Raw genomic sequence first — 115343 nt, forward strand, 5'->3', positions numbered from 1 at the left:
AATCATGTGTACCTTGCCAAGGCAGACGGATCGGATGTGCAGCAGTTGACCCCGGAAGGATATACGTTCAGCCGACTAACTTTCGCACCGGATGGACAATCCCTGGCACTGCTCGCCAGCGACCGTTCCTATGGAAATGCCACGCTTGTTAAGCTGTACACCCTTCCGATATCAGGTGGTGAACTCGTATGTCTAAGCACCGATTGGGACGTACAGTTGAATCACAGCATTGTTGGCGACATGAGATCACATCTGACAACCACGGGGCCTGTATTCAGTCGGGATGGATCATCCATCCTTTGTCTAGCGACCATCCATGGTAGTGTACGCATCGCCAAATTCGCACGAGACGGTAGCAGTGCCGACTATATATTGCCTGACGAACGGGAAATTTATCAGTTTGCCGAGTTGGAAAATGGGCAGATCGTTGCCGCTGTTGCCGATACACGAAGTCCTGGTGACATCTATCTGTATGAACAGCCGGAAGATTCCGGCGTAGAGCCCATTCAACTCACTCGTAGCAATCCACAGCTTGAGGGTGAGATCCACCTTAGTACACCGGAAACCTTCTGGTTCAATTCCTCAGATGGCCTGCGGCTGCAAGGATGGATCATGAAACCTCATGGCATGGTCGACGGGGTCAAAATCCCGACCATTCTGGAGATTCATGGCGGCCCGCACATGATGTATGGTTTTACATTTATGCACGAGTTCCAGATTCTCGCCGCACAAGGCTACGCTGTTGTGTACATCAATCCACGCGGGGGCCTTGGATATGGGCAGCAGTTTGTAGACGCCTGTCGCGGAGATTACGGCGGTGGCGATTATCGTGATCTCATGGAGAGCGTGGATTATGCCCTATCCCACTATGAGTTTATCGATGAATCCAGATTGGGCGTAACTGGAGGCAGTTATGGTGGCTTCATGACCAACTGGATTGTTGGACACACGGATCGCTTTAAGGCCGCAGTTACCCAGCGTTCCATCTCCAATTGGCTATCGTTCTACGGTGTAAGTGACATTGGATATTTCTTCACAGAAGACCAGATTGGCGGTAACGCGTGGGATGACATCGAAAAGCTGTGGAAACATTCTCCGCTCGCTTACGTTGGCAACGTGAGTACGCCGCTACTCATTTTACATGGCGAACAGGATCTGCGGTGTCCGATTGAACAGGCCGAGCAGTTATACGTTGCGTTGAAACGACGCAAGCAGACCACAAGGCTTGTTCGGTTCCCAGGCGCCAACCATGAGTTGTCTCGTGGCGGTCATCCTCACTTGAGGGTACGCCGTCTGGAGCATATTGCCGGATGGTTTAACGAGTACCTGTAACGGACTATTAGTTCAGAGTGTAGAACCCGATAGGGATTAAACCTTAAAAGCCGTCCAATGAAATCTGTTATGATTTCAACGGGCGGCTTTTAAGGTTTACCTTTTATAGAAGGGAAGACTACTCTTCTCCCCACACCACAGTGATTTCATTCAGATCCTTGTTGGTTGCAGACACCGAACCTGTGATGGTTACGGCATATTCACTGTCTTCACGACCCACGATGCTGAAGCCGTCAGCCTGTATATCCTGACTGTTTTGGCTCAAGTTTTTGGTTTGGTAGTAGTCTTTGTAGGATGTTCCAACGGTTAGCAATGTTTCTTTTGTTGTGTACGTAAGCACTACTTTTTTATCGCTGCCGCCTACATTACTCTCAATTAAGCTCGTTGCCTTGGCATCTTTCGGTAATGGGAAATCTGCTGGCAGATACTTGGACTTCACGCCTGCCGCCTGTGTGTTCGTGCCTGTAGATGGTGATGTCGATCCGCTGTTGCCTGTGGAGGTTGACCCGCCGGAAGAACTGGAGGAACCAATGCTAACTTTATTGTTCTGGGAATCATACTTCACTTCGGTCTTCAACGCATCTGCAATGGAACGAACGGGAAGATATGTACTGCCTTGATACGTAATTGGCGCAAGCTTTTTGCCCTGGTCACCTGTCGGTGTAAATTTCTGCCCGTTTACTTCGATAGCGAGTCCATGGTTCAGATAAGCTTTGATCGTCTCCAGTTGTGTACCTGCATATACGCCTGCCGATCCCGTCAACACCATGCCGAACACACCCGCAGCAATCAACCACTTCTTGTTTTTCATCCCAATACGCCTCCTGAATTCAATGTCAGCCTTTTGCAGCATACGATTCATGACGCTCGCTCGATTTATGCAAAAGGCTCATTAATTATGCTCATCATATATGGGTACGAGCTTATTCGGATAACAGCCCGTTGTTCCATCAAATGTTAGCAATATAATAGCATCTGGTAAGAGGATGTAAACGATTAATGGCTAAAACAGGACCAGGGGCGTACAAAAATAATCTTTGTTGTCTCTCCACTGTTCTCTGGCTCGTTAAGTTGTTCTTATATGAATAAAGTCACAAATTCCGGACCATACACATGATTCACTCATGCACATCTATGCAACGTTCCATTCCTAAAGCAGGGCTTAACCTGTACAGTTCGTTGAAAATAAAGAAGGTGTCCCCGTAGTCATGTCCATGATTTTTGTTCATGTTTGACTACCGTGACACCCTTTTTATATGAGCACATTGCATTTTGCATAAATCACTAGAACGGTTTCCTATCAGCAAAAATTTGGATCAAACTGTTCCTATTTCTCTATGCGTTGTATGGATGTAAGTAAACTATATTGTTGGCATCGGAGTGATTCTGTCGCATAGCCTATCCAGCAAATCCCGATCATGGCTTATGATCAGTAATCCCAGATCACGCTCGCGAGCCACCCCCATCACAGTATGCCAGATCTGTGCCTGAGTGATTGCATCCAGCATCGTCGTCATCTCATCTGCGATCACGTAACGTGTCGCTGTACCAAGTGCTCGCGCCACACAGAAACGTTGCAGTTCTCCACCGGATAATTCACCCGGTCTGCGGTCCAGCCAAGTCTGTTGAATCCCCAACGCTTCGAGCAACTGCTCATCCTGCACAGCCGCCTCCTGAAGTACACGACGCATCCGCCAGCGTGGATTCACAGCCTTCTCCGGGTGCTGGAACACCAGCTGAACCGGACACGCTCCTGTACGAGGAAGTGGTTTTCCATCCAGAAGTACTTGTCCTGCCATGGGTTCGGCATATCCTGCAAGGATGCGTCCAAGGCTTGTTTTGCCAGAGCCACTCGGCCCCCACAAGCCAACTACTTCTCCCCGCTGCACCTGCATATTCATCTGCTGGAACACCCATGATTTCGGATCGTAACGGTAACTCACATCCCGTGCTTCAAGTGACATGGAAACACCTAACTTCTCCGCCCCGTACCTTACGAAGTTCTGGACGTTCGCGGGTACATACAGCGGTTACTGCATTACATCGGGGAGCAAATGAACAGCCTGTCGTGATCTCTTGACCTGCCAACGGTTGGGAGCCTGGGAGTGGCTGAAATCCGTTCTGCGGCAACGCATCCCAGAGCGCTTTAGTATATGGATGACGCAGACGTTCTCCATTCCCTTTAAAATCATCCACCTGCGCCGTCTCTACATTGGTACCCGCATAAAATACAGCGATGCGATCCGCTGCCGTCAGGGCTGTCGTAACATCATGCGTAATCCACAGGATAGCTACGCCTTCATTCGCGAGCTCACGAAATTGCTTCATCGTCTCAGCAAGTACTTCCGGATGGATGCCTGGTGTCGGCTCATCTGCAATGATCAGCTTCGGCTGACCGGAGGTCGCTGTCGCCATTAGCACCCGCCTTGCCATACCTCCAGACAACTCAAACGGGTATTTCCCGGCTGTTCCTTGAGGAAGATGATACCGTTCGGTCAGCTCCTGCTCCGTCTTTTTCATATGCGATCGAGTTATGAAGCCTCGTTTCCGTCCGGAATCTCGGGTTACCGGCTGAACTTGCCTTCCTACCTTCATCAACGGGTCCAAATAACTGACGGATTGTGGAATCAACATCAGTTCATCACCACGCAGATGAAGCTGCCGCTCCAGGGTCAATGGCTCGCCGCTATAGCTAATACACCCCTCCAACCTGGCATTGGCAGGTAGAATACCCATAATGGCCTGCGCCAGCACACTTTTACCCGATCCGCTTGCGCCTACAACAGCCACGATCTCACCCTCGTTTATGGAAAGATCCAGATTCTGAATGACATAAGTCTGTTCATGTGCAAACCAGCCGCGAGCGCGCCGAAACGACACCGACACACCCTCAATATCAAGAAGAGCCATATTTACCTCACCTCCCTTGAACTACCTGTACCCGTCAACGTCTTCAGACTGTTGCCCAATACATCAAACGCACGAACAACCAACAACAATGCCAGTCCCGGGAAAAAGGCGAGCCACCACATGCCAGCAGATAAATATCTCATCGACTCGGACAAAATAATTCCAATTGCCGGTTGTTGCGGGGACAACCCCAGCCCCAGAAACGTAATGGCTGCCTCATGCAGAATGGCATGGGGAAAGATTAGCAGTACGCCCACGAACAACTGCGGGACCAGATGTGGCAGCATATGCTGCATCGCAATTCGTAATCGCGATTGGCCTAACTTGTGTGAAATCTGAATATATTCTGCGGATTTCAGTTGAATCATCTCGGCTCTTACAATCCGAGCCAGATTCGGCCAGTGCGTCAGTGCGATTGCTGTCGCCACTCCTGCCAAACCTCCACCAAATACAAAGGCCAACATAACCAGCGATACCAGGTGAGGCACACTGAGGAACAAATCAATAATCCACGAGATTACTCGGTCAGCAGCCTTGCTAGAAGCGGCCCCCAGACCTAACAACAGTGCGATCAGTCCACCGCCACATGCAGCAAGCAATCCAACTTGAATACTGGTTGCCAATCCTTTTAACGTGCGCATGAACATATCTCTTCCGAGCCAATCCGTGCCAAATGGATGCGCCCAGGTTGGGGCCAGGTTCCGATCCATTAATGAAGTCAGCGTAGAACCAGCGGGAAGCAATCTGCCTGTCAACCATATGATTACAATCCACATCACCGCGAGGCTCCCCCAGATCAAAGCCCTTTTGCGAGGATTGCGAAAAGGTGGGTTACTGACACCCGCATAACCTTTTCTAGTTTGGCTTGTCTCTTTTTCAGCCCCCGCTTGCAACAGCTCCGGATTAATGTAGTGCCGCACCTCTTGAGTTGCAGTGTTCACTTTCTGCACTTCGGCTGTTTCTGGAGTCTGCTCGGAGGAGCGTTCGATCGTCTGCTTCATGACATCAGCCCCTCCTTCATTCGTGGATCAATCATGCGATACAGAATGTCAGCCACCATATTACCTGTAAAAACAAAGATTGCACTGCACATCACAAGTCCGAGCAACAGTGGAACATCACCGCGTAACCCAGCCTGGACCGTTGCCTGACCCAGCCCGGGGTATGAAAATACCTGTTCTGCAAGCACAGCCCCACCAAACAGTTCACTGAATGAAGCAAACTGTAGTGTTATGGCTGGCAAAACAACATGTCTGAACCCATGTCGACGGAACAGCTGAAATCCATGCTCACCCCGGGCTCTAGCGAACAGAATGTAATCTGACTCGAGCACATCCGTGAGCTTCTGCCGGGTATGCAAAGCAATGGAAGCTACCCCAGTCAGGCTGAGAGTCAACGCTGGCAGAATCATATGAATAGCTCGATCTCCCCATGTGACCTGATCAGCTGACATCCCTGCGGGTACTCCAAGTCCAACCGGAAGCCAGCCAAGCCATACACCAAATACCATCAGCAACAACAGCGCAATCCAGAATACCGGCGTGGAGGCCAGCGTATAACAATACCAACAGATCAGACGATCCAGCTTCGAATCCCGTCTCATGGAGGCAACTACCCCAAGAGCGAAACCGATGATGCCGGATAATAGCCAGGCTACAGACATAAGTGCGACAGAATTCATAAACCGTTCCTGAATAATATCTGCTACAGGTTGTCTGTAGATCATCGAAGTTCCCAGCTCTCCCTGAATCAGCGCTTGTCCCCAGGTTAGCAATCGTTCTGTAGGGGATTCATTCAATCCCCACCGTTCTTCGATAAGACTGCGCTGTTCGGCACTTACTCTAATCATGTCTCCACCAATGTAGGCTTCGATCGGATCAACAGGAGAGAATTGCATTAATATAAAAGACAACACACTGACTCCAACCAATAAAGATACGAGTCGCAACACTTTAAAAACAACAAATCTGACCCATCCATTCCTGCCTGTCATCCAATCTCTCCCCAATTCAGGCTAAAGCTACCGTTACGTTTCCTACTTTGTACTGTTATCCCAGGACCATTCCTCCAGATTGGTTGTCACCGGCCAGCCGTGACCATGGGGATGGATCTGCTGCTCGCCAATGTTCAGCCCATTCGTAACCAGATACAGGTGATCTATGTTCACGAGCCACGCCCATGGCGCATCCCCCTGATAACTGAAACCTGTTGTTCCATCCCATTCCGCTTTCTGCCAGAACGGTAATGCCTCTTCTTCACTGGTTGCATGGAGGGCTTTGTCCATCCAAGAATCCACGACAGGATTGCTGTACAGCCCCACATTGTAATACCCTTCTCCTTTATGAGTACTGCTATAGAGGTTATACGTTTCCAAAGGGTCATGACTGCCCCACCCAAACAATACAGCGTTGGAGTAAGCCATCTTTTTCGTCTCTTCACGGCTTTTGCCTTCAACATTGATTTTGATTCCCGCCTGGGCTACCATATCCGCAGCAGCCAGTGCCAGAGATTGTCTTGTTAAATCACCTGCAAAATAAAGCAGATTGAACTCGGCCTTAACGCCGCTTTTCTCGACGATACCATCACCATCCGCATCTACCCAGCCACCAGACGCCAGAATGCGCTTCGCTTCTTCGAGATTGGCATCCGTAAATACGGCTTCCGCATTGCTCCAAGGCAGATCATCACTGACGGAATAAGCCGGACGACCGTACCCTTCCAGTACGCCCTCAACCAAAGCCTTACGATCAATCACGACATTCACTGCTTGGCGAATCGCCAGATCGGATGTCACATCATTTCCTGCGGGAAGACCATCGCCCGACTTGGCACCAGCAGGTTGCATGGGGAACATGATGCCACGGTTATCTACGGTTTTCACGGCTTCCAATGTCATGCCATTCACCTGTTGCTTGCTAAATGCTGCCGGAATAGCAGCAATATCCACCGTACCTGCCTGTGCAGCAGCATAGGCGGCATCTTCATCCAGATAGAGGAAGGTGAGTTTGTGGAACGCGGACTTGTTTCCGTAATATTCTTCATTAGCCTCAACAATGGCCTGTTGTCCTTTGTCCCACTGAACCAGCTTGTACGGTCCTGATCCGACCGGATGCTCTGCATAATCAGCGCCATAGGCGTGTTCAGGTACAATACCAAGTGTCGTCAGCAGACTGATGAATGTGGACTGCGGCGACTTCAGTGTGAATACGACCGTGCTATCATCAGGTGCCTGCACATCAGCCATATTGGTCAGATCAATCACGGACCCACTCTTGGCAGCTGTTTCAAATGTAAATTTCACATCCTCAGCCGTAAGCGGCTCCCCATCCGAAAACTTCACATCGTCCCGAAGCGTAACTGTCCATTCCAGACCATCTTCACTAACAGAATATGTAGTTGCCAGATCGTTAACCAGCTGTAGCTTGGCATCCCTCTTCAGTAAAGTACTTTGGAAAAGTGGCGAACCATATTGCCCCCATCCGGTTGTCGGATCAAACCCACCTTCCGGCTCAGTGCCCACGGCTAATACCAATTCGTCTTTGGTTGAGGTTGTCCCCGGTTGTCCGTTCTCTGCCGATGACGCTGCCGGCGCTGTCCCCTGTGCACAACCGGATAATCCAATGGAACATACAAGCAAGATGCCTAGTCCTGTTCTAACTTTTCGTTTTCCCCATCTCCATGAAAATCTGCCCATTCTGGTCGTTCCCCCCTCTAAAGTTGTGCTACTCTCATTCATTTCGTGTTACTTTTTACGGAAATTGTAGCACAAAACACAAAACATATGTCAATAAAGTTAACTTCAAAACCCAAATATTTTCATATTTCAGAAATAAATAATTGAAAAGTTATATAACACAGCATTTGTACCGCTCTATAAAGTTAGGTATTATAACAAACGACAAAAAAACAGACGATTGGTATCTAACCAATGGTCTGTTTTTCAGGTTCGCTACATTTTTATAGAAATTACACTCACATTTCGTCTTAATCCTCAGAGCGATGATGATGACTGTGACCATGCTGCCCCGCACTGTGATTATGATCTGGACTTTGATCCGGATTGCCATCCTGACCGCTACTCTGAGCATGGGCCAGTTTGTTGAGCTCATCTACATAAGTCACAGACAGCTCCGCATACAATACCCCTTTTTGCACCTGGATCTGTTGATGCAGATGACGCAATCGTCCCAGGTTACCCCGTACGGCAATTACCTCTAGGCATTGGTCATGGTTCAAGTGTACGTGCATATTGGAAATGATGTCACGATGCGCCTCATGCTGCAGCTCCATCAGGCGAATGGGGAGATCACTAATATGGTGATCATAGACCATAACAATGGTACCAGCCACATCCTGATCGGATTGCAGTGCAGAGGGTTGCAGTAATGTTTTGCGAACAAGATCACGGAAGGCCTCAGATCGGTTTTTGTACCCCTGTTCATCAATATACTGGTCAAACTGCTCAATCAAAGGTGTAGGAAACGCCACCCCGAACCGAGTCAAATCTTCTTTGTCTGCCATGCTTCTCCTCCTGCGCCCTCATTTGCTTCGAGTGTACCACAGACTTGTCTGCTCATCGAATATACTGTTGCAAAAAGCGTATTGCCGAATGCATCGCCTGTTGTCCAGCTTCACTCTCCAGATCAAATTGATAATCATGTCCCAACTTCTCTGATGAGTTCGAGAAAAACAAGGTTTCGGCATCGACATCAAGTCGCTTCAAGACTTGTGCCAGTTCAATCGATTGACTAGTCAACGGGTCATCATTGCCTGAGGTAATAAATGCAGGCGGATACTTTGCTGTGGCCTGAAACACGGTCGACATTTCATCCAGACGTGGGTATTCTTCAAATGTTTTGACTCCGGTATATGACCAGAGAAATGTCCGTATGAGCGGAAATCCCGTTTCCGCTACCGTGCTCAGATTGTATGGTCCACAGAATAGAAGGACCCCACGTAACTCTTCCGGTTCAATGGTTGGCGTTATATTCATCAGTTTGGCCAGAGATGGATTGGTAACCACGGCCGCGGTCTGACTTGCAATCTGGGCACCTGCCGAATTGCCTGCGAGAAATATGTTTTCCGGGTCACCCTGATACTCACTGACATGGTTCTTCACGTAAGTCAAAGCCTGATTCGTCTGGATCACGGGAATGGGATATTTCGTATCCGGTGCGAGCGCATAATTCATACTGACCACAACGTAACCCTGCTTGGCTAATTGAACGGCATAATCAGTGATATCCTCTTTATCACCCAAGACCCATCCACCGCCATGAACCCATAACACGACAGGCGAAAGTTCCGATGTTACGGAAGGATAATAGATATCCAGTGTACTGTCATTACGCCCTTCGTCCGCATAGGGTACATCCACAACACGAGTTACTCCTTCGGAGATAACAACTTCGTTACTGTTCTTGTCTGCGCTGGCAAGTTCAAAGCCTGATTTCAGTAAAAAAATCGTGATTTTCGGTGTTAATTGAGCACCAATCCCAACAAAACCTGTAATCAAAATAAGTAATGCAATGGGAATCCAGTACCTTTTACGTTTAAAACCTCTTCTCCCTGCCCGTTTCGTTTCCAACTTGGACTGCAACAACTTCACCTCGCTCCATCATCATAGAAACGTCTTTACATCTAAAGTGGTGTACGTTGCTGAGCGAAACGGGTTTCCTCTTATTTGGGTCGCTTGGCGAGTTCCTGTCTGACTTTGACGTACGTAGTGGATACTTTTTGCTCCAGTGTATGGATATTTTGTTTTGAGCCTGCCCACTTCTCTGTTGCAGAAGCCAATACGTTCAATGAGCTAAGTACACGTGATGTTTGGCCTTGCTTTGTACTCTGTTTGAACTGTTGCAGTGCGTTTGAATATCGTTCTTTCGCCAGGCTAACCTGTTTTTTCGCCGTTTGAATCTGTTTCTTCACCGGATCGGCCCCCGTCAGCATAACGCGCAAACGTTTTACTTCAGCAGTCTTCCGTTTACGTGCTTCGGCAAGCTCCTTTTTCTTGATCCGAATGTCTTCTCTGGCAAGCTGTACAACAGGTCTTAATGTGTCGGCCTGCGTACGAATCGCTGCACTCCATTCCTTATTTTTGATAGCTTTGGCTGCATCCAGCTGTCGATTGACTGAACTGTACAGGGTGAAGAGCGGTTCATATCGGGCTTGGGTTTGCTTTACCTTTTCAGCTAAAGCTGCGATCTTCGCGTCATCGGTTTGTCTTATTTCTACACGCAATCGTTCCAATTCCGCGGTATTGGTGGCATGAAGTGTCTTTATTTTTTGTTCCCAAGCCTGCTCTTGTGTCTTCCAGTTCCCCACTTTCTCGTATGCTCGTTGCAGGGTCAACTTGTTCTGTGCATCGGCTTTGTTCAGAACGGTATCCCACGCTTTTTGCGCGGTTACGCCGAGATCTATACCCGCAGCCTCGACTGAAGAAGCAAAATAGATCGTGCCTGCGCTGAACAGAATTACAAGCCCTATAAGTAGGCGTGATCTGAAAATAAGATGAGCCAACGATGGCAATTTACCAGGTTTGCCTTTACTTTGACGTATTACGTGACTACCGCTATCTCCTGTCAGAACATGAGATGCACTTACTCTTGTCTCCATTGGATCTATGTCCTCTAAAGCTAAATCTTCGAGATGCTGTCGCCCCTTCTCTCCTTTAATCAAGCCATGATGATCTGTGAAGTTATGTGAGCTTGATCGTTCCAATAGGGAACAACATTCCATTGCCTCCTGTTCACTTATCGTTTCCTTCCATGCTTCTGTTTGCATGTACTCCTACACCCTTTCTTCTAAAATATTTAGCAGAATAGCCAACGAAATCAGCGAACGACAAAAAAGCACCCGCAAGTCAGGCATTAGCCTGCTCTTACGGGTGCTTCCCTCATAAGCCGTTCCATATGAGATTCGATTGAACGAGTCGCTCGAACCTTTCCTTTTTCTAATATATTCCATTCATTGTTCCTGGTCAAGTCGCGTCTATATAAATTGAACTAAAGAATATTTACACTACACACTCCGATGACAGAACAACCTTCCGATCGCTGTTATCCCCAGATTTTTTTGATTCCTTTTATAAAGGGGAAATCCGGGGATAGCGTATGCTTCCGATGTAGCTTTCTTGCAGAAAGCTTGTAGGCGAACGCTCCGCTTCTTCAGGTCCTTTCTATCCTCTCCGTTTTGTGTAAATGTTTAGTTCAATTTATATAGTTTGACTGGTCTAATATCAACCCTTCGATCAACGGGAGAACCCTTCCCGCTTTTAGTTACAACTGATACAGCTCAGCTTATTCATTGACCAAAATAGCTTTCATTTCCTCGGTCAGGTCCTCTTCTTTCAGCATCATGTAGATGTTCTCGCCACGAGTTACATTCAACTTAATCTGATAGATGGTATCTCTCTCTGTTAGATAACCAGACCGTTGACGCTTGAGCAAATCACTAATAATTTCTTTGTTTTGAGTCGCGACCTGCTTCTTGATGCTTAGACTCCCATCGATATATTCTGGTTGCGGAGTCGCCCACTGAAGCGAACCCGGACTGTTGATCTCCTGCTTTACAAACTGTGCGGAGACAATCCCGTCTGCCTGAACAAGCAACTGATCGTATAATTTGTGCTCCTTCAGCCATGCCAATACCCGATCATAGCTAGGTTTGATCTCGAAATTCCACATCTCTTTTGGTTGAAATGGATCTTTCGAAGACGAGTCCTGATTCATCTCCACGTAGGCAAACGACTGCCACGGGGAGCGTTGTTCTTCATAGGTCTGATCCAAAATGTCCTGTTTCAAGAGTTCCTTGAATTCACGGACTTGCTCCGGATTGCTAATATACACCTTTCGGTATGAACTAGTGGCAGCGCGAATGCCAAAACTTAATGCATCCTCTTCCAGCTTATACGTTTCAAAGGCTACTCTTTTGTAATCATGGGACTGTTTCAGAGCCATTAATTCCTGATGGAATTCGGCTTCTGGAATATAGTATTTGCGTTTCATCACCTTGCCGTTATCCAGCTTGTAATTAATAAATACATACTCATCATCACGCATACTTGGATTGATTGGATCATTCAGTAAAGGAAGATCGGAATCCACGATTTTTTGATGAAGAGCGATAACTGCCCCCATGTATTCCGGATCATTAGAATAGAGGTGAGCATCGTCCTTTTTCTGAGTGACACCGTTACTGTAGGTATAACTCTCACCACCAAGCTTAATGCTGTGCACCTTGTTCAGTTCAGGCACTCGCGCAGCGTATCCATTCCAGCCGGCAATAGGTACGTACAATATCAAACCAGCGACGACACCATACAAAATCAGCTTGGGCAGAAGTCTACTGCTCCAGATCAGCCATGTTTTGCGAATAATCATCTCGGCAACGATATAACCCACAATGCCACCAAGAACATATCCGAAGATTCCCCATCCGGCTGATCCTCTTGGAGCAATAATCGTGAAGTAAGCTCCGCCAATCAGAACTAGCGTAAACATTAAACCAAATCGGAATATAGGTTTCACAAGAGTAAACGTGACTGCTTGCGTAGCAGATTCAACCTGTCTTCTCTCGTAGAGCACATAAGTCAGAGGAATAAACAGAATTGCAAATATCGAATAGATAATTAATTCCTGACGGATTACTGGAACCATACTGATGGAACCTATACGCAGGACAAGCGACATTTCTTCCGAATTACGTCCCAATTCATCGTACGGATATCCAAGCAAATAATGCTGGAGATGAAGTGACATAATGAACCACACGACCACAGGTAACAAGAGGAGCGCGTATACGGTAAGCCCCTGTAACACAGATTGCCCAATGCACATGCCAACCGCCACAGTAAGCATGAACATAAATAGCGAGTAGATGCTCATGCTCAAGCCCCACATCCAGATCGTACTGCCATCGAACAGAAAAGCAGGTTGATCCAGTACTGCCCATACCCAGCCGGTAATTGCAGTTGTAATCCAGATCGGAAGCAAAATCATGGCATATCCGGTCAATAGATTTACCGTTAATAGATGTTTACGACGTAACGGCAAACTGTGGAATAGATCTGAAGACGCACCTGATTGCATGTAACGGAATAGAAAGATTCCAGCAGATACGGGGAGTGTGATGGCGAACAAAATCTGCACTTCACCATTGGCCTGAAACAAACTTGTAATCTGTTGTGGCACGTCCCTGTACTCGGTAGCGATATATAGCGGAAGTGAGAACAACAATGTGATGAGATATAAAATGCCTATCCATCCATGCTGTCTGAAATTTTGGATCAGGATGCCCCGGTTACAGAACAATCGGTTGAATATCATACCCTGCGTCCTCCATTTCGTAAATAAAGATTTCCTCGAGCGTCAAAGGCAGTACATCCAGCAGATACGGATCATGTATACGGAATTGATCGGTTACCTGTTGTCTGTTGCCTTTGACAATGTACAGGGATACGCTTCCCCGTTTCTCTTCATGCAAAATATCAATCTGCTCATCCATGGCTTTGGCATGGTCCGGGTGACGGAAAGCGACCTGGATTTTATGCGTATCCGCCTTCAGATCATCGAGATCTTTCTCTACAATAATTCGGCCTTTGTGCATAATCGCCACATGGTCACACAGATCTTCGATCTCACGTAAATTGTGGGACGAGATGACAATAGTCACCTGACGCTCAGCTGCTTCCTGGAACAGCAAGTTTTTGATCTGCTGACGCATGACCGGGTCGAGGCCGTCAATCGGCTCATCCATCAGCAGTACTTCAGGCATACAGCTAAGTCCCAGCCATACGGCTGCCTGACGGCGCATGCCTTTGGACATGCGATGCAGCTTGCGTTTTACATCCAGTTTGAACACGGTAGCCAGTTGCATGAACCGTTCCTCATTCCAGCGCGGATATACCGAACGATAAAATGCAGCCATCTGAGTTATTGAAGATTGCGGGAAAAAGTAGGGTGAATCGGCCATAAAAATTGTGCGGCCTTTGAGATCCATATTTTCATAAATCTCATTATCTTCGATACGAACAGTCCCGCTGTCCTGACGGTAAATACCAGCCATCATTTTGAGCAGCGATGTCTTGCCTGCCCCGTTGGAACCGAGCAAACCATAGATCGACCCCTTATGTATGTGCATCGTTACGCCATCCACTGCCTTCTCCTGTTCAAACGCTTTGACGACTTGATTCAGCTCAATCATGAGGCGCCTCCTTCTCTATACGGGCCATCGCTTCCTCAAACAAAAGCGTCATATCCGCTTTGGTCAAACCGGAATACGAAGCTTCTGCAATCAACTTCACCAGAGACTCTCTGATCTCATCTCTCATGGCTTCATTCGGATGTTCCACTGACGATGATACGAAGCTTCCTTTTCCCTGCAAAGAATAAATGTAACCTTCACGTTCAAGCTCACGATACGCTTTCTGAATCGTATTTGGATTCACGGTCAGCTGCGTGGATAACGCACGAACGGAAGGAAGCTGCTCGTCGGGCTTTAGAATACCGTATACGATCATTTCTTTGACTTTGTCCACTAGTTGCTCGTAGATCGCCTTACGGCTGCGTACATCTAATTCGAACATCCCGCACCTCCTTTCTGTAAATGTGTGAAATAACCTATCGGTTGAAATGACTGTATCTAAGGTGCATGTGTAGTTATCTGGGTGTAAAACAGGCGTTACCTGAGCTGTGCAGCTGAACGTATTCAATTCTTAGGTGTATTAACTGTACTACTATTATTAATACAGTTAAATCGGATTGTCAACCGTTTACTTTGACTTCTTGTTTTATTCGGAGTACGTTAAGAAAGATAGAACATATGGTACATTTGACATATATCACTTTTGGGGACAGGTTCATTCCGGCTTATGATGGGGCTCGAATCAGGGTGGCATTCACATGAAGTGAGGCAAACCGGCTATCTGAAGCGATGTGACTAGATGTGGCTACTTGAAGTGATGCGGCTACCCGAAACCTTTGCTTTACCGCTTTTGACAGAATTACATGCAAAGGTTGTTCAGGTCTTTACCCTTCCGTTATGATGGAGATGAAATATTGTTCAATAATCACTTTATCTTTGTTACTTTTTGTGCGCGTTTAACCTGATTGATTGTTAGGTCTGTTATGCGTTTGTTGTGTTGTAGACCTATTGTTTGCACAGTAGTGGCTGTTTAGCAGGTAGCTTATAAGTGTTAGCAAAACTGTGTATTTGCTTAAATTCGGGTTTGCACAAATGAGCTACTATGCAGTGGTCGAGTGTAGAATGGGCCCGTTATTCATTTGGCTTGTTGGTCTAAAAATCCGAAGGTCTGTATATCATTCGCGTTGAATGGGTCGGGCAGACTCCGGCCTTTTCAATCGTTTATCTGTTCGTTTGGAGAGCCAACTCGTGCTGTCCGCACTGAGCATACATATTGTAGATATGTCTTTCAAAGGGTGGACACGGACATGAGAAAGCACTTCGGAATTGATATTCTACATATAGATCATTTTTAATTTTATATCTGAAAACATCTATATGTAGTGTTTCATATTCCTGGATGGATATAGTATCTTTTTAGAAAAAGTGTCCACTCTTTGAAAGACAAAATTAAGATAAATGTCCTTTTCTAGTGGACAAATATATGCCCGAATTCCATTTATATAAGCTGAACTATACATTTACACGAAAATATAGAAGTAAGTAGTAACCCTAAGAAGTGTAACTAGAAGCTTGCTGTAAGAAAGATACTATGGAGGCATATGTTACACTTCTAATACCTCATAAGGAGAATCCGAGATGAATGAACATAGACAGGATAAAGATCAGAATAATAAAGAGAACGCCTCATTCGAGACTAGTGACCAACAGGGAGAATTAAGCGAGGCAACAACATTTTCAGACACTAGTCCGGTACAAGCAAATTCATCACAACGTGTGTTAATTGTAACCGCGGTTGATGCAGAAAAAGATGCGGTCCTCCGTGGTTTGGGAGACACGGGCGCGGAACGATTTGACGTCATCGCAGCGGGCGTTGGCCCAGCCTCGGCCGCAGCAGGAACAGCCGCTACATTGGCATATGCCGTAGCGGCTGCAAGCACTAGGGCGTTGGCGCAGGGTTCCACCGCGCCAAGCGAATCCGATGTGACACAGACATCTGCCACATCTTCAAGGCCGGGGCCCCTTGCCGGGGCCGGATCTTCACCAGCCTACATGCTGGTGATCAGTGCCGGCATCGGCGGCGGGTTCCCCGGCCGGGCAGACGTCGGCTCCCTCGTGGTCGCCGACGCCATGGTTGCTGCCGATCTGGGCTCGCAGACGCCAGACGGCTTCCTTCGTGTGGACGAGCTTGGATTCGGCTCGTCCATTGTGGCGGCGGACGCGGAGCTTGCCGCTCGCCTGCGCCATGAGCTGCAGCGGGCCGGGCTCGCTGTCAGCGGAGGCACTGCGGTCACCGTGTCAACGGCGACCGGAACAGCGGAGACGGCCGCGGAGCTATTGCGCCGCGTGCCGGATGCCGCCGCCGAAGGCATGGAAGGCTTCGGCGTGGCAACAGCTGCCCAGCAGTTCGGCGTGCCAGCACTCGAACTGCGGGCCATATCCAACGCGGTCGGTCCACGCGACCGCGACGCTTGGCGCATCAAGGATGCCCTCGATGCGCTCCAGGCTGCAAGTTCCATTTTACGGGAGGTTATTACATCATGAAAATTGCATTTTCCCCTTGTCCAAATGATACATTTATCTTTCACGCGTGGGTGCACGGTTTGATCCCGGGTGCACCTGAGCTGGATGTCCGTTATGCGGATATTGATATTACCAATGGTCTGGCAGCAAATCCGGATGGACCCGACACACCTGAAGTGATGAAAATATCTTATGCAGCACTGCCATACGTGTTATCTGACTATGCTCTGCTTCCTGCTGGAGGCGCACTTGGCAGAGGATGTGGTCCTTTGGTTCTGACCGCAAACGGCACGACCGATCCAGCATATCTGTCTGGACGACGGGTCGCTGTACCAAGCGAGCGCTCGACAGCATATATGTTGTTCCGTCTGTGGGCAGCGCAAAATGTTCCTGGCGGTGTAGGTGAGATTGTCGTCATGCCATTCGACCAGATCATGCCTGCTGTTCGTGACGGCAAAATCGATGCCGGACTTGTGATCCATGAAGCACGCTTCACGTACCAGAACTACGATCTCAAACTGATGACAGATCTCGGTAACTGGTGGGAAAGTGATACAGGCCTTCCGATTCCGCTTGGAGCGATCATCGCACATCGCGACATGGATGCTCACGCCCTCGCCGGATGGGCACGAGCATCGGTTGAATATGCATGGGCGCATCCAGATGAGTCGAGAGCATACGTTATGGAACATGCCCAGGAAATGGACCCTGACGTAGCTGCACAACATATCGGCCTGTACGTTAACGAGTTCAGCGCCAACCTGGGTGATGATGGTTACGGTGCAATCACTGCACTGCTTGGTCGTGCCATGAAAGAAGGACTCGTTCCTGAGTTCGACCTTGATCTGTTGCGAATCTAGCTTTGATTTAATTTGAGTTAGTTTCACTTCGCTCTATATCTAAAGAACACAGCACATCTTATTTAGCCGAATAACGTGGTATGAGAATTCTAAAGAATCTCAGACACCGTATTCGGCTAAATCTCGTTCATATCACCGACAAACTCGCTTCATTCCACACAATAACGATCCTACGATTCGTTAGAAATTGGTATGTGCGGATTCTCGGCGAATAGCGTGTGCTCGATTCTTTAGAGTCCTGCATAGGGTTCATTCGTGGATACAAACTTCTTAGCTAGCCAGGGTGATAGTGGCGTCCTAGCGTCTTGTTTTTTAAAGAGCTTGGATATACTTAGAGTCAATAAAGGTCATACTCAGGATGGTCACGAAACGAAGTATGACCTTTAAACCCATCGCACCTATTTCGCTGAATCTCTACTTTCCAGTAAAGTTTGTATGAACCTTACCGAGTTTGCGGTTTGCGGTTTGCGGTTTGCGGTTTGCGGTTTGCGGTTTTAGAGTCTAATTTTTAACTAGGCGAAATACTTGCATCAAGATACTCCGCTGCAAACTAGTGACCTCACTAACCCATGTTGGACTACACTACCCATGACACATGGCACACGAAATAGAAAGAGCTGTCCCCTAACGTCAGACTTATGACGATGGGACAGCTCTTTTTTTCACTCTATATTCAACTTCATATTTATACTCCACGTCATCCTGAACCCTACTGTAACCCATTCCAATCCACTGCTCGCCCTCTCACAACTTCGGTTTACGAATCCAACCGTCACCTACGTTCTGCTGCAACCGCAGCCGAACAATCGCAACCTTCCCCTACGATTCAGCTACAACCGTGCGGATCATTATCCGCAGCGCATCCAGCATCATGGGAATAGGTAGCGAAGGGACGGAAGGCTGCAACACAGCCATCTCTGTTGAGGCTGGAAAATGTACAAATCCGGCACGAATCGGGAGCTGACCTACTCGAATGTGATCCAGTACCCGGTACATCGTGTTGTTGCATATATACGTGCCGGCTGTATTGGAGACGGCAGAGGGAATGCCTGCTGCGAACATGTCATTCACCATGGCACGTATGGGCAAGGTGGAGAATATACCGTCCGGGCTACCGTCTACAATCGGCTCGTCCATCGGACGCTGCCCCTGGTTATCTGCATAGGAGCCAGGCGGAATGTCTTTGACATTAACGGCGATCCGCTCCGGTGTGATGGCCGTTCTGCCCTTTGCCAATCCACAGGCGATGACAACATCCGGCCGATAGACTTCCATCTCTGCGATGAGCAGGTCTGCACATTCATTAAAGTGCACGGGCAACAGTACTGTTTTTAGCTCAGCACCCTCCATCACTTCGTTCGCAAGAGCTTCCATTAACGCTCCCGTTGGATTAACCGCATCCCCGCCAAACGGTTCAAACCCGGATATCAGAATCTTCACCATCACACGCCAACTCCTGTCTGTTTACTCTGATTTGTAACGCAATCCCCACTGGCCCCGAATCGTGTCCATCAGCTTCATGATTTCCAGAGATTCGTCCAGTTTAATGGTATTGCTCTCCGTGCGGCCTTCCAGGATACAGCGTCCCGCTTCTTCTGCCTCAAAAGCATAACCAATGCACGTTCGATCATCCGTGAACTTCTCGGGCTCGTCCTGACCATTCACATGCAGATAGGCTTCTTTGCCCGCCAAGAATAAAGGTAGACGAATCTTGCCTTCCGTACCATATATAACCGCTTCATTGCTGAGGTTCAGACGAATAGCAGCACTTAGTGATGCAGAACGCCCCTCGGAATAGGACAACAACACGGAAAACTGCTCGTCCACGCCCGTCTCACCAATATTGGCCGTACTCCATACATGCTGGGGTTGTTCGCCAAAGATCATCGATGCGAATGAGATCGGGTACACCCCTGCATCCAGCAAAGCTCCCCCACCCAGATCCGGGTTAAGCAAACGTCCTTGCGGCTCCCAGCCGATACGGAATCCAAAGTCTGCCTGGACCAAACGAACTTCACCGATCCGTCCTTCTGCAATCCATGCTCTGGCTTGTTCAATGGGTGGCAAGAAGCGTGTCCACATGCCCTCCATCAGGAAAAGCTTGCGCTCCCGCGCAGTCTCCACCAGCTGCTCCAACTGACGCGCATTCATGGTGAACGGCTTTTCACAGAGAACCGCTTTGCCTGCCTCAAGACAAGCCATTACATTCTCCTTATGTAAAGGATGAGGTGTTGCCACATAGATAATATCTACCTCAGGGTCTTGCAACATTTCATCATACGAGCCGTAAGCGCGTGCAAAACCATATTCAGCTGCAAACTTCTCTGCGCTTCCCGCTGTGCGTGAACCTACCGCTGCTTTCTCCGCGTTCCCCGCATACCCCAAATCCTTTGCGAACTGGGATGCAATCCATCCCGTACCCATAATGCCCCAGCGTACTTTATCCCGTCCCACTACTTCTGGCATATTAAAGCCTCCCTACTGCAAATTGAGTTGAAAAGGTTCATGATTCAGATCAGGCCAACATGTTATCCCCTTTATTTTACCAAAAAGAAACGCTTACGTCAGAAAACGATTTCGAATATGTTCTCTCATCAGGCTTCATCAGCTTATTAGCGACTCGAACGTATCTGTACACATTTCAATTCTGCAGTAGATTTGCTAAGATTATCAGCAGACTAGGGCCAGGAGGTCTTGTCCCTTAGCATACTTGTAACTAGCGACAATCTGGTTAAACTATCGATCACACCTGATAACGGGATCATACTCGTGTGCTATTCATAAAACATCTGATTATACTGCAAACGCACTTTTGACAAGACAGCCAGTAATCATAACATCATGCGAAACGCATCAATAGACGTTCAAGAAAGACCTTCAGGTCCGAGAAAATATGGTACGTTCCAGATTCAATTATTACCTAAACTGTTCATAAGAGAGGAGGTCGCATAGCACCATGACTACCATCCCCGGTACCGCCCACAGCGGCATGAATCCACACACGTTGCATCAGCAGACGAGTCCCAATACAGAAAAGGAATCCTCAATCCGAGCAGACCTGGATGCATTCTTGAATGATACCCTGATCGAACTTCGTCAGGCAGAACATATTATAACCCGTGGGAAATGGAGCTGGTCCACAACTGAGTTAGCTCATCATACCTTCATATATATGCATAGATTCACAGGCACACTGATCATGAACGGGACCGAATCCCACGTGGTTCGCAAATCAGCTTGTCTGTGCACACCAGGCACTGCGATTGAACTGATTGGTGATGAAGACCATGAGATTGAACTGTATATCATTCATTTTGATCTGTTTCGGGCTACGGAGAAAACGGCATCCAGACGAATCTATGAACGAGAACTCAGCTCACCTGTTACAGGCTGGATTCAAGGGCCCTTTTATGGCATACAACGGATTGCCGCACAGCTTACACAACTGAACAACGACGGTTCGCACACCAGCTTGAAAACACAGCTCCTCCTCACGGACCTGCTACACATGCTCTGGCCTCAAGAAGACCTGACTGACACAGTGGCAGGACAAGATGAACCCGAACAGTGGCTCCGGTCAACCCTGCAATATATGCGGGAAAACTACATGCACGAGATCAAGCTGGAGAAGCTGGCAGAACTGGCAGGCATGCACCCATCCTATTACTCACAGCTGTTCAAGAGCCGCATGCAGAAGAATCCCATTGAATACATCACCCATCTGCGCATGAACCGGGCCAAAGAATTACTGCTCACTTCCGACCTGCGTATCCGTGATGTGGCCCGCGAAGTGGGATACCGTGACGAATTCTATTTCAGCCGACGTTTCCGAAACCATGCAGGTTATGCGCCAACTTCCTATTCAAAGCAGGTGCACCGAAACATCGTGTCGCTCTCTTATCCTTACACGGACCACCTCATGACACTTGGTATCACGCCATGTGCAGCTCAGATCCAGGGTCACCTGCCTCATATGCCCAAATCGCTCACGCTACCCTTCCACGCCTATGAACCTTGGGAACAAGGTCGTCAGGCCTTCCTTGATGTGAATCCCGAGTTGGTTCTGACCAAGGATAATGCAGCTGCGAAAGCCATGGAGCATATCGGCGATGTCGCCCCTATTATCACCATTCCCTGGAACCAGACAGACATCTTCGGTCATCTGCAGAAGATTGCATCCATCGTGGATCGCACCCAGGCAGCGAAAGATTGGCTGGATCGACATGAACGCAAGGCAGAGCGTGCACGCAAAAAAATCAAGGAATTCGTCGGGGACATCACCGTTGCCGTTGGCACGTTGACCCCTAAAGGTCCACGGATGTACAGTCATCGCAACTTCGGACACGTCTTTTACCGTACCTTGCAACTGGCCGCTCCTCAGCGGATTCAGACCGAACTGGCTGGCAAATCACCCGGCGTCGGATTAAACTGGCTGCCTTTTACACCAGGAGAATGGGACGGATTGGAGGCGGATGTGCTGGTACTGGCGATTAACTCCGTGCATGAAAAGGCAACACTGTTGAAAGAGATGGCTTCGAATCCACTGTGGAACAGCCATCCTGCCGTAAAAACCGGAAGGGTTCATTTTATCGATTGGAACTCATGGGTTGTGTATGCTCCATATTCCATTAACATCCAGCTGGATGAAGCGCTCTCTATGTTGACGAACAAACCTTCATTTCTGTAATCTAAAAAATGTCCATTCCCGAAATCTTAATTTATGCCATGTACGGGCCTGAATTAAGATTTTATAATGATCACTAATTGATAATGATAATCAATAACAATGAAATACGTTGTTGGTAACAAAGGAGTGACCCGTATTCAACATCCGGGACTGCCACATCGTCCGTCCAATTCACGAAAATCTGCAGTGACGGTTGGTCTGATGTTTTTGTCTGCCATAGCCGTACTGCTGCTAAGTATGTTTGTCGCAATCTCGTTAGGTGCCAAAGGACTCACACTGGAAACGGTATGGACTGCCATTTTCCAGTACAATCCGGCTCTGACGCCACACCAGATTATTCATGAGCTGCGGCTGCCTCGTGTCCTTGCTGCCGTGATCATCGGCGCTGCCTTTGCGGTTGCAGGAGCTTTAATGCAGGGCATTACGCGTAATCCGCTGGCAGACACGGGCATTCTGGGCATCAATGCAGGAGCCACTTTTGTCGTGGCACTGAGTTTTGCCTTTTGGCCCGGACTGCCATACGGCTGGATCATGTTTTTATCATTCCTGGGGGCTGTTCTGGGCACACTGCTTATCTTCCTGCTTGGAATGGCAGCACCCGGTGGTCTGAGTTCTATCAGACTGACCGTTGCCGGGGCCGTTGTTGCAGCCATGCTAAGTTCACTCAGCACAGGCGTCGCCATTTATTTTGACCTGAGTCAGGATCTGGCCTTCTGGTATGCGGGTGGTTTTGGCGGGATTGAATGGCGGCATCTCAAGCTCATTCTTCCCGTGCTGCTCGTGACGCTAGTGCTGATCATGCCACTCGCCCGGCGTGTATCCCTTATGTCCCTTGGTGAAGAAGTGGCGATTAATCTCGGGATCAACCTGCGTTGGACGAGGTTTCTCGCCCTGGCAGCGGTTGTTGTACTGGCTGGCGTGTCCGTGTCGGCAGTAGGCTCGATTGGATTTGTCGGACTGGTCATCCCCCATATCTCCCGCAAAATGGTGGGTGTGGATTATCGACTCATCATTCCAATGTCCTCCCTGCTGGGAGCGGTACTGCTAGTGCTCGCCGATCTGGGCTCACGCATTGTGAACCCGCCCGAGGAACTCGCGGTAGGCATTATGGTCGCCTTTGTCGGTGTACCGTTCTTCCTCTATCTGGCCCGTAAAGAAAGGAGGGCCTTGTAGCGATGAATTCCAATGCACCTTCACGAGGTAAACGTTCAATAATTGTCAGCGTCACGCTGTTCTGCATCGCCATTGCCGTTATTGTGATCAGCCTGAACACGGGAACCATCCGTCTGTCCCCAGTGGCTGTATTGCAGACTTTGCTTGGCAATGGCAGTCCGGATGATCAGATTGTACTGTTTGATTACCGACTGCCACGTATTCTGGTCACTGTACTGGCCGGAGCTGGACTTGGTATTGCCGGAGCGGCCCTGCAAGGGATCACTCGCAATCCACTGGCGGACCCAGGCATTCTGGGATTGCATGCCGGGGCAGCGTTTGGACTAATGGTGTTTGTTAGTCTCTCCTTTACAATGGATAGCTCTTTGGCCCTTCTGATTCCGTTGTTTGCTTTTGCAGGCAGTGTGGCCGCGGCCCTGATCATCATGCTGCTATCTTATGATCGGCACAACGGCGTATCGCCCATTAAGCTGATTCTGGTTGGAATCGCGGTCGCGGCCGGGTTCCATGCGTTGACACTCTATCTATCCCTGCGTCTGGATGAAGACACCTATTCCTTTGCCGCTCGCTGGCTGGCAGGAAGCGTCTGGGGCCGGGATTGGGTTCATGTGCAAGCGTTGCTTCCTTGGGTGGTGCTATGTATCTCTTATATCTGGAGTCGATCCAAAACGCTCGATGCCTTCAATCTTGGAGATGCTGCCGCAACCAGTATCGGGACGCCTGTCCGATCCCAGCGTGTTATTTTGCTGCTCTGTGCCGTGGCTTTGTCTGCCGTCAGTGTATCAGTGGCTGGTGGGATCGGCTTTATCGGTCTGGCGGCACCACATCTGGCGCGCAGGCTTGTCGGTCCGATGCATCGGCATCTGATCCCTGCTGCCGGACTCATCGGCATGGTTATTCTGGTGACCGCCGATACCATCGGGCGAACGATCTTTCAGCCTAATGCCATTCCGGCAGGCGTGGTGGTTGCTGCGATTGGTGCACCTTACTTTTTGTACCTTTTAGTACGAAGCAAGTGATCTTTTTTTTCAAAAAACAATAAAGACATCCAAGAGATGTTCAAGGAGAATGTGACTACCCATGTTAAAGAAAAATCTTATGCTTGTCATGAGTATCTGTCTGGTGCTTATACTCGCAGCCTGTGGAACGGCCAATAATTCATCATCTGCTTCTGGCGGCTCGTCCACGGACACTTCAGCCGAAAATCAGGACAACAGCGCAAGTTCGGGCGAGCAACGTATTGCCTCCATGTCGATCCATCTGACCAATGATCTGCTGTCTCTCGGCATCACTCCGGTTGGTTCCGTTATCGGTGGGGAAGCTAAGGCCTTCCTGTCCCATGTTGCTGATCGTCTTCAAAATACAACGCCACTTGGTCCGGTAAAAGATCCGGATATGGAAGCTTTGCTTGCCCTGAAACCGGATGTGATCTATCTCGACGAAGAATTCTCCGGTGATGATATTGCCAAATTCGAAAAAATTGCTCCGGTACATGTCTTCAATCTGGATGACGGCACATGGCGCGACCATCTGAAAGACATTGGCAAACTCGTGAATCGCGAGAAGGAAGCTGAGCAATACATTCAGGACTACGCAAGCGAAACGGAAGAAGTAAAATCTCTGGTTCATGACACGATTGGAGAAGATGGTACTGTCATGGCGATCCGTGTTACTGCCAAAGAATTGCGTGTATTCAGTACACGCCGTCCCATGGGTCCCATTTTATATGAGGATCTCGGTCTGACTCCTGCCAAAGGCATTACAGATATCGATTCGACTAAACCTTATCAAGTGGTATCCCGTGAAATATTGCCAGACTATGATGCAGACGCGATCTTTGTGGTTGTGAATTCGGATGATGAAGCCCAAACCATGTTCAAGGAGCTGCAAAACAATCCGATCTGGCAAGGCCTGAAAGCAGTCAAAGCCGGTCACGTCTACCCAATTGGTGCACAGCCTTGGCTGGATTATTCATCTATCGGTAATAAAATGGCCATGGATGAAGCCAAAGAGATGTTCTCCAAAAAGTAAGTTTTCGTACACTCCACACTTAACGTGTGACAATACCCAAAAACCTCTCTTTAGAGACGGGATCAGAGTTCGTTATCATACTCTCTTCCGCTCAAAGCAGAGGTTTTTGTTTTTTTATTATCTATTTTACTCTGTTTATATCCCAGTTAAGCGATCCTGAAATGCCTTTAATGTTCGCTGACCTGCGGATCGATCATATACAGCAAATACAATTCGTTCAAAGGAATCCTTGAACCCCTCTCCCACTAACACATCATGAAAATACTTCGCCACCACTGTCGGTTCATTACGAAATACTCCACAACCGTAAGCGCCCAGCACAATCGTGCGGTGACCATTCGAAGCAGCCACGTCCAGAATATAACGGATACGTTCCTTCATCACGGACTCAATCTGTAGATCATCAGCCTCTCTACGCTCTTTCACCACACCCGCATTAACCGCTGGCGCAGTGATGAATGATGATACATAATATTGGTCCAGCAGTCGGTCTTCATCATCACGAATTACGGGAACACGAGGTGAATAGATCATATGATCGGAATAGAGACCCGATCGCCGCTTGCGATTGTACTCGTACATTTCATCCATTTGGGCGATGCACGGGTATAGTCCTGTCGCTCGGGCCAGACTCTCTTCCTGTGCCTGGCTTCCACCAAGAAAACCACCACCCGGATTTTTTGCCGATGCAAAGTTCAAACAGACCACATCTTCTCTTCCTTCAACTACCGTCAAACGTGAAGCCGCTCCAAGTGTAGTCTCGCCAGTAACCTCAATGCGAACCGACACAGCCTCAGATTCTGCTTCAGTTAATGAAGCTACCGAATGAGTTTCTGCGCGAGCTTCTGTACGAAGCTTTTCTCTGAGTCCGGAAAGCTCCGACGGACGATATAACACTGAATTACGGATGGCCTGCTGCTCATCCCTGCCGATCTCAACCTTGCGATTATATCCATTTACATACTGTCCTGCTTCCAGAATAGCCAGCGTCTGCTGTGCGATATTGGCCCGCAGGGAACGTGGATTGGAGCTAGTGGAGCCTGCTGATTTATTAAAATTATTCATCTGAATCCCTTCCTATATCTTCTCTTAGACGGGTCAGAATCTCACCCAGCCAGTTGGTTCCCCGCCACGTTCTTCGGTTACGAATACGCGGATCTTCCTCCGCCAGTCCCACACCCCAGATGCGATCATCCGGGCTTGCCTCCACAAGGGTCGTTCCACGAGTGCCGCGCAGCGCGGTTAGCAGTTCTTCGTTTTGTGTGAATTTGGCTAAATTGCCCTCGTAGACAATGCGCTGGCATTCCGCTTCCCATACTGTCTGGTCGAAGCCTGCGACCTGTCTGCCCAGCTTTTTTTGTACCGAAGCAGAGCTTGCCTTCAGAATTTTATCTGCGATGGTCTGATCGCCAAACAGTAGCGCTTTCTGGTGCATCATGTATTGCTCCGCACTCGTGTAGTGAACCCCGTTCACGGTAAAATCCGCCGGGTGCCACTGTGAGAACGGAGATACAGTCCGCCAGAAAAATGTAAACTTTTCCATCCATATCCCCTCTTCACTTGTTCCTCATGGTTGTAGCGATCCCGCCCCTGGCTTGAATCACTTCGTCCTACTTCATTAATAATTACCGTGTCTACAGTGTCTGCCTCTCTGGATTCAATCGGTACAAGCGTGATGGTCGATGACCGGCACTGCTCGCATAATCTCCTGTCTCGATGACCCAATCGGCGATTTTGCGCCGGAAAGCGGCAGCCAGCAGCTTTTTGCCACTGATGATCTCATGTACTTTCTGAAGGGCAGTCAGTGTGAACGTTTCCGGCATCAGATTGAATGCAATATCCGTATACTCGATCTTCGATCGCAGACGTTCAAGCGCATAATGAATGATCTTGGCATGATCAAAGGCAATCCCCTGAACCTCACCCAACGTCAAATTATGACTCCGCACTCGTCCTTCCACCGTTTCTTTCGTCTCAACAATGGCCGACAACTCTTCTGTTCCATTGGTCAAAATCAACTGAAGCTTGCGTTCTGTCACACGTCCACGCTCGTGAATATGCCGCTTTTCTTCCAGAAGTCGCTGCTCCACCCGAAACCAGTTGGCCTCGCTGGCATCATCGCCAGCCTGAAGCTCCAGCTCGCTGCTATCGACCAGCGCCATATAGGAACAGCTAATGACACGCGTACGTGGATCACGTTCCACATCTCCCCATGTGTACAGTTGTTCCAGATAAATATCATCCAGCCCCGTCTCCGTCAGCAATTCCCGCCGAGCAGCATCTTCCAATGATTCCTGCATGGAGACGAATCCGCCCGGTAACGCCCATTGGCCCAGATAGGGATGACCACCACGCCGGATCAGCAGTAACTGGAGTTCGGGTTCCGCAAGCTTGCGATAGTTCTCCTGAACTTCTGTGCGTATCGTAAATACCAGCATGTCCACGGTGACGGAAGGACGTTCGTAATCACCAGCATTATACGTTTCCAGAAACTGTTGTTCACTGATATGTACGTGATCCTGATGCTCCCGATAATCAGGGGCTTTTCCTCCAGATGAACCTTCGTTAGTCATCGTATACAAACCCCATTCTGTTATTAACAATATGTTATTAACATTTAGATAATATCAATTTATCACACCATTTTGTCTCAGGTCAATATTTCCAGTTCAAAATAAATGAGCTCCCATCACTTGACGATATGTCAAATCAAACTTATGATTTAGTTAGTCGACTAACTAAATGAATATGAACGGAGCGGATGATATGAACCCAGTCCAAAACGATCGGTTAATGGGACAGCTATCCGAACTCGTGAAGCTGAAACGCTACAAGGTTCATGAAAAACTTGTGAACCACCCCGAGTTATACCCGGGCCAGCCGCCTTTGCTGTTCCAGCTTGAACGGGAGGATGGCCAATCCCAGAAAAATCTGGCCGAACAACTTCGGCGCAGTCCCGCAACCGTAACTGTCATGCTCAAGCGCATGGAAACGTCCGGTTATGTGAGACGTGAAGCGGACCCGAAGGATCTGCGCAGTTTACGGGTATTCCTGACGGATCAGGGACGCTCTGCACTACGAGAACTGAGAGAAGTGGTTCAGGAGTTGGAACGGCAGGCCGAGAAAGATTTTACACCGGAAGAATCCCGGCTGATGTCTACACTTGCACAGCGTATGCTCCAAAACCTGCGTGAATCCTGAGATGATGCATACTCGCGATATCGCTAACAACAACTGGTTTGAAGCAGCTAAAGGTATGATGGAATTGATTCACTTATGCTATGAAGATTGAGGTGATTTACTATTGTGGACGTTAAAACGATTCTTGACCCCGTATAAGTCGGCGGCGATCCTCGCCCCGCTGCTCATGGTACTTGAGGTTACCATGGACCTGCTCCAGCCCAAGCTGATGTCCAGTATTGTAGATGATGGTGTGCTTGCAGGCAACCTGTCCCATATCGTAACTACAGGTCTGATCATGCTACTTGTTGCGTTAATTGGCTGGGTCGGCGGCGCAGGCTGTACACTCTATTCAAGTAAGGCTGCCGTGGGATACGGCACGGATCTGCGCCAGGAGTTGTTTGACCATATTCAAACCTTCTCCTTCCGTAATCTGGATACGTTTCAGGAAGGATCTCTGATTACTCGTCTGACGAGTGACATTACCCAGATGCAGACCTTTGTACAGATGCTGCTGCGGATGTTTATTCGTTCGCCGATGCTGATCATCGGTAGTATCATCATGGCATTTACGATCAGTGTGAAGCTGGCTTTGATTCTTATTGCGACTGTGCCGGTACTGTTTATTATTTTATTTATCCTGATAAAAGCGTCCTATCCGCTGTTCGCCAGCGTTCAGAACAAGCTCGATCAGGTCAACGCAGTCCTTCAGGAGAATCTTGCCGGCATTCGTGTCGTCAAGGCGTTTGCACGTGCGCGTCTGGAGAAAAAGCGGTTCAAACAATCCAATGAAGATTACACCTCAACTGCCGTCAAAGCTTGGCGTATTGTCACACTGAATGCACCCGTACTCAGCCTGATGCTGAACGTTACCATTGTAGCGGTGCTGTGGTTTGGAGGTTTCCAGGTAGTGGGAGGCGATATTGCTGCCGGGGATCTAATTGCTTTTATCAACTATGTCACGGTTGTACTCTCGTCCCTCACGTCGATCGGCATGATGATGATGAGTTTCTCCCGTGCCAAGGTATCTGCTGCCCGGATCAACGAGGTGTTACATACGGAGCCGGATATTCAATCGGGAACCAACAACTCTGGGAATGTACAGTCACACCAGTCTAACCGTGAGCAGTCCTCATACCAACCGTCTCCCCTTCCTTCACGCGTAGCGGGTCAAGTGGAGTTCAGAGACGTATCTTTCCGTTATGACGGAGACCATACACTTACAGGAATTAACCTGATCGCTCGCCCAGGTGAGAAAGTAGCCCTGATTGGCTCAACAGGCTCAGGCAAAACCTCGCTGGTGCAACTGATTCCCCGTCTGTATGATGCTTCTCAGGGTGAAGTGCTCGTGAACGGAGTGAACGTTCGCCACTGGGATCTTCAGGATCTTCGCAGCCGTGTATCTATTGTGCTTCAAGAATCCATTCTGTTCAGCGGCAGCATCCGGGATAATATTTGCTTCGGCCGGCCCGGTGCAACGGATGCTGAATTACGTGCTGCGGCACAAGCTGCGGCAGCGGATGATTTTATTATGAAACTGAAGGATGGCTATGACACGGAGCTGGGTCAGCGCGGGGTCAATCTGTCCGGTGGACAGAAACAGCGTATATCCATTGCACGCGCCCTGCTCATGCGGCCAGAAGTGCTGATTCTCGACGATAGCACCAGTGCTGTGGATTTACGTACGGAAGCGAACATTCAGAAGGCTTTGCAATCCTTGATGAAAGACAGCACGACCTTTTTGATTGCACAGCGGATCTCCTCCGTGAAGGATGCAGACTGTATATATGTCATTGATGAAGGACAGATCGTTGCCCGGGGCACACATGATGACCTTATGGCTCATTCTTCACACTACCAAGCGATCTATTATTCGCAGCAACGGAAGGAGGATGTTCAATTTGGCTAAACCTGCATCTTCCTCTAATCAACAAACGGTCGTGCCTCCAATTGGAAGACCCGGACCAGCGGGAAGAGGACCTGTTCCCAAAGTCCGAGCCAAAAATGCTCGCCATGCCCTGATTCGGGTATGGTCGTACATGGGACGTCATCGCAAAGGAGTTATTGCTGCATTGGTGCTAACTGCTCTCGGCACACTGCTCAATCTGGCAGGACCTTATCTTCTCGGCCGTGCTGTTAACGAACATATCGTGCCCAAAGTAACAGCGGGTTTGCTGAAGGAATGTCTCCTCTTGCTGAGTGTTTATGTCCTTGGCTCTCTCCTGATGTGGGCTCAATCCTATGTCATGATTGGTGTGTCACAGTTGACCGTTAAGGATCTGCGACATGCGTTGTTCTCTCGACTACAAGAGCTGCCGATCAGCTTTTTTGATAAAAATCAAAGCGGGGACCTGATGAGCCGGGCCACCAATGATATCGATAACGTATCTACAACGTTGAATCAAAGCGTAACTCAATTAATGTCTAGTGCCATCCTGCTCGTTGGTTCCTTGTCGATCATGTTTGCACTCGATGTCCGGCTTACCCTGCTCAGTCTGATAACGGTACCGTTGATTACCATCGCCACTCGCCTGATTGCGTCAAGAACACGCAAACACTTCACCGCCCAGCAGAAATTACTTGGTGAGCTTAACGGGTATGCTCAGGAAACCATTGCTGGACAAAAAGTTGTAGCGGCTTATAACCGTCAGGATCAGGCACATCAGCATTTTCAGAACCTGAACGAGAAACTGCGCACATCCAGCACACAGGCCCAGACTGTTTCAGGTCTGGTTGGCCCTACAATGAACGTAATGAACAACATCGGGTTTGCCATACTCGCTTCTGTTGGTGGATGGATGGCTTATCATGATCTGACGTCCATCGGACTTATCGTCAGCTTTCTCGCTTACTCCCGCCAGATTGAGCGGCCGCTCAACGATCTGGCCAATCAGTACAATCTGATTCAGGCTGCAATCGCAGGTGCTGAGCGCGTGTTCCACATCATGGATACACCTGGCGAATATGTGGAGGAACAGAAGAAACAACTGGATCAGATTCAAGGTAAAGTGGTATTTGAAGACGTCTCCTTCGGGTACAGTGCGGAGCGAGACATTCTGAAGAAGGTTAGCTTTACCGCAAAACCGGGTGAGATGATTGCACTTGTTGGACCCACCGGCGCAGGTAAAACGACCATTATCAACCTGTTACCCCGTTTCTACGAGATTACAGGCGGACGGATTACCATTGATGGATATGACATCTCGGAACTGGAGAAGGATCCATTGCGGCGACAACTCGGCATTGTGCTCCAGGATGCCTACCTGTTCTCGGGTACCATTCGCGACAACCTCGCCTACGGCAAACCGGACGCAACGGATGAACAGATCCGGCAAGCGGCCGAGCTGGCGAATGCACATTCGTTCATCCGCAAACTCTCACAGGGCTACGATACCCCCATCATTTCCGGGGGAAGCAATCTGAGTCAGGGACAACGACAGCTGTTAACCATTGCCCGGGCCATTCTGGCTGATCCAGCCATTCTCATTCTGGATGAAGCAACGAGCAGCATCGATACGCGTACAGAGATGCAAATCCAGGAAGCGATGCGCACATTGATGAAAGACCGCACCAGCTTCGTCATCGCCCACAGGCTGAGCACAATTCGTGAAGCTGATCAGATTCTCGTCATAGATGATGGACAGATCGCTGAACGGGGAAGCCATGACGAGTTGATGCAGCAACAAGGATTCTACTATCAGTTACATCAGGGACAACTAAAATGATCTGATACGATGTGGGGTCTACACATTAGGTTAATAGAAATACTAAACGCCGCATGGGGTTCTCCAGGACCCATACGGCGTTTTTTTGTTTATTGATTATGTTGTTGCTGTTTCTGGGTCCGTTATACGAGTTACGCCTCCATTGGCAGATGAAGCGTGAAAGTAGAACCAACCCCCATCTCACTATGGACGGTAATTTTACCGTTGTGGTCCTGAACGATTTTCTGGCAGAGTGCAAGCCCGAGTCCCGTTCCTTCTTCTTTGGTCGTATAAAATGGATTAAAGATCGTGGATAGCGAATTTTCCGGAATGCCACTTCCCGTGTCTGTAATCGAGACGAGTACTGCTTCCCCGTCCTGCAACAAATCCATATGAACCTCGCCAGGGTCTTCCATCGCTTCAAAAGCGTTACGAATCAGATTGATCAATACTTGCACGATTTTATCCCGGTCCATGTTGACCATGACTGGCTCACTAGTCATTTCAAGCGTAATCCGATGCCCTCGGGATGCCGCGTCTGACTCGGTCAAAGACATGACACGTTCAAGGCAGTGTCCCAACTGTTCCGGTTTCATGTGATTGGCATGTGGTTTGGAGAACTGTAAAAATTCTGCCGTCAGATCGGTTACCCTCGTCACCTCTCCCATAATCACTTCATACCACGGGGCGATATTGTACGCTTGTCCACGTGACAGCTGCAGAAATCCCCGAATTGCGGTGAGTGGGTTCCGAATTTCGTGAGCCATACCAGCGGCCAGTTCCCCTACAGCTCTTAGCCTTTCGGAACGGAATACTTCTTCTTCATTTTTCAGCCATTTGCTGCGCTGTTGTTGAAGTAACCTGTCCTCGGCAACCGTCATAAAGTGCTGCAAGGTATCCGACATTTCCGGGTAGAGAGAGATGCTATAGCTAACCTGTAGGCCTTGAAGCTGAACGGACAGTAGTGATGCGATTCGTTCTTCCACGTCCTGTATCTCCGGCAAAACGACTGCAAAACGATCTCCCGCATATCGGGATATGCCATACGCCTCGGTGAACTGATTGGTAATCATTTCGCCTGTTCCCGTGATCACCGAACACCAGGGATCTTCTGAATCTTTTTTATATCCGCTAAAATTATTGACATTCAAAAGGACAAGCAGAAAAGAGCGACGCTCTTCCACTGTCTTATGCAGCACTTCCATGTAACCTTCATAATTTAACAATCCGGTAAGCGGATCATGAAGGGTTAGAAATCGATTTTTTTCCCGAAGCCGACGCTTCTCGACCTCACTGTTAATCAACGTGTGATACAAAAAAATGATAACAACTGAGGTTAACAGGTCAAATAACGAAACCAGCAAAGCATATGTATCTACAGGCACATACGAAAGCCGAATCACCGTATATTGCAGCATGAGTAGCAGTGAGATCGGTAAAGTCTGTGCTACGCGTTGTTTATCCTGAATCATCGAAATAATGAGCATATAATACAGCATGTTGCACCAGTTCAGTTGACTGAAATAATGGAATAGTCCGAGAAAAATCCAATGAAATATCCGCAGCACAGGATATCTTCTCTCCCCATAAATACTCGCTACCAATAAGGTCCCCGCTAACAACATCAATGCCGGATGAGGGGTAAGCCTTAGAACATAAGAGGACAGAATGACAAGCAGACAGCCTAGTGGGAATATCACCATTTTCATCGTGTAACTTAGCAAATAGCCTCGCCCCCTTTGACATAAAAAATCACATCTAACAACTTATGTACATGTATTATATCGAGTATGATTAGCTGATGTTGTCGATTAGTGGAGGCTTCTCAAATTCGCATGAATGTATAAATTATGAAGGCAATAGGACATATGCATGAATTGTAATAGGCAAAAGTGAAACAATTATTCTACGCATGGATCATCATTGTGATACAATACATTAATGGATTAATTTAGGATAAAATCATAGTTATGGAGGAGTCTACATGACAACACAACGAAAACCACTGGGCCTCGGAACGCTCTCTCTGCTCGTACTGTTGATGGGTCTCGCCTTTAACTTCCAATGGGGCAAAACAAATTTTATGATCAGCCATTACCTGTTCAACTTAATAAACATACCTATCTATAGCAACGGAACTCAGGGACTTCACATTCCTTTTGTGGTAGCAGCCCTTTTCTGGATTCCGACCTTCTTAATTGCCAAAAAATATCGTGCACATTTTGGCACAAGTGTATCTTATAACGTCGCCGGATTTATGCTGCTCTTTTGCATTATTGGGCTATTTATCCCCGTTATCGATTGGATAGTCAATGGTTAAACAATTAAAGCCAGCTCTCTATATCCTGAGGGCTGGCTTCTTTGCTGCTTTTCCATATAAGATGAACAAATTATTTACACGATAACGTAGAAGACAGAAATAACCTGAAGAAGCGGAGCGTTCGCCTAAAAGCTTTCTGAAAGAAAGCTGCATCGGAAGCATATGCTATCCCCAGATTTTCACTTCTTTAGAAGGGAATCAAAAAATCTGGGGATAACAGCGATCAGAAGGTTGTTCTGTCATCGGAGTGACTGGTGTAACCTTTTTTGGCTCATCTTATTTTTTCGCCATATACTTACGAATATCAAAAGCCACCGCAGCAACAATGATCAATCCTTTGATAATCAGCTGCCAGTATGGACTTACACCGATAAACGTCAGGCCATAGTTGATGACCCCGAAGATCAGTACACCTGCCATAACTCCAGGCACAGTCCCAATACCTCCAGCCGTTGATACACCACCTACCACACATGCGGCAATCGCATCCAGCTCATACATGTTACCGTAATTGTTTGTTGCTCCGCCTGTGCGTGCTGCCTCAAGCACACCACCCAGACCATACAATGCACCCGCAATGGCATACAGGGCAACCAGGTTGCGTGCTACATGAATCCCGGATACATGCGCTGCCTGAATGTTGCCACCGATCGCGTACATGTTTTTGCCGAGACGTGTTTTATTAAAGATCACCCAGCAGATTAACGCCACCGCAATCGCAATGAGGACGATATAAGGGATGGAATAACCCCCGCCCAGATCAATGTAGCCAGAGCCAATGACAGTGAAGTCGGGTCTCAATCCTCCGATCGGCTGCGACTGGTTAGGTTCCGTATCAAAATAAATGGAATTCAGTCCATACACGGCTACCATCGTACCCAGCGTTGCGATAAAAGGTGGAACATGTAATTTGGCGACAATGAGTCCATTCACCAATCCCACGAACAAACCTGCGGTAATCCCGACAAGAATCGGCAGACCTACCCACAACTGGGGCAGATCGGGGAAGAAGCGGTTCGCATACTCGTCAATTTGCAGCATCGATGCCGATACGACAGCCGTTAGACCAACCACCCGTCCAGCGGACAGATCCACCCCGCCCGTGACGAGGATAAAGGCTGCACCGAGCGCAATAATGGCCCGTGTGGAGGACTGCTGTAAGATGTCCCGCAGTGTGGAGAAGGCCAGAAAATTCGGATCGGCAATCGCAATACCAATGATGAGCAGAATCAATACGATAAAGATTGCGCGCTGTGTGACATATTGTTTTACTTGATTGATCATCTGTGTGTTCATCTGTTTCCCTCCTGACTAAGCCATCCGTTGCTGCGCGGCCAGCCTCATAATATTCTGCTCGGTTGCCTCGGCTCCGTCCACGATTCCAGTGAGACGCCCTTCGCTCATCACCATTATGCGATCCGACATGCCCAGCAGTTCTGGCATCTCTGAGCTGATCATGATAATGCTTTTGCCCTGACGAGCCAGTTCCATAATAATGGTGTAAATCTCGAATTTGGCTCCTACATCGATGCCACGTGTCGGTTCATCCAGCAGAAGTATCTCCGGGTCGGTCAGCAACCAGCGAGCTAGTAGAACTTTTTGTTGATTACCACCAGACAGGTTGCGAATTAGCGTGTTAACTGAAGGGGTTTTGGTTCTGAACTTCTTCGTCTGTTCGCGTGCCTCTTCGCGGCCCTTTTTCTCGTCCAGCAAGCCCATACGATTTCGGTAGCGCCCCAGACTCGCAATGATCGTGTTCTCATACACCGACAACACAGGGAATATCCCTGTAACCCTTCGTTCTTCCGTGAGCAACGCAATGTTATGACGTTTCGCTGCTGCGGGAGAGTTAATTTTCACCTTGCGCCCATGAATCGAAATGGTACCTGAAGCGAGTCCGCGCAGTCCGAACAAAGACTCAATCAGTTCTGTCCGCTGTGCTCCAACCAGGCCGCCAATGCCGAGCACTTCACCTTTTCGCAGCTCAAAGGATACATCACGAAACGATTTGGACTGGTTCGATGTCAGACCCTCGGCTTTCAATATCACTTCACCGGGTACGTTCGTCCGTTCCGGGAAACGTTCATCCAGATCACGGCCAACCATGCGCGTAATAATAAGATCTGTCGTTAAATCAGCGGCATCCCAAGTCCCGACAACGAAGCCATCACGCATGATCGTCACTTCATCCGAGATCGTCAGGATCTCCTCCATCTTGTGTGAAATATAGATAATGGATACGCCGCGACTGCGCAGTTCATTGATAATGGCGAAGAGCTGGTCCACTTCCTTGCCTGTCAGGGAAGAAGTTGGCTCATCCATGACGATGACTTTGGATTGAAAAGAGACCGCCTTGGCGATTTCCATGGATTGAATCTTGGAGACAGACAGTGTTCCCGCCTGAGTCTTCGGATCAATATCAAGGTTCAAGTCCTTGAACAGGGCCAGCGTATCGATATACATCCGTTTCTCGTCCACCAGTATTCCCCTCATCGGAAAACGACCCAGCCATATATTCTCCATCACCGGACGATGCGGGACCGGATTCAGCTCCTGATGAATCATGGATATGCCTTGCTGAAGTGCCGCTTTGGAATTCGGAATATCCACGTCCTTTCCTTCGATGCGTATCGTTCCTTCATCCGGGCGATACATGCCGAACAGACATTTCATAAGTGTGGATTTCCCCGCTCCATTCTCTCCCATCAAGGCGTGAACCGTCCCCGGCTTTACTTTCAATGTGACCTGACTTAGTGCCTGCACACCCGGAAATGCTTTGGAAACTCCATTCATCTCCAGCAGGTAAGGTGACTCCATCTTGGTTCCTCCCTTCCATATGACCGGCAAAAAAGGGACGCTACCCGAATGACGGACGTCCCTGTCTCGTACTGTTATTGGGCGTCGGCAATGTTGTCTTTTGTAATCTTTTTGTAGGCAATCCAGACATATTTACCATCTGTAATGTCATATTTGGTATTTTCCTTTGTTGGTGTCTCACCTTTGGCAAGTACGGAAGCCAGTGCTACCGTGGCTGCACCCTGATTCTTGGCATCATTGAGCACCGTGCCCAGCATCGTGCCATCCTGGAGAGCCTGAATGGCTGGAGCTGTTGCATCTACACCTACCACCGGCATGGATTTGCCATCCTTGAAGTATCCGGCTGCTTTCAAAGCCTCAATGGCGCCCAAGGCCATGTCGTCATTGTTTGCGAGCACAGCTTCAATCTTGTCACCATGGGAGGCTAGGAACGCCTGCATTTTCTCCTGACCTTTCACCCGGTCCCACATCGCCGTGTCTTCCGCCAGTGCTTCCACTTCGATACCGGCATCCTGGATCGCCTGAACCGAATATTTGGTCCGAAGCTCTGCATCCTGGTGACCCGGTTCCCCTTTCAGCATGACGTATTGCAGTTTGCCATCGCCGTTTTTGTCCGCTTCCGGATGTGCTTTCCAGTAATCCACAATCAGCTGACCGGAGATCGTACCGGACTCCTCCGCTTTTGCTCCTACATAGTACACTTTATCCCATTTGTTCATATCTTCAGCTACTGGCTCACGGTTGAGGAATACCACTGGAATGTTCGCTGCCTTAGCCTTGTCAATGATGACACCTGCCGCCGTCCGGTCCACCGGGTTCACGGCCATTGCATTGTATTTCTTGGACACAAACAGATCCACTTTCTCATTCTGGGTCGGCTGTGCATTCTGGCTATCTACGATATCCAGGGTCGCAATGCCTTCCGCTGCTGCGGTCATCGCATTACGTACACCCGTCATGAATGTATCATCAAATTTGTAGATGGCAACACCAATCTTGGGCGTTTCCGTACCGGCTGCTGTCTGGCCTCCTGTATCTGTTCCCGTACTTCCACCTGCGCTGTCTCCGCCGCTACTACACCCCGCCGCCACAACCATACATGCCGTAATCAACAGTGTCATCCATGTTTTCTTCATATCCTAATGACCTCCCCCAAGTTCATTCGGCTTCACCGATGTCTTTATTATGAAAGGGTTTACATTAAATTCGAATACAATATCTTCACCTGTTCTATCGAAATCTTCCTCAAGTTAACAAACACCTTAATTTCTTCATTCAGTATTCGTTCCGGCACTCGTTCCAGCATTGGTTCATTGTACAAAAGGAAACAACAGCTTCTGGTTATCCATCCAGAACATATTGTCTGTACTAACCAGCTTGGTCTCAAGTAACACTCTCGCTTGCACCTGTTGATTGTTCAGCCGCGCAACAGCTTGATTCAATCCCAGATAACCTGCACTGTATCCATTCTGGACGATGAGATGATCAAAGACTCCTTCTTGCAATTGCTCCAGTTGCTGTTGTTCACTGCCAAATCCAACAATCCTTACCTTGTCCGCAGAGTTGCGTCGATTCAGTTCATCGGCTGCTCCCAGAGAAGCCGGTTCCTGAAGAGTAATGAAACCATCTACCTCCTGCTGGTCCAGCAATTGCTTCGCAGTCTGCCAACATCCATCCCGTGTATTACATATCGATTTGGGTTCCACTTGAATATTAGGATACTGTACCAAGGTTTCCATAACTCCCTGCTCTCTCTGAATCAGACCAGAATTAAGAGGATCGGGGCCCAATAAGGCCACATGCCCTTTCCCTTCCAAGAGCTCCGCCATAGCCTGGCCGGCCTGCCTTCCCGCCTCAACATTATCCATCGAGATGAAACTGGTGATGCCTTTCACGGGAAATTCATCGTTAAGCACAATAACAGGAACAATGGTTCCATCGGAATTTGTTGTCTGTGCCTCCTGAATGATGTCACTAAGTGCTTTCTCACTTAGGGGATCAACCAATAGAGCTGATGCCCCCTGCTTCAGAGCCGATGCGGCGGCCTTCACCTGGGCCTGCTCCCGCACACTGCGAGACAACGTTCCACGGCCCGTATTGGCCTGCTTAGCCTGTATCTGACTACCAACGGAGTCTGGAATGGATGGCGTATACACATTACCGTCGGAAGGGTATGCCTCCACGGTCATCAGCTCCGCCCCACTCTCTTTGGCAGCCGCTTCGGCACCAAGCCGGATGGCTTCCGCAAGTTCCCCTGTCCCAGCTGGCGTAATCAGCGCGATACGTGGCGGTACTGCCGTAGCATCAGGACTCAATATGCCACAGGCAGCGCATAGTAGCAGACAGCAGCTTGCGGCTGTCAGAGTTAACCATCGACGTTTCCGAAATCCAGGGAAGCTCGCACCAACCTTTTTCAAAAACATAAGGATGTTCAATCCTTCAACGCTATGGTCATCGTTCCTATTAACTCGGTTGTCCGTCATCAGGCTCGCCCTCCTTCTGCTGCGATTGAATGGGAATCCGCATCCAGACCGTGGTGCCTTCTTCCAACTCACTTGCAAATTCAAGGCCATATGCCTCCCCGTAATAAAGCCGAATTCGATCATGTACGTTGCGTACCGCTACGCCTGATCCTGCACCGCTTTTAACAACAGGACTGCCACTTAATAACCCTGACATCTGTGCTTCCGTCATGCCGACCCCATTATCTGTAATGCGAAACACCAACTTGTTGTCCTCACGATAGACATCGATCTCAATACATCCCTCGTCCATATGGTACTCGATGCCATGAACAATGGCATTCTCAATCAGGGGTTGCAGCACCAGCTTCAATGTCAGGCAATCCAGAAGCGTCTCATCTGCATTGATGGTAAAGTTGAATTTGCGCTTGAACCTCATCTGCTGAATCGTCAAATAATGCTGCGCATGCTCCAGCTCTTCCCTGATTGTGATTATCGTTTTGCCTTGACTGAGACTGATGCGGAAAAGGCGAGAGAGAGACGTGATCATCGTAATCACTTCTTCGTTGCGGCTCATGCCTACCATGCGTACCACCGAATTCAGGGTGTTATATAGAAAATGTGGATTAATCTGAGCCTGTAAAGCCTCCAGCTCCAGACGCCGCTTTTGTTCCTGCTCATGGATGATCTCATCCATCAGGGTGCGAATTTTATGGACCATCAGATTAAAGCGACGAGATAGACGTTCCACCTCCAGCGGCCCTTCAATAGGCAATTCCACGTTGAAATCCCCACGCTCCACGGCCTTCATCTTGCGTTCCATTCGCCGAATCGGGCGAGTCAGACTCGAGGATAGGAACAACGAGACGAGAATGACCAGCACCAGCACTACCACCAGTACACGAATGAGATATCCGTTCACTTCCTGACGGGTAGTCATAATCTCATCCAGATACGCGACACCAACGATTTTCCACCCGATATTGGCAACGGACTTCACGGTATTCAGCCTTTTCTGCCCATCTGCTTCATCTTCATAACTGCCGGAAGCCACCAAAGCCTGTTCGATATTCTCGCTTTTGAGACCCATATACATCAATTGCTGCTGTGGATGGTACACGATATTACCCGCACTTTCATCGATAATATAGACGTATCCCCGTTGCCCCAGACTGACCCGGCGGCTCAGTTCATCCATCTGTTTGAAGTTGATATCGACCAGCAGGATGACCTGCCGATCCTGACCATTTTGGCGTATCGTTATGCCTTTGCTCATAGAAACGACCCATTTGTATGGGCCTGAGTACATATTCTGAATATGAGGTAACGAGAAACTCAGGTGATCTGGTACGCGAAGCGCAGACTGAAACCACCCTTGCTGTGTCACATGGGCACTCGGTTTTAATTCGGCTGTAGGTCGGTTCTTCAGTAATTGCCCCTTGGAATCAAGCAGAGTTATCGAGATGATATCCTCACGACTGCTGAGCAGTGTGTCGAGCTGTTTGTCTACCTGTTCCCCTTCCCATGTCCCGTCACGCAGCATGTGTTCCTCAATGGCACGGTACAGATGCGACATACTGCGGACGTAATCCTCCAGGTTATAACTGACCTGATCCACAATCTGTCTTGTCGTCAGTTCCGCACTTCGCTCGGCAGCCTGCGTGAACTTGTCATGCAGAAGCATCGCCATGATGGTCAGCACTAAGACGATGAAGACGGAGAAGGACCACGTAATAATAAACCGGATACTGCTGACCCTGGAGGAACGCAGACGAGAGCGCAATTGAACTCCCATGGACTTCACCCATCTGGACAGGAACTTCATCGAATCGACCCTTCACTTGCTGTCTGAGAGGCCTGTTTACGATATTCTTTGGGCGAGACGCCAATATGTTTTTTGAAGCAAAAACTGAAGTAATTCGGTTCGGCGAAACCAACCTGCTCCGCAATCTGAAACGATTTTAGCTCTGTCGAGCGAAGCAGTTCACGCGCTGCCTCCATTCGGATCTGCATTAGGTATTGCAGGAAGGTAAGCTGCACTTCTTTTTTGAAAATGCCGCAAAAATAACCGGAGCTGATATGCAGATGTCCGCACACCTTTTGAATGGAAAGGTCCGGGTCAGCATAATGCTCTTTCGTGAAAACTAATGCCTGCTCGACAATATCTTTGTATACATGCTGGCGTCCGCTGGCAATGCGATGTTGTACGAGCAGACAGACCTCTCGCACCTTTTTCTGCGCCTCAGTAAGTCCCGGCAGTCGGAACAATTCCGCATACAACTGGAACCCTGCACCGAAGATATCTTCCATCGCTTCTCCTGATGCCTGTGCTGCCTTCCAGACCGTTGTTAACACTTCTATTAGATAGAGCTGAATATCACTTCGCCCGTGTTCTACCGTAATTTCCCGGAAAATGATGGAAAGCGCTTCCTCCAGCTCCGCCTGCGTACCAGCCTTCAGGCAACGTGTCAACGTCTGCTGCTTCAACTCATCAAACCGCAGCTTGCCCGCTGTCTGTCGCTCCACGTCCGCGATGTATATAATTGAATCTGTCCCAGGCACAAGTCGATAATCCAGTGCCAGCAGGGCATCTTCATAGGCATGATTCACATCCGCAAGTGTATCCACGATCTGGCCAGATCCCACCGTCGCGGGGATACGCAAGTAGTGGTTGATGCTGCGCATGACATTATCCAATGCCTTCTGTTGCCGCTTCGCTCCATCTGTACCGCCCGAGCGATCCACATAGAGCAGGACAATCGTCTCCTGATGCATAAAAGCATGACCAGCCCCATGCTCAGCCCAAACTTCTGCCGCAATGTTAAGTGCAGCAAAGCGTTTCAGTTCAGCATCTCCGTCCATATGCAGTGTCAATACTGATACACCGTACCGTTCCCCTGTCAGATCTAATCCACATTGTTTTGCTTTACTACGAATATATGTCGAGGATTTCTGCCGATGGAGCAAGGTCGCCATCAGATCTGCCTGTAATAAAGGCAAGCTGGTGTGATAGTGCTCACGCAGCTGCTGTACATCTTCACGTTCGGCAACTTCAGCCGCCATTTGGGCGCGCAATCTTGTGAGCAGTTCGGTGAGATGCCCTGCCGAGAACGGTTTTAGCAGATATTCATCTACACTTAACGAGATGGCCTGCCTCGCATAATCAAATTCATCATATCCAGTCAAAATGACCACCTTCACAAGTGGATTTCGCTTCCTCAATCTTTGCGCGAGTTCCAGACCATTCATGAACGGCATGCTGATATCGGTCACCACAATATCCGGCTCTACCCGTTCCGCCATCTCCAATGCTTCCCGCCCATTCTCTGCCAAACCGACAATGCGCAGATCGAGCGCTTCCCAATCGACCTCTACAACCAGTCCTTCGCGTACATCTTCTTCATCATCCACCAGCAGTACCCGGTACACGATCGGATTCCTCCCTTTTATGACGGGCCTTATACCCTAGCAAATAATATATATGTAGCATTGTGTAACAATTGGTTTCTATTGCTTACGGGATTCTTGCAAAAATGCAAAGTTCTCCTGTGGATACGTTCCGAGGTTGCCATCATAATATACAATATTATACGGAATATGTAATCGCTTTCTTCATTAGAGGTGAGGCAACCCTGACGGGCAGTCTCCTATATAACATGATAAGGATAGTATATGAATGCTAAGGGTAGGTTAAAGTAATACAAACACGGAAAATTTCGAAGTACATCTAATAAGAGGAGTTTTGATTCTAACTATAGTTTCGATCCTTCATTCTTGTTTTCAACGATGATTCGTACTCAATGCTTTAACATAAATCATTGTGGTATCCGGATTGGTATGTCCCATCATTTCCGCCAAACGGTGCAGCGGCGTATGTTCTGCCCTGGCGTAGCCAAAACGATGGCGCAGATCGTGTGAACTCAGTCCTTCCAGCCCTGCTGCAATCATTACCTTTTTGATGAGGTGGCGCAGCGCTCTCTCCGTTAAACGATCATTCGTCTTCTCTGAAGGAAAAAGGTAAGAACTATCTGTATCCAGACCAGATAAGTACTGATTCAATATGACAACACATTGCATATTCAAAGGAATCTTTCGCTGCCCGTTGCGTTTGTCGGCTCTTACTGTCAGGTGACCACTTCGTCTACCAAGTTCGATATCATAAGGCGTGAGGTTGCATACCTCCATTGTGCGCAAGCCTGTGTGAAACATAAGGGTCAGGATGGTCTGATCACGAAGGGAGTTGCCGTACTCCACTGCCATGATGAACGCTTGTTCTTCTTCGGATGTCATTCGGCGCGGGCTGACTTTATCTTCCGGAATGAATTTTAATACTTTGGAAGGATCATGACTGAGCCTGGCTTCCAAGACAGCCCATTTGAAAAAACGCTTCAATGTAATCAATCTCCGGTTAATGGTGGCCGGCTTCAATAGCATAACTTTGTGTGCATCTTCACGATAATTGACTAAAGTGGGGGTATCCACATCTTCAATTCGCAGTGTGAACTCTTCGCTGAGCATGGTGCTTTCCTTGTACCATTCGATAAAATGCTTCAGATCACTTGCGTATTCCTTCACGGTTTTGGGATGCAAATCTCCCTCACTGGCAAGCATATGTACGAATTCCTCTATCGTCGGTTCCCGCTGCACCGAAATCCCTGATGACTGATTCATTAGAAAATACCTCCAAATCTTGACTTATATTAGCGGACATGGTATTATCATATTAATCGATACATTAGCGGACATCAAGTCTGTGGTTTAAATGCACCAGGTGAGTGTCAATTTTAATTTATACTCGTCATAATGATCGGCTAAAAACTTATTTTTTGGAGGAATCACATGCAAACAGGTACAGTTAAATGGTTCAACGCGGATAAAGGATTCGGCTTTATCGAAACTGAAGAAGGAACAGACGTATTCGTTCATTTCAGTGCAATTCAAGGTGAAGGTTACAAATCTTTGGACGAAGGTCAACGCGTTCAATTTGAAGTAACTCAAGGCAACCGTGGACCACAAGCTGAGAACGTTACTAAACTTTAATTATATGAAAGCTGCCTTATTAATAAGGCAGCTTTTTATTTACTCATATGTTGCACAGTAAACAAAAGATTTCACATCCCAAGAATGAAAGCGAGGTATTCCCCATGGATAAAGAACAATTGATCACAGAAGTAGCTAAGGCTGGCGGTTTCTCCAAGAAGAATGCTGAAAAAGCTGTAACCGTTGTATTGGACTCAATTCTCGAAGCTCTCAAAGAAGGTAAAGAAGTTCAACTGGTTGGATTCGGGAAATTTGAAGTACAAAAGCGTGAGGCAAGAACGGGAAGAAGTCGGAGAACAGGCAAAGAAATTCAACTACCTGCAGGTAAAGTTCCTGTATTCACAGCAGGCTTAAGCATGAAAGAAGCTTTAAATTAAACAACGCAACAACTTATTGAAAAGAGGTTTTTATTCAAACACACAATGATAATATGGATTTAAATGTCGTGTTTACTACCGTTGATGATATCATTAACTTTTATTCAGGCAAACAGACGAACACGGATCATACAGAAAATCACACTCATTTAAAGCCCCCATCAACAAAGTCTGATTGTACCCTACGACCACCCACCCGCTAAACTAACATTTCATCTTGGACAACAAGAGGCCCTGATCCGCTCAAAACGGTCCAGGGCCTGATTTGCTTGAAAAATGACTTCGTCAGGAACCAGCCATTTTCTTGTCTTCCTTTCACACCTATGCTACTTGCTGTTCAGAAGTTCGCGCAGTGTCTGTAAATCATATGTAGAGACAAGACGTTCCAGATGGGTATCCAGCCATTCCTCATCCTGATCCCACCACTTCAATTCCAGTAGCAACGCAATTGTTTCTTCATCAAAGCGCTTTTTAACATTCTTGGCTGGATTACCACCAATAATCGTATAGGGTTCAATGTCTTTCACAACGGTTGAATTGGAAGCAACAATGGCACCGTCTCCGATCGTTACACCAGGCATGATCGTCACATTTTGCCCGAGCCATACATCGTTCCCCAGTACCGTATCCCCCTTATATGGAAGCTGCTCCAGTGTAGGTGTAACGCGCTCCCATCCTCCACCAAAAATGTTGAACGGATACGTCGTCATGCCCTCCATCCGATGATTCGCGCCATTCATCATGAATGTCACACCTTCCGCAATTGCACAGAATTTGCCGATCACCAGGCGATCACCAATAAAGTCATAATGATGCTGTATCCGGTCATAGAATTGCTCTGGCGGATTCGTGTTATCGCTATAGTACGTATAATCACCGATATCCACGTTGGAACGCGGCGTCAGATTTTGAATGTAACATACCGTACGGATATTCTCGTTCGGGAAAAGTTTTGTTTTATCAGGGGCCATATGAAGTCCCTCCTTTTCCCTATTGTAACAGATATTAAATCTTAAACGGACTAAGTGAGGTCTGCAGCTCTGTGGACACATCGGACAAAATAGCTGCAGATGCCTTGATCTGCTCTACCGACTTGAGCTGTTCGTGAACAGAATCCGCTGCCTGTAGTGAATTGGTACTAGCCGTCTGCGCATGCCGAGCGATCTCATGTACGGAAGCCACAATCTGCTCCACACCTGCGGACATCTCTTCACTCGTTGCAGCCATGTCCTCAATCTCTGTAGCAATACGCAGGTTTGTATCCCGAATCAGGCTGAAGTTCTGTTCCGTTTCCTTGGTCAAACGCAGTCCTTCTTGCACTTCGTCCTTCACTCTTGACATGGCCGATAGCGATTGCTTCATATCTTGTTCCATGGCTTGAACCAGTTCTTCAATGCGATCTGAAGAATCTCCAGCTTGTTCGGCCAGCTTACGAACCTCGGTAGATACCACGGCAAATCCTCTGCCATGCTCCCCGGCTCTTGCCGCTTCAATGGATGCATTGAGGGCAAGCAGATTCGTTTGATTCGCGATCTCATGAATGGTAGAAACCATCTGGCTAATCTGGGCCGACTTCCCTTCCAGCATACGAATGACTTCATCCGTTGTGGTAACGGAGGATTCGATCGTAGACATCTGCTGAACGGTCAGTTGCACCGCTTCCCCTCCGGTTTCTGCCTGCCTGCGTGAATATAATGCAGATTCCGAGATACTGGAGGCCTTGTCTGCCATACGTTGTACACCTATCGCCACTTCTTCCATGGCCTGCAGATTTTCTTCCGTACTGATCGTCTGACTCTCGGCTCCCTGTGCGACTTGTTCAACGGAGGATGCAATCTGCGCCGATTCATTGGCCGTTTGGTCCGCAATCTTCAGTAGCAGTCCAGTCGAATGCTCTGCTTTCTCCGCAGCCTGAAGTCCCCCCTGAATGATGACCTGCAGATTGCTTCTCATCTCATTATATCCCGTGCCCAGCATGCCAATCTCGTCTTGGACGTCGTCCACAACCGGCTGTGTGAAGTCGCCCGTCCCCGCACGTTTAATCGCCATGGATACCCGTTCGATTCTTACTCTCACCCTGCGAACGTACAACAGGATCAGGGTAATCGCGACCAACATCGCGATCAGGAATACGATCAGGAAAGTCTTGAGGAACGAAGAGATAATCACATCAATTAACGATTGAGAAGCGCCTACATAGAAAATCCCGATAATCTCTCCGGACGCGTTCTTGATTGGCTCATAGGCCGTCTGATATTTCTGACCCACAACCACCGCTTCACCGAAGTATTTTTCTCCTTGCTGCAAAACGGTCTGGGCAACCTCTGCCGATACCTTCGTGCCGACAGCTCGCTCCCCGTCCACCATGACATTCGTAGCGACACGTTCGTCACCTCGGAAGATCGTCACCGTGTCCCCGGATGCTTCTCCAATCTCATCTACAAGTTCAAAGTTGCCTTCCAGTGTGGTATCTCCCTTGAATAATTGTCCGTCCTTAATAGCCCAATCTCCTGGATGCTTATATGTAATGATATGATTCGCCATCTCCAGATCTCGCTTCGCCTTCTCTGTAGCAAATGTCGTAATCCCCTGTCTCATCTCCAGAATTACACTTACCGCCACGGCTGAAGAGAAGACGATAAATATACTGATAACGATCAAACTGATTTTGGTACCGATGCTCATGCTTCGCATGTGTGTGAGCCACCCTTTTCCCTATGTAATTGTGGGGATATTCAAGCCAATTTCGATTTCCGTTTCGAATATCACTATAGTCTTATCGGTAGGAGTGTTCACAATATTTATAATATTTCAGTGAGTTTTATCACAAAATTGACCTATCCAAATCTAATCTTTTACGCATTCTCCGTAATCATGTAAGAATGTGCCTCTGTCTGGAAATTCAGAGAAGCTATACAGGCATATTATATATGTTTTTATTTATATAGAAGTAAGCATTACATATAAGAAATAAAATTACGTTGCCAACCACGCATTATAATGATATATTTATGTTGCCGACAACGCAAAAGAGAAAATTGAGGTAAATATGGCATTCGAAGAAGATCTCAACAAACATCATAATCTCCAGGAATTAAATAATGAGGAGTTCAGTGCAGTAGATCCTAAATCCCTTAACGATTGGAGCGAATACACAATGCATACATCTACAATGAAAGCTATTCAAGTTCATCAATACGGTGGCCCAGAGACATTACAGTTCGAACAGGAAGTTCATATGCCTCAGCCATCAGCCGGGGAAGTTCTGGTACGCATTCACTATGCCGGAGCTATTCCGCTGGACTGGAAGATTCGCAACGGCTGGTTGCAGAACGTATTTGTCAAAAAGCTGCCGTATACACCCGGAACGGCTATGTCTGGCATCGTTGAATCCGTGGGAGAAGGTGTCGATACCTTCCAGCCGGGAGATCGTGTTTTTGGTAATGTGAACGGAAGTTATGCTGAATATGGTATGGCTCCTGCTCAGGATTTGGTGCATATGCCGGACGACCTGAGTTTTGAGGACGCTGCGACCATCAAAGGTGGAGCCGAATCTGCATGGAAGGTGCTATTCACCGAAGGTGAGCTGGAAGCCGGGCAAACGGTGCTGATCCACGCTGCTGCGGGCGGTGTCGGACAATTCGCGGTGCAGCTGGCCAAATGGAAAGGCGCTCATGTTATTGCTACTGCGTCTGGTGCCAATGTTGATTTTGTTGCTTCATTGGGTGCCGATCAAGTGATTGATTACAAGACAGCCTTGTTTGAAGAGCTGGTAAGCCATGTTGATCTGGTTGTTGACGCTGTTGGTGGAGAGATCGAAGACCGCTCATGGGGTGTTCTGAAACCTGGAGGCCGACTGGTATCGTTAACTCAACTGCCTTCTGCAGAAAAAGCAAAGCAGTATGGCGTTACCGCCAAGTTTAATTCTAAATTACCGACATCAGAAGATCTGTACACGGTCGCTCAGCTTATCGCTAACGGCTCCCTCCGTTCAGAGATTGATTCCATCTTTACTTTAAGTGAAGCGAATCAAGCGCATGCCAAAAGTGAGTCCAGACATGGACGTGGCCGGATTTTGCTGGATGTTCGCTCCGTATAACCTGAAAAAGCAGAGCAAAAAGGGATTCGATCTGACCATCGAATCCCTTTTCTCATTCTCCATACAATAAAGTTGCTCTTCAGGAGATATTTCTTATTTGGATGTAAGGCTTACTTGTGCAGCGGTTTGATCCCAATCTACAGTCAATCCCAGTCCTTCTGAGATGAAACGTACAGGCACGAGTGTGCGACTATTTTGAATGATGGCTGGTGAATCAATTTCGAGTGTCTCCCCATTTACAGTGGCCGTGCTGCTTCCGATTTTGAGTACAAGGGTCTGGTCATTCAAAATAGCTGTGACCGTCTTCGCCGTCTTGTCCCAAGTCACTTCTGCACCCAGTGCTTCGAGAATTGCGTTAACAGGTACCATTACTCGGCCACTTTGCTGCAGCGGGTCCTGATCCGGGAATGTAATCGATTTACCATCAAGTGTTACGGTAATCGTCGTATCTGTTGCTCCGGATGAAGTATTCGAACCAGTCTCTTCCGAAGTCTCAGGCAAAGGTGTCACCTCACGTCCAAGTTGCTCTTGCAGATTCGCAAGACGGTTCAGTGCAAATGTCGTCAGTGATCCGGCAGCCATGGAGCCCATGCCTCCGCCTCCACCGCCGCCAAAGTTACCGCCAGGGCGTGTCTGCGTATTGTCTGTACCCGTTGTTGAATCTGTTGTACCGTTTCCAGTTGCGGCACCTGGCTGAGTCGGAGGTGTTGTTCCATCTGGAGGTGTCATTCCTTCGAAACCTTCAGGCGGCGTCATGCCTTCCATGCCCTCGGGTGGTGTCATACCTTCAAATCCTTCTGGTGGTGTACCGCCCATACCACCTGCTGCGTCTGCGTTTGCAGAATAAGCGATGTTGGATTCAAACTGTTCTGTCGTATAAAACTTCGTGGGATCTGCTTCCACATAAGGACGAATCTCATTGGCAAGACCAGTGATACGATCCTGAATACCTTCCATATAGTCCGTCAATTCATTGACGTAGCTCAAATATTTTTCCTTATACTCCGGCACAGCAAGCAGGTTGTTAATCATCGGTACATTTTCCATGCTAATACCTAGTACAGGCTCATCTACAGATACGTTCGTTGCGTTGGTGTTGATCGTGGTTGATCCGGTCGTTGTGCCACGTCCGCCTCCACCCGAATATCCGTTGAAGGACATGTTGAAGTCCCAAGGAACAACCGTGAACTTACCATTAGCATCACTGTAGAGCATGTAGTTGTGCCCTTTGTCGCCGTTATAGCTGTCATAGTTGCCGAAAACCATGTTGCCTGCAATATACTGTAGCGCCGAATCCACATCCAGTACGCTCTCGATATCGCCTTTTTCACCTTCTGGCATCTCATTCAGCGTTTGGATGAAGGTTTTTAGCTTGGCTTTATCCTTATCCGTACCCAAGTCTTTGGTGATTGTACTGTAGTCGCTGCCCTCTTCATATTGAAGATAGCTCTTCTCATCCGTATCATAGAGAACGCCTTCTTCGTAGTCCTCACCGTAGTTGCGCTCCAGGTAGCTGTCATCCACGGCTTCAACGCCAGTATAGAAACCAACCAGCTCGCCATTAACATACAGATTAACGTAGTTCGTCATCGGTGCATCCATGCCAATGCTGCGAAGTGCTTCGTAGTGAAGAACTTCACGCATGTAGGATGGATCGGCGTAGTTGTTGTTCAGTACCATTTTGTCCAGTCCAAGTAGCGTTTGCGTTTTGTCGTACTTATCGAACTTCAGTCTGAAGCTGTAACGGTCCGAATCCTCCATTGAAGCTACAGCTTTAAGAGTCAGGTTCCCCTTGGTGGAGAAACCGACGTTGTCCAGCTTGTTGCCGTCCACTTCCACACTAACACTCTTATAATCCTTATCCAGCGGGCTTTCGAGCATGCTCTTCCAGTCTGCATCATCAATCGTTACATTCACATCAATGACGTTATCCGTCTGGAACAACGATTCATAAGCTTGCGTCACGCCTGCACTCGTGGTTGTCGTTGTGCTTTCTGCGGCATATGCCGCATTCGGACTTGCAATCAGACCAAAAGATGTCGTTACCATGGTCACGGACAATGCCGTTACTGCAACTTTTCGTAATAAAATATTCAAATGATGAATCCTCCTTCTTGGGTTTCTGTTAAGCAACTGAGGCTTATGTAACCATGGTAGAGGACGAACCTTTAGTGAATCTTAAATGGTATACATCTCAATAAACACCCGTGAAGCTTTATGCCAAAGAAGCCCCCTCGATATACGTGAAGCTATATGGAAGCGCAATATAATCCTGCGGAACCAGTTCATAAGACCTATTTTACTAGAAATATCTAACATTAATATGTCGAAATAACGATATAACTAAGGAGTAGAACTTACCTGGAGTTCATATACGTGAATATTAAAAGACAAGATGAAAAAGCTTTTCAGAACCAAAAGAGAATTTGATTAGATACGATATATAGGAAACGATTCCACAGCATTTGATCCAACAATTACATAGCGTGTACAACGCCCAGGATAAGTCCTTTGTCACAATCGTAGAAGGAGTGAACAACCTTGTTTAATAAGCTTCGTTGGAGTACCATGCCTTTCTTTGTTAAAAATCTGGTGATCTCGTTCGGTAGCATCACCTTAATTGGTATTATCCTGATTACGGTGGCTTACCAGCTGCAAAAGAACATTCTAGTCGAACAGTTGCACGACCAAGCCACCGTCATCACCCAGAAATGGTACGATGATCTGGACACGGCCAAAGTCGCTCAAGCCGCCAGTGAAAAAAGCTACACCGGTCCTGTACAGCAGGAAATGAAAGCTTATCTCGATTCCATCCATGAGTTCTATCCAAACATCGCGCAGGCGTACATTTTCGGTTCAGAACTTGAGCAAGGAAATGGAACGTCTATCATCGCGATTCCAACCAACCTGTTGCAACCATTCGAGGAAGGTGATCTGCCCGCAGGTGCTATGTACCCGCTGCCCGAGAATAATGTTGTGGTGCTGGAACAGATGAAAAAGGATGGAAAGCCGGCCTTCAGTGATTTTTACACGGATGAGTACGGAACTTGGACTACACTAATCTATCCGATTAATAACGCAGATGGCTCCATGTACGCTGCTCTTTTCTTCGATGTCGATGCAAGTGCCGTTCCAAAAGGACTTAATGAATTGCTTACGTACGGATTGATGTTCCTTGTCGGCTTCCTGATCCTGTTCATGGTGTTGCAATTCATTTTGCTCAAAAGAACGTTGCTTCCGATTCGCAACCTGATGAAGGGAATCGAGGAAGTCAGCACGGGTAATCTGAATGTAACTATTCAAACAGGCCGGGACGATCTGGGTATTATCAACGAGAAGTTCAATGCAATGATCGAGCGTTTCAACACGACGATATTCAAGGTGCAAAGCACATCCAATCACCTCTCGAATTCGTCTAAACAGCTTTTGGATATTTCAGCGAAAAACAACGATAATATTCAATCCATCAGTCACAACATTCGTGAAATATCCACTGGTTTGGTGTCTCAGGACAAAGCCACCGTGGAGAACGCACGCGCTATGACAGAGATGTCAACGGTAGTGCAGACGATTGCGAGCAGTTCAGCCGATGTGGCTGATGAAGCACTCAGTATGGAGCAACGCTCCAGTACGGGTAATGTGGTAATGCAGCAAGTTATTGAGCAGATGCGCCTGATCTCCGGTGCGGTGCAAAATACGTCAAACTCGATTCAGTCTTTGGAAAATAACTCGAACCAGATTAGCAACATTGTCAACCTGATCACGGAGATTGCAGGACAAACCAACTTGCTGGCGCTTAATGCTTCCATTGAGGCTGCCCGCGCAGGTGAAGAAGGAAGAGGTTTTGCTGTTGTTGCAGGTGAGGTACGTAACCTGGCAGAGCAATCCCAAGAATCAGCGAAGCAAATCCGACAGTTGATTGAGGAAATTCAGCGGGATATCATGCAGTCTTCCGAAGCCATGCATTTGGGCTCTAAGGAAGTAACGAAAGGCTTGGAGGTTACCCAGGAGACTGGCGTATTCTTCGAAAACATTTTGAATGCTACGAATAAGGTTGCAAACCAGATTCAGGATATCTCCAGCTCTACTGAAGAGATCTCTGCAAGCACTCAAGAAATGTCTGCTACCGCGGATGAATTATCCGCAAATGTCAGCAAGGCGGCGAACAGCACGAAACGCATCGAACAATCCGTTGCTGAACAGGAAGCCTCCATGGCTTCAATCGTCAGCGCCTCTGACGAACTGGCAGAAGTATCTGAGCAGTTGCAGGAGTTAATCTCGTTCTTCAAGGTAAAGGAAATCTAAGATACGTTGAAAAATCGTTAATACATTACATGTAATGCCAATAAAAAACCAAGGCTCATGAGTGATTATACTCGAAGCCTTGGTTTTTTTTGGTTACCAGGTGTTTTATTCCTTTTGATCAGCATTTACTTGTCTAAACAATATTTCTTCTCCACTTATAATCATCTTTTTCTCGTCATTATAGCCGGTTTTTTCGGATCGAAAACCAGCATTTAGAACAAGATCGACCTCTCCAATCCACTATAATCCGGCAGCTGCTTTAATTTCTTTTCTCTGCGACACGATTAACGATTGAAGCTTTTCTGTTCCAAAAGCACCTGCTGAGAAAGCATTCGCTTTCGGATAGTAAACCATTCGAAAAGATGTTCCATCTTGAAGGTGCACACGCAAAAAAATCCCTGTCTCATGCTTGGATTTCTTATATACCTCATCAAAGCCAACATAACGCAATGGCAAAAGCTCGTTCATGAATTCGGATGCGGCTTCTTGGGGGAAGTCACCGATTGGACTGCCATCATTTCCGCTTTCAAGGCTGACTCTCTCAACTTTGTCTTCAATGTCCATCAGGTCTCCCATTGTCTTCGCATTGGGATTTTCTTTTGCTTCGTAAACTTTATTATTCGCTACGACGCGATAATGCGACTTATAACCTTTCAGTTCATATATAACAGTTCCAATTGGAAGATATGCCGCATCACCATTCTCGGTCACGTGATCCGCACATACATTATCGTTCAGCATATAGGTTACTTCCCCTATCCTATCCCCAATTTGTTCAGCAGGTACCACTTTGACCCCTTCGTTGTTTTGAAAATATGTAACATTATGAATCATCAGAAAATCAATCCATTCAAGGGTTCCCGGGCATCTCTCCGTTGATTCCTTTGAAGCTGCTTTCGTATCCGTTTCCTGGGGTTTGGATGTTATTTCGCCCTTATTCGATGTCCCGCAGCCAACAATAATGACTAGAATCAAAAGTATACTCAAACGTTGGCTCCAATATTTAAATGGTTTCATGCTCAATCACCTCAACCTATTAGACGGATTCAACTAAGACATAGTTACAAGCTTTTTTACGATTAGCTATTCTAGTCATTTAACACATAAGAACAGGGATTAGTTATTTTGGGCAATGCCCTCCTTGGTGTACTTCATGCAAGCGTCATCTCTGGAACACGGCAGCCCGGAATTCCAATCCACGCACTCTATACGGAGTGCGACCCATTATCTCAGCGCGTGATTCAATTTATTTTTCAATTTCAATCCACGCACTCCATACGGAGTGCGACGCGAATCTAAGACAGGACGATATTCCGCTTTACAGATTTCAATCCACGCACTCCATACGGAGTGCGACCTACCAAGCAGTGGCCAAGTGAGTGTAGATGAAGGGATTTCAATCCACGCACTCCATACGGAGTGCGACGAAGAATTAAAGGAATTAGAAACAGAGTATCATATTTCAATCCACGCACTCCATACGGAGTGCGACTCTCCTATTCTGATGCCTGTACGAGCCATTAGAGTATTTCAATCCACGCACTCCATACGGAGTGCGACGTTCTCAGCGCAATTATTTGAAATCACGCCGGAAATTTCAATCCACGCACTCCATACGGAGTGCGAAGCGAAAAAGGACGTAACAAGGTTATATTTCCAGACCATCACTACGTATTTCCGCGTTCTTTATCAAGTAACATGACCATTCATTATGATAAATCAGTATCCATTCAAGATTATCGTTGCCAAAAGGTCACGAAAAGGACGTTTTCGACAAAATCCGAGGTGCGAATCTCCCTGGGAAATCATGTGAGCTTGGGGTTCGCACCTGCCTCAAATTTCTTCATGGCCATCCACAATCTGAATCATTCCATAGGACAGTTCCACTAGCAGATCCACATATACAGCAATATCAAGTTTATCAAAATCTATGTTTTTAAACAATTTGCATAACATAAGTCCTTTATACCCTCCAAAAAGCATGAAACATACCTCACGAGAATCATTGATGATCCCTTGGCGGTATGGCAAGCTTGGACAAGTTTTCCAGACGATACTGTATCATTTCATCTTTTGTTGCTTTACAAACGACAGTAATCACTCCTGCTCAAAGATTATAGATCACGTAAAAGCTCAGCCATCCACTCGCTAGTCTCTTGCTCGCATTTGACATTCCCCAAAAACTCCAGCATGCCGTTAGAATGGATTTGCCCCTCGTAACACACCTCAGGCATTGCAAAAAGGTAACTGATCTGGTCAACACCTTGCTGTTCCAAAAGTTCCGCAACCGGATCAATGATGAACGAAAACCCTTCGTCCAGCGCAGGATTTAGGATCCGTATAACCTTACCAAGTTCCCCGTGCTGTTGACCGTACCAAATCATTACAGCATGATCATAGTCCATATACTTATGAACCAAATCAAAATCCTGTTCAAACGAACAAGATCCCTTTGCGTCCTGCACGAACTGGGCCATAATTTTGTCGTAATCTGCAACTGTTGAATACCATATCGCATAGCTTTCTGTGTTATCCATGTCATTCCTCCTGTATTACGATCTGCAATCACATTGACCTGTAGGTCACATCGATCTGTACACAACCAAAATTAGATTTCCTAGCAATATGTAAAATACGGGCAGCGTTCAGCCAATTGATAAAGGGAGAATGTTCCCCCTCAAACGATAGTGAACCCAGCATGCCACTCAATCCACCGATTCCCTTTTCCGACTGGAGTATCAATACATCTCATTCAAATACAATCCGGCAGACAGGTTTTCTAATGCAGCTGCGTTCATATGAACTATCCCTGTTTACAGATCTGCCATACTGATTTCAAAAAAATGTCTGTCGGTTCGAAAGCCTTTCGCTACTCTCCCATTCCAAAGATCTGTGCCCGAGCCAACGAAGTAACACCATGAAGCGTGGAGCCGAGAAATGTGGGAAAACGCATTTTTTTCTTACATTTAAGTCGAATAAGTAAAGGCAGGTTTTCCAGCGAAAAATAGGTAGTTGTCTATTCATGCAATAATCCAATTTTGATTTTGACCAAAGATTACAAAGCGTTGTACTACAAAACTAACTGCAAGCCATTTTTAGTTGTACCAACGCATTCTATACGGAGTGCGACTTAATCAATCAAGCATTTAAAAGCCCTCCGATCAGATTTCAATCCACGCACTCCATACAGAGTGCGACTCGCTAAGATTTTATCTGAGCCAGCCGCTTGTTTATTTCAATCCACGCACTCCATACAGAGTGCGACTCATGGGCCCGGTTATTATCAAGGACGATATCGGATTTCAATCCACGCACTCCATACAGAGTGCGACCGTTCTTGGCTGTAGTAAAAGCTCTATTCGATAAAATTTCAATCCACGCACTCCATACAGAGTGCGACTTACTTGCGGATTAGACCGCGAATGGTAGTTTCGTATTTCAATCCACGCACTCCATACAGAGTGCGACCTCGCCATCTTCTACTACAGGCTGTTTTCTTATGAATTTCAATCCACGCACTCCATACAGAGTGCGACTATCGCCAAGCGTTCCTATAGTTGCGCCGTTACCATTTCAATCCACGCACTCCATACAGAGTGCGACGTCCTAGAAAATCAATCAAGGGGTGACGGATATATTTCAATCCACGCACTCCATACAGAGTGCGACCAGTTGCACATTGCAATGGGTCCGAACATGACAGAAATTTCAATCCACGCACTCCATACAGAGTGCGACGAGCAGGAATTTACTCGGAAGTTGTTCTTGAGTCGTATTTCAATCCACGCACTCCATACAGAGTGCGACCACCACTGTATAGAGGTACAAAAGTTACGTTTACAGATTTCAATCCACGCACTCCATACAGAGTGCGACCCTCCGGGCCTAACACATTCCATCAACTCGGATACAATTTCAATCCACGCACTCCATACAGAGTGCGACGTCCATGATGTTGTAACGAAGACCAGCCAGGAAGATTTCAATCCACGCACTCCATACAGAGTGCGACGTATGCCTCCATATTAAGTTTTGAGTCTTCCATAGATTTCAATCCACGCACTCCATACAGAGTGCGACGAGGATACACCATGATGCGATACACGTTCGAATATATTTCAATCCACGCACTCCATACAGAGTGCGACCGTAACGGCTCCACTCAGCAGTGTTGTTCTTTCCAATTTCAATCCACGCACTCCATACAGAGTGCGACCCGAAACGCTGTTGCCCGAGAGCAAAGAACATATTATTTCAATCCACGCACTCCATACAGAGTGCGACCTTGGCTTGACCACCAGCATTGGCTGCGGAATAGATATTTCAATCCACGCACTCCATACAGAGTGCGACTTCTTCTGACCGAATTTACCGTACAGGGCATTCATATTTCAATCCACGCACTCCATACAGAGTGCGACCTAATAGCTATTCTTGGTGGCGGTATGCTTTGGTTATTTCAATCCACGCACTCCATACAGAGTGCGACTTGAAAGATATTCAGGCGCAAATGTACGTATTAGGTATTTCAATCCACGCACTCCATACAGAGTGCGACAGCGAAAAGTGACGTAATAACTATGCTTGAAGAATAACTATTAGCGTATTTTCGATATTTCTACTACTTTAAAACGGTTATCACAAATTTTCGACCATAAATCATTGCCAAAAGGTCACAAAAAAGACCTTTTCGACAAGTTTCGAGGTGCGAATTCCCCAGGGAAATCATGTGAGCTTGGCATTCGCACCTACTAAAGTATTAACGGATCGCCCATATCATAAGAATCTTTAGCACCCACATGTTGGACTTTACTTTTGTAATTATCGCCTAAGTTATAGAATCGAAGACTATCTGTATCCTTATCAATCAATTCTTCCAGTTCAAATCTCAATCGTCTAAATTGAGTAGCGTCCAGTATACATTCAAACACTGAGTTCTGCACTCGCTGACCGTGATCCACACACTTTTTCGCCACTTTGGATAGCCTTCTTCGGCCTTCACTATCTATTGTGCTTACATCATACGTAATCAAAATAAGCAATCATTACACCTACTTCCACAGAAACGGGGGATACTCATCCAGGTCCCCACGTATATATCTTGCCAGTAGTAACGCTTGAGTGTATGGTACAAGACCCCAAGGTATCTTCTCATTTAAATACGGGTGCATAATCTTATCCTGTTTACGATCTTGCCACGCTTTTAATACTTTCTTTCGTGTATCATCATCCATAATTACGGCAAGATTTTCTTTGATATAAAATCCTTTATCGTTAACTACCTTCTTGTTGATGAGCGAAAGCACAAAACGATCGGCATACACTCCTCGGAGTTCTTCCATCATATCAAGTGCGAGAGAAGCTCTGCCAGGACGGTCGCGATGCAAAAAACCAACATATGCATCAAGTCCAACTGATTCGAGTGCAGACTTCATATCATTAGCCAGTAAAGTGTAAGCAAAGGACAATAACGCGTTTACTTTATCCAAGGGCGGTCGCCGACTCCGTCCGTAAAAGTAAAATGACTCCTTCTGTTGTAGAATCAGATCATCAAACACCGAATTATATTGCACAGCAGCAGAGCCTTCCAAACCACGCAATATATCCAATTGTTCCACTTCACGTAAGAGTTTCATCGTCTCACCAAGTGAATTGGCTACCTTTTTCAACCGTTCTACGTCTACACGTAATGCATAATCTCGTGTTGCACGTTCCAAAATCCATTTGTTGTTATACAACTTTCCTGTAATCATATTACGAGCAACCCGCGCACTGCGCTCCTCATTGTCAGATATGCGGTACTGTTCTTTACGAAGGACTACATTTCCTCGATCCTCACCAATGACACGTGCTAGGAATCGTCCCGTCCGTGTCATAAACGTCAAACTAACATTTCGTGACGCACAAGCCCCCATCAATGCTGGACTTACTCCAGCATAGCCAAAGGTGCATACAGCCTCCAAATTATGAAGCGGATAGCGAGCAAGAATTTCTTCCTCCTGCTTCACCACAATATTTTCGCCATCTAATGCAAGGTATGTATCGGGTAATGTCACAAATAAGGTGTTCAGCAGCTTTTTCATTCATTCAACCTGCTTTCGATGTAACTTGAAACAGAACGCTTATTCAAGATATCCGGTACACATATATTGTTCAAGGAACAACTCAGGCAATGTGGTCCGGCCTTGGCTTTGGGCGTATGGTTGCGTTCAAAGTAGTGTCTCATCTCATTAATACTGGCCCTAACACGCACCCGATCTGCTTCAGTAATGACCACTTCCACCCGGTGCTTGATCTCATCATAATAAAAATAGGCCTTGTGGATATCACATACAAGCATCTCTTCAAGACACATGACTTGTGCTACCAATTGGGAGTGATCGGAATCATTTCGTTTGGGTTTCCCCCGTTTGTATTCAACAGGAAAAGGAAGGTATAACCCTTCCTCCCCAGCAAGTGGAACACCATCTGGATCACGAATGAACTCAACTACATCACAGATACCTGTGATTCCGAGTTCTCTCGATTGTACAGGTAGTGCACGAACTACCAGTTTATCTCCTCGCTTCTCCCGAAGCGCTGGTTGATCTGCCTTTCGATGCAAATGGTCTCCCTCTATGGTACGCACATTGTCTTCCCACTGTTGTTCAATATGAATTAATGCCCACTGCCTTCTACAAAAATTAAAATGCTGAATACCTGATAGCAGCAGATAATCCTCTTCGTTATAGTCCTTCATATTCTTGGACTGCCAAGCCTTCCAGTGGCACCACCGTATAGTTATAATCGTCGTAAGACTTTGCTTCTGCTACGTCTGGCTTCAATTCAATGTGCAGAGAACGATGTACTTTCGCAGATGAATATTGCCCCATCTTGGAACTATGCTCCCACCAATACAGTTGGTGCACCTCCATACTACCGTCAGGACGGGCAGAGGACGTATCATTTTCAAATAACGTTCTCAGTGATTCACGAATTTTCTCTGCGTCTTCATATGTAAAGCCGGTCTTCTCAGCCAGTTGCGTGTTGATACTGCCATAGAATACATATACTCCAAAATCTACTCGATGCTTCATACCCATCGTATCCGATCCTTTTTTGTCCGGATCTTTAGCCGTTGTAACAGAGTTTACGCTCTTCGTAATTTGCATGCTGGAAATATCAATCCGATCTAAGCTTACAGCGGTATGGATGGATACCGGACCTCGAATACCCACAGATACACTTTCCCCTCCACCAAAAGCAAACACCTGTCCAAAGCTACGAACATCAATCCATGACTGACAAGCAGCCTCAGCATATAGATCTTTATTTGCCTTCTTGCCTTTGGCATGTTCCTGCACATTCTCATTGGCATCGACACGATCTTTAATGGAACGGTGACTATCATTACGTTTTTCATCGGATTGTACGAGAATAGACTCTCCCATATCCTGCAGACGGTTACGAATTTTACGCTTGATGCATACATCCGAGATTTCCCCTAAACCATCATAGTTCTGACGAGGGCGGTTTCCATTCAGTGGATCACCATTTGGATTGGCATTACGAACAGACAGCACAACAGCAAAATCGATTTTGTGATCAAGTGTACTCATTTAGTTATCCCCTTGTTCGTTCAATTGGTTTTCATCGTCTTTATCAAGTACAGCTGCAGCTTCCTTATCTTTCTTGCTTGTATATAAATCATTACGCTGACTGTAAAAACCTAGTAAGTATAATCCCGTAAGTGGCTTGTCCGTAAAATCTTCCAACTGTAGTTTGTCTCCAACTTCATCTAGCAACGAATTATAATATCTGGCACCCGTCCCCATACGCGCTTGGTAAGGTTGGAGATTAGATTGAATAATGCTCCAAGTTCTGCCTGGTCGTTGCGCAAAGGCGTTCATATAGCGAATGGCATTTGTTGCCCGTTTTTCCTCCTTACCCAGAGCACTTCTCTCTAATACATCTGCAATGGCAAGCATTCTGCCAAATACGTAGCTACGATCCGTTGTTTCTGTATTCAGACTCACTCCATACCCCTCCTTCTTATTAACAAGTGCGCAAGTAATACTCAGTGTTTTCTCCCACTCCCAATTGTCCATGCCTACAGGGTTGGATGCACGTTGGATAGAACTGCGAACAATATCCAGCGGAATGGGACGTTGATCAATGATACATGGAAGCATCCGCTCCATGAGTCCTTTAACTACTTTGTCACTAGCTCGTGGGCCATAGGCTGCAAAAGCAATGTCTTTGGTCGCGGGCGCCCCAATAAACAAGACGGGTTTGTCGTTTTTATTTTTACGATAACGATGTATCCAGTAACAACTCTCATGCCAAGCTGTTATCCGGTCCAGATACTCGTTCTGATCTAAACCCCGATAATACATAATCGACATTCGCCCTGGTGTGGCCGCATCCAGTGTCATCAAAGTCACTTCATGCTTAGAGTTATACTCCCCATCGTATCGATAGCCACCAATCGCCTTCCTGATTTGCAAGGCAAAATCCTTATGTGTTGTATCTCCACCAGCAAGTGCTTCATGATCATCTTCATCTTCCCATAAACTAAAAGAATCTTCTTGAGGTTCTGGCATATCCAGACTTGTACTACCCCACACCAGAAAAACTTTGCCGTCTATAGTGGTTCCTTGTCGATCAATGAGCCACTTCAATGCGTTATGGCCCTTCTGTGAAGCTTCGTAGCTGACTACCGCTGCGTCACGACTGGTACGAAAACGCCCCCGATACGTAAATCCACTGGAGTCATTGGCGGAGATCAACTTGGACTTGTCCCCTGAGTGACGTATGCGAGAAGCATGTTTATCAGCAACTGGCAGATAATTACCTGTCACGAAACAGATATCCTTGTCCTGCAAACTCATCTCGTAGAACTGGATAAATGATTGTTGTACCGAAGCATCCCGCCATAGTCTGGATTCGGGCTCTCCTGGAATATTTACAGCAAATCGGACAAATGCACCACTCTGATCCGCAGCAATAACATTGAAAATTTTCGGTTTCTCGCCTTCCTGTTCACCAGATCCTGCCGTCCACTTCTCCAATAGCTTTCCTTGGTGATCTGCATGAAGTATCCCTCTATCGACCAGATCAGCGATGAGCGTGCCTTTGCTGACATAATTAAGTACGCTCTGTACTTTAGGATGACTAAATGGAGATTCGCACCAAGCCTTCAATTGAATCAAATAATCCTGATACGGTGTTCCCTTGGCTTCTCCGCAGAACTGAGTGTAATCTCCTGCAACATAGGCTAACTTGTCAAAAAGCGGATACGGTACAGGCGCACTCGTTCGACTTGCGGAAGCTTCGGTGCAAGGGATAATCGTGCTGCCATCATTCTTTTCTACTACTTTGGCATTTACGATATCTCCTTTTTCATTCAGATGCACTTCAATATGCGCTGTCTGGGTTGTGTGCGAGATTGGAATCAAGGCGTATTCCTTGCCGCTTTTCTTCATTTCAAATTGCCCTACGACATCGGCATGATCATCATACGTTTTGCTCAAATTGGCCAGCCAGCTCATTCACTCACCTCATTTCCGAACCATTCTGAGTGAAGATCATCTACAGATTGCATATTCCCTGCATCGAAAATTTTAGCTGTACCTTCTCCCGCTTTGCGTACCAATGTACATTCATCCGGACGGATAAACCGAATGACACCATGCTGCATTTTCGCTTTCCACAGACGAACTTCTCTCTCATTGCTTCCTGTTTCATCCGGGTAACTGATTCCATGTAGCATTGTGCCAAAATCAAGCTCACCTATACGATCATAGAAGCTCTCTCCTTTACCGAACTGGCAAGGTTCGACGTAGCCCTGACATTCACGAGTTCCCAGGAAAATGTCTCTTCGTCCTCCGACCTGGACAGCTCGTTTTGCGATATTGTGGTGTTTGTGTTCGTTCTGGTCATGTACCAGATCTTCACGATGAGGATTAAATTCAAAATGAGCCTTCACCTGATATCGAACATCTCTTAAATAGGTGTAATAGGCCAGTGTATTGCCCCCGCTGTATTCAATCGGACGCATGCCCTTCGATTCCGTTTGAATTGGATTCATGATACGGACTTCGTCTATAATCCAGATCAGCGTTGGCTTCCAGTAAATGGATTCAACGATCCCTTTGAGGGCTTGATATGTAGGAATCTGATAAGAAAATTTTTCTCCTCCAAGTTTCGTGAGCGGATCGGTAAATAGCGCATATTTACCAGATACCTCAAATTCGATTTGGTTTCTCAACGTTTCAGCTCCTTTCTATGGGCTATGGGAGGGAGAAACATGTGTCATGAAACTCCCCACTCTACGTTAGCGTGACCATTTCATATCATCATCGTTTCCCAAGCGCCCTCCCCTTTGGATTCCACACCAAAGTCTTCAGAGTATGCTGGTTCCCGTAGAGCAAGGACGTGACCATGTAACAATGGATACAAGTCCCCACTTTTTTCTAATGTCCTGAGTTCGTGATCATAGATGTTCACCGTATACTGTTGGGCTTTTCGCAACAGATCCCCCAATTCACTCGGCTCCAACTCACCATTCAGGTCAATAATCAGTTCCCTGCCTTCTTCTCCGTAAGGAACAAGTACAGCAGTGGCATTCGTCGATATTGCTTCAAAATATTTCTCTGCTGTAGCGATAGCATAATGATTAACAACCTCAGGTTTTGTAGCATGTTTCTTTTGGTATGCATCCACGTAATAGCGGTTCCGGTCCATCAGATCAAACAAGTTCTGTTCGAGCTTAGGAATGGGGTAATGCATTTTATCTTGAATATCGTGAAAGTAATATTTAAAATAACGAGCGATTGCTTCTGAAGATAATAAATCATTCCCTAGTGACTCCGGATCTTCCTTGAAATCATGAAGCACTCGCTCCGTTTTCTCAGCACCAATTTTAATCTCAGGTAGGTGAGTCAACACTTCATCCGAGGATCGGATAATATACACATTGCGAATCTCATCTTTGCCGTGCCGATTACATCGACCAGCCGCCTGGGCAATCGAATCCAAACCAGCCAAAGATCGAATCACACATTCGAAGCTGATATTCACGCCTGCCTCAATAAGCTGTGTGCTCACGCAAATGATTCGTTCTCCCTTTGCCAATCGTTGAACTACGCCATTCTCTCCAGAAAGGACCTCTTTGCGATGTGCAGCACACATATTGGTACTTAGATGAACAACCTGAACGCCGCTGTCTTGCAGCCATTCCACTTCATTCAACTGTTCAAACAGTTTACGAACCGCCATTTTCGTGTTCAAAATAACTAGCACGCTGTTTACTTCTCTCATTTGATCCTGTACAAAAGAAGATAATTCTTCTGCGTCCCAGCCTGAGGCTGTATCCTGTGTTAGATCATGTAACTCGACTCGTTTAAAACTTCGTCCAACGTCGTCTAAATTCTGTAAAATTTCAGGCTGCTCCGAGAAATGAAGCTTGTGCTTCACGAAATCAAGTGCGGGTTGCGTAGCTGTACAGAGCAGTAAACTGGAGCGTCCAATCACATGTAGGAAATTCAGTGCAGCGTTGAAGAGTGAGATACATCGAACAGGAACAGACTGCACTTCATCAAATACGATGACTGCATTGGAAAGCTGATGTAATCTTCGTACGTTTCGGGTTCCTTTCGCATAGAAAGTATTTAGAAACTGGACCATCGTCGTAAAAATAATTGGGCGATCCCAGTGATCACGGGCAAGTTTAAGATTCTGTTTGCGCGCATCATAAGTTTCCCCTTCGTCTCCCTCTTTCCGTTCATCATCCATGTCATCCACAACGTTAGAGTGATGCTCCAGAATCATGTCATCGTTCTTCAAAATACTGCGGATCTCAGCCGCATTTTGTTCAATGATGGTGGTGTACGGAACGATATATATAATCCGTTGCTTGTTATGTTCAATGGCATGTTTTAGGGCGTAACGCATACTGGCAAGTGTTTTCCCCCCTCCCGTTGGTATAGAAAGGGTGTACACGCCGGAAGGACGAAGTGCGAATTCTTCGCATTGGCTGGACATTTCCCGCCGTAATCGATTAATGGGTGTGTTTGCTTTACTTCCTTGCTCAAGGCCGGTTAAATGTTGAGATAACAATTCATAGCTTGTTTGAAAGAACGACTTGTAATCTAATTCTTCTGTGAATGGTTCATTTTCTTCAAATTGTCTTGTATTCGTTCGATCTGCATCGATCAGGCAACTAAAGATATATTTAATGAGTAGTGACCCGGAAATACGTGGAAGTTTATGCTTATTGATAATTTGTATGTATCGTTGAAGCTCTGTGGTGGCTAATTCGAATAACTTGTCCAAACGTTCAGGAGGATTATGCTTAAAAAACTCTTCTTTCGCTTGCTCGTATTGTTCTAATTCCTTGGAAACAACACGCTCCAGGTATGGTGAAGTTTTATCAGGCGAGATGTAATCTCTCAGACCCTGATGATGTGAGATAATACAGTTGGCAATCCACTCTGCAGTATACTTGTCCTGAGCCGTTGCACCACTGACATGGTAACGATGATGCAGCAGCTTGCCACCAGCAGTCGAGTGATCTACGGAACCTTTACGGGGAGGAGCATCGGGATGAGCTACTGCTTCCTGAATGTAATTTCGAAAAGCATCCGTATTCTTCCCCATATCATGTAAAAGGCCAGCAATCCCCGCCAAATATCTGACACCAATCTTCTCTCCAGCCTGCTCCGCTCCTTGTTGAACCCCCACCAAATGATCTTGAACGGTCTGAATTTCGCCATCCTTTTGTCGGATATGAGCAATATAGGCCATTAGTCCACTTCTTCCTTTCAGAAAAAAGATTCAAATCCGGTAACTAAACTCATTAATTAGGACAAAATACTTATATTAACATTTCGACTCCATACGACAAACTCCTTTTTATTTCCCGAAAAATCTTAGTTTCTATCTCGATTACGCAGTATTAAACTTCTAAATTTCATTGACTCAGATTCAGATACAGCGTATAATATTGATTAGATAAAGTTAATTGACTCGCACATTGGTTCGACCTAATTAACTTTCTAAAAGGGAAAATTCATGTTAACTCGTACATTGGTCCGACATAATATGAATTTCCCCTTTTTGTATTGTGCATAATGAAGTCCAACATTGGGTATACTATATATGTGGCCGCACATTGGTTCGACCACTTTAAGGGAGCGTGCATTGGTACGCTCCCTTAATTGTAATCACCTATACTCCCATACTGTTGGGGATAAAGGAGCTATCTTTTTTTGATATAGGTTTATTAATTCTTTATTATTTGCTTTACGAGGTGCATACCCATATTCAAATCGAAAAAAGATAGTTGTAAGAAATACAATGATGTCAGCTAACTGTACTAACTGGCAATGGTGTGAGTTCTGAAGGAAAGAGCTATAATATATACGATCACTGGTAGTCTCCTGTCGGATAACTTGAATTAAAAGCTCTCTCTCTTCATCGCGCCCATTGTCAGGAATAACAATTCCTGTTTCATTCCTTTGAATGAGTTCTTTCTCTATTAATTGAATTAAATTACTCATTCCAAGCTGGTGCATGTTAGTATGACCTGTATCACCTGTATTTTGTTTATATGTATTTTTATTAATTACAGAGGCAAGCACTTTACCCCCATGTTTATCAATAAGCTCTAACATTTCTTCAGCAAGCTTAAACCTATCAATGATCGGAATTTTAGAATACAAATCGTCCCCATCAAAGAAAGACTTACTGTGAATTTCATAGTTTTGAAAGAATGGTAACGTATTAACTTGTTTAATTGTCAACCCTTTTATCTCACCTTTGATTTGCAAAGCTGCTTTAAAGGAAAGTGCTTCAAAATCCCGTTCAAGCTCTATAACACTAGCGTTAGGAACTAAAATCCCACCATAACAAACTACAGGTTGTTTTTGCATATCTTTAAATCCATTATTTCCAGACTCATCTAAATAAAATCCATTTATCAAATATACCCCTCCTTAATTTCTTCCTTTAACTTTGTATTGACTATGGTATCTTTCACTTAATATTATGTATTACACTTTTAACAATGATTGATCGCGCACCCCCAAGAGGATGCGCTTTGTTTTAAAACTCTCTTATGCCAATTTAGCATTTTCAATCCACACACTTTATACCAAGTGTGACAATTACTTATACCAATGTAGCAGAAGATTTATATAAAATCAAATCTACCTCGCAAATAACTGACCATTTGCTTATTTCTCGATCACGGTTCGACTCAACCCTGTATCGAAGACTAAGTGCTCGTTTAACTCGTGATTCCGCCTCCGTTCGTCCATATAATTCTTTTTGAAGATTTCTTTGTCTGCTTGGAGCAGGGGAATTTGTACTTCGAGTATCGCCTTCTTCTCTTTCAAGGGTATTTCTCGCTTTGAATGTCTGACTAATGCTTGATGTAACCTGTTCTTCACAGTTTAGCAGCTTCTTTGAAATAGAAAGTCCTACCTACTTATTCATGCTTAGCATAAGAAAGGTAAGACTTTTTAGGGATTACATTTGCATTCCATACGGAGTACGATCAGACACACGTATCTGTTGTAACAACGTTACTGCAAAGATTTCATTTCATTCACTCAAGTAGAGTGCGACTTTGCAAAGTGTGTTATCTCTCCTTTGGTGGGCCATTTCAATCCACGCACTCCATACGGAGTGCGACCTCTCCATAAGCAAGGCGTTGATCAGTTGCAAAAGATTCCATTCCACGCACTCCATACGGAGTGCGACACAAGCGGACCTGCTCGGAGCGACAATTGATGAATTTCAATCCACGCACTCCATACGGAGTGCGACTTTAGTGTTTACTCAAAACAACATTCTACGAGGTAATTTCAATCCACGCACTCCATACGGAGTGCGACAAGAGAGAGGTGACACCATGGCAAGGCCGTTGAAAATTTCAATCCACGCACTCCATACGGAGTGCGACTACCTTAACGGAATGTTGCATGTGTACACCGACAAGATTTCAATCCACGCACTCCATACGGAGTGCGACGCAGTGATCTCAATTGCCATATTGCTAGTTTTATAATTTCAATCCACGCACTCCATACGGAGTGCGACGATGTCATGGTAGGCAGACCGCCGAAGAAAGAAAAATTTCAATCCACGCACTCCATACGGAGTGCGACATATTTAAACAAGTATTGAATTACCAGGTGAGCCGATTTCAATCCACGCACTCCATACGGAGTGCGACGGCAACCACTTCCGCTTTCCGCTCAACTCCAGCTTATTTCAATCCACGCACTCCATACGGAGTGCGACATCCTCTTTCCAACCGCCCTCTATAGGCTGGAGAAATTTCAATCCACGCACTCCATACGGAGTGCGACAGCGAAAAAACACGTATCTCAACAACCTGAGCCATTAACAACACGTTTTTCCACTATTATTCTATGACTTTCCATATCATTATTCAATCAAAATATGCCTACGTGTTGCCTTAAGGTAACAATTTTGCCCATTTCGACAAATTCTGAGGTGCGAATCCCCCAGGGTTTTCATGTGAGCATCACATTCGCACCTGTCCCATCCCTTTATGACAATGATCACATCCATCTTCCCTGTTCAAGTGCTACATTTGTTAACGACCAACTGACCATAATAGTAAAACGGTCACTTGAAAGTTTACTTAGCATTATCCTTTCAACCTACAAGGAGGTGTATACACGATGAAAACGATAGATCGAAGGCAACAGGTGATGGATTCTGCCGAGAAATCCTTTGCCCTGTTTGGCTACAAAGCCACAACGATGGAGCAGGTTGCGAGACTTGCCAATGTGGGCAAAGGAACGATCTATACTTTTTTCGAAAATAAAGAAGAACTGTTCAGCGAGATTCTGCGCTCGATCATTGCAGATATGAGACAGATTACAGAGCAGACGGTGAAGGAAGAAAACTCCTTTCTGGATAACGTGCATATGAGTATGGATTCTTTGCTGGAGTACCGGGAGGAACATGAGCTGTTGATCAAGCTCTTTCAGGAGGTCAACGAGTTCGGTACGCCGCAAGCCAAGGAAGGTCTGCAGAAAGTGGAGACAGCCATTCTCGAATATCTGGAGCGTCAGGTCAGCCGTGCCATGGAGTTGGAGCAGATTCGCAGGGATGATTCCAAGCTGGTTTCTTTTGTCCTGCTGAAGCTGTATGTCACCTTAACCTCAGATTGGAACAAAGCGCATCCTACGTTGCACAAAGATCAGATCAAGGATTTTGTGGGCCTCTTTCTCAAGAATGGCTTATCCACCACATAGAAGAAAGGCATGCCACTAGATTCAACACATAATAGAGATAGAACAAACGGATTAGCGTAAGGATAGGGAGAGAACATGATGAAATCATTCCACGTATTTGGGCAGGATCTGAAGTCCGCCTTCAAGAAACCAAAAGTATTTATTCCGATTCTCGTTGTACTGTTCATTCCGGTGCTGTATAGTGGCCTGTTCCTGAACGCATTCTGGGACCCCTATGGCAAAATGAATGAGTTACCTGTAGCCGTGGTCAACACGGATCAGGGCGCAGTCTACAATGACAAATCACTGGAGGTCGGTCAGAATCTCGTCGATGAATTGAAAAAAAGTGATGATTTCGACTGGCAATTCGTGACTCATGAACAAGCAGAACAAGGTATGGAAGACAACACGTATTATATGACAATTGTGATTCCGGAGGACTTTTCCACCAAAGCCACAACCTTGATGGATGAGCACCCTGAACCGGCAGACCTGATCTATGAGCCCAATGAAGGATACAACTTCCTCGCGGGTCAGATTGGCGGCACGGCGGTCAAACAAATCCGCTCCAAAGTCGCTGCCAAAGTCACCGAATCGTATACCGAAACGTTATTGGATCAGGTTGAAAAAATCTCTGTTGGTTTGGCGGATGCCGGGGATGGCGCAGGTCAGATTCATGATGGTGCGATCACGCTGGATGAGGGTGCTGCTACATTAAAAGAGAACCTGTCCAAACTGGCAGCAGGCACCGACAAGCTCGAAACGGGCGTAGTTCCGTTAAAAGAAGGTACGTCTACTCTCGCCCAAGGCATAGGTGATCTTCATACTGGCGCGAGTGTCCTGTCCAGTGGGCTGTCCCAATTGGCAGTAGCAGGCACGAAGCTGGGTGATGGAGCAACCCAGGCTGAAACAGGCGGCAAACAGCTACAGGCTGGCCTTCAATCTGCTCAGGAAGGCGCAGCCAAGCTGGATGCAGGACTGGCGGCTTCCGAGGAAGGCAGTGCAAAGCTGACTACTGGGCTCCAAAGTTCTGTTGAGGGCAGTGGCAAAGTTAGCGAGGGTGCTAAGGCCGTTGCACAAGGTCTTGCTCAATTGGCCGAAGCGAGTCCCGAGCTTGCCGCAAGTCCAGCTGTGCAGCAGCTCCTGGTAGCAAGTCAGGCAGTTGCCGCTGGCAGCGAACAAGTGTATCAGGGCGGGCAGCAATTGGTCGCAGGCAGTCAAAACCTGTATGCTGCACAGCAACAACTGCATCAAGGCAGCAGCCAGTTGGTACAGGGTGAACAACAACTGGTACAAGGAGCCACGCAATTATCCGCCGGACAAGAAAAGCTTGCGACTGGTCTACAAAAGTTCAATTCCAAATTATCCGAAGCAGCCGCTGGAGGAGCCAAACTTGCGGATGGTTCAGGTCAATTGAATGCTGGTGCAGGCAAGCTGATCGCAGGTCTAAGCCAGCTTACAGACGGAATTTCAACCCTTGCAGATGGCTCACATAAGCTGGATGACGGTGCTGGTCAGTTAAAAGAAGGTACGCTCAAGCTAACAAACGGCTCTGGCGAACTCGCCACCAAGCTGAATGAAGCGGCTGAGCAGACGGGTAGTGTGAAAAAGACCGATGAATTGGTAACCATGTATGCAGAGCCGGTTAAGGTCGATGAGCATAAATATAATGAGGTACCTAACTACGGTACAGGATTCTCGCCATACTTCCTGTCACTTGGGCTATTTGTCGGGGCCTTGATTGCTACATTGGTAGTGCCAACACGCGGCAGCACGGTTAGCGAAGCAAGTGGCTGGAATCGTTTTGTGAGTAAAACGCTGGCTTTCACACTTATGAGTGCCGTGCAGTCTTTGCTTGCTTCCTGGCTGGTCTTGTACGGCTTGGGTCTGAGGGTTCAGAGCGTTCCGTTGTTCCTCTTGTTCAGCTTTGTTACCAGTCTAAGCTTCATGTACATCATTCAGGCGCTGGTGACTTGGCTGGAGAATCCGGGACGATTCCTTGCGATTCTGATGCTGATCTTCCAGCTTACTACCAGCGCGGGCACCTTCCCGCTCGAACTGATTCCGAATTGGCTGAAAGTATTCAACCCATGGCTGCCTATGACCTATTCAGTAACGGGATATAAAGCAGTCATCTCAAGCGGACAGTTCGGTGTAGCTTGGGATCAGATCGGCATTCTATGCATTTTCGCTGTGATTGGTCTTGGAGGAACCTTAACGTATTTCCTGATACATCGCACCACAGAGAACGATAACGTAAGCAGTGAAGTCGCACTTCACCTGTAAATTCGTAATATAAAAAGCAAAGGCGTGTATCTAAGCCCCCCTCTTATGGACAACAGAGGTGTTGGCTAAGGTACGCCTTTGCTTTTTAAATTTGAGATACAATCTAAGTTTGCTAACTTTATATTCTTAGTATGTAGAGTAAGAATCAGCGCCAACAAAAATCATGGTAACAAATAGAAAGAGCACAATAAGGACTGTATAAATTGCTGTGCCTATGATTCCACATACCAAACCAGCAATGGCTAATCCTTTTCCTTGCTCCATACGACTTCTGATTTCTTTGAAAGCTAAAGATGCAAATATGATAGCGACGATTCCGATTAAGAATCCCAAGTAAGGAATGGTAAGGGACAGAATCCCCAAAACTAGTGATACAATCGACTTGCTATTGGTCTTGGCTGGTGCTACATAAGGTGGTGGTGGAAGTGTGTCGTTATAATAACGATCCACATCATTTTCACGATGTTCCAAGGTAAATCCTCCCTATTTATTATAGTATGTTCATTATAATCGATTAATAGGAATAGAGGACTCCATATTTTGTAAATAGTCCATTTATATTAAATATATTACTTTATCGACAGCCAAGGGCTAGATGCATTTGCAGAGAGGCATAACCTAAAAGAATCTTACCTATAATTCCCCCTCACTTCACCGATTCTAAATGACCAAACCAATATTTCAACGTGGAGTAGGATTTCAATCCACGCACTCCATACGGAGTGCGACTTGAGATATTACCGGACGCATCTATCGCAGAAACTATTTCAATCCACGCACTCCATACGGAGTGCGACTAAGGGGTACGGCGACGAAATTACATACGTACCACATTTCAATCCACGCACTCCATACGGAGTGCGACGTGCCAAAAACTGCTCGATATGACGGATGAAGAAAAATTTCAATCCACGCACTCCATACGGAGTGCGACTATAGTATATTTCCCATAGCCTATAGTATCTAAAATTTCAATCCACGCACTCCATACGGAGTGCGACATTTGATTTTCCGTATTCTTGTGAATCAAGAAACGATTTCAATCCACGCACTCCATACGGAGTGCGACTGGAGGTTTTAATTTGCAGAGGTATGGAGCTATAATTTCAATCCACGCACTCCATACGGAGTGCGACGAAATTCCGAAACCATCCGGAGATATCATCATGATTTCAATCCACGCACTCCATACGGAGTGCGACCTGTCCTATGTATTTCGATTCATCATTGAAAACTAATTTCAATCCACGCACTCCATACGGAGTGCGACGTCGTGTGTGGAATTGTACTGCACCACGAATGTGTATTTCAATCCACGCACTCCATACGGAGTGCGACTATGACCTTGAAGATATAACAGTCTGGGTTGATATTTCAATCCACGCACTCCATACGGAGTGCGACAGCGAAAAAAAACGTAATAGCAGCATATGTATATATACTTATTACGTGTTTTCGTTTATCGAGCTAATTATTATATTCATTTTAATATACAACATCCAGAATATTCAAGTATTTATTGCCAAAAGGGAACACAAATGGCCCTTTCGACAAATTCTGAGGTGCGAATCCCCCAGGGATTTCATGTGAGCTTGGCATTCGCACCTACCTACATCTACGTTCAGTATTCTATCTTTCCACTTCCACCCGCTGCAAAAATGTACGGGTACGTGCAAGCTTCGGATTGCCGAAGATTTGTTCTGGCGGTCCCGCCTCTGCGATTTCCCCGTTATCCATGAAGAATACGCGATCCGCAACGTCACGGGCGAAGCCCATCTCATGCGTGACAATCATCATCGTCATGTTTTCCTGTGCCAGCTGTTTGATTACGCGTAACACTTCCCCGGTCAGCTCCGGATCTAGTGCCGACGTAGGTTCATCGAACAGGAGAATGTCCGGCTGCATCATCAGTGCCCGAGCAATGGCAACACGCTGTTTCTGTCCTCCGGAAAGATTCGCCGGATAGGTATCGGCCTTGTCCGACAGCCCTACTTTGCTGAGTAGTTCCACACTACGATATCGAATGACATTTGAGCTTTCTTTTTTCAAAGTCTTCGGTGCGAGTTCCAGATTGTCCTGAACGGTAAGATGCGGGAACAAGTTGAAATGCTGGAACACCATACCCATACGATCCGTCATCTTGCGAATATCTGCGGCACCCGCGTAACGGCCATTATCGACCAACGTCTGATCCTGAATGCGAATCGATCCGCCCGAAATATCCTCCAGATGAATCAGGCTGCGCAGCATCGTACTTTTCCCCGAACCCGAAGGCCCGATCACCGCAATTACTTCTCCTGGTTCCACGTTGAAAGATACCTGCTTCAGCACATCAAGTGTACCGAATGATTTTCTCAACTGATTTACTTCTATTATATGTGTCATATGCAGACAGTCCTTTGATTGATCAGATTTAATTTATTCAAATGAAAACCGCTTCTCAAGTGCCTTGAACAGCACGGTGAGTACAAGTGTCATGAGCAGATACATAACCGCTGCCACGAAGAAAGGGATCAGCTGCAAGTCGCGATTCACTGCCGCTTGGGCGTAATACAACAGCTCAGGTACAGCCACGGCATAGAGCAGTGCCGTATCCTTGATGAGCGTAATGGACTCATTGGCCGTTGCGGGCAATACTACACGAACCATCTGAGGAATAATGACTTTAGTCATCGTTTGCCACTTTGTTAACCCAAGTACCTTCGCTGCCTCATGTTGCCCTTTATCAATGGAAAGCAGTCCGCCCCTGAAGATTTCAGCGAAGTACGCCGCATAGTTTAGGATGAACGCAATCCCCGCTGCAACAAAACGATCAAACACCAAATATTCTCCAATCACCGGAAGCAACGGTAAACCGAAGCAGAAAAATAGAATTTGCAGCAGCAGCGGTGTTCCTCGCATCACATATACATACGTATGGGCAATCCACGCCAGCAGTTTAATCTGGCTTCTCATCGCAAGCGTGACCGCAAATCCAAGCGGTACAGAGAGCACAATGGCGAGTAAGAACATGAAAATGGTGGTCTGCGCACCCTCTAGCATAGGTTTTAAAATGGTCGATAGATAATCCCAACTCATTGTTTTGTCTCCTCTAATCTGTTAACCCCGCATTCCTCTGGGGCATGAATCGCTCCAGCATGGAATACGGGGTCCGTTTTGTTTCTAACTATATATCAGGTGTATAACCTGTCTATTTCAAAACCTTATCTTCACCCAACCATTGGGTGGAGATTTTAGCTGCTGTTCCATCTGCATTCAGCTCATCTAGCGCTTTTTGCAGCTGATTCAGAAGCTCTTCATTGCCTTTTTTGATACCAATGCCATATTGTTCCGGTGCAAGAGATTCATCCAGCAATTTGAATGTTCCCTCTTCTTTGGACATGTAATATCTCGCCACCACTTCATCAATGATGACTGCGTCCAGACGTTTCGTTTTCAAGTCCGTCAGTGCAAGCACGTTATCCTTGAATTCGGAAGCTTTCACTTTATCCTTCAGGGGACTTGCTGCCAGTGCATCTGCCGCGGAGGACAGCGCCTGCAATCCCACATTTTTGCCATCGAGTTCATCCAGCTTCGTAATAGGTGAGTCTGCCAAGGTAATAGCTACTTGACTATTTTCCAAATACGGCTTCGTGAAGAGCACTTTCTCTTTGCGCTCATCCGTAATGGTGTACCCGTTCCAGATCATGTCGATCCGGCCACTGTTCAGTTCTGACTCTTTGGAAGACCAGTCGATCGGCTGGAATGTGACTTCTTTACCCATTTTCTCCGCTGCAGCTCTTGCGTAATCAATATCAAAACCAACAATTTCATTCTGCTCGTCCCGGAAGCCCATTGGAGCAAACTTATCGTCAATTCCTACAACAATCGTGTTATCGTCTTTGCTTGCGGAACTGGAACAACCAGCCACAATCAATACACATATACTAATGAATAATAGTAGAATCGTTTTTTTTCTCATCTCTCGAACCCCTCCATGTCTATAACCAAAACCCTAACGCTTTAGTTCGTTACCACGTTATCAGAGACTTATAATAACATAGCATGGGAGAAGAGTCGAGTATCTTGCCTATTTCCTTCTATTTCGTGCAGCTTAATTGTCAACAATCTGTGAAAAAGCCTCTTTCACTTGTGCCGATTCCACCAGCTTCTCGCGTATTTAAAAATTCCCAATTAAGTTCCTGTAGCTCCTTCAAATCCCTACCCAATCATTGATTAGCAACATTCCTCTCTTGCTTTTCGTCTGGAAGATATTAGGGAGGTGGATAAAATAAAATTCTTCAATAATATGAAAATATTTACTTAACTGGTACTCCTTACAACTTCGCTGATATTATCCGGCTGTAATCCTACTCCAAGTAATAGTACAAAGGAAATCAAAATGGGATCAAAACAGATTCAGCAACCGGAGCCCAACTTACCTCAGAAACTGCCTACGCCAACTATTCAGAGCGAAAGCGGCATCTCTATTCCTGCTATACAGGGCAGTTATTGCTGGGGAGGCACCTGCGCTGATTACGCTAGCCTAAATTTTGAAGACAACAGTCCAGTCCAAGTTCTTGTCGGTGAGGATTTATTCATAGACATGGGTATAGATATCCCCCCTGATGAGATAAGTATTTCTGAATATGTGGACAACCGCAATCAATCCATTACTTCTACGGATGGGACCTTCCAACTTCCCAAGGAACCAGGGATACATTATTACGGAGCATTTGTCCGCTGGACTTCACCTCAAGATTCACAGATCAGTCTAGGAGATACTTCTTTTACGTTTGTGGTTCGTGTCGTTGAGTAAAAATAGAACCAAACAAGGGCCCCTCCAATACTGGAGAGGGCCCCGTTTACTCTTTATATTTCTTATTCGTTTATCTTAATTTTCATATCGTTTATATTTCGTTGTTGTACATCCTGCCTCCATCTATTGCTGCACTTTCTCGCGATCTTTCCCTTTATCGGATTCACCCGCGTTTTTGTTGGCAGCATCGCGATCCTGCTGCATCTCTTCAACGGTTTTCACCTTGAGACGCGCGGCGCCCTCATATTCCTTTGTTGGAATCAGGTCGCCAGCAGCAAGTCTTGCTTCTGCGGCAGCAATCGCATCCCCGTACTGCGGCAACCACTGGGCCTGTGCAACTAGCATCTCGTCGACCATCTGCCAGATTTCTTTCGGATTACATACGGCACCCACGAGCGGGTCCATCATGAACGCCTGACGAAGTAATTTATCGTCTCCGTTCACTGCTGCTTCAACCGCGAGCCGTTGCACGGAAATACTCACATTACACACGGCAGCCGGACCGAGTGGCAGATCGCCTACATGTGGCATGGAGATGCCGTTGCGATCCACATACCCCGGTGCTTCAATAATCGCATCATCCGGCAGGTTGGAGATTACCCCATTATTAACGGTATTGAAATGTCCACGATAGACACGTCCCGTCTCCAGCCCTTCAATAATATACGAACCGTGCTCCTCGCCCCGTTTTTCCGGAATAAATTGCATCGGTTCATCCTTCATCCAGTTTGGAAAATCAGTCTCAAACCAGTTGCGCCCCTCGGTACACACACGCAAATATCCACCCGTCTCTCCGTTGATCCAGTTGCCGAGGTCAATCCAGTCGTTGATCTCTTCTGGACGTTTGCGGTACCACGGCACATATTCACTCAGATGACCATTCGATTCCGTGCTGTAGTATCCGAAGCGGCGCAGCATATCGATCCGCACTTTCTCAGTGCGGCTGTACTCGGGATGTTTCTCGAAGGCTTCGAGCAGATCACCTGTAAGGTCTTTGCCCTCATGAGAAGCCTGAATGTACCAGGTCTGATGGTTGATGCCGGCACAGATAATATCCACTTCACTCTTTTTCAATCCAAAAGCTTCCGCAATCTGATGATGACCATGCTGTACACCATGACACAGTCCGATCGTCCGCACACCGCCGTACTTGTTGCAAGCCCATGTGAGCATCGCCATCGGATTGGAATAGTTCAAGAGCAGCACGTCGGGTGCGCTCTGTTCACGAATATCTTTACAGATATCCAGCATCTCGGCGATTCCCCGTTGTCCATACATAATGCCGCCTGCACACAGCGTATCGCCGACACATTGATCTACCCCATACTTCAGTGGAATATCCACATCGGTTGCAAATGCTTCCAGTCCCCCAACACGAATCGTACACAGTACATACTTCGCATCTTTCAACGCTTCTTTACGATCTGTTGTCGGCTGAATCTGAATATTCAATCCATTCTCACGGATATCCCGCTGACACAGCTCAGTCACCATGTCCAGATTGTGCTGGCTAATATCGCAGAACGCAATTTCAATGTTGTTAAACTCCGGTACCGTGAGCAAATCCCGCAGCAATCCCCGTGTAAATCCGATACTTCCTGCCCCAATAAACGCCACTTTAAACGACATGCCTATGTCCTCCCCTAATCCGAATCTTTCGCTTCGGTTAATGACTCTCTTCATGAAATCATTGTACCAACGGAAAAAGGGGAAGCGTTATCAAAATCATGACCTGTTCAAGATCTTGTTGTCAAAAATCCTAACTTTTACGCACTAGCTCCAGTAATCCAGTTGTATTCGAAATAACTGCAATCGGCTCATTCATCGGACGGGTACTGACTGACATGTCGTTCCATAGAAGAGCGAAATTCAACCGGCGTACGACCTGTATATTTTTTAAACAACATATGAAAATACTGACGACTGCCTACTCCGACATAGTCGGAGATCTCCGAAATCGGGATATTCGTCTGCTGAAGCAGCATCTTGGCCTTCTCCATGCGAACCATAGTCAGATAGTCGGTCGGTGTCCGCTTCGTGTGCTGACGAAAAATGCGATGTAAATAGCCCGGATGCAGATTGACGGCTGCCGCGATATCCTTCATCTGAATGTTACGATCCATATTGTGATGCATGAATTCAATGGTTCGTTTGACATACAGCTCCGCCTGATCTGATGCACTTCGGCTCATTTCTCCGCGCAGACGTGCAACACGGACCAGCAACTGGATGAACAATGTACGCACCAGCATGCCCTGTTCCGGGGACGTTAGATTCCGGGCTTCGCGGTGCTGCAACCTTTCCTCTGGCGGAATGATCTTCATTGGCATGTTCGATCTTCCTTGCTCCAGCAGACCCCGCTGATCGAGTTCCAGCACCAGACTTTTCATAATGTGATACACTTCTTCCGGGTCAGGCAGTACCAGATATGGCGATGCATTAGTGAGTAGAGTATGGACTTCCTCCTCTTCCAACGCGAGCTGACGGATCGATAGCTGTCCAGAAGGTGAGCCTGAGAATCCAAACTCCACATTGAGCATCCGGCAAGGGACACCATCTTCCACCAGCAAACGGTGCGGGACACCTGCATCTAGCATAATGAACTGCCCTTTTTTCAAAATCGCCTGCTCCGAACTCCCATCCGACATCTGCACATCCACCCGGCACATTCCAGAAATAATATACATGATCTCCGTGGAATCATGTTGGTGATAGGACATACGGTAGTTGTCCCATTGCTTGTAATAGTACGCGTAGAAACGCGGCCCGCAATCCTCTTTTCGCAATGTCTCTTGATACAGGCTTCCTGTCCAGCGATTCGTGATGCTCATATCCATGCCTCCATTCCTACAACGATCGATCCTCACTTTTCTCCATTGTAGCAATTCTATAGGTTGAATATAAACTGGATGTAAAAGAATGACGTAACATGGGTGGTTGGGAAATCGCCAAGTGCTATCCACAAATCACTCAGATCCTTATGTAAAAAAGCTCTGAACCCTCTATGTGCCGAGACACATGGGGATTCCAGAGCTTCCAAGCTTCGATAACAACGCTTAAAACTAACGACGCTGCGTTACGTTACAGCCTGATTTTGAACACATATTATGTTGCTATTGCTAGCAGTTATTATTACTCCGGCCTGCTTACTTTCCGCCCTTACCTGGCGTGTAGAACTTAGGCAGCGTTACTTTTGACCAGTCAATATCCGATGCCATGTAGAAGGACGGATAGGAAGGCTGGTTATATCCACTGTTCTGTCCGGCAATGCCCACACGATACATCGCATCATGCATCAGCGTGTACAACTTGCGGTCCGTTTTCTCTGTACTGAGATAGATGCGGATCGCTGAGCTGTCAGTGGTTCTTACCAACATCTCTTCTCGCCAATCCCCGAAGATATCAGCTACGAGAGAAGGTGTACCTTTGGTGTGATTGTTGGTCAGTGTGCCTGTTGCCGTCAGCAGCGTGCCACGATTCCAGTCTTTGATTGTAGGCGTGACGTCGATGGCACCATCTACGATCTGTGTCGTCATATCGCCAGCCCAGCGGATATTCATATTCGTGCCCGGTGCCTGATCACTGATTTTCTCACCAGTCGCTGTCCATAATCCTACAGCCCATGTCTCCAGCCCACGGCGAGTCGGATCAACATCACCCACCATGCCGCGTCCGGTATCTTTCCCCGTGTATCCGCCATAGATCACTTCTCCGGTCTTCGCATCACGCAGGGAATAGCCATATGGCGCCCACGGACCACCCTCGTGAACCATGAAAATCTCAAGTCCCGGACGATCCGGGTCGATATCTGCCACATGAAGTGCGTCCCCATGACCCAGACGGGCAATGGTTCCCGGTGCAGCACTCTCGGCAGGCATCAGGTCTGTGGAGCTGTACAGCACGCTGCCATCATGATCAATCGTAGCGGAGCCATAGATAATCTCCTGTTTGCCATCTCCATCCACATCCGCCACACTGAAATAGTGCGCACCCTGAGTTGTAATGGAGCCGTACTGCGGATCTGTACCATCCACGCCGTGCGGTCCGTCATTGAATGGGTTCTTCATCGGCGTCCAGCCGCTGTCCACTTTCCATTCCTTTTTCAGCTTCTTGCCGTCCCAGTTGTAGGCAACCATCGTTGAACGTGTATAGTATCCGCGTGCAAAGATTGCAGACGGTTTCTTGCCGTCCAGATACGCCACGCCTGCCAGGAAACGGTCCACCCGATTCCCCGGTTCAATCCGTGCCATGGCATAATCGCCCCACATCAGACCATCATCATGACGCTCGGGTTCATATGGAATGGTCTCCAGCTCTTTGCCTGATTTGCCTTCAAATACCGTAACATACTCAGGACCATCCACGATAAAACCTTCGAACTTGCGAAGCTCATTTCGGTTGCTGCGTTCTACCGCATATACATCAATAAAGTAGTCGGCCAGACTCTCGGCATCCTGCTGAGATAATGGATAGTTATATTTTTTCTCAATTCCAAAAGCCTCTTCCAATGTTGCAGGCCAGTTCCCCTTCACAACCTCGTCATGCTTATGCCAGTTCCTGAACATATCCACCACGTGATCGTAGTAACCATCCGCACTCAAGCGATAATCATCTTCGTTCGAATACCCTGCCTTGCGATCCTGCTTCGGAAGCGTGATGTACTTCTCGGAGGTCACCTTTCCTTTTTTGTTATATTTGATAATCTTCGTGCCCGGAGCGGTCTTGAACATCATCTCGGCCTTGCCATCCCCATCAAAATCGTAAACGAGCATCTGTGTATAATGAGCACCTGCCCGGATATTGACCCCAAGATCAATCCGGTACAGCAATTGTCCATCCAAGGTGTAAGCATCAATGTAGGTTTTACCGGTGTATCCTTTTTGCGATACGTCCTTGGCGTTAGATGGGTCCCACTTCACGAAAAACTCATACTGGCCATCCCCGTCTACATCACCTACGCTCATGTCATTGGCGGAATACGTATAAGCTTCTCCCGCAGGGGTCACACCATCGGCGGGTTTTTGCAGTGGAATGTCCACATACCCGTTCGCCCAAGGTTTGACGGATACACTGCGTTTGCTCTCCTTGCCCTTCTTGTTGACCGCTGCCACTTCATAACGGGAAGACGATTTGCCCGCGGCATCTACATAGTTGGTACTGTCGGTGACAGTAGCGATCTTTTTGCCATCACGATAGACGTTGAAGTCCGTACCTGTCAGCCCTTTGTCGCTATACCCTGTTGCCTCGTCACCGAGCAATCTCCAGCTGAGAAAAACACCTTCAGATGTCGAAGCAGCCACCAGACCGCGATCCAGATATTCCAGTTGAATCTCTTTCACGTGACTGCCCCCCTTATGTGATTGCAGGCTGGACTCCGTGGTACTATTTCCGTTCGAAGCTTCTGCTCCGATAACCCCCGCTGTTCCCCCAACAAGCAAAGCTACACTGAGTGCTGAAGAGAGCACCTTGGCTGCAAGTGGCATACGTGCCTTCCTGCGTCCTGATTGCCGACCTGAAGCCGATCGTTTATGTACCGGCGCTGTTGTTTCTGAGTTCATCCACCTTCACGCTCCTTGAGACAGAATAGGTGACGCATATACACTTTAATGATGATTGAACGTTCGATAATCCACACAGATCTTCTTCAAAGGACGAGAATCGCCTATAATGATTACGCTTACAATATTAAAAAAGAGAAATCAGCTTGCCCGACTACCAGAGTGCGGTCCCCCTTCCATTCTCTTTCCAATCCGAGCGAAGTGATCCCGCCCATCGGGTTCTATTATAGACATCCTGCCTGCCAGACCCTAGGCAAATATCCGACCAAAACGATCAATAATCAGTGTTATTAGGAGTCATTTGGAAAATAAGTGCTTACAGAATCGATTTCGTCCCCTCCACTACGTCCCTCAGTTGGTCAAGAACTTCATTTCGAAATGACTCTTGTAATGAATAGCAAAAAAAACCGCAATCCTCTAACACACGGAGGATTGCGGTTAAGACAATTACGAGTAAATTTTAAGGCTCAATACCCCATACCAGGTTTCCACCTTGGTGGAGTGTTACCTTATTCCAATCCTGATAGGATGTTTTCGTTGGATCGAAGGAGTAGTCATTAGTCTCGTCAAAGTTGGACCAGTCCGTTTTGTACATACGAAGCTGGATGTCTCCAGTCTGTCCACCAGCCTGAATGCTGCCAGCGCCAGATGTGAAGCTCAGCTCCACATAGGAGTCTGTGAAGGTACGCTGGATATTGGCTCCGCCAACTTGAGCATAATCGATGGCAGAATCCATCGCAGCCGATCCTTCTTTGGAGAAGTAATAACGGATCTTCAAGTCACTCAGATTCACAGCAGTACTGCCCAGGTTTTTGATGTTGAAATACGGTTTGATCTGACTATCCAGCGCATTGGTATCTCCCGCACGGTATTGCAAAACAAGATCACTGGTCGGCACAACGACACTTTGAGGTGTCGCGGAAGCTACAGCGGAATTGGCACTTTGCCCTGCTGTATTCACTGCACTTACCACATAATGATACGTTGTTCCGTTCGTCAGGGCCGTGTTCGTGTAGGATGTACCACTCACATTCGCAGCGACTGTTGTGAACGGACCGGATGCACTCAGCGCACGTTTCACATTATAGCTTGTCGCACCTGCAGATGCAGTCCACGTCAGGCTCACCTGAGCATTGCCTGCTGTTGCTGTAAGAGCAGTCGGTGCAGCTGGTGCCGTTACACCTGCAACCGGCGTAGCCGTTGCTGTTGCAGAGTTAACACTTTCACCTACTGCATTCGTTGCTGTTACCACATAATAGTAAGTTGTGCCATTGATCAGGCCAGCGTTGCTGTAAGATGTACCACTTACATTGGCAGCAATCGTTGTGAATGGACCTGATGCACTGAGTGCTCGCTTCACACTATAACTTGTTGCTCCCGCGGAAGCAGTCCACGTCAAGGAGACTTGAGCATTACCAGCAGAAGCCGTCAATGCCGCTGGTGCTGCTGGAGCCGTTGTTCCGCCCGGAGGATTCCCTCCACCGTTACTTGCAGGCAGGACAGGGAATGAGTTCTTCACCAATGTCACGAATTGATCATGGAACCAGTGACCGGATACCGGAGCATTCGCCAGTGCACCTGTTAATACGCCATCCCGAGTTGTGAAGGTCGGATCACACATCCGGTCGAAACCTTTACCTTCATTGTTCGGAATTTCCGAGCTGGAGCCATCGGATTCACCCGGAGGTTTCACCCATACATAAGCGTCCAGATGTGCGGGTCCCGGTGCAGCCTTAGGTGCTTCACCAATACCTGCCCCACTGTTGTTACACCAGTTGCCACGATGATCCCGTTTATCAACCCGTCCAGAATTCACATAGGCATTGATATTACTTCCTGTTGCTGATGTTGGACGATTCACCCCGCCCCATCCATTACGGCTGGTATCAATCAGGAAGCCCGTGCTGCTCGGCCATCCGGCTTGTACAAATCCGGAATAGAGTGCTGCAGTGAAATCCGTCTCGTCAAAGTACGGGTTCCATTCATAATAATCGGAAGATCGAATCGGTTGTCCACCGATATTCAGATCCGGATTAGGCAGATTCGGTTCATGGGTAGGCGTCGTATTGGCAGTGTTGGTGATAAAACCATCTGCACTTTGCAGACCTGCCGCTGTATCATTTACTACGTCAGTGTACAGGGCAATCGCAGCGGTACGATTGTTGTCCCATCCAAGCCAGCCAGAGTGGCCGATATCCAGGTAGTTGTACACATTAGGAATGGCATGCAGCTTGTCCAGTGCATACTTAACCCCATCTTCATAGATGCCTGTTGAGCTGGCTTGCGCACAAGCTGGAGTACTCAGGTTAGTCACAAGGTTAGGCAGACTGTCCGGCTCAATAATCGCCACAATGCGAATATCCTGATATTTCGGATCTGCGAAGATATCTGCGATCACATCAATGTAATCTGTTTTGTACGTCTGTAGCGCAGCCTGTGTTAGTGGAAGTTCACCATTCGATGCGAGTGCATGGCAATCCCGGCCGGGCAAGTTATAGACTACAAATGAAGCGGTTATTGGCGTACCAGGTTTCTTTTGGGCAAGAACGGCATCGAGATGTTGCTCTACGCTTTTACGACCAGCGTTGTCCGGGCCGCCATAGATCGCAGCAATGCGGTCAATCCACACTGACGTTGGATACGATTTGACCGTCTCCATCTTCGCCTTCAGCGATGCATCATTGGTCAGCGCAATGGACGTATCGACGAGAGCTGAGTAATCCTGGTTCAGATAGGCGGTTGCCCCTACAAATGGATTATCCACATGTGCTTCAGCCGCCTGAGTCAAGCCTGGAGACAATCCTGGGAAAATCCCCGCCGCGAGCAGCGTTGCTGCCATTATTTGCTTTACACCTTTGCGCAGGATCTTCTTACCTCTCGATTTGGTTTTCAATTTAGTCTTCATAGTTCCACCTTTCCTTTAGTTAGATTGGGTTGTACTCATGTCTGATCCTCTGTGTCATTAAGATGCTTAGCACGAAGAGAACGTTCGGATGAGTTGGTTGTATCACCTCCAAAAGTAATGGTTGTGTAGCTGGAACCGTGAGTGAGCAAATCGTGTGTGGGGTCGAACCATGTGAGTATGATGTGGTGGGTGTGGTTGAACGTGTGTTAGACATGAAGAAGTGTGAAAAAGGATTGCGGGATCTGTAACATCCCATTTCGGAAAGCGCTTTCTTTAAGTGGTTTAAAAAAAGGCCTTCGCCTACCATCTACAATCATGATGTTCGGTGTTCACCTCCTTCTTATGTTCTGATTATACGACATGTAAATATTACTGTAAATTGAATTATATAAATTTATTTATATTTTTTTCCATAAAACAGGCAGGAATCTGGACATCCCTTGCCACAAAGCACACAAAAGGCTCATCCTGGCATTCTGCCACAATGAACCTCGTGTTGATCAAGGTCGAATCGACCGTTCGTCTAGGGCAGAACGACGATATCTCCCGGTTTTAATCCGCTAACCACTTCCGTCTTGTCCCCCGACTCCATTCCAGCCTGGATGGTCAGTGGCTCTGTCTGTCCGTTCCCTTTGTCTAACAGGACATAAGGTTCGGTCTGATCCCGCATAATCGCCAAGCTGGACACAACGGTCACTTTATCCTTCCGCGTTGTCTCGATATCGCCTTCCAGACTCACGCCTCCATACATTCTGGCATCCGGCTTCAGATCAATGACCACGTCAAACTGGGAAGCTTGTTTAAGGTCCGTATCGGTACTCTTGCGGGCGAATTTGGACACCTTACTCACCTTCCCGGTGAATTCCAGGTCTTTCTGCGCCGTCATTCGCACCTTGACTGGCATTCCCACCTTAAGTCTGAACATTTCTTCCTCACCAACAATTGTCATGAATTTAAGTTTGCCGATGTTCGTAATGGACCCTATGAGCTGTCCTTCCGTCACCGCACGTGTCTTGCTGTCCTCTTCATTCATCTGAAATATACCGGAAGTGGAAGCATACACAACGGACTTGTTCATCACTGCCTGCTTTTTCTGTATCTCCTTTTCCTTGAGGACCAGCGCTTTTTGATTCAACTCATTTGTTAGACGTTTGCCTTCCCGATCTGCAAATGCCTTCTTGCGTTCCTCTTCCGTCACGCCAAGCGACTCACTCATATTCGCCTGATCCAGGCTAACCTGATTCATCTTATTTTCCAGTTGAGCTTTCTCCAGATCGCTCTGCAACTGCTCTACTTCCGTTTGTAACGCGGACGTGTCGAGAGTATACAGAACATCGCCTTTGTTCACCTGCTCACCACTTTTCACGTGCCATTTCTTGATGTTGGAAGCATATGGAGCAAATATATCGGTCTGATCGGTATATACGGATTTCCCCTTCACCTGAATCGTTTGCGTCATCGTTTCCTGTGTCACATCAAAGGTAATCGGGGGCGGAATCTCGATAGGTGCCTCCGGTTTTGGCTTGTACTTTTCATACAGCCAGTACCCCACACCTGCCAAAAGTACAACGGTGATGATAATTTTAATCCATTTCTTCATGTGCCCAATTTCCCTTTCGCTGATAAAATTACATCGATTTGATCACAGTTAATGCATTGGTTCGGGATGCGCTGATTGCCGGATATATACCCGATACAATACCGACCAGCACAGCAAACACAATGCCGAGCGGCAAAGCAGACTGCTGAATAGCCACGGTCATCGGGCCATTGACCTGATTTGCCATCTGACTCGCCAGCAGACTGTTCACCCCGCCGAGGGCAGCAAAGGCAATCCCTACACCAGCCACGCCACCCATTAACCCAAGCATCGCTGCTTCCGTAATAAACATCTGGCGGATCTGCCACAGATTTGCACCCAGCACCTTCATCACACCGATTTGTTTACGCCGCTGATGCGTAGACATGATCATTGCCACAATAATGGACAACGAGGCCAGCAGCATAATAAAACCACCGATCCCTAATGCTGCTTTTTGGTACATCGCCAGTTGGCCTGCCATCGCTTCCTCCTGGAACAGATTACTCTGTGTATTCAACGTTAGCTTTTTAATCTGTTCTTCCACCTGGGATACATAACGTTTGTCTTCAACCTTGACCAGAGCCGAGTTAAGATGCTTGGCCGCACTGCTGTCGGCCTGCTGTAATCCAAGCTCATCCTGCAATGCACGAGCTGTATCGAGCGGCAGATATACCTTTTTATCGTTTTGAGCACTCATCTCATCCATGTTGGAAGGCTTCATCAACTCTCCAGACACGCGTATAGAGCCACTCATTTTGGTTTTGCTCGCATTCGCATAATCTTCATATCGAAACTGAACCAGCTGCTGAACCAGCTGATCCTGCTTCGCTGACATTTCCGTATACTGCTGCAAAAGCTCATTGTTATATGGATCAGCATTCAACTGCTCGAATAACTTCTGAGTTACTTTGGGGTCCACGAGTCCAAATGCAGCCCCATAACTGGTCACCGCCATACGACCATCCTCTGCCCCTCGTCCCTCAGCATACTTGTATCCAAACCCGCTCAGGGTCTCCAGTTGGGTACCGATGACCTCAACATACGTGCTGCGACCATCTGGAAGCACCATTTCAAGCGAATCCAGCTTTAACATGGGAGCCACGGCAACCACATGGGGAAGTCTTTGGATAATCTGAATTTTTTCCAACGTCAGCGCCCCCCGTTCAAACTTCGATGTCTGACCGCTCCCCTTGCCGTTGCCAGTACGAATGCCTTCATTAGGCGTAATTGTAATTTCATCCATCTTGTAATTGTCGTTCAATGTTCTCTCGCTATAGGTCTGTACGGACTGCCCCACGCTAAGTGCAATGATCATGGCGGCAGAACCAATGGACAGCCCCATCATACATAGCAGTGTGACCATCTTTCTGCGAATGATCTGTCCCCAGGCCATACGTGCTATATCCCGTATTCTCACAATCCCTCTCCCTTTGCCTCAAACTTCCCTTACGGTCTCTTCGACCAGTATTCCATGTTGCAGGGTAAGCACGACCTGCATCTGCTCCGCGACCTCTGCTTCATGTGTCACAATGACGAAGGTTGTATTCATATCCCGGTTAAGCTGCTGCAAAATCGCAATAATCTCTTCCTCCGTCTCGGTATCCAGATTCCCGGTAGGCTCATCGGCAAAGATCACCGAGGGTTCGGTAATGAGCGAGCGTGCAATACTGACACGTTGTTGTTGACCGCCCGACAACTGGGACGGGAACAAGTTTGCTTTTTCACCCAGTCCAACCTGTTCCAGCAGCTTCAATGCTTTTGCTTTGCGTTTCGAAGGGCTTATGCCCATAAACACCAAGGGTAACTCTACATTTTCCCGGATTGTAAGGTTAGACAGCAGCTCATAGGATTGGAAAATAAACCCGATGTGACTGCGCCTGAACTCCGCCAAGCGATTTTCACTGAAACGTACAATATCTTGTCCTGCAATTAGAATCTTGCCGTGATCCGGTTTCATCAGCCCCGCCATCAGATTCAGCAGTGTGGACTTGCCTGAACCAGAACTGCCCAGCAGGGCTACCATCTTGCCTTCTCCAATCGTCAGGTTGATATCCTGAAGCACCGGCACGGTTCCTTGGCCATTGCGGAACGAGTGGGATAATTGTTCAACTTGAAGCATTACTACATGTCTTCCTTTCTACTTGCTAAATATGTACAGAGGTTGTTACGTAAAGATTCGCGTAGCACATTCCCTTTTATTATAGGATGGAGATGTATCCGGGCTGGCCGGAGTTGTATCCAACTTGTAAAATGTCATAACAAAAAGACCTTGTCCGCAGAGTAGCTATCGCCAGCTCTATCCAGACCAAGGTCTTATATTCGTATACTTTTCGCAGCTTACCAGGCTCTGAAGCTAAAACGGTACATCTCACTTTTATCCATGGTGCTGCCCACTGCAAATAGATCATCGTCATTCCATTTCAGATTGATGAAGTTATCAATATTACGGTAGATCACCGTATCCGACGAAAGCTCGCTGTCATTCAGGTAGGCAATATGCAACTCATTCTTCTGATTCTGAATATCCATTGGATAAAAGTAAGCGATTCGCGATTCATCTTCATTCAGATCAAAGTTCCAGATGGAACCTTGTAATACCAGATCATACTGTTCCTGCGCTGCACGATACCGATACAGCCCCTGTACCTTATTCAGCGTTCCCTGGATGAGCATGTCTCCATTTTTCAGCAACTTGAATTGTTGAATGTCTTCCATTGCAGCATACGCCTTCACTTCATGCTCGTCCTCAAGTGATACACGATAGATGGCATAATTGTCTTTCAGCATCACCAGCATATAAAACTGTTTCTGATCTTCACTGACCTGCAACACATCCATCACGATAAACGTATCATTCGAACCTTTCCCTTGTCTTGGTCCTGTGAACATGCCCATCAGCTCATCATACGTGTAGATGACTTGACTCGTCCCCTTGCTCAGATCAACCTGTTTGAATAAAAGATCATCCTGACCGATATAGGTTTCGTCCCCTACAAACACTCTGTAATACGAGTTGTCGCTCGGAAGCTTGCGACGTTCCCCGCTCTCAATCACATACTCATATGTCGTCTTCTGCGCCTGACCCGACCGGTACTGGGAGTAAATGATCTTCTTGTGATCCGGACTAATCGCTACACCATATTCCGTATTACTCGCAATACTCTTCACTTCATTATCATCCAGATGCAGGAGAGACAGCTGAAGGCTTGAATACGAAGATTCCAGTTGATTCAATATAATCGTGTTCCGGTCTACCACTTCAAAATCAAAGATCGCGAAGTCATTTGGAATCTTGGTAGCCGACTCGATCTGAATTGTACTGCTCGGTGGTGGTGCCAGACGGTTATTGAATTGCTCACTGGGCAAGATCACCGTTCTAGGCTTGAGATTTCCGATACTGAACAGGCTGCCAATCCCGAAAATTCCGCTGACAAATGCGATCAACAGCCCTGACAGCATCAATCTGTCGCGGTTTTTACGCCAAAATCCAGGATGTCTCATGCGTTCATTTCCCCCGGAAGACTAATATTTACTTGTGTCCCTTCCCGCATGATACTCTTCATCTCCACTGTTCCTCCATGACGCTCAACGATGTTCTTCACAATAGACAGACCCAGCCCGGCACTGCCTTTCTCGGCCCTGTTGATTCCTTTATCCTGGTAAAAGGGTTCAAATACATGCTGGAGTGCTTCAGCACCAATTCCTTCCCCCTGATCACGGATCACAATAACGATGGAATCACCTAACCGGAAGGATTGTACTTCGATGATGGAGTTCACATCACTGTACTTAACCGAGTTATCCAAGACGTTGAGGAAGACCTCTTTCAGCTTGTCCCGATCTCCCTGCAGATACTGATGTTCCTCCAGTTCATAGTGAATGCCTATATTGTACTTGCTCGCCTTAATCGACATGTCCTCGCAAGCTTCACGAATAATATCGGATACATCGATACGTTCGAATCGGTACGCCTGAATAACCGCTGACGAGACCGAGACCTCCAGAATATCCGCAACCATCGTGTTGAGACGCTGGCTTTCCTTGATAATATAATTCATGCCTTTGTCAAAAAAGTCCTGATCGGTGAATCCGTTATCCCGCAAAATCTGGGCGTACCCCAGAATCGTCGTTAGCGGTGTCTTCAATTCATGCGTCACATTGTCAAAAAAGACTTTGCTTCGCGCCTGCACTTGTTTCACTTCGTCCCGCTCTCGCTCAATCACATCAATCTGTTCCCGTACCCGATCAATCATGACGGTGAAGCTTGAAGCCAATTCACCGATCTCATCCTTGGTGGTAATCTGAATGTCTGCATTCAGACTTCCCTGGGCCACTTCCGCAGAACGTTTCGTGAGTACACGGATGGGTTGTGTAATTTTCCGGGAAATAAAGATGGATGCGATAAATACAAACACGAAAATAACCGCTGCAAATAGTTTGATCGTATTTTGAAAGCGAAGGTTGCGTTTGAACAAGTCCGTGTAATCCTTCTCCATCTGCACGATTCCAATCAATTGTTGATCCATCTTGAGCGGGAAGGACAGACTGGCCGTGACCTGGCCCTTGTCCACGACTGTGGTGTACGCGATCCGGGATTGTCTGGCTTCCTGAACATCAGGTTGGTCAGACCGCTTAGCAACGTTAACCTCGTTGCCAACCGATCCGTATGAAGAAGCGTCAGGACGAAATACTGTAATCTCCCCGCCAACGGCTGAACCAATCTGCTCTGCAAGCTCGCGGCTTCCTGCTTCGAGCGATTCCCTGTTCATACGTTTGTTATGAATCAGGAAGTACTGATTCAGCGCGATGTCCAGATTTCTTTTCGATTGCACCATATCCTCATGCACTTCCCGGTACATATTCTCCTGTGCCACCTTATTGGACAGAATTAGCAGAACGGAGAATCCGATAAAGACGATGACCGAGAATAACACCACCATTTTGAACTGGATCGTCCACTTCATGTCTGTACCTGAATATTCAACTTGTACCCTACACCGAATACCGTTTCAATCATCGAAATGCCTTGCACACCACTATCCAGTTTCTTGCGAATCCGTTGTACATGAATGTCCACCGTTCGGGTATCCCCTGCAAAATCAAATCCCCATACCTTGTCCAGCAGCTCAGAACGTGTGTGCACCTTACGATGGTGGGTCACGAGAAATAACAACAGATCATATTCCTTATTCGTGAGTCCGGCACGCTCCCCGTCTTTCCAGACTTCCCGTTCATCCTTGCGAATCTCAATATGTTTGCCGAGCCTTACCACCTCATAGGATTGATTCTCCAGCGTCTCACTGATGAGGTCAATCCGGCGAAAAATCGCCCGAATGCGCGCAACCACCTCACGGATATCAAAAGGCTTCGTGATATAGTCATCCGCCCCCAGTTCCATGCCAAGTACCTTATCCAACATATCCGACTTGGCGGTGATCATGATGACGGGTATCTTGGAATTCACAGATAGTTGTCTGCACACATCAAAACCGCTCATATCAGGCAGCATCAGATCTAGCAGGATCAGATCCGGCTTCGAATCCCGAAGCAGATCCAGACCTTCTTTACCCGTAGCTGCTTCCTTGATCTCAAATCCTTCTTTACGTAACGAATAGGACAAAATATCGCGAATGGACTCCTCGTCCTCAATAATTAAAATCTCTTTTTGTCTCATGATACTCTCGTAATCTCCCTGCTCTATGAATTTCATCTGCCTATATTTTGTATCTCAAGCCGCATGCTTGAATAGAGGGAAGCACGAAATGTTACAACTCCGATACAACTCTGAACCGTTTGGAAACAACCTCCCGATATACTTGGATCATAAGAGACTCATACCAGACCGGACCCAAGCCTGATCTGTATCCAAGGGGGATTCACATCATATGAATAACACACAAGTAAATGAAGCTTATATCAACTATAAATCAGAAATCACAAGGTATCTATCCCATATCGTCAAACAACCGCAAGACGCAGAAGATCTGGCTCAGGATTGTTTCATTCGACTGATGAACGTTACCGTGAATATCCCTGAAGATCGGCTTCTCTATTATCTCAAACGGATTGCCCGAAACCTTGCGATGGACAGCTTCCGCAGACGTACCCGTACACTCAAACGCGACAGTCGTCTGGAGGCACCTACCCATCACTTTGATACACCCCACCTTGAAATTAATGAAGGCGTTCATGATATTGTCTCCCATATTAACAACACCGAGCATCGTAAAATATTAGAACTTCGCCTCATCCACGGATACTCCATTAAGGAAACGGCAGAGCTGGTGAATCGCAGTGAAGGCATGATTAAATCCTCTGTCTTCCATGCCGTCAATCGAATTCGAGCCAAAGTCATCTCATAGAGATGGCTTTTTATTTGCGTAAAATCAATATGCACGCAGAATTGGATGAATTATGCCGGGACCGAAATACCTATAGATATGTCAAAAGACCCAATTTTACAAATATCGAGTTAATTTTTACAAATTGTTATGACTATGTGAGATTTTCATGTGGTAGAATATGGACGAACTCATGAATCAACTAATATTTGGGAGGGATTTGGTTGGGTAAATTAACAGGTATGCGAGGAGTATTTTTAAAATCACTCTTGGCATTGTCCATGGCTTTGCCGCTTCAGATCGGATTATGGAACGGAGATGCATCGGTTCATGCGGAAGGGCCGACAGATCCGGCACCATTCATTCAGGCGAAGGTTGTGAACCAAAACGCAGGCAAGAAAGTTTTGTTCGACAACTCTCACGGCCAGACGGCTGGAGCCGCAGACTGGGTCATTGATGGAGGTTTCTCCGACTTCGGGAATGCACTCGCGAATGATGGTTATTATGTCAAAGAACTTCGCAAGACGACACCATTTACCTATGATGATCTGAAAGAGTATAACGTATTCGTTATTGCAGAGCCTCAAATTCCTTTCAAAACATCCGAACAGGCAGCACTGAAACAATATGTTGAAACGGGTGGCAGCATCTTCTTCGTTGGAGATCACTATAATGCTGACCGTAACAAAAACCGCTGGGATGGCTCTGAAGTCATCAACGGTTATCGTCGGGGAGCTTTTGAAGATCCGACCAAAGGTATGAGCACAGATGAGCGTAACTCGGAAGCCATGCAAAATGTAACCAGCACAGACTGGTTGTCCGATAACTTCGGCGTACGTTTCCGCTATAACGCACTTGGCGATATCAATGCCAATATCGTTGTACCGGCAGATCAAGCCTTCGGCATCACAGAAGGTGTATCGGCTGTAGCTATGCACGCCGGTTCAACACTTGCAATCACTGATCCGGAAAAAGCAAAAGGTATTGTGTATCTGCCAAAAACCAACGCAAAATGGAATAACGCGGTGGACCAAGGCGTATACAACGGCGGCGGGATCGAAGAAGGTCCTTACGTAGCCGTATCCAAGCTGGGCGCAGGTAAGGCTGCCTTCATCGGTGACTCCTCTCCAGTAGAAGATGCATCACCAAAATACTTGCGTGAAGAGACAGGCACACGCAAAACGACTTATGACGGTTTTAAAGAAGCCGATGATGCGGTGTTGCTCGTGAATACCGTGAACTGGCTCGCTACACAAGAGAACTACACGGATCTGACTCAAGTCAACGGACTTGAACTGGATACAGCTACAGCGCTGTTGCCATTCGAAGAGCCGGCTGCTTCCACAGAACCTCAGGCTGAACCTTGGTCCGCACCTGCTGCCGGATACAAGTGGTACGATCGTTCCACGTTCAAGGCTGGCTCTTACGGTGGCCCTGCATCCAGTGCGAACGCTGCTTACAGCTTCGTGAAACAGGATACTCTTCCAAATGCAGAAGACTTCCAGATTCGTGTGGTTGTAGAGAACATGGCTCCGAACACAACCGTATCCGGTTATAGTGCCGGTATCTATCTGACTGGCGGAACACAGGTCGCCATGATCCAGAATGAAAGTGGTACTTGGCCGACTTCGTATGGCTATAGCTCCACATTCAGTGTAACCTCGGACAGCCAAGGTCGCGGGATCAAAGACCTGAACGTACGCATCAAACCAGGTACAACTGGCGCTGCGAGCTTGCGTCTGCGTCTGAATGGCAGCAACCTGATCACAAATGCCGTGACCGTAGGTAATGTGCCAGCAGAACAGCTGCCGGAAGAAGAAGGACCGATTCCAGCAGCTATCACCGTTGCTGAAGCACGCACCAAAGCGGTTGGCACTACCGTAACCATCGAAGGTGTTGTAACGACAGAGCCGGGTGCATTCGGTGGACAAGCCTTCTATCTTCAAGATGAAACTGCCGGAATCTACGTGTTCCAGCACACTAGCGGCTTCCATGCTGGTGACAAGGTGAAAGTAACAGCAGCAACAACCATCTATAACAGCGAGTTCGAGCTTACCGATATCATCGCGATTGAGAAAACAGGTACGGCTTCCGTACCTGCTCCAATCGAAGTTACAGCAATTACAGATGCGAACCAAGGTCAACTGGTTCAATTGAAGGGTGTAACCATCGAGAATATCATCAGTGCTACACCCGTTGGATCATTTGAATTCGACGCGGTAGCGGCAGATGGAACGAGCACACATATCCGTGTAGATACACGTACCGGTGTAACAGATACTTCCTTCCCTTATGTTGCAGGGGACAAGATCAGTATCACAGGCATTTCCGCTATTTTCAAAGATGCATATCAATTGAAACCTAGAAGTTTGAATGATTTTGTACCTGCTGAAGATCAAGGTGGAGGCGAACAGCCTTCTACTCCAGCTGCGGGAGCACCGGGTAAACCGGTGCTTTCTTCTGATAATGGATATACAACTGGCCTGTTCGAAGGTTCTTTTAACGTAAGCATGAACCTCTGGTGGGGCGAAAATGGTTCCACGTACAAACTGTATGAGAATGACGTTCTGATCGATACACAGAAGTTGACTGCGGCTTCACCATCGGCTCAGTCCTCCAAAACGGCTATTACAGGCAAAGCCAACGGCACGTATACCTACGTAGCTGAGCTGACCAATGACAAAGGCACAACACGCAGTGATGTGCTGACGGTACAAGTAACCAATGCTGCTCCAGGCAAAGCTACGTTGTCCCAAAACAACTGGGATGGTGACGGCAACTACAACGTAGCCATGAACCTCTGGTGGGGTACGAACGCAACCGAATACCGTCTCTATGAGAATGATGTATTGATTGATACACAAGCGTTGAACGTGGCAACACCAGCTTCCCAAAGTGCTACAACGGAATTGTCCGGTCGCGCTAACGGAACGTACACGTACCGTGCTGAGCTAATCAACGCCGCAGGCGTAACCAGCACAGAGACGATTACGGTTCAAGTAACCAAAGCATTGCCTTTGGCTAGCTAAGAAATGAACAAAAAACCGACACCAACATTGCCTGATTTACAGGGCAACATGGTCTCGGTTTTTTGGATCATAGCACAAGTTCATTTCAATCGTTCTGGCTCATATCCATTTCTCACAAACAGAATGCTGTTCCATACAGCAGAATAAGCGGCCACGGCAATGACACTAATGACAAAAATCAAGTTCATCTGTGTAAATGTATAACTGCTTCCCGTGAAAATGATCAGGATTGCACTGAGCCCCATATTTTCTCTGTTATATTTTTTAAACTTCTGAAAGATCATTCTGTACAGCAATATCAATACCATAAATACAATCCATATAGAAGAAAATATCTCCATAGGTCACCTTCCTTTCGAAAAACTCATTTCTTATATTGGTATCTACGAGGAGTATTAATATCCTTAATTCCCTTTATATAGAAACACATTAATCTTACATATAATTGAAAAATAATTCAATCATTGTTATACATATTCTTTGAACACTCTTATTCCTCAACGGTTAGCAGAGTAACAAGAACGCTACTTTGTTTATTTGCAGACACAAAAAAAAGACTATCCCTGCCCATATTCTGGCACCGAATAGCCCTCTCCTCTTACTTTATTATCTAATTTCACTCTATGATCTAATATCTTCGTAGCTCCTCATTATCTCTACACCAGCTTCTTACGAATATAACCCGAGATCAAATCGATAATCGTGATCATCACGATGATACCCAGCAGGATTATACCTACTCGCGGCCAGTTCCGAGTACTTAACGCGAAGATCAGCGGTGTACCAATCCCCCCTGCTCCGATTACACCCAGTATGGTCGCGGAACGCACATTGATCTCGAAACGATACAAGGTATAGTTCAGGAAGCCAGGCATAACCTGCGGCAGGATGGCAAACCACAACTGCTGCATGCGATTGGCTCCGGAGGCAAGCAGCGCCTCAGACGGACCATAGTCGATATTTTCAACTTCATCCGCGTACAATTTGCCTAACATACCAATCGAGTGTAATCCAAGGGCAAGTACCCCTGCGAACGATCCGGGACCTACTGCTTTGATGAACATCAAAGCCATAATAATCTCAGGGAACGTACGTATGAAGCTAAGTACCATTTTACCTGCACCCGAGATGGAACGATGCCCACTCATATTGCGGGCAGACCAGAATGCAAACGGGATACAGAGCACTGCCGAGATTACAGTACCCAGCACGGAAATCGCGAGCGTATCCAGTAGACCTCGCAGCAAGTCTTCTCCTTCAGGCAGATATACAAAATCCCAATCTGGTGAGAAAATCCCGGCTACAATGGCCTTCATAATCTGGGCGGCGGTTTCCTTGAAACCAGTAAACGGTACACCGGCAAGCGCCCAAGCATACACAAGGATCAGCAGTAATACAATAACCCAGCGTAGCGGGTTTTTTCGTGGTTTTGGCCGGATGCGGCTTGTTTCATTTTTCATCATAGCAATTTCTCCCGCAGCTTAGTACTTACATAATCAATGACCAGAACGATGACGAGGGTAAACAGAATGATTACGCTGGTCTTGTCATACTCCAGGAATCCAAGTGTGGCCTCATAGTAAAGCCCGATCCCTCCGGCTCCCACCAATCCCAGAATGGCAGCAGCACGTATATTAATTTCGAAGGCATACAGCACATAGGATGTGAACTGGGCAGCCAGTTGCGGCACCACGCCATATACAATGAGCTGAATCCGGTTCATACCAACAGCCGTCATCGCTTCCAGCGGTCCTTGATCAATGGTTTCCAGCGTCTCATAGGTCAGCTTCGCAATGAGACCTACCGAGAATACAGCCAGTGCCAAGATTCCGGGGATGGGCCCCAGACCAAACACAGCAACGAACAAAGCAGCAAGCAACAAATCCGGTACGGTCCGAATCAGGTTCAGCAGAAAGCGCGCCGGATAATAGATCCAGCGACTTGGCATCAGGTTACCGGCACAGATGATCGAGATTGGAATGGCGATAATGGCACCAATGGTTGTCCCAATCAGAGCCATTCGGATCGTCTCCAACATGCCTTGCACGATATTGTCAAAATAACTCCACCGAGGAGGAAACATTTCTTTCAACAAGTCCAGCATGTTGGGGAAACCCTCAATCAACTCTGTGAAGGTGGCGTCCGTCTGCTTCGCACTTGCCCACAAAAGAAGCAGAATGATGATCAGGGTGAGTAGATGTTTCGTACGCCCAGGCGGCTTGGGACGATTCACAACCTCTGCAGGGCTGGAACCAGGTTCCTTGCCCATCCCGCCTGAATTCTGAAGTGGAACGTTGGACTGCCCCTTCATACCACAACTTCTCCCTGCTCATGCACAACCTGCTTGTCCAACAATTCGTCAGCCAGAATCGGTCTGCCGTAAATTTCTGCAAATCGTTCATCCGTTGCCTCTTCTACCGGACCGTCGAATACGACCTCCCCTGCACGTAATCCAACAATACGGGTCGCATACTCTCTAGCCAGGTCAATAAAGTGAAGGTTAACAATAGTGGTAATCCCAAGGTCTTGATTGATGCGTTTCAGGTCATCCATAACCTGCTTCGTTGTAAGTGGGTCGAGTGAAGCAACCGGTTCGTCGGCCAGAATGATTTTTGCTTCCTGCGCAAGGACACGAGCAATAGCCACACGCTGTTGTTGACCACCGGACAACTGATCTGCACGGGAGTAAGCTTTCTCGGAGATATTCACCCGATCCAGCGCAGTGAATGCCAGTTCAATATCCTCTTTTGGAAAACGCCCCAGAATAGTACGCATGGTGGAATGGTATCCAACGCGTCCAGCGAGTACATTACGTAGTACACTGGACCGTTTCACGAGATTGAAGCTCTGGAAAATCATGCCGATGTCGCGTCTAATCATGCGTAGCCGTTTTCCTTGTGCCTTCGTGATGGAGCTTCCATTGATCAGAATCTCTCCCTCACTAATGTCGTGAAGTCGGTTAATGGATCGCAGGAGAGTTGATTTACCCGCACCGGACAGGCCGACTACAGCAATGAATTCACCCTGCTCAAATTTCAGATTAATATTATCCAGGCCCTTGGTGCCGTTAGCGTAAGTTTTAGTAACGTTGTGAAGCTCAATCATGGCAATAATCCTTCTTTCATTCATAATGATCAACCATACATAAGTCCTTGCTATAATGGCACAAGCCAGCGCAGCGTAGATCACGCTGAACTGGCCTGTCCATTGCTACGATTAAGCTGTTCCCATGCAAGAGAGCTACTACAAAGTGAACAGATCCCAAACTACTTTTGGATCAGAATTATTCACCTTTCACTTTTTCGCCATACTGACGAACGATCTCGAACTTGCTATCATCGGATTCTACATAACCTTCATGCGTATAGATTTCTTTGATGATCTGGTGACCTTCAGTATCTTTACCAATATCGATGAAGGCTTGTTTGATCTTCGCAGTCCAATCTGCATTCATGTCAGTGCGAACAGCAATGGTATCGTTTGGAATAGGCTCAGTGAACGCCAGTACACGTGTATCTTCAAATACAGTCGGATAGTCTTTCGCTACCGTGTTGCGGGCATCTTGGAAAATAGCTGCCGCGTCAACATCACCGTTCAATACAGCGATAACACCTTGGTCATGACCTTTCAACGTTACAGGTGTTACATCTTTCAATGGGTCAATGCCTCTGTCCAGCAACAGACCTGCCGGCCATACGAAACCTGCGGAAGACGTTACGTTTTGGTAAGCAACTTTTTTACCTTTAAGCTCTTCGATGGATTGAATCGGCGAATCTTTTTTCACAATGAACATGGATTTATAGGAATCCGCCAACTCTTCGGTTGGAGCACCTGTCTCATCATTTACACCAAAACGTTGTGCTTGCAAAATAACTTGTGCTGCGCCTTTTTCTTTAGCCAGTACATAAGCTGTCGGAGGCAAGAAACCTACGTCTACTTTGTTGGAAGCCATTGCTTCAATAATTGTGTTGTAGTCCGTGGATACGCTGACTTTTACCGGAATGCCCAGTTTGTCACCAAGCAACTTCTCAAGCGGTTTCGCTTTGGCTTCAAGTGTGTCTGCATTCTGGGAAGGAACGAATTGAACCGTCAGTTCAGTTGGCACATAACCTTCGACAGGTTTCTCTGTCTCTGCCGTAGACGTACCGGATGCATTAGAGCTCGTATTATCCCCGTTAGCCGAACCAGTTGTACTACTAGACCCACAAGCACTCAGAAACATAACCAAAATCAACAATGGTAAAAATAAAGCAGACTTCTTCAAACGAACACCCTCCAAAGAGTTTCTATTTTTCAGTACTTATCTACTATAGTTGCCAAATATTAGCGCGATGTGAAACGGAATTTGGAGTTTTGTAAAGTTTCCTGTCAGGCTGTCAGCAGGACTTGTATCTGTTAGAATAGGCTCATTATGGTTGAAGATATAGGGAGAACATCGGAGATAACGGCGTATACTTCGGTTCTTCAGCCTATTCTGTCTTCTCCGTTTTATGGTAATTCCATAGTTCTGAACTTATATATTAGAGGAGATTGTAAAATGACATCCACAAACCATACGGCAAGCTTCGACATTCTGTTCACCAGTGATCTGCACGGGGCCATCCGCCCCATTCATTACAATACCAATGCATACCGCCCGGCCGGACTTGCCCTGCTGGCTTCCCTGATTCGTAAGGAACGCGAACGTTCACCTGAATTGATGCTGGTGGATAACGGGGATCTGCTGCAAGGATCACCCTTGGCCTCTTATGCAGCTTCACAGGTTTCCACAAACGAAGTGCACCCATTCATAACCGTTCTGAATGAACTGGGCTATGATGCAGCGGTGATGGGCAATCACGAGTTTAACTATGGTCAGGCCTTATTACGCGGAGCCGTTGAAGCTTCCAATTTCCCCTGGCTGGCTGCCAATATCGTAAAAGATGAGCAACCGGACGTACCTGCTTACGGTCCTCCGTATCTAATCAAAACCTTGTCTTCAGGCGTCAAAATAGCCCTATTGGGTGCAACCACGCATTACATCCCAAACTGGGAGCACCCGAAAAATATTGAGGGTTTACAGTTCCTTGATGCCTTGGAGACCATTCGTACGTGGGTTAGCTATATACGCGAGCATGAACAACCAGATGTATTGGTTGTGAGTTATCATGGGGGATTTGAGAGTGATCTGGAGACAGGCGAGCCTGCCGAACGGTTAACCGGAGAAAATCAAGGCTATGCCATCTGCCGGGACATCGAAGGCATCGATGTATTGCTTACCGGACATCAACATCGTCAGATTACCGCTAATATCCATGGCGTAACCGTTATTCAGCCGGGATTCAGCGGAACTGGTGCGGGACATGTATCTGTTCAGTTGGAACAATCATCGGGCGGGAAGTGGCAGATTACCGATAAGAAGGCTCGATTGTTACTTCTGGATGAATATAGTGAAGTTGAGCCAGATGCGACAGTCATGAAACTTACAGATGAGGTAGAAATCGAGGCACAAGCATGGCTTGATCAACCCATTGGCGAGGTGGATGGGGATTTATCGATCACCAATGCTACGTCCCTTCGGCTCAAGGCACATCCATTCATTGCTTTTGTACATCAAGTGCAGATGGAAGCGACTGGGGCTGATCTGTCCAATACCGCCATGCTGAGTGAAGAAGCTCGTGGATTCGGACGCCATATCACCGTTCGGGACGTGTTATCCAACTTCATCTATCCCAACACGCTGACGGTACTGGAGCTGAGCGGTCAAGATATTCGAGAGGCGCTGGAACAAACGGCACGTTACTTTGAAGTGAATGCTTCTGGCGAGGTCGCCGTGAATCCTGCCTATATGGAGCCCAAACCTCAACATTATAATTACGACATGTGGGCTGGCCTAGAGTACGAGCTGGATATCTCCCAACCTGTGGGCAGTCGAGTTGTGAAGTTGGAACGTGAAGGAAAACCCATGGATATGGATGGCACATACTCTGTGGTGATGAACAGCTACCGCGCTGCTGGCGGCGGGGATTATGCGATGTATCCAGGCAAAAAGGTGCTGCATGAAGGCGCCACGGATATGGCAGCTCTGGTGGAAGATTACATCCGCAGACACCAGCCGTTAACGGTGGAGCAGGCGGACAACTGGAAAGTTAGTGGCAGTTAAATGAGAAAGAGCAGATCCTGATCACAGGATTTGCTCTTTTGTTTTCAACCTATAACTTCGTTTAGAAACGTAATGTACTTGATTTCAGACCTCGTAATTTCAATACATATTGGAACTGACCTGACCATTAGCTCAAAGAAAAAGCAACCAGTTGGTTGACCGGCTGCTTACTTGTTCTAATTGAACTGTCCCGTCCCGTTATCCGATATATTGAAGGATTAACTGATATAAGGCTATTGAAAATCCTAAGATACTCGCTTTCATTTTAGATGGATGATTTCTTTCGCTGCGAATCAAATATAAGAAAATCACAATAAACCCTGCGGGGATCCATAGCTCAAATACACCTTTTGTTGTACTTTGAGAATAAATTGGAGTAATGAACGTACTAATCAAAAAGTAAAAGAAAACCGTAAAACGTCTTGTTTCTAATTGCTTGCTCCACCTTACTAGAATGAAAATAATAATAATTGCGATAATCGTAATGTGCACAGGGGGTAGAAGAATAGAAACATTCCCAAATTTGAATTCCATTCCGCATTGCCCTCCTCTCTTATAACGCATAACTTGCCTGACTACAGGCCTACGTGTATAAATTCATTCCCATGCTTCAAAACCGCTGGCAACCTTCCAAAAAACGGACCCATCCCATTATATCCATATTTTAACACATACTCAAAGTTTCATTTCCAATGTTTCTCAATAAAATATGCAAAAAGAGCAGAAGTGAGGAGCATCGTGCCCTCATCCCTGCTCTTTTTCATAACTACAAGCTTTCTAATACATGTCACATATTATCCAAAATGACTACTGCGCTTTCTTACGCAGCTGACTGTAATACAACTCGCTGTAGAAACCACCTTGTTCCAGCAATGCATCATGCGAGCCTTGCTCCAGTAAATGCCCATCCTTCAACACCAGAATTCGATCGGCCTGGCGAATCGTGTTGAGCCTGTGGGCAATGACAAAGCTCGTTCGTCCCTGCATCAGACGTTGCAGCCCTTCCTGGATTTTGATCTCCGTGACGGTATCAATACTGCTGGTCGCCTCATCCAGTACCAGTATGGACGGATCGGCCAGAATTGCCCGGGCAATGGCAAGTAGCTGTTTCTGTCCCTGACTAATGCCACTCCCATCAGCTTGCAGCACTTTGTCGTACCCATCCTTCATTCGCACAATGAAGGAGTGGGCATTCGCCAGCCTGGAGGCTGCTTCCACCTCTTCATCCGTCGCGTCCAGACGGCCAAAACGAATATTTTCCCGGATCGTGCCCTGAAACAGAAATGAATCCTGAAGCACAAACGCCATATGGGACCGCAGATTCTCACGCCGAATAGTAGTCATATCGCGCCCATCTACGGTTAACGTGCCACCCGTCGGATCATAGAAGCGGGATAACAGCTGAATTAATGTTGTTTTCCCCGCTCCGGTCGGTCCTACAAGAGCAATCATCTCACCCGGTTTGGCTTCAAAGCTGATGTCATGTAAAATGTTACGTCCTTCATCGTATCCAAAGGATACCTTGTCAAAACGAACGGCTCCCTCCACCTTGTCCAGAGATACCGCTGCCCCTTCATCCTTCGCTTCTTCATCTTCGTCCAGCACCTCGAACACACGCTCAGCCCCCGCAATTGCGGACAATAACGTATTCCACTGGTTCGCCAGATCATTCAACGGACGGGTGAATTGACGGGCATATTCCACAAAGATAATAATTACCCCAACCGTAACCGAACCCTGAATCGCCAGAATACCACCGATGCCCGCCACAATCGCAAAGCTCAGGTTATTCAATCCATTCATCAGTTTCGGGATAAAACCAGAGATCGTCTGCGCCCAGAAGCCGGAAATCCGGATGCGGGTATTCCGTTCCTCAAATCCGCGAATCACCCGCTCCTCTTGGGAGAATGCCTTAATGATTCGCTGCCCGGATAACGTCTCTTCGATATAACCGTTGAGTTCACCCAGATTGCGTTGCCGCTCCTTGAAGAGCGGCCCGGTTCTACGCGTAATCCAGCGCATGCCGATGGCCATCAAAGGCACAACGATAAAGGTAAGCAGGGTCAGCAGTGGGCTGAGCCAGAGCATGACGCCAAATGTTCCAAGAAGCGTTAACACACTCGAAAAAATCTGGATGGCCGAGCTGTTCAGCGTACCGCTGACATTCTCGATATCATTGGTCACCCGACTCATAATCTCACCCTGCTGGCGTTTACCGAAGAATGGAATCGGCAGCTTGTGCAGATGGGAAAATAGATCATACCGCATGCGGTACACGGTTTCCTGTGCGATTTCGATCATCCATATATTCTGGAGCCAGGATGTGAGCGAGAATAAGACATAAACTGCCGTTAATCCAATCAGAAACCGGGTCCAGCTTGGGCCGGCTTCACCCGCGATGAAATCATCCACGGCCACCCCCACCATGTAAGGACCAAGCAAAGCGAGTGCGGAGCTGGAAAACACCATCAACAATACCATGGACAGCTTAACCTTGCGCCGTGCCAGATAGGTCCAGATACGACCTAGCGTACCGGACCAGTTTTTCGCCCGTGCCTTGGGTTTGCGGCCACCGCCTGACCGTAACGTCTCCGGATCAATCGGTGGTGGCGGCTGACGGAAAGGCTCAATGAATGCTTTGAACATGCTGTGCACCCTCCCCGTATTGTGATTCATGGATTCGACGATACAGCTCTGACGATTCCATCAGGTCTTCATGTTTTCCCTGTCCAATGAGTTGTCCATCATCAAGCAGCAGAATCAGGTCTGCCGAAGTGGTTGAACTGATCTTCTGGGTGATGATAAACGTGGTACACGACAATTCTTCCAGCGCATCCAGCAGTCTGCCTTCTGTAGCTACATCCAGCGCACTTGTGCTATCGTCCAGAATCAGAATTCTTGGTCTACGTACCAGTGCTCGTGCAATGGAAAGTCGCTGCTTCTGTCCACCGGAGAGATTCACTCCCCGTTGACCCAGCAATGTATCATAACCGTTTGGTAAATTCTCAATCGTTTCATGGATCTGCGCGCGCTTTGCGGCTTCCACGATCTCATCCAAGGTAGCATCTTCCCGACCCCAGGCAATATTCTCTCGCACGGAACCGGTAAACAGGATGACCTCCTGCGGCACATAACCAATCGCACCACGCAGCATGGACAGATCCAACTCTGCTGCATCGGTATCATCAATCCTTACCTTCCCTTGATCCTCTGTGTATAAGCGCGGAATGAGCTGCACCAATGAAGACTTGCCAGAACCTGTTGCTCCCATAATGGCAATACGTTCCCCCGCTTTTGCAGTGAATGTGATGTTATCCAGTACTGTAATTTCACTATTCGGATAACTGAAGCCTACACTGCGGAATTCAACTGCTCCCTGCACAGTTCGCTGTTTCTTCGCTGAGTATGAAGATTGCAGAAAATGTGAAGATTTCACAGATCCAGCAGATGGTGCAGACGCTGATAATTCTTTTGTCTGTTCAGTCTCCGACGTGTCCTCCGTATTGAACACTTCATTCAGCCGTTGCGCGGAAGCGCTTGCTCTGGAGAAGGTTACCAGAATCCATGACAATGCAGACATGGCACCAATTGTGCGAAGCAGGTAGTTAATCACGGCGACCACTTCACCCACGGTCGCATTACCAGAGGCGATGTCTACTCGCCCAAACCACAGCACGGCGATGATACAACCGTTCATCATCAGCAGCATGAACGGCATCGTGGTCTCCGTTAGGCGTAGCGCGGAGATCGTGCCTTTCATCAACTTGCCGCTGAATCCGGCAAAGCGTTCAATCTCGTGGCCCATCCGTACGAAGACACGGATCAGCCGGATGCCTGTGAGATTCTCCTGGATGACTCCGTTGACGGCATCCAGTCTGCGCTGCACATTGCGGAACAGCAGCGCTGCCTTTTTGATCATCCACACCACAACGACGAGCAGCACAGGCACCATGACAACCAACAGCAGACCCAATCTTGGATTTACGATTACTGCCATAATCATGCTACCAATGACCACCAGCGGTACACGTGTCATGAAGCGCAGACTCATGAAGACCGTATCCTGAACCTGGGTTACATCCCCCGTTAATCTCGTAATCAGGGACGATGTGGCAAACCGGTTGAAGACCGTATAAGAGAACGTTTGCACTTTCTCATACAGCTTCTCCCGCAAATCGTATCCGAACCCCAAACTTGCATGGGATGCAAAGAACGAACTCGCAATTCCGGCAGCAAAAGCTACAACAGCACTACCTACGAGCACACCGCCCCATAACCAAACGACAGATAAGTCTCCCTGCTGAATCCCATTATCGATGATCTTGGAGATCAGATAAGGCTGAGCCAGCTCCACTGCGAGCTCAAGTAACATCATGACCAAGGCTGCAATCGCGGCAACTCGGTACTTCTTCAAGTAGAACAACAGCTTGATCATAAGCATTCCTCCGGCCCGGAGCACCCTAAACTGATCATACGTTCCAGCTCAGAGCCTCCATTAGACATGTTGTTTTCTCCACTGCGTCCAATATGTAATCATTTCTATGTACACATATGGTTATTATAGCGTATTTTACAATCCCGCTTCTATTCTTATTACCCTACTTTTCCCAATACAATAAACTTCTCATCATTTTGGCAGTAAAAAAAGGAAGGTCTCCCTTCCCCACGCTAGTTAAGTTCCTACAGCTGATGTAATCTATCAGTCAAATATTCCCGCCGTTCCGCCACATAGGTACGAATCCGCTCCGGTTCACCGGCAAATACATCCATCGGCCATTTCATGTAAGGATCTTGGTCCACCTCTTCACGAATGTCATTGTGCAATCGATGGACTATAGGCATAATTCGCTTCTCAGTAAAAGCATTCATCAGATGCTGCCGTAGAAGCTTCTTATATTGCTCACGAAAATGTCGGAAGGCCAGCATTTTGCCCGTAAGTTTATTATACCCCTGGACACGAACAAGGCTGGCATCCACCTTCGCCCCGTAACAATTTCTTCCCCAGGTTCCTTCATAATCCCATGGCAGGATACCATACTTTTTGGTTTTTGTTTTCTCATACCATGTGTAATTCTGATCAAATCCATCAAAGTTGCCCGTAAGTACTGCCCCGCATAGCCAGCGCAGATAGTTGTCCGTATCAATCCTCGACTGTAAAAAACGAAACAATTCCAGTCTGGACTTCGTGTTCAGTTGTTGAATAAACGTCCGCAGCCGGGTTTTATCCACATCCTTACCGCGGATTAGACTGTATCCTGACAATAGATTCGCGCTTGTGCTCGTTGATGATGAGTTCGAATTAATCGTAAACCCGGCATGATCATTGATCGCATAAAAGATACTGCGCACAGGCATTTTCCTTTGGCGAAAAAAGAAGGATTTCACCCCTTCGATCCGCAGATATACTCCCAACAGCTCCCCATTAAGGTAGAGCACGCAGTGCCGAGTAGAGGGGGCAGGTACACGAATGGACTCGAAGAAACGAAAAGACAGCGCATTTCGAAGCAGCGAGGGGTCATCATACTCCGCATTAAAATGATACGTTCGGCTGGACGTACGAATCTCAAATGACTTTTTGGGATAACCGCGTGTATGCCCTCCTCGATAACGAATCCGGATCGGAATCTGCTTGCCGTCCATCTGCATGGAGCCTTTAACTAGTTGTTCAGACCATATATCGGATGTCAGTTGTTGATACTCCTTGGCATGTACAGCAATCCGGTAGACAGGTAAACCCATGTTCATCCGCCTTTCATGACCTGTAATATGGGTCCATTAAGTACTACCTGCATCCTATGCAGGAGCACAGCAGATCGAACGGGCATATGCACAGGATCAATCAAGCAAATGCGAATGTAGTGTACTCGAATACGAAAAAAATAAGGAATCTATCATCTATGAATATACAAAACTTTTTATAGATGATAGCCAATTTGATATACAAATGGTTTGTTGGCTAGTCCCTCCAACGAGCATGCCACATATGATTAAACTACAGACAAACTTGAATGCAGATTGAGAGATTACAATGCATCCGTCATTTTAGTTGATCTGAACTTATGTTCTGGAAGGGGTCAATACAATGTCTATGAATGGTCAGGGAATACGAGGTTTGCTCGGAAGAGAAGTCAAAGTCAATCGGGGTCCAGAAGCGGTGCAAGGCAAATTGATAGATGTTCGTGGGGATTATATGGCCGTTAGCTGTAAGAAAGGATGCGTATATGTAAATGGATTAAATGTCAAAAGTATCACCGACACAGGTCGCTCCAGTGGTAGCTCAACTCCAATGAACAATCCTATTCCTTCTAACTCCTTTTTGGAAGTCTTACAGGCACTGCGTTTCAGACGTGTACTGATTAATGAAGGCAGCCGGGATGAGGTGGAAGGAATCCTAGCTGAGGCTAACCAAAACCAGTTAATTATCACAACAGATCGTCAGGAAGTGGTTCATATTCCAACATATCACGTCAAATCGATATGCATCGTTCGTGGCGGCAATAAATCTAGCGGAAACAAATCCTGCGGAAAACCATCTCACCCTAACAAATCGACGGGACACAAGTGTTGCGAGAAGCATCCTCACAAATCTACTGGGCACAAATGCTGCGAGAAACATCCTCATAAATCTACCGGGCACAAATGCTGTGAGAAACACCCTCATAAATCTACCGGACAAAAGTGCTGCGAGAAGCATCCTCACAAATCTACCGGACAAAAGTGCTGCGAGAAGCATCCTCACAAATCTACTGGACAAAAGTGCTGCGAGAAGCATCCTCACAAATCTACGGGGTATATCTCGGGTCGGAGAAAGTAAACGATGCTTGCAAGCCAAGTGATCTGCCAGTGTTAAGGGAGAATAATGATGGTGGCCCTAGGCTCTCCACCAGAACTTCTCCCTCTGGGAGATCCCTGTAAAATAACATATGAAGATCGCCCTCCATATGACACTTGCAAATCAGGAGTATCTGCCTAACTTCGCAGAAATATAGTTATCTGTTTACATACTAAGCGAGATGTTCATTACCATCTTCTGCGCCCACGATCACCCCTATTGTGATCATTCAACTCACCAAGACGATCGTATGTCTCTTTATATATCCGAATCATGGCCTGAACTTTGATAAAATCAGCATCTTCCGGTCCAAGTCCCTCCATAAACATTCTCTGAATGATCTGTTGGAAGAACTGCACTCTGGCCTCAATCTGTTCTTGCTCAAGCTGCAATACTTCTTCGAAACTGTGGTTCCCTATGTAATCCATCAATTCATCATCAGGACTGGAATAATCTGCGTTTCTTCGATCTGCTACCCATTCATCAGGCTCGTCGGACTGGAGATTAACACTCGTACGCAGTTGGGATAAAATGATTTTCTCTTTGGCCAACATGACATGAAAATCTTTGTTACGAAGTAACTCAGACACAATCAGACTGCACATTTCACGATTTTGGATCAGTATGCCGTCAAATGGATGCAGTGTCCACTCCCCGTTTGCAAAATACAGGTTAAAGTTAAAGAACTCACTGCCATATTTGTATTGAATATTAATCTTGGTCTCATCAATAATCTCGAATGAAAAGTCCAGCATGTTCAGCAAGCTCCTTCGCACAACCCCAGATTTTAACTTCATTCTATCAAACAAATGAAACAAAGAGACGCACTTAGCGTCCCTCATAGAAAATAAATACATGTAGTGATGTCCATGCCATATGCAGCGAGTCCCTACTCTATTACCTAATCCAGGAAAGATCCTAAAGCACTGGAATCCGGTTTGTTTTTCTCCGGAATGGCAGCAGCCTTCGGCCCTTCCAGCCCCAGTCGATCGCTCATTTTGGCGTTAAGTGTTGTCATCTTGTTGGTGTAGTCATTACAGCTTTCGATGATACGGCGATTGGACTGCTCGGACAGATCCAACGCAGACATCAGATCACCCATCGCTTGATTGACTGCTTCAAGGGACATAGCCGGTTTGGACAACAGCTCATTCGTTTTCTCCGTCGTTGTCTTCAACAATCTGGCGTTCTCCTTGAATTGATCTTCAATCGTCTTATTCGTAGCTTCCACAGCGGAAATGACCTTCTCCTGATCATTGAGTGCCATCGCAATCATGGCCGAAACGGTGATCAGATTCGCTGTTTTATCAATGGCGTTATTCACTGAATCGATCAGCTTGTCATTGTTATCATTAATAATGTCCGTAGCTGCGATCGCCTGATTGTACAGCATGATCATCTCTGTCATAGATTGGGTACGTGTTACCACTTTGCGTAACCCGCGCTCCAGATGTGCTTTACGATTCTCGTTCTCAGGCTTGGCGATCTCGGTTTCAAACAATGCTTTCAATTGATTACCGAAGGAAATTTTGGTCTGCAGATTGTAGATCTCCTGAATGGAAGAACGTTTCAACTGACGCATATTCACGATGCTTTCTTCCAGGTTGTCCTTACCGTCCCGCAACCCGTTAATGATGGCATCAATGTTCGTGCGAACAGATTGATACCGGTATACGTAGTTTTTCAGCGGGCTTTTACGTAACAATTTCCCGACAAAACTCACATTTTTACTCTGCTGCAAACTCTCACATTCATCACGGAGCTTCAGGATCATGTTCGATACCTCGGCCCGATTCCCCGACATCAGTTCATTGACTGGACGATCAAGCAGCTTGAGGGTCTGTCCTGCTCTCTCTTGTGTTTTCACGCCCAACTTGCCGATATCATCCATTAAGGTATCCAGGTGAGCCGGATCACTTTGGGACACTTTCTGAATAAGCTGCGTTGCTTCCTGGTTAATCCGTTGCTCATCTTCCTGCTTCAACTGAGCCCATTCCGTTGCCATGCCAATCCCTCCTATAATTCAGAGCTGTTATAACGTTGATGTATCAGTTCCGCTTTGTTCTGGAGCTCCATTAAGTCCTTATGTTCAATCGTTGATACAATATCCGATATCTTGGAATCCACGTCTCTAAGACCATTCAGCAACATACGCCGATTATTGCGTTTGGCTTCTCCACTTAAACGTAGAAATGGATTAATAAAACCGTTCAGGTCTTTCAAAATCAGTCTGCGCACCGTATGGTTAATATCCCCGTTATTTAGCTCCTGAAGGGAAGGGATCACACGCTGCAAACGGGCAAACAATGCCAGTGATTTTTCCACGATCTCATTATCCAGCTCATTCTTCTGACCTTCAGAAATGATCATGTCCTCCAGAACTTCCAGGTATTCAATCACCGGATCAAATACAGGATCTGGTTCGGTCCGGGAAGGCTTCGCTTGTTCTGTGCCCGCATGTTGTGCGGGAGTGGAACTCGAATGAGGCTGTGCCGGAGAAGCATCTATAGCCCCTGTTGGCACTGCGCTCGGTGCTTGTCCCCCGTTCAAGCGGGATGGTTCATTTCCGATATCTGTTATGGGTACAGGGGCTGATGACGAACCCTCGACCTGTGTACGTGGCGTGGAACGTGAAGGAATCAGTCCCCCGACCACAGTTGCCAGTGCCGGAATCGCCCACGTGATCACATCCGGTAGAAAAGGACTCGAGATCGCCGCGAGACCATAACCGACCAATGCGCCTATACCTATCTTCGTTTTCCGTAACATTACTTGTCCTCCTGCCTTAACAACACATATCCGTATTGTAAAAAAACCATCCAGAAGGTGTCAATGTTGAGGAACTTTCTCAGCTAGACGTGGTGTACTCCGCTTACCTTCTGAACGTCGATTATAAATGGCTGTTCGATATGACTTCCCAGAAGACCAAACTTCGGATGAAGTGGTCCAATATCATGGCCTAGTGCAGACTTGACCGCCAGATAAGGGAAGTTCACGCCCGACAGACAAGACATATGCAATCCACCCGACATTCTCGGATTGATCTCCAGCAGCTTCGGTGTATCCTTGCGATATTTCATCTGTATATTAAAATTATAAGGAATTCGATATACCTCTGCCACATTACGGGCAATCGCGAGCAATTCCTCGTTTTCTTCGAGCAAGCGCAAACGTCCTCTTTCTTTTCTACGCGGGATCGCCGTTATGAGTTTCCCATTACGGTCCGAAAGACAATCAATGCTGTATTCATATCCTTCCAGTACCTCCATCACCATGACATTGGGAAAGGACGGAGCAGAAGAGAACGCACGCAGGGCATCTTCATATGAAATAGAGTTAAGCGCATACCCGAACAACTCCTGCAACGGATCACGTTCATTGTTGATCACCCGGAATCCCATGCCGCCCTCACCATTACATGGTTTGAAGCATACATCATGTCCAAGTGCGCGCAGCGCCTCATAGGCTTGCTGGAATTGTGCAGCATTATTAACCGTGAAATAATCCGGAATCTCCATAATGCCTTTCTCACGCACCGATTCATAGAAGCGGTCTTTCTCCATCAATTGTTCCAGCAATTCCGTGTCCGAGCATACGATAACCCGTGTACCGATCTCTTCGAACAGGGAGATATGTCTGCTGATGTCCAGCATGTTCCAGCGTGGAATAAACACATCAATCTGATGACGACGGCAAAAGTCGAGGCAAAAATCTACATATTCCCGGCCCGTTACACGCGGTTCAACTTCTGCAACATCACAGCCCTGTAATGCCATGTGTCCCGGATCAGGGTGAGTACCGTAGATCTCAAATTCCATGCCGTCCTCATTGTCCCGAATCGCATTCATATAATGGTACGTTACAGAGAACCAACGGTTGAAGTAAATCTTCATTTTTTTCATTTATACGGTCTCCCTTATATCGGCATGGTCTATCTGGGTCTGTTGATCGTTATGAATACGGTGAACGTAATCGAGAATCTCATCTGCTGCAAATGCACCGAATTGTTCCGTAAATTGATACGGTACTTGCTCAGGTACACGCTGTCTCTCCACATGCAACTCTCCGTGAGATGGAGCAATGGCATGCTGCGCAAAGTCCAGCAAACAACGATCCAGCAAAGAGTCACCTGAAGCAATCACAGGCACATCACCAATGCGTTGCCTAATGTGCTCCACTGCAGCTCGTTTGTTCACGGCCGAAGGCACCAGATAGAGCTTCCGACCCTGGATTGAACTCTCCCATCCCAGTGTCTCTAACACCCGAATCTTTTCCGCAATATGCTCCATTGGAAGCTTGTCACGTTCGATCAGCAATGCAAAGAACAGCTCATCACACAATCGCTGATTAATTACCCACTCCGGGCTCAGCACATCGTCAAATAAATCCAGGATCTCTTCGGGAGTAGCTGCCTGCTGACGAAGCAAAGAACGAATATACAGGTTCCATTCATCGTCTACCTGACCGTCAACAATAATGTTGCCACCATTACTCGTCACCGCATATTTCGGAATACATTCGGTCTGAAAAATATGAATGCGCCGGTACTGCTCCACGGTACGTGTCGTTACAGGCATAAATACAATGTCTTGTGGCAAAGACTGCAATCGCTCCAGTGCATATGCTGACATAAAAGCGGACAACTTGCCGTTAATCCACTCAGCGGGAACAAGTCCCGGTGTATCTTCGGGAATACGGAGCGCCCGACGGGAATACACCAGCGTCTGGTCCAGATCACTTGCGTAGATCATCATTCTCCTCCACCTCCCAGGGATTGAATAATACCGCAACAGGAATAGGTTAATCCCGGATATACTTCAACCGGCACATTCCTGTCTCTCGCGAGCATCATAATATGTTGTAAATCCGGATTATCGAGTCGATCCACGAGAATTTTCCAGGGGACCCGGCGCAATAACACTCGGGTTGTTTCCCCGATTCCGGGTTTGATCAGATTGATGTTCGCAATGCCAAAGGATTGCTGGATGGACTCGATATCCTGCCAGCCTTTCCAAGTGATTTCCGAAGTATCGGTGGCATTGTCCTCCGAGCGAATCTCCGCTTGGTTCATCACCTGTGGGAAATGCTGAGCGATGGTATCCACGTATTGGGTCGACACATCCGCAGAGGACCATTCACGATACCATTTGGCCCCATGAAAATCTGCCGGCCCAATCAGATCATCGCGAAGTACTGTACGGCTCACCAGTCCAGAGACAGTGGAATTCAGACAAGCACTAGGAATAAGATAATCTTCCCTCGTCCCAAAAGTTCCTGAGCATTGCCCCGGATCAGCCAATACAGCAAGATCATCATCGAGACTTACGCCATAAGTCCGCTCCATTTGGTCACAGGACTCTTTCAGCACTTTGCGAATAGCCCCTTTGCCTGTCCAACCGTCTACAAACTGAAGGGCTGTTTCCAGACCATGCTGCTGTAAAATATATAAAATTGCGTTCTCGTCCATACCCTTGCCACGAATAATCGAAATGCTATAATGCGGAATCGTCACCTTGTATTTCAATTCAATATAACGTTTGATCAGGATGCCCACAGGGGTTCCGGCTCGAGCCAGAGATACCAGCACCAGATTCAGTCCCCTGCGCTCTACAATCTTCTCAGCCACAATGGCGGTATGACGTGCGATTCTTGCA

Annotated in this window: 90 protein-coding genes and 4 CRISPR repeat arrays (2 of these 94 running past the window's edge); of the genes, 22 read left to right on the forward strand and 68 right to left on the reverse strand. The window is 47.1% G+C overall.

What is annotated here, in order from left to right:
- A protein-coding gene (locus HF638_RS11465; protein WP_169480305.1) for a S9 family peptidase crosses the window boundary here: on the forward strand, positions 1 to 1332 show its 3' portion. It extends 678 nt beyond the left edge of the window; the window shows 1332 of its 2010 coding nt (coding positions 679-2010); its start codon lies beyond the left edge, outside the window; the stop codon is at positions 1330 to 1332.
- A gap of 118 nt (positions 1333 to 1450) precedes the next feature.
- On the opposite strand, the gene HF638_RS11470 is transcribed toward HF638_RS11465, so the two are convergent.
- From HF638_RS11470 to HF638_RS11525, 12 genes are all read right to left on the reverse strand, one after another.
- Positions 1451 to 2143: a stalk domain-containing protein gene (locus HF638_RS11470; protein WP_169480306.1), complete on the reverse strand. Its 693-nt coding sequence runs from the start codon at positions 2141 to 2143 to the stop codon at positions 1451 to 1453.
- Positions 2144 to 2693: 550 nt separating this feature from the next.
- The gene (locus HF638_RS11475; protein WP_169480307.1) at positions 2694 to 3296 is read right to left on the reverse strand and encodes an ABC transporter ATP-binding protein; all 603 of its coding nucleotides are present in this window, start codon (positions 3294 to 3296) and stop codon (positions 2694 to 2696) included.
- A complete protein-coding gene (locus tag HF638_RS11480) occupies positions 3286 to 4242 on the reverse strand; it encodes an ABC transporter ATP-binding protein (RefSeq protein ID WP_169480308.1) in 957 nt (318 codons plus the stop codon). The genes HF638_RS11475 and HF638_RS11480 overlap by 11 nt, the downstream gene beginning before the upstream one ends.
- Before the next feature lie 2 nt (positions 4243 to 4244).
- On the reverse strand, positions 4245 to 5243 hold the full coding sequence (locus HF638_RS11485; protein WP_248278111.1) for an ABC transporter permease: 999 nt from the start codon (positions 5241 to 5243) through the stop codon (positions 4245 to 4247).
- Positions 5240 to 6235, reverse strand: coding sequence for an ABC transporter permease (locus HF638_RS11490; RefSeq protein WP_169480309.1), 996 nt, complete (start codon positions 6233 to 6235; stop codon positions 5240 to 5242). The genes HF638_RS11485 and HF638_RS11490 overlap by 4 nt, the downstream gene beginning before the upstream one ends.
- Before the next feature lie 42 nt (positions 6236 to 6277).
- Positions 6278 to 7936 carry an ABC transporter substrate-binding protein gene (locus HF638_RS11495; RefSeq protein ID WP_169480310.1) on the reverse strand — a complete coding sequence of 553 codons (1659 nt, stop codon included), beginning with the start codon at positions 7934 to 7936 and terminating at the stop codon, positions 6278 to 6280.
- A 290-nt stretch (positions 7937 to 8226) separates the two neighbouring features.
- The gene (gene nikR / locus HF638_RS11500) at positions 8227 to 8763 is read right to left on the reverse strand and encodes a nickel-responsive transcriptional regulator NikR (protein ID WP_169480311.1); all 537 of its coding nucleotides are present in this window, start codon (positions 8761 to 8763) and stop codon (positions 8227 to 8229) included.
- A 52-nt stretch (positions 8764 to 8815) separates the two neighbouring features.
- On the reverse strand, positions 8816 to 9844 hold the full coding sequence (locus HF638_RS11505) for an alpha/beta hydrolase (RefSeq protein ID WP_169480312.1): 1029 nt from the start codon (positions 9842 to 9844) through the stop codon (positions 8816 to 8818).
- A gap of 77 nt (positions 9845 to 9921) precedes the next feature.
- On the reverse strand, positions 9922 to 11025 hold the full coding sequence (locus HF638_RS11510) for a hypothetical protein (RefSeq protein WP_169480313.1): 1104 nt from the start codon (positions 11023 to 11025) through the stop codon (positions 9922 to 9924).
- Positions 11026 to 11540: 515 nt separating this feature from the next.
- Positions 11541 to 13568 carry a hypothetical protein gene (locus HF638_RS11515; protein ID WP_169480314.1) on the reverse strand — a complete coding sequence of 676 codons (2028 nt, stop codon included), beginning with the start codon at positions 13566 to 13568 and terminating at the stop codon, positions 11541 to 11543.
- Positions 13543 to 14445, reverse strand: coding sequence for an ABC transporter ATP-binding protein (locus tag HF638_RS11520; protein WP_169480315.1), 903 nt, complete (start codon positions 14443 to 14445; stop codon positions 13543 to 13545). The genes HF638_RS11515 and HF638_RS11520 overlap by 26 nt, the downstream gene beginning before the upstream one ends.
- Positions 14438 to 14827 (reverse strand): GntR family transcriptional regulator, encoded by a 390-nt coding sequence (locus tag HF638_RS11525; protein WP_169480316.1) that lies wholly within the window; start codon positions 14825 to 14827, stop codon positions 14438 to 14440. Before HF638_RS11525 ends, HF638_RS11520 begins: the two co-directional genes overlap by 8 nt.
- 1196 nt (positions 14828 to 16023) lie before the next feature.
- Between HF638_RS11525 and HF638_RS11530 the strand changes: the two genes are divergently transcribed.
- Positions 16024 to 16929, forward strand: a complete 906-nt coding sequence (locus HF638_RS11530) for a futalosine hydrolase (protein ID WP_169480317.1) — start codon at positions 16024 to 16026, stop codon at positions 16927 to 16929.
- Positions 16926 to 17768: a 1,4-dihydroxy-6-naphtoate synthase gene (locus HF638_RS11535; protein ID WP_169480318.1), complete on the forward strand. Its 843-nt coding sequence runs from the start codon at positions 16926 to 16928 to the stop codon at positions 17766 to 17768. Before HF638_RS11530 ends, HF638_RS11535 begins: the two co-directional genes overlap by 4 nt.
- A gap of 819 nt (positions 17769 to 18587) precedes the next feature.
- Here the strand turns inward: HF638_RS11535 and HF638_RS11540 are convergent.
- Together HF638_RS11540 and HF638_RS11545 are read right to left on the reverse strand one after the other, a co-directional pair.
- Complete coding sequence (locus HF638_RS11540; RefSeq protein WP_169480319.1) at positions 18588 to 19211, reverse strand: pyroglutamyl-peptidase I; 624 nt, start codon at positions 19209 to 19211, stop codon at positions 18588 to 18590.
- A 21-nt stretch (positions 19212 to 19232) separates the two neighbouring features.
- Positions 19233 to 20234, reverse strand: a complete 1002-nt coding sequence (locus HF638_RS11545; RefSeq protein ID WP_169480320.1) for a Gfo/Idh/MocA family protein — start codon at positions 20232 to 20234, stop codon at positions 19233 to 19235.
- Positions 20235 to 20724: 490 nt separating this feature from the next.
- Here HF638_RS11545 and HF638_RS11550 point away from each other — a divergent pair, with 490 nt between their 5' ends.
- The 4 genes from HF638_RS11550 (at position 20725) to HF638_RS11565 (ending at position 25659) form a co-directional block, all read left to right on the forward strand.
- Positions 20725 to 22455: an AraC family transcriptional regulator gene (locus HF638_RS11550; protein WP_169480321.1), complete on the forward strand. Its 1731-nt coding sequence runs from the start codon at positions 20725 to 20727 to the stop codon at positions 22453 to 22455.
- Between the two features lie 201 nt (positions 22456 to 22656).
- Entirely contained in the window at positions 22657 to 23628 is a 972-nt protein-coding gene (locus HF638_RS11555) for a FecCD family ABC transporter permease (RefSeq protein ID WP_248278121.1), read from the forward strand.
- 2 nt (positions 23629 to 23630) lie between these two features.
- Complete coding sequence (locus tag HF638_RS11560) at positions 23631 to 24647, forward strand: FecCD family ABC transporter permease (protein WP_169480323.1); 1017 nt, start codon at positions 23631 to 23633, stop codon at positions 24645 to 24647.
- A 61-nt stretch (positions 24648 to 24708) separates the two neighbouring features.
- On the forward strand, positions 24709 to 25659 hold the full coding sequence (locus tag HF638_RS11565) for an iron-hydroxamate ABC transporter substrate-binding protein (RefSeq protein WP_169480324.1): 951 nt from the start codon (positions 24709 to 24711) through the stop codon (positions 25657 to 25659).
- A 135-nt stretch (positions 25660 to 25794) separates the two neighbouring features.
- On the opposite strand, the gene HF638_RS11570 is transcribed toward HF638_RS11565, so the two are convergent.
- The 3 genes from HF638_RS11570 to HF638_RS11580 all read right to left on the reverse strand — a co-directional run bounded on the left by HF638_RS11570 (position 25795) and on the right by HF638_RS11580 (position 28232).
- On the reverse strand, positions 25795 to 26724 hold the full coding sequence (locus tag HF638_RS11570) for a TIGR02452 family protein (RefSeq protein WP_169480325.1): 930 nt from the start codon (positions 26722 to 26724) through the stop codon (positions 25795 to 25797).
- Positions 26717 to 27202 (reverse strand): NADAR family protein, encoded by a 486-nt coding sequence (locus HF638_RS11575; protein ID WP_169480326.1) that lies wholly within the window; start codon positions 27200 to 27202, stop codon positions 26717 to 26719. Before HF638_RS11575 ends, HF638_RS11570 begins: the two co-directional genes overlap by 8 nt.
- 91 nt (positions 27203 to 27293) lie before the next feature.
- Positions 27294 to 28232, reverse strand: a complete 939-nt coding sequence (locus tag HF638_RS11580) for an NUDIX hydrolase (protein ID WP_211175598.1) — start codon at positions 28230 to 28232, stop codon at positions 27294 to 27296.
- A gap of 193 nt (positions 28233 to 28425) precedes the next feature.
- Between HF638_RS11580 and HF638_RS11585 the strand changes: the two genes are divergently transcribed.
- The 3 genes from HF638_RS11585 to HF638_RS11595 all read left to right on the forward strand — a co-directional run bounded on the left by HF638_RS11585 (position 28426) and on the right by HF638_RS11595 (position 32564).
- On the forward strand, positions 28426 to 28860 hold the full coding sequence (locus HF638_RS11585; RefSeq protein WP_169480327.1) for a MarR family winged helix-turn-helix transcriptional regulator: 435 nt from the start codon (positions 28426 to 28428) through the stop codon (positions 28858 to 28860).
- Between the two features lie 103 nt (positions 28861 to 28963).
- Entirely contained in the window at positions 28964 to 30748 is a 1785-nt protein-coding gene (locus tag HF638_RS11590; protein WP_169480328.1) for an ABC transporter ATP-binding protein, read from the forward strand.
- A complete protein-coding gene (locus HF638_RS11595) occupies positions 30732 to 32564 on the forward strand; it encodes an ABC transporter ATP-binding protein (protein WP_481856152.1) in 1833 nt (610 codons plus the stop codon). Before HF638_RS11590 ends, HF638_RS11595 begins: the two co-directional genes overlap by 17 nt.
- A 131-nt stretch (positions 32565 to 32695) precedes the next feature.
- Here the strand turns inward: HF638_RS11595 and HF638_RS11600 are convergent, their stop codons facing one another.
- Positions 32696 to 34267: an ATP-binding protein gene (locus HF638_RS11600; RefSeq protein ID WP_248278112.1), complete on the reverse strand. Its 1572-nt coding sequence runs from the start codon at positions 34265 to 34267 to the stop codon at positions 32696 to 32698.
- A 260-nt stretch (positions 34268 to 34527) separates the two neighbouring features.
- Between HF638_RS11600 and HF638_RS11605 the strand changes: the two genes are divergently transcribed.
- The gene (locus HF638_RS11605; RefSeq protein ID WP_169480330.1) at positions 34528 to 34863 is read left to right on the forward strand and encodes a hypothetical protein; all 336 of its coding nucleotides are present in this window, start codon (positions 34528 to 34530) and stop codon (positions 34861 to 34863) included.
- Between the two features lie 276 nt (positions 34864 to 35139).
- On the opposite strand, the gene mglC is transcribed toward HF638_RS11605, so the two are convergent.
- From mglC to HF638_RS11640, 7 genes are all read right to left on the reverse strand, one after another.
- The gene (gene mglC, locus HF638_RS11610) at positions 35140 to 36159 is read right to left on the reverse strand and encodes a galactose/methyl galactoside ABC transporter permease MglC (protein ID WP_036606383.1); all 1020 of its coding nucleotides are present in this window, start codon (positions 36157 to 36159) and stop codon (positions 35140 to 35142) included.
- Between the two features lie 15 nt (positions 36160 to 36174).
- Entirely contained in the window at positions 36175 to 37680 is a 1506-nt protein-coding gene (locus HF638_RS11615; protein WP_169480331.1) for a sugar ABC transporter ATP-binding protein, read from the reverse strand.
- A gap of 74 nt (positions 37681 to 37754) precedes the next feature.
- Positions 37755 to 38816, reverse strand: a complete 1062-nt coding sequence (locus HF638_RS11620; RefSeq protein WP_036672480.1) for a galactose ABC transporter substrate-binding protein — start codon at positions 38814 to 38816, stop codon at positions 37755 to 37757.
- Between the two features lie 174 nt (positions 38817 to 38990).
- A complete protein-coding gene (locus tag HF638_RS11625; RefSeq protein WP_169480332.1) occupies positions 38991 to 40163 on the reverse strand; it encodes a substrate-binding domain-containing protein in 1173 nt (390 codons plus the stop codon).
- A complete protein-coding gene (locus tag HF638_RS11630) occupies positions 40144 to 41937 on the reverse strand; it encodes a cache domain-containing sensor histidine kinase (RefSeq protein WP_169480333.1) in 1794 nt (597 codons plus the stop codon). The genes HF638_RS11625 and HF638_RS11630 overlap by 20 nt, the downstream gene beginning before the upstream one ends.
- 26 nt (positions 41938 to 41963) lie before the next feature.
- Positions 41964 to 43571 carry a response regulator gene (locus HF638_RS11635; RefSeq protein WP_169480334.1) on the reverse strand — a complete coding sequence of 536 codons (1608 nt, stop codon included), beginning with the start codon at positions 43569 to 43571 and terminating at the stop codon, positions 41964 to 41966.
- A gap of 351 nt (positions 43572 to 43922) precedes the next feature.
- Entirely contained in the window at positions 43923 to 44813 is an 891-nt protein-coding gene (locus HF638_RS11640) for a tyrosine-type recombinase/integrase (protein ID WP_169480335.1), read from the reverse strand.
- Between the two features lie 168 nt (positions 44814 to 44981).
- On the opposite strand from HF638_RS11640, the gene HF638_RS11645 reads away from it, so the two are divergent.
- Positions 44982 to 45182, forward strand: a complete 201-nt coding sequence (locus HF638_RS11645) for a cold-shock protein (RefSeq protein ID WP_017690333.1) — start codon at positions 44982 to 44984, stop codon at positions 45180 to 45182.
- Between the two features lie 104 nt (positions 45183 to 45286).
- Positions 45287 to 45559, forward strand: a complete 273-nt coding sequence (locus tag HF638_RS11650) for an HU family DNA-binding protein (RefSeq protein WP_169480336.1) — start codon at positions 45287 to 45289, stop codon at positions 45557 to 45559.
- A gap of 326 nt (positions 45560 to 45885) precedes the next feature.
- Here HF638_RS11650 and HF638_RS11655 read toward each other — a convergent pair whose 3' ends face one another.
- Together HF638_RS11655 and HF638_RS11660 are read right to left on the reverse strand one after the other, a co-directional pair.
- A complete protein-coding gene (locus HF638_RS11655) occupies positions 45886 to 46530 on the reverse strand; it encodes a Vat family streptogramin A O-acetyltransferase (protein ID WP_169480337.1) in 645 nt (214 codons plus the stop codon).
- A gap of 34 nt (positions 46531 to 46564) precedes the next feature.
- Positions 46565 to 48253 (reverse strand): methyl-accepting chemotaxis protein, encoded by a 1689-nt coding sequence (locus HF638_RS11660; protein ID WP_169480338.1) that lies wholly within the window; start codon positions 48251 to 48253, stop codon positions 46565 to 46567.
- Between the two features lie 463 nt (positions 48254 to 48716).
- On the opposite strand from HF638_RS11660, the gene HF638_RS11665 reads away from it, so the two are divergent.
- Positions 48717 to 49658, forward strand: a complete 942-nt coding sequence (locus HF638_RS11665; protein WP_169480339.1) for an NADP-dependent oxidoreductase — start codon at positions 48717 to 48719, stop codon at positions 49656 to 49658.
- A 93-nt stretch (positions 49659 to 49751) separates the two neighbouring features.
- Here HF638_RS11665 and HF638_RS11670 read toward each other — a convergent pair whose 3' ends face one another.
- Positions 49752 to 51755, reverse strand: coding sequence for a CotH kinase family protein (locus HF638_RS11670; RefSeq protein WP_169480340.1), 2004 nt, complete (start codon positions 51753 to 51755; stop codon positions 49752 to 49754).
- A 471-nt stretch (positions 51756 to 52226) separates the two neighbouring features.
- Here HF638_RS11670 and HF638_RS11675 point away from each other — a divergent pair, with 471 nt between their 5' ends.
- Positions 52227 to 53963 carry a methyl-accepting chemotaxis protein gene (locus HF638_RS11675; protein WP_169480431.1) on the forward strand — a complete coding sequence of 579 codons (1737 nt, stop codon included), beginning with the start codon at positions 52227 to 52229 and terminating at the stop codon, positions 53961 to 53963.
- A gap of 240 nt (positions 53964 to 54203) precedes the next feature.
- Here the strand turns inward: HF638_RS11675 and HF638_RS11680 are convergent, their stop codons facing one another.
- The 11 genes from HF638_RS11680 to HF638_RS11725 all read right to left on the reverse strand — a co-directional run bounded on the left by HF638_RS11680 (position 54204) and on the right by HF638_RS11725 (position 67927).
- The gene (locus tag HF638_RS11680; RefSeq protein ID WP_169480341.1) at positions 54204 to 54980 is read right to left on the reverse strand and encodes a hypothetical protein; all 777 of its coding nucleotides are present in this window, start codon (positions 54978 to 54980) and stop codon (positions 54204 to 54206) included.
- Positions 54981 to 55151: 171 nt separating this feature from the next.
- Positions 55152 to 55590: direct repeats of the CRISPR family, unit length 33 nt; unit sequence ATTTCAATCCACGCACTCCATACGGAGTGCGAC.
- A gap of 206 nt (positions 55591 to 55796) precedes the next feature.
- Entirely contained in the window at positions 55797 to 55919 is a 123-nt protein-coding gene (locus HF638_RS28810; RefSeq protein WP_282435656.1) for a hypothetical protein, read from the reverse strand.
- A 158-nt stretch (positions 55920 to 56077) separates the two neighbouring features.
- Complete coding sequence (locus HF638_RS11685; RefSeq protein WP_169480342.1) at positions 56078 to 56500, reverse strand: hypothetical protein; 423 nt, start codon at positions 56498 to 56500, stop codon at positions 56078 to 56080.
- A 628-nt stretch (positions 56501 to 57128) separates the two neighbouring features.
- A CRISPR array of direct repeats spans positions 57129 to 58521; the repeat unit is 33 nt; unit sequence ATTTCAATCCACGCACTCCATACAGAGTGCGAC.
- A gap of 193 nt (positions 58522 to 58714) precedes the next feature.
- Positions 58715 to 59005 carry a CRISPR-associated endonuclease Cas2 gene (gene cas2 / locus HF638_RS11690; protein ID WP_090955121.1) on the reverse strand — a complete coding sequence of 97 codons (291 nt, stop codon included), beginning with the start codon at positions 59003 to 59005 and terminating at the stop codon, positions 58715 to 58717.
- 9 nt (positions 59006 to 59014) lie between these two features.
- Entirely contained in the window at positions 59015 to 60046 is a 1032-nt protein-coding gene (gene cas1c, locus HF638_RS11695; RefSeq protein ID WP_169480343.1) for a type I-C CRISPR-associated endonuclease Cas1c, read from the reverse strand.
- Positions 60043 to 60702, reverse strand: a complete 660-nt coding sequence (gene cas4 / locus HF638_RS11700) for a CRISPR-associated protein Cas4 (protein WP_169480344.1) — start codon at positions 60700 to 60702, stop codon at positions 60043 to 60045. The genes cas1c and cas4 overlap by 4 nt, the downstream gene beginning before the upstream one ends.
- Positions 60689 to 61561, reverse strand: a complete 873-nt coding sequence (gene cas7c / locus HF638_RS11705) for a type I-C CRISPR-associated protein Cas7/Csd2 (RefSeq protein WP_169480345.1) — start codon at positions 61559 to 61561, stop codon at positions 60689 to 60691. Before cas7c ends, cas4 begins: the two co-directional genes overlap by 14 nt.
- Positions 61562 to 63493 carry a type I-C CRISPR-associated protein Cas8c/Csd1 gene (gene cas8c, locus HF638_RS11710; RefSeq protein ID WP_169480346.1) on the reverse strand — a complete coding sequence of 644 codons (1932 nt, stop codon included), beginning with the start codon at positions 63491 to 63493 and terminating at the stop codon, positions 61562 to 61564.
- Positions 63490 to 64212, reverse strand: a complete 723-nt coding sequence (gene cas5c, locus HF638_RS11715) for a type I-C CRISPR-associated protein Cas5c (RefSeq protein WP_169480347.1) — start codon at positions 64210 to 64212, stop codon at positions 63490 to 63492. The genes cas8c and cas5c overlap by 4 nt, the downstream gene beginning before the upstream one ends.
- Positions 64213 to 64292: 80 nt before the next feature.
- Positions 64293 to 66749, reverse strand: coding sequence for a CRISPR-associated helicase Cas3' (gene cas3, locus HF638_RS11720; RefSeq protein ID WP_169480348.1), 2457 nt, complete (start codon positions 66747 to 66749; stop codon positions 64293 to 64295).
- Between the two features lie 419 nt (positions 66750 to 67168).
- Positions 67169 to 67927 (reverse strand): DUF3800 domain-containing protein, encoded by a 759-nt coding sequence (locus HF638_RS11725; RefSeq protein ID WP_169480349.1) that lies wholly within the window; start codon positions 67925 to 67927, stop codon positions 67169 to 67171.
- Between the two features lie 680 nt (positions 67928 to 68607).
- Positions 68608 to 69319: a CRISPR direct-repeat array (repeat unit 33 nt; unit sequence ATTTCAATCCACGCACTCCATACGGAGTGCGAC).
- Between the two features lie 339 nt (positions 69320 to 69658).
- Between HF638_RS11725 and HF638_RS11730 the strand changes: the two genes are divergently transcribed.
- Together HF638_RS11730 and HF638_RS11735 are read left to right on the forward strand one after the other, a co-directional pair.
- Positions 69659 to 70237: a TetR/AcrR family transcriptional regulator gene (locus tag HF638_RS11730; RefSeq protein ID WP_169480350.1), complete on the forward strand. Its 579-nt coding sequence runs from the start codon at positions 69659 to 69661 to the stop codon at positions 70235 to 70237.
- 78 nt (positions 70238 to 70315) lie between these two features.
- A complete protein-coding gene (locus HF638_RS11735) occupies positions 70316 to 72502 on the forward strand; it encodes a YhgE/Pip family protein (RefSeq protein WP_169480432.1) in 2187 nt (728 codons plus the stop codon).
- Positions 72503 to 72628: 126 nt separating this feature from the next.
- Here the strand turns inward: HF638_RS11735 and HF638_RS11740 are convergent, their stop codons facing one another.
- From HF638_RS11740 to HF638_RS11755, 4 genes are all read right to left on the reverse strand, one after another.
- Positions 72629 to 72973 carry a DUF4190 domain-containing protein gene (locus HF638_RS11740; protein ID WP_169480351.1) on the reverse strand — a complete coding sequence of 115 codons (345 nt, stop codon included), beginning with the start codon at positions 72971 to 72973 and terminating at the stop codon, positions 72629 to 72631.
- A 225-nt stretch (positions 72974 to 73198) separates the two neighbouring features.
- Positions 73199 to 73906: a CRISPR direct-repeat array (repeat unit 33 nt; unit sequence ATTTCAATCCACGCACTCCATACGGAGTGCGAC).
- Positions 73907 to 74131: 225 nt separating this feature from the next.
- Positions 74132 to 74887: an amino acid ABC transporter ATP-binding protein gene (locus HF638_RS11745; RefSeq protein WP_169480352.1), complete on the reverse strand. Its 756-nt coding sequence runs from the start codon at positions 74885 to 74887 to the stop codon at positions 74132 to 74134.
- 33 nt (positions 74888 to 74920) lie between these two features.
- Positions 74921 to 75580, reverse strand: a complete 660-nt coding sequence (locus HF638_RS11750) for an amino acid ABC transporter permease (protein WP_169480353.1) — start codon at positions 75578 to 75580, stop codon at positions 74921 to 74923.
- Between the two features lie 112 nt (positions 75581 to 75692).
- Positions 75693 to 76463: an amino acid ABC transporter substrate-binding protein gene (locus HF638_RS11755; RefSeq protein ID WP_169480354.1), complete on the reverse strand. Its 771-nt coding sequence runs from the start codon at positions 76461 to 76463 to the stop codon at positions 75693 to 75695.
- A 420-nt stretch (positions 76464 to 76883) separates the two neighbouring features.
- Here HF638_RS11755 and HF638_RS11760 point away from each other — a divergent pair, with 420 nt between their 5' ends.
- Positions 76884 to 77300, forward strand: a complete 417-nt coding sequence (locus HF638_RS11760) for a hypothetical protein (protein WP_169480355.1) — start codon at positions 76884 to 76886, stop codon at positions 77298 to 77300.
- Between the two features lie 123 nt (positions 77301 to 77423).
- Here the strand turns inward: HF638_RS11760 and melA are convergent, their stop codons facing one another.
- The 10 genes from melA to HF638_RS11810 all read right to left on the reverse strand — a co-directional run bounded on the left by melA (position 77424) and on the right by HF638_RS11810 (position 93019).
- Positions 77424 to 78929 carry an alpha-glucosidase/alpha-galactosidase gene (gene melA / locus HF638_RS11765; RefSeq protein WP_169480356.1) on the reverse strand — a complete coding sequence of 502 codons (1506 nt, stop codon included), beginning with the start codon at positions 78927 to 78929 and terminating at the stop codon, positions 77424 to 77426.
- Positions 78930 to 79117: 188 nt separating this feature from the next.
- Complete coding sequence (locus HF638_RS11770; RefSeq protein ID WP_169480357.1) at positions 79118 to 80131, reverse strand: AraC family transcriptional regulator; 1014 nt, start codon at positions 80129 to 80131, stop codon at positions 79118 to 79120.
- Positions 80132 to 80446: 315 nt separating this feature from the next.
- Positions 80447 to 82783 (reverse strand): rhamnogalacturonan lyase, encoded by a 2337-nt coding sequence (locus HF638_RS11775; RefSeq protein ID WP_169480433.1) that lies wholly within the window; start codon positions 82781 to 82783, stop codon positions 80447 to 80449.
- Between the two features lie 535 nt (positions 82784 to 83318).
- Entirely contained in the window at positions 83319 to 85763 is a 2445-nt protein-coding gene (locus tag HF638_RS11780) for a glycoside hydrolase family 6 protein (protein WP_211175599.1), read from the reverse strand.
- Positions 85764 to 86286: 523 nt separating this feature from the next.
- Positions 86287 to 87363, reverse strand: coding sequence for an efflux RND transporter periplasmic adaptor subunit (locus tag HF638_RS11785; RefSeq protein WP_169480358.1), 1077 nt, complete (start codon positions 87361 to 87363; stop codon positions 86287 to 86289).
- Positions 87364 to 87391: 28 nt separating this feature from the next.
- Positions 87392 to 88762, reverse strand: a complete 1371-nt coding sequence (locus HF638_RS11790) for an FtsX-like permease family protein (RefSeq protein WP_169480359.1) — start codon at positions 88760 to 88762, stop codon at positions 87392 to 87394.
- 18 nt (positions 88763 to 88780) lie between these two features.
- The gene (locus tag HF638_RS11795; RefSeq protein ID WP_169480360.1) at positions 88781 to 89464 is read right to left on the reverse strand and encodes an ABC transporter ATP-binding protein; all 684 of its coding nucleotides are present in this window, start codon (positions 89462 to 89464) and stop codon (positions 88781 to 88783) included.
- Positions 89465 to 89682: 218 nt separating this feature from the next.
- Entirely contained in the window at positions 89683 to 90846 is a 1164-nt protein-coding gene (locus tag HF638_RS11800) for a hypothetical protein (protein ID WP_169480361.1), read from the reverse strand.
- Positions 90843 to 92309, reverse strand: coding sequence for a sensor histidine kinase (locus HF638_RS11805; protein ID WP_169480362.1), 1467 nt, complete (start codon positions 92307 to 92309; stop codon positions 90843 to 90845). The genes HF638_RS11800 and HF638_RS11805 overlap by 4 nt, the downstream gene beginning before the upstream one ends.
- Positions 92306 to 93019 carry a response regulator transcription factor gene (locus tag HF638_RS11810; RefSeq protein WP_036606313.1) on the reverse strand — a complete coding sequence of 238 codons (714 nt, stop codon included), beginning with the start codon at positions 93017 to 93019 and terminating at the stop codon, positions 92306 to 92308. The genes HF638_RS11805 and HF638_RS11810 overlap by 4 nt, the downstream gene beginning before the upstream one ends.
- Positions 93020 to 93230: 211 nt before the next feature.
- On the opposite strand from HF638_RS11810, the gene HF638_RS11815 reads away from it, so the two are divergent.
- Both HF638_RS11815 and HF638_RS11820 read left to right on the forward strand, forming a co-directional pair.
- Positions 93231 to 93707 (forward strand): RNA polymerase sigma factor, encoded by a 477-nt coding sequence (locus HF638_RS11815; protein WP_169480363.1) that lies wholly within the window; start codon positions 93231 to 93233, stop codon positions 93705 to 93707.
- A gap of 221 nt (positions 93708 to 93928) precedes the next feature.
- Entirely contained in the window at positions 93929 to 96715 is a 2787-nt protein-coding gene (locus HF638_RS11820) for a DUF5689 domain-containing protein (RefSeq protein WP_481856155.1), read from the forward strand.
- A gap of 80 nt (positions 96716 to 96795) precedes the next feature.
- On the opposite strand, the gene HF638_RS11825 is transcribed toward HF638_RS11820, so the two are convergent.
- The 5 genes from HF638_RS11825 to HF638_RS11845 form a co-directional block, all read right to left on the reverse strand.
- Entirely contained in the window at positions 96796 to 97056 is a 261-nt protein-coding gene (locus tag HF638_RS11825; RefSeq protein WP_169480365.1) for a hypothetical protein, read from the reverse strand.
- Between the two features lie 315 nt (positions 97057 to 97371).
- Positions 97372 to 98178, reverse strand: a complete 807-nt coding sequence (phnE, locus tag HF638_RS11830) for a phosphonate ABC transporter, permease protein PhnE (RefSeq protein WP_139331943.1) — start codon at positions 98176 to 98178, stop codon at positions 97372 to 97374.
- Positions 98175 to 98984 (reverse strand): phosphonate ABC transporter, permease protein PhnE, encoded by an 810-nt coding sequence (gene phnE / locus HF638_RS11835; protein WP_169480435.1) that lies wholly within the window; start codon positions 98982 to 98984, stop codon positions 98175 to 98177. Before phnE (HF638_RS11835) ends, phnE (HF638_RS11830) begins: the two co-directional genes overlap by 4 nt.
- Before the next feature lie 38 nt (positions 98985 to 99022).
- Positions 99023 to 99820: a phosphonate ABC transporter ATP-binding protein gene (gene phnC / locus HF638_RS11840; RefSeq protein WP_169480366.1), complete on the reverse strand. Its 798-nt coding sequence runs from the start codon at positions 99818 to 99820 to the stop codon at positions 99023 to 99025.
- Between the two features lie 178 nt (positions 99821 to 99998).
- Positions 99999 to 100994 (reverse strand): phosphate/phosphite/phosphonate ABC transporter substrate-binding protein, encoded by a 996-nt coding sequence (locus HF638_RS11845; RefSeq protein WP_445255373.1) that lies wholly within the window; start codon positions 100992 to 100994, stop codon positions 99999 to 100001.
- A gap of 258 nt (positions 100995 to 101252) precedes the next feature.
- Here HF638_RS11845 and HF638_RS11850 point away from each other — a divergent pair, with 258 nt between their 5' ends.
- On the forward strand, positions 101253 to 102857 hold the full coding sequence (locus tag HF638_RS11850) for a bifunctional metallophosphatase/5'-nucleotidase (RefSeq protein WP_169480368.1): 1605 nt from the start codon (positions 101253 to 101255) through the stop codon (positions 102855 to 102857).
- 198 nt (positions 102858 to 103055) lie between these two features.
- Here HF638_RS11850 and HF638_RS11855 read toward each other — a convergent pair whose 3' ends face one another.
- The 4 genes from HF638_RS11855 to HF638_RS11870 all read right to left on the reverse strand — a co-directional run bounded on the left by HF638_RS11855 (position 103056) and on the right by HF638_RS11870 (position 108596).
- Positions 103056 to 103391 carry a hypothetical protein gene (locus HF638_RS11855; protein ID WP_169480369.1) on the reverse strand — a complete coding sequence of 112 codons (336 nt, stop codon included), beginning with the start codon at positions 103389 to 103391 and terminating at the stop codon, positions 103056 to 103058.
- 273 nt (positions 103392 to 103664) lie between these two features.
- Positions 103665 to 105503, reverse strand: a complete 1839-nt coding sequence (locus HF638_RS11860) for an ABC transporter ATP-binding protein (RefSeq protein WP_169480370.1) — start codon at positions 105501 to 105503, stop codon at positions 103665 to 103667.
- Complete coding sequence (locus HF638_RS11865; protein WP_169480371.1) at positions 105484 to 107292, reverse strand: ABC transporter ATP-binding protein; 1809 nt, start codon at positions 107290 to 107292, stop codon at positions 105484 to 105486. The genes HF638_RS11860 and HF638_RS11865 overlap by 20 nt, the downstream gene beginning before the upstream one ends.
- A 245-nt stretch (positions 107293 to 107537) precedes the next feature.
- Entirely contained in the window at positions 107538 to 108596 is a 1059-nt protein-coding gene (locus HF638_RS11870) for a CotH kinase family protein (protein WP_169480372.1), read from the reverse strand.
- Between the two features lie 343 nt (positions 108597 to 108939).
- Between HF638_RS11870 and HF638_RS11875 the strand changes: the two genes are divergently transcribed.
- Entirely contained in the window at positions 108940 to 109671 is a 732-nt protein-coding gene (locus HF638_RS11875; protein WP_169480373.1) for a hypothetical protein, read from the forward strand.
- A gap of 206 nt (positions 109672 to 109877) precedes the next feature.
- Here HF638_RS11875 and HF638_RS11880 read toward each other — a convergent pair whose 3' ends face one another.
- The 6 genes from HF638_RS11880 to HF638_RS11905 form a co-directional block, all read right to left on the reverse strand.
- Complete coding sequence (locus HF638_RS11880; protein WP_169480374.1) at positions 109878 to 110444, reverse strand: hypothetical protein; 567 nt, start codon at positions 110442 to 110444, stop codon at positions 109878 to 109880.
- A gap of 146 nt (positions 110445 to 110590) precedes the next feature.
- Positions 110591 to 111694, reverse strand: a complete 1104-nt coding sequence (locus HF638_RS11885; protein ID WP_036606281.1) for a toxic anion resistance protein — start codon at positions 111692 to 111694, stop codon at positions 110591 to 110593.
- 11 nt (positions 111695 to 111705) lie between these two features.
- The gene (locus tag HF638_RS11890) at positions 111706 to 112458 is read right to left on the reverse strand and encodes a hypothetical protein (RefSeq protein ID WP_169480375.1); all 753 of its coding nucleotides are present in this window, start codon (positions 112456 to 112458) and stop codon (positions 111706 to 111708) included.
- An 83-nt stretch (positions 112459 to 112541) separates the two neighbouring features.
- Entirely contained in the window at positions 112542 to 113591 is a 1050-nt protein-coding gene (locus HF638_RS11895; RefSeq protein WP_169480376.1) for an ATP-grasp domain-containing protein, read from the reverse strand.
- Complete coding sequence (locus HF638_RS11900; RefSeq protein WP_169480436.1) at positions 113592 to 114440, reverse strand: HAD family hydrolase; 849 nt, start codon at positions 114438 to 114440, stop codon at positions 113592 to 113594.
- Positions 114440 to 115343, reverse strand: partial view of a cysteine protease StiP family protein gene (locus tag HF638_RS11905; RefSeq protein ID WP_169480377.1) — the 3' portion only. The gene runs 248 nt beyond the window's last position; the window shows 904 of its 1152 coding nt (coding positions 249-1152); the start codon falls outside the window, past its right edge — the gene reads right to left on this strand; the stop codon is at positions 114440 to 114442. The genes HF638_RS11900 and HF638_RS11905 overlap by 1 nt, the downstream gene beginning before the upstream one ends.

Source organism: Paenibacillus sp. SZ31 (assembly GCF_012912005.1).
GTDB lineage: Bacteria > Bacillota > Bacilli > Paenibacillales > Paenibacillaceae > Paenibacillus.

Coding starts and splice junctions, on each gene's coding strand:
- mglC (WP_036606383.1), bottom strand. CDS start 36,159: ATGAACACACAGATGATCAATCAAGTAAAACAATATGTCACACAGCGC.
- HF638_RS11620 (WP_036672480.1), bottom strand. CDS start 38,816: ATGAAGAAAACATGGATGACACTGTTGATTACGGCATGTATGGTTGTG.
- HF638_RS11565 (WP_169480324.1), top strand. CDS start 24,709: ATGTTAAAGAAAAATCTTATGCTTGTCATGAGTATCTGTCTGGTGCTT.
- HF638_RS11685 (WP_169480342.1), bottom strand. CDS start 56,500: ATGGATAACACAGAAAGCTATGCGATATGGTATTCAACAGTTGCAGAT.
- HF638_RS11605 (WP_169480330.1), top strand. CDS start 34,528: ATGACAACACAACGAAAACCACTGGGCCTCGGAACGCTCTCTCTGCTC.
- HF638_RS11800 (WP_169480361.1), bottom strand. CDS start 90,846: ATGAGACATCCTGGATTTTGGCGTAAAAACCGCGACAGATTGATGCTG.
- HF638_RS11575 (WP_169480326.1), bottom strand. CDS start 27,202: ATGGAAAAGTTTACATTTTTCTGGCGGACTGTATCTCCGTTCTCACAG.
- HF638_RS11650 (WP_169480336.1), top strand. CDS start 45,287: ATGGATAAAGAACAATTGATCACAGAAGTAGCTAAGGCTGGCGGTTTC.
- nikR (WP_169480311.1), bottom strand. CDS start 8,763: ATGGCAGACAAAGAAGATTTGACTCGGTTCGGGGTGGCGTTTCCTACA.
- HF638_RS11515 (WP_169480314.1), bottom strand. CDS start 13,568: ATGATATTCAACCGATTGTTCTGTAACCGGGGCATCCTGATCCAAAAT.
- cas8c (WP_169480346.1), bottom strand. CDS start 63,493: ATGAGCTGGCTGGCCAATTTGAGCAAAACGTATGATGATCATGCCGAT.
- HF638_RS11880 (WP_169480374.1), bottom strand. CDS start 110,444: ATGCTGGACTTTTCATTCGAGATTATTGATGAGACCAAGATTAATATT.
- HF638_RS11530 (WP_169480317.1), top strand. CDS start 16,024: ATGAATGAACATAGACAGGATAAAGATCAGAATAATAAAGAGAACGCC.
- HF638_RS11630 (WP_169480333.1), bottom strand. CDS start 41,937: ATGGGAGTTCAATTGCGCTCTCGTCTGCGTTCCTCCAGGGTCAGCAGT.
- HF638_RS11750 (WP_169480353.1), bottom strand. CDS start 75,580: ATGAGTTGGGATTATCTATCGACCATTTTAAAACCTATGCTAGAGGGT.
- phnE (WP_139331943.1), bottom strand. CDS start 98,178: ATGATGAAAAATGAAACAAGCCGCATCCGGCCAAAACCACGAAAAAAC.
- phnE (WP_169480435.1), bottom strand. CDS start 98,984: ATGGGCAAGGAACCTGGTTCCAGCCCTGCAGAGGTTGTGAATCGTCCC.
- HF638_RS11535 (WP_169480318.1), top strand. CDS start 16,926: ATGAAAATTGCATTTTCCCCTTGTCCAAATGATACATTTATCTTTCAC.
- cas1c (WP_169480343.1), bottom strand. CDS start 60,046: ATGAAAAAGCTGCTGAACACCTTATTTGTGACATTACCCGATACATAC.
- HF638_RS11820 (WP_481856155.1), top strand. CDS start 93,929: ATGCGAGGAGTATTTTTAAAATCACTCTTGGCATTGTCCATGGCTTTG.
- cas7c (WP_169480345.1), bottom strand. CDS start 61,561: ATGAGTACACTTGATCACAAAATCGATTTTGCTGTTGTGCTGTCTGTT.
- HF638_RS11885 (WP_036606281.1), bottom strand. CDS start 111,694: ATGGCAACGGAATGGGCTCAGTTGAAGCAGGAAGATGAGCAACGGATT.
- HF638_RS11890 (WP_169480375.1), bottom strand. CDS start 112,458: ATGTTACGGAAAACGAAGATAGGTATAGGCGCATTGGTCGGTTATGGT.
- HF638_RS11770 (WP_169480357.1), bottom strand. CDS start 80,131: ATGAGCATCACGAATCGCTGGACAGGAAGCCTGTATCAAGAGACATTG.
- HF638_RS11475 (WP_169480307.1), bottom strand. CDS start 3,296: ATGTCACTTGAAGCACGGGATGTGAGTTACCGTTACGATCCGAAATCA.
- HF638_RS11660 (WP_169480338.1), bottom strand. CDS start 48,253: ATGCGAAGCATGAGCATCGGTACCAAAATCAGTTTGATCGTTATCAGT.
- HF638_RS11870 (WP_169480372.1), bottom strand. CDS start 108,596: ATGGGTTTACCTGTCTACCGGATTGCTGTACATGCCAAGGAGTATCAA.
- HF638_RS11570 (WP_169480325.1), bottom strand. CDS start 26,724: ATGAATAATTTTAATAAATCAGCAGGCTCCACTAGCTCCAATCCACGT.
- HF638_RS11655 (WP_169480337.1), bottom strand. CDS start 46,530: ATGGCCCCTGATAAAACAAAACTTTTCCCGAACGAGAATATCCGTACG.
- HF638_RS11640 (WP_169480335.1), bottom strand. CDS start 44,813: ATGAATCAGTCATCAGGGATTTCGGTGCAGCGGGAACCGACGATAGAG.
- HF638_RS11775 (WP_169480433.1), bottom strand. CDS start 82,783: ATGCCACTTGCAGCCAAGGTGCTCTCTTCAGCACTCAGTGTAGCTTTG.
- HF638_RS11815 (WP_169480363.1), top strand. CDS start 93,231: ATGAATAACACACAAGTAAATGAAGCTTATATCAACTATAAATCAGAA.
- HF638_RS11615 (WP_169480331.1), bottom strand. CDS start 37,680: ATGGAGTCACCTTACCTGCTGGAGATGAATGGAGTTTCCAAAGCATTT.
- HF638_RS11730 (WP_169480350.1), top strand. CDS start 69,659: ATGAAAACGATAGATCGAAGGCAACAGGTGATGGATTCTGCCGAGAAA.
- HF638_RS28810 (WP_282435656.1), bottom strand. CDS start 55,919: ATGTTATGCAAATTGTTTAAAAACATAGATTTTGATAAACTTGATATT.
- HF638_RS11875 (WP_169480373.1), top strand. CDS start 108,940: ATGTCTATGAATGGTCAGGGAATACGAGGTTTGCTCGGAAGAGAAGTC.
- HF638_RS11850 (WP_169480368.1), top strand. CDS start 101,253: ATGACATCCACAAACCATACGGCAAGCTTCGACATTCTGTTCACCAGT.
- HF638_RS11625 (WP_169480332.1), bottom strand. CDS start 40,163: ATGACGGACAACCGAGTTAATAGGAACGATGACCATAGCGTTGAAGGA.
- HF638_RS11560 (WP_169480323.1), top strand. CDS start 23,631: ATGAATTCCAATGCACCTTCACGAGGTAAACGTTCAATAATTGTCAGC.
- HF638_RS11525 (WP_169480316.1), bottom strand. CDS start 14,827: ATGTTCGAATTAGATGTACGCAGCCGTAAGGCGATCTACGAGCAACTA.
- HF638_RS11810 (WP_036606313.1), bottom strand. CDS start 93,019: ATGAGACAAAAAGAGATTTTAATTATTGAGGACGAGGAGTCCATTCGC.
- HF638_RS11470 (WP_169480306.1), bottom strand. CDS start 2,143: ATGAAAAACAAGAAGTGGTTGATTGCTGCGGGTGTGTTCGGCATGGTG.
- HF638_RS11805 (WP_169480362.1), bottom strand. CDS start 92,309: ATGAAGTGGACGATCCAGTTCAAAATGGTGGTGTTATTCTCGGTCATC.
- HF638_RS11780 (WP_211175599.1), bottom strand. CDS start 85,763: ATGAAGACTAAATTGAAAACCAAATCGAGAGGTAAGAAGATCCTGCGC.
- HF638_RS11755 (WP_169480354.1), bottom strand. CDS start 76,463: ATGAGAAAAAAAACGATTCTACTATTATTCATTAGTATATGTGTATTG.
- HF638_RS11585 (WP_169480327.1), top strand. CDS start 28,426: ATGAACCCAGTCCAAAACGATCGGTTAATGGGACAGCTATCCGAACTC.
- HF638_RS11895 (WP_169480376.1), bottom strand. CDS start 113,591: ATGAAAAAAATGAAGATTTACTTCAACCGTTGGTTCTCTGTAACGTAC.
- HF638_RS11865 (WP_169480371.1), bottom strand. CDS start 107,292: ATGATCAAGCTGTTGTTCTACTTGAAGAAGTACCGAGTTGCCGCGATT.
- HF638_RS11545 (WP_169480320.1), bottom strand. CDS start 20,234: ATGCCAGAAGTAGTGGGACGGGATAAAGTACGCTGGGGCATTATGGGT.
- HF638_RS11680 (WP_169480341.1), bottom strand. CDS start 54,980: ATGAAACCATTTAAATATTGGAGCCAACGTTTGAGTATACTTTTGATT.
- phnC (WP_169480366.1), bottom strand. CDS start 99,820: ATGATTGAGCTTCACAACGTTACTAAAACTTACGCTAACGGCACCAAG.
- cas4 (WP_169480344.1), bottom strand. CDS start 60,702: ATGAAGGACTATAACGAAGAGGATTATCTGCTGCTATCAGGTATTCAG.
- HF638_RS11860 (WP_169480370.1), bottom strand. CDS start 105,503: ATGTTCAAAGCATTCATTGAGCCTTTCCGTCAGCCGCCACCACCGATT.
- melA (WP_169480356.1), bottom strand. CDS start 78,929: ATGTCGTTTAAAGTGGCGTTTATTGGGGCAGGAAGTATCGGATTTACA.
- HF638_RS11900 (WP_169480436.1), bottom strand. CDS start 114,440: ATGATCTACGCAAGTGATCTGGACCAGACGCTGGTGTATTCCCGTCGG.
- HF638_RS11495 (WP_169480310.1), bottom strand. CDS start 7,936: ATGGGCAGATTTTCATGGAGATGGGGAAAACGAAAAGTTAGAACAGGA.
- HF638_RS11795 (WP_169480360.1), bottom strand. CDS start 89,464: ATGCTTCAAGTTGAACAATTATCCCACTCGTTCCGCAATGGCCAAGGA.
- HF638_RS11580 (WP_211175598.1), bottom strand. CDS start 28,232: ATGACTAACGAAGGTTCATCTGGAGGAAAAGCCCCTGATTATCGGGAG.
- HF638_RS11785 (WP_169480358.1), bottom strand. CDS start 87,363: ATGAAGAAATGGATTAAAATTATCATCACCGTTGTACTTTTGGCAGGT.
- HF638_RS11760 (WP_169480355.1), top strand. CDS start 76,884: ATGGGATCAAAACAGATTCAGCAACCGGAGCCCAACTTACCTCAGAAA.
- HF638_RS11550 (WP_169480321.1), top strand. CDS start 20,725: ATGACTACCATCCCCGGTACCGCCCACAGCGGCATGAATCCACACACG.
- HF638_RS11645 (WP_017690333.1), top strand. CDS start 44,982: ATGCAAACAGGTACAGTTAAATGGTTCAACGCGGATAAAGGATTCGGC.
- HF638_RS11485 (WP_248278111.1), bottom strand. CDS start 5,243: ATGAAGCAGACGATCGAACGCTCCTCCGAGCAGACTCCAGAAACAGCC.
- HF638_RS11510 (WP_169480313.1), bottom strand. CDS start 11,025: ATGCAAACAGAAGCATGGAAGGAAACGATAAGTGAACAGGAGGCAATG.
- HF638_RS11480 (WP_169480308.1), bottom strand. CDS start 4,242: ATGGCTCTTCTTGATATTGAGGGTGTGTCGGTGTCGTTTCGGCGCGCT.
- HF638_RS11745 (WP_169480352.1), bottom strand. CDS start 74,887: ATGACACATATAATAGAAGTAAATCAGTTGAGAAAATCATTCGGTACA.
- HF638_RS11665 (WP_169480339.1), top strand. CDS start 48,717: ATGCATACATCTACAATGAAAGCTATTCAAGTTCATCAATACGGTGGC.
- HF638_RS11855 (WP_169480369.1), bottom strand. CDS start 103,391: ATGGAATTCAAATTTGGGAATGTTTCTATTCTTCTACCCCCTGTGCAC.
- HF638_RS11520 (WP_169480315.1), bottom strand. CDS start 14,445: ATGATTGAGCTGAATCAAGTCGTCAAAGCGTTTGAACAGGAGAAGGCA.
- HF638_RS11595 (WP_481856152.1), top strand. CDS start 30,732: ATGTTCAATTTGGCTAAACCTGCATCTTCCTCTAATCAACAAACGGTC.
- cas3 (WP_169480348.1), bottom strand. CDS start 66,749: ATGGCCTATATTGCTCATATCCGACAAAAGGATGGCGAAATTCAGACC.
- HF638_RS11490 (WP_169480309.1), bottom strand. CDS start 6,235: ATGACAGGCAGGAATGGATGGGTCAGATTTGTTGTTTTTAAAGTGTTG.
- HF638_RS11735 (WP_169480432.1), top strand. CDS start 70,316: ATGAAATCATTCCACGTATTTGGGCAGGATCTGAAGTCCGCCTTCAAG.
- HF638_RS11540 (WP_169480319.1), bottom strand. CDS start 19,211: ATGGTGAAGATTCTGATATCCGGGTTTGAACCGTTTGGCGGGGATGCG.
- HF638_RS11675 (WP_169480431.1), top strand. CDS start 52,227: ATGCCTTTCTTTGTTAAAAATCTGGTGATCTCGTTCGGTAGCATCACC.
- HF638_RS11825 (WP_169480365.1), bottom strand. CDS start 97,056: ATGGAGATATTTTCTTCTATATGGATTGTATTTATGGTATTGATATTG.
- HF638_RS11555 (WP_248278121.1), top strand. CDS start 22,657: ATGTTTTTGTCTGCCATAGCCGTACTGCTGCTAAGTATGTTTGTCGCA.